The 115,343-nt window shown below is 40.2% G+C and carries 88 protein-coding genes, 3 tRNA genes, 1 pseudogene, 2 CRISPR repeat arrays and 1 riboswitch (2 of these 95 cut by a window edge); of the genes and pseudogenes, 50 read left to right on the top strand and 42 right to left on the bottom strand.

Going from position 1 to position 115,343, the window contains the following annotated elements:
* Positions 1-1,244: the 5' portion of a voltage-gated chloride channel family protein gene (locus E6C50_RS03480; RefSeq protein WP_136401797.1), read on the bottom strand. Its footprint begins 61 nt before the window's first position; the window shows 1,244 of its 1,305 coding nt (coding positions 1-1,244); it begins with the start codon at positions 1,242-1,244; the stop codon falls past the left edge of the window.
* Between the two features lie 37 nt (positions 1,245-1,281).
* A riboswitch (Fluoride riboswitch) is annotated at positions 1,282-1,344 on the bottom strand.
* A 631-nt stretch (positions 1,345-1,975) separates the two neighbouring features.
* On the opposite strand from E6C50_RS03480, the gene E6C50_RS03475 reads away from it, so the two are divergent.
* The 10 genes from E6C50_RS03475 to E6C50_RS03430 are packed head-to-tail and all read left to right on the top strand — an operon-like array spanning position 1,976 to position 12,978.
* Entirely contained in the window at positions 1,976-2,671 is a 696-nt protein-coding gene (locus E6C50_RS03475) for a phosphoadenylyl-sulfate reductase (protein ID WP_136401796.1), read from the top strand.
* A gap of 20 nt (positions 2,672-2,691) precedes the next feature.
* Positions 2,692-3,597 (top strand): sulfate adenylyltransferase subunit CysD, encoded by a 906-nt coding sequence (gene cysD, locus E6C50_RS03470; RefSeq protein ID WP_136401795.1) that lies wholly within the window; start codon positions 2,692-2,694, stop codon positions 3,595-3,597.
* Positions 3,598-3,623: 26 nt separating this feature from the next.
* Complete coding sequence (locus E6C50_RS03465; RefSeq protein WP_136401794.1) at positions 3,624-4,859, top strand: sulfate adenylyltransferase subunit 1; 1,236 nt, start codon at positions 3,624-3,626, stop codon at positions 4,857-4,859.
* Between the two features lie 4 nt (positions 4,860-4,863).
* Positions 4,864-5,676 (top strand): serine O-acetyltransferase EpsC, encoded by an 813-nt coding sequence (gene epsC, locus E6C50_RS03460; protein ID WP_136401793.1) that lies wholly within the window; start codon positions 4,864-4,866, stop codon positions 5,674-5,676.
* 21 nt (positions 5,677-5,697) lie between these two features.
* Positions 5,698-6,609 carry a cysteine synthase A gene (gene cysK, locus E6C50_RS03455; RefSeq protein ID WP_136401792.1) on the top strand — a complete coding sequence of 304 codons (912 nt, stop codon included), beginning with the start codon at positions 5,698-5,700 and terminating at the stop codon, positions 6,607-6,609.
* A gap of 33 nt (positions 6,610-6,642) precedes the next feature.
* Positions 6,643-7,458 (top strand): uroporphyrinogen-III C-methyltransferase, encoded by an 816-nt coding sequence (gene cobA, locus E6C50_RS03450; protein ID WP_136401791.1) that lies wholly within the window; start codon positions 6,643-6,645, stop codon positions 7,456-7,458.
* Entirely contained in the window at positions 7,448-9,103 is a 1,656-nt protein-coding gene (locus tag E6C50_RS03445; protein WP_136401790.1) for a diflavin oxidoreductase, read from the top strand. The genes cobA and E6C50_RS03445 overlap by 11 nt, the downstream gene beginning before the upstream one ends.
* Positions 9,104-9,127: 24 nt before the next feature.
* Positions 9,128-10,777, top strand: coding sequence for an NADPH-dependent assimilatory sulfite reductase hemoprotein subunit (locus E6C50_RS03440; protein ID WP_136401789.1), 1,650 nt, complete (start codon positions 9,128-9,130; stop codon positions 10,775-10,777).
* Positions 10,728-11,537: a DUF2490 domain-containing protein gene (locus tag E6C50_RS03435; RefSeq protein WP_136401788.1), complete on the top strand. Its 810-nt coding sequence runs from the start codon at positions 10,728-10,730 to the stop codon at positions 11,535-11,537. The genes E6C50_RS03440 and E6C50_RS03435 overlap by 50 nt, the downstream gene beginning before the upstream one ends.
* Positions 11,527-12,978: a TSUP family transporter gene (locus E6C50_RS03430; protein ID WP_136401787.1), complete on the top strand. Its 1,452-nt coding sequence runs from the start codon at positions 11,527-11,529 to the stop codon at positions 12,976-12,978. The genes E6C50_RS03435 and E6C50_RS03430 overlap by 11 nt, the downstream gene beginning before the upstream one ends.
* Before the next feature lie 212 nt (positions 12,979-13,190).
* On the opposite strand, the gene E6C50_RS03425 is transcribed toward E6C50_RS03430, so the two are convergent.
* The 10 genes from E6C50_RS03425 to E6C50_RS03380 form a co-directional block, all read right to left on the bottom strand.
* The gene (locus E6C50_RS03425; protein WP_136401786.1) at positions 13,191-20,363 is read right to left on the bottom strand and encodes a T9SS type A sorting domain-containing protein; all 7,173 of its coding nucleotides are present in this window, start codon (positions 20,361-20,363) and stop codon (positions 13,191-13,193) included.
* Positions 20,364-20,388: 25 nt separating this feature from the next.
* The gene (locus tag E6C50_RS03420) at positions 20,389-21,531 is read right to left on the bottom strand and encodes an ABC transporter substrate-binding protein (RefSeq protein WP_136401785.1); all 1,143 of its coding nucleotides are present in this window, start codon (positions 21,529-21,531) and stop codon (positions 20,389-20,391) included.
* A 66-nt stretch (positions 21,532-21,597) separates the two neighbouring features.
* On the bottom strand, positions 21,598-22,188 hold the full coding sequence (locus E6C50_RS03415; RefSeq protein ID WP_136401784.1) for a phage tail protein: 591 nt from the start codon (positions 22,186-22,188) through the stop codon (positions 21,598-21,600).
* Between the two features lie 189 nt (positions 22,189-22,377).
* On the bottom strand, positions 22,378-22,953 hold the full coding sequence (locus E6C50_RS03410) for a YdeI/OmpD-associated family protein (RefSeq protein WP_136401783.1): 576 nt from the start codon (positions 22,951-22,953) through the stop codon (positions 22,378-22,380).
* A gap of 6 nt (positions 22,954-22,959) precedes the next feature.
* Positions 22,960-24,201 (bottom strand): peptidase T, encoded by a 1,242-nt coding sequence (pepT, locus tag E6C50_RS03405; RefSeq protein WP_136401782.1) that lies wholly within the window; start codon positions 24,199-24,201, stop codon positions 22,960-22,962.
* 77 nt (positions 24,202-24,278) lie between these two features.
* On the bottom strand, positions 24,279-25,274 hold the full coding sequence (locus tag E6C50_RS03400) for a DUF3667 domain-containing protein (RefSeq protein ID WP_136401781.1): 996 nt from the start codon (positions 25,272-25,274) through the stop codon (positions 24,279-24,281).
* A 93-nt stretch (positions 25,275-25,367) separates the two neighbouring features.
* A complete protein-coding gene (locus tag E6C50_RS03395) occupies positions 25,368-25,583 on the bottom strand; it encodes a hypothetical protein (protein ID WP_136401780.1) in 216 nt (71 codons plus the stop codon).
* Positions 25,584-25,587: 4 nt separating this feature from the next.
* The gene (locus E6C50_RS03390) at positions 25,588-26,682 is read right to left on the bottom strand and encodes an MBL fold metallo-hydrolase (protein WP_136401779.1); all 1,095 of its coding nucleotides are present in this window, start codon (positions 26,680-26,682) and stop codon (positions 25,588-25,590) included.
* Positions 26,683-26,756: 74 nt separating this feature from the next.
* Complete coding sequence (locus tag E6C50_RS03385) at positions 26,757-27,317, bottom strand: TetR/AcrR family transcriptional regulator (RefSeq protein WP_136401778.1); 561 nt, start codon at positions 27,315-27,317, stop codon at positions 26,757-26,759.
* Between the two features lie 139 nt (positions 27,318-27,456).
* Positions 27,457-28,278: a bestrophin family protein gene (locus E6C50_RS03380; protein WP_136401777.1), complete on the bottom strand. Its 822-nt coding sequence runs from the start codon at positions 28,276-28,278 to the stop codon at positions 27,457-27,459.
* A gap of 385 nt (positions 28,279-28,663) precedes the next feature.
* Between E6C50_RS03380 and E6C50_RS03375 the strand changes: the two genes are divergently transcribed.
* Positions 28,664-29,080, top strand: a complete 417-nt coding sequence (locus tag E6C50_RS03375; RefSeq protein WP_136401776.1) for an OsmC family protein — start codon at positions 28,664-28,666, stop codon at positions 29,078-29,080.
* 57 nt (positions 29,081-29,137) lie between these two features.
* Here the strand turns inward: E6C50_RS03375 and E6C50_RS03370 are convergent.
* Positions 29,138-29,251 (bottom strand): annotated as a pseudogene (locus tag E6C50_RS03370) (XRE family transcriptional regulator); the annotation flags it as partial.
* Positions 29,252-29,352: 101 nt separating this feature from the next.
* Between E6C50_RS03370 and E6C50_RS03365 the strand changes: the two are divergent.
* The 7 genes from E6C50_RS03365 (at position 29,353) to E6C50_RS03345 (ending at position 32,227) form a co-directional block, all read left to right on the top strand.
* The gene (locus E6C50_RS03365; RefSeq protein WP_136401775.1) at positions 29,353-30,012 is read left to right on the top strand and encodes a hypothetical protein; all 660 of its coding nucleotides are present in this window, start codon (positions 29,353-29,355) and stop codon (positions 30,010-30,012) included.
* Positions 30,013-30,036: 24 nt separating this feature from the next.
* Positions 30,037-30,435 (top strand): polymer-forming cytoskeletal protein, encoded by a 399-nt coding sequence (locus E6C50_RS03360; RefSeq protein ID WP_136401774.1) that lies wholly within the window; start codon positions 30,037-30,039, stop codon positions 30,433-30,435.
* A 45-nt stretch (positions 30,436-30,480) separates the two neighbouring features.
* Positions 30,481-30,768, top strand: a complete 288-nt coding sequence (locus tag E6C50_RS03355) for a hypothetical protein (RefSeq protein ID WP_230978952.1) — start codon at positions 30,481-30,483, stop codon at positions 30,766-30,768.
* Complete coding sequence (locus tag E6C50_RS17935; RefSeq protein WP_230978951.1) at positions 30,758-30,886, top strand: prepilin-type N-terminal cleavage/methylation domain-containing protein; 129 nt, start codon at positions 30,758-30,760, stop codon at positions 30,884-30,886. The genes E6C50_RS03355 and E6C50_RS17935 overlap by 11 nt, the downstream gene beginning before the upstream one ends.
* Positions 30,887-30,892: 6 nt before the next feature.
* Positions 30,893-31,228, top strand: a complete 336-nt coding sequence (locus E6C50_RS03350; protein ID WP_230978950.1) for a hypothetical protein — start codon at positions 30,893-30,895, stop codon at positions 31,226-31,228.
* Between the two features lie 72 nt (positions 31,229-31,300).
* Positions 31,301-31,456, top strand: coding sequence for a hypothetical protein (locus E6C50_RS17930; protein WP_230978949.1), 156 nt, complete (start codon positions 31,301-31,303; stop codon positions 31,454-31,456).
* A gap of 105 nt (positions 31,457-31,561) precedes the next feature.
* Positions 31,562-32,227 carry a type II secretion system F family protein gene (locus E6C50_RS03345; RefSeq protein WP_230978948.1) on the top strand — a complete coding sequence of 222 codons (666 nt, stop codon included), beginning with the start codon at positions 31,562-31,564 and terminating at the stop codon, positions 32,225-32,227.
* Between the two features lie 166 nt (positions 32,228-32,393).
* On the opposite strand, the gene E6C50_RS03340 is transcribed toward E6C50_RS03345, so the two are convergent.
* The 4 genes from E6C50_RS03340 to E6C50_RS03325 are packed head-to-tail and all read right to left on the bottom strand — an operon-like array spanning position 32,394 to position 39,267.
* Positions 32,394-33,539 carry a cytochrome-c peroxidase gene (locus E6C50_RS03340; protein WP_136401772.1) on the bottom strand — a complete coding sequence of 382 codons (1,146 nt, stop codon included), beginning with the start codon at positions 33,537-33,539 and terminating at the stop codon, positions 32,394-32,396.
* 2 nt (positions 33,540-33,541) lie between these two features.
* Positions 33,542-35,104: a DUF6850 family outer membrane beta-barrel protein gene (locus E6C50_RS03335; protein WP_136401771.1), complete on the bottom strand. Its 1,563-nt coding sequence runs from the start codon at positions 35,102-35,104 to the stop codon at positions 33,542-33,544.
* A gap of 59 nt (positions 35,105-35,163) precedes the next feature.
* Positions 35,164-36,513 carry a DUF4876 domain-containing protein gene (locus E6C50_RS03330; RefSeq protein WP_136401770.1) on the bottom strand — a complete coding sequence of 450 codons (1,350 nt, stop codon included), beginning with the start codon at positions 36,511-36,513 and terminating at the stop codon, positions 35,164-35,166.
* A gap of 24 nt (positions 36,514-36,537) precedes the next feature.
* On the bottom strand, positions 36,538-39,267 hold the full coding sequence (locus tag E6C50_RS03325; RefSeq protein WP_136401769.1) for a TonB-dependent receptor: 2,730 nt from the start codon (positions 39,265-39,267) through the stop codon (positions 36,538-36,540).
* Between the two features lie 334 nt (positions 39,268-39,601).
* Here E6C50_RS03325 and ygiD point away from each other — a divergent pair, with 334 nt between their 5' ends.
* Complete coding sequence (gene ygiD, locus E6C50_RS03320) at positions 39,602-40,438, top strand: 4,5-DOPA-extradiol-dioxygenase (protein WP_211089517.1); 837 nt, start codon at positions 39,602-39,604, stop codon at positions 40,436-40,438.
* 31 nt (positions 40,439-40,469) lie between these two features.
* On the opposite strand, the gene E6C50_RS03315 is transcribed toward ygiD, so the two are convergent.
* Positions 40,470-41,660: a serine hydrolase domain-containing protein gene (locus E6C50_RS03315; protein ID WP_136401767.1), complete on the bottom strand. Its 1,191-nt coding sequence runs from the start codon at positions 41,658-41,660 to the stop codon at positions 40,470-40,472.
* A gap of 180 nt (positions 41,661-41,840) precedes the next feature.
* Positions 41,841-42,959 carry a C1 family peptidase gene (locus E6C50_RS03310; RefSeq protein ID WP_136401766.1) on the bottom strand — a complete coding sequence of 373 codons (1,119 nt, stop codon included), beginning with the start codon at positions 42,957-42,959 and terminating at the stop codon, positions 41,841-41,843.
* 70 nt (positions 42,960-43,029) lie between these two features.
* Here E6C50_RS03310 and E6C50_RS03305 point away from each other — a divergent pair, with 70 nt between their 5' ends.
* The 6 genes from E6C50_RS03305 to E6C50_RS03280 all read left to right on the top strand — a co-directional run bounded on the left by E6C50_RS03305 (position 43,030) and on the right by E6C50_RS03280 (position 48,909).
* Positions 43,030-43,869 (top strand): 1,4-dihydroxy-2-naphthoyl-CoA synthase, encoded by an 840-nt coding sequence (locus E6C50_RS03305; RefSeq protein ID WP_136401765.1) that lies wholly within the window; start codon positions 43,030-43,032, stop codon positions 43,867-43,869.
* A 78-nt stretch (positions 43,870-43,947) separates the two neighbouring features.
* Complete coding sequence (locus tag E6C50_RS03300) at positions 43,948-44,610, top strand: PH domain-containing protein (protein ID WP_230978947.1); 663 nt, start codon at positions 43,948-43,950, stop codon at positions 44,608-44,610.
* Positions 44,597-46,081: a PH domain-containing protein gene (locus E6C50_RS03295; protein WP_136401764.1), complete on the top strand. Its 1,485-nt coding sequence runs from the start codon at positions 44,597-44,599 to the stop codon at positions 46,079-46,081. Before E6C50_RS03300 ends, E6C50_RS03295 begins: the two co-directional genes overlap by 14 nt.
* A gap of 56 nt (positions 46,082-46,137) precedes the next feature.
* Positions 46,138-47,046, top strand: coding sequence for a 1,4-dihydroxy-2-naphthoate polyprenyltransferase (locus E6C50_RS03290; protein WP_136401763.1), 909 nt, complete (start codon positions 46,138-46,140; stop codon positions 47,044-47,046).
* Positions 47,047-47,056: 10 nt separating this feature from the next.
* Positions 47,057-47,734, top strand: coding sequence for a metal-dependent hydrolase (locus E6C50_RS03285; protein WP_136401762.1), 678 nt, complete (start codon positions 47,057-47,059; stop codon positions 47,732-47,734).
* Positions 47,735-47,850: 116 nt separating this feature from the next.
* Complete coding sequence (locus E6C50_RS03280) at positions 47,851-48,909, top strand: o-succinylbenzoate synthase (protein ID WP_136401761.1); 1,059 nt, start codon at positions 47,851-47,853, stop codon at positions 48,907-48,909.
* Here the strand turns inward: E6C50_RS03280 and E6C50_RS03275 are convergent, their stop codons facing one another.
* A complete protein-coding gene (locus tag E6C50_RS03275; RefSeq protein WP_136401760.1) occupies positions 48,910-49,119 on the bottom strand; it encodes a hypothetical protein in 210 nt (69 codons plus the stop codon).
* A gap of 195 nt (positions 49,120-49,314) precedes the next feature.
* On the opposite strand from E6C50_RS03275, the gene E6C50_RS03270 reads away from it, so the two are divergent.
* On the top strand, positions 49,315-52,623 hold the full coding sequence (locus E6C50_RS03270) for a T9SS type B sorting domain-containing protein (protein WP_136401759.1): 3,309 nt from the start codon (positions 49,315-49,317) through the stop codon (positions 52,621-52,623).
* 108 nt (positions 52,624-52,731) lie between these two features.
* On the opposite strand, the gene E6C50_RS03265 is transcribed toward E6C50_RS03270, so the two are convergent.
* Positions 52,732-53,496, bottom strand: coding sequence for a cyclase family protein (locus E6C50_RS03265; RefSeq protein ID WP_136401758.1), 765 nt, complete (start codon positions 53,494-53,496; stop codon positions 52,732-52,734).
* A gap of 320 nt (positions 53,497-53,816) precedes the next feature.
* Between E6C50_RS03265 and E6C50_RS03260 the strand changes: the two genes are divergently transcribed.
* The 5 genes from E6C50_RS03260 to E6C50_RS03240 all read left to right on the top strand — a co-directional run bounded on the left by E6C50_RS03260 (position 53,817) and on the right by E6C50_RS03240 (position 57,680).
* Positions 53,817-54,224, top strand: coding sequence for a 5-fold beta-flower protein (locus E6C50_RS03260; RefSeq protein WP_136401757.1), 408 nt, complete (start codon positions 53,817-53,819; stop codon positions 54,222-54,224).
* A 96-nt stretch (positions 54,225-54,320) separates the two neighbouring features.
* On the top strand, positions 54,321-55,208 hold the full coding sequence (locus E6C50_RS03255) for a hypothetical protein (protein ID WP_136401756.1): 888 nt from the start codon (positions 54,321-54,323) through the stop codon (positions 55,206-55,208).
* 47 nt (positions 55,209-55,255) lie between these two features.
* The gene (locus tag E6C50_RS03250; protein ID WP_136401755.1) at positions 55,256-55,789 is read left to right on the top strand and encodes a hypothetical protein; all 534 of its coding nucleotides are present in this window, start codon (positions 55,256-55,258) and stop codon (positions 55,787-55,789) included.
* A gap of 19 nt (positions 55,790-55,808) precedes the next feature.
* Positions 55,809-56,168, top strand: coding sequence for a hypothetical protein (locus tag E6C50_RS03245; RefSeq protein ID WP_136401754.1), 360 nt, complete (start codon positions 55,809-55,811; stop codon positions 56,166-56,168).
* Between the two features lie 117 nt (positions 56,169-56,285).
* The gene (locus E6C50_RS03240; RefSeq protein ID WP_136401753.1) at positions 56,286-57,680 is read left to right on the top strand and encodes a hypothetical protein; all 1,395 of its coding nucleotides are present in this window, start codon (positions 56,286-56,288) and stop codon (positions 57,678-57,680) included.
* 93 nt (positions 57,681-57,773) lie between these two features.
* Here E6C50_RS03240 and E6C50_RS03235 read toward each other — a convergent pair whose 3' ends face one another.
* From E6C50_RS03235 to E6C50_RS03200, 8 genes are all read right to left on the bottom strand, one after another.
* Positions 57,774-59,468, bottom strand: coding sequence for a sodium:solute symporter (locus tag E6C50_RS03235; RefSeq protein ID WP_136401752.1), 1,695 nt, complete (start codon positions 59,466-59,468; stop codon positions 57,774-57,776).
* Between the two features lie 186 nt (positions 59,469-59,654).
* A complete protein-coding gene (locus E6C50_RS03230; protein ID WP_136401751.1) occupies positions 59,655-62,153 on the bottom strand; it encodes a PIG-L family deacetylase in 2,499 nt (832 codons plus the stop codon).
* Between the two features lie 101 nt (positions 62,154-62,254).
* The gene (locus E6C50_RS18040; protein ID WP_136401750.1) at positions 62,255-62,908 is read right to left on the bottom strand and encodes a hypothetical protein; all 654 of its coding nucleotides are present in this window, start codon (positions 62,906-62,908) and stop codon (positions 62,255-62,257) included.
* A gap of 151 nt (positions 62,909-63,059) precedes the next feature.
* Positions 63,060-63,587: a mechanosensitive ion channel domain-containing protein gene (locus E6C50_RS03220; RefSeq protein ID WP_136401749.1), complete on the bottom strand. Its 528-nt coding sequence runs from the start codon at positions 63,585-63,587 to the stop codon at positions 63,060-63,062.
* Positions 63,588-63,599: 12 nt separating this feature from the next.
* The gene (locus E6C50_RS03215; RefSeq protein WP_136401748.1) at positions 63,600-64,187 is read right to left on the bottom strand and encodes a Maf-like protein; all 588 of its coding nucleotides are present in this window, start codon (positions 64,185-64,187) and stop codon (positions 63,600-63,602) included.
* Positions 64,180-65,106, bottom strand: a complete 927-nt coding sequence (locus tag E6C50_RS03210; RefSeq protein ID WP_317128609.1) for a geranylgeranylglycerol-phosphate geranylgeranyltransferase — start codon at positions 65,104-65,106, stop codon at positions 64,180-64,182. The genes E6C50_RS03215 and E6C50_RS03210 overlap by 8 nt, the downstream gene beginning before the upstream one ends.
* 17 nt (positions 65,107-65,123) lie before the next feature.
* Positions 65,124-65,651, bottom strand: a complete 528-nt coding sequence (locus tag E6C50_RS03205) for a KdsC family phosphatase (protein WP_136401747.1) — start codon at positions 65,649-65,651, stop codon at positions 65,124-65,126.
* Positions 65,644-66,402 (bottom strand): Rossmann-like and DUF2520 domain-containing protein, encoded by a 759-nt coding sequence (locus E6C50_RS03200; protein ID WP_136401746.1) that lies wholly within the window; start codon positions 66,400-66,402, stop codon positions 65,644-65,646. The genes E6C50_RS03205 and E6C50_RS03200 overlap by 8 nt, the downstream gene beginning before the upstream one ends.
* A gap of 641 nt (positions 66,403-67,043) precedes the next feature.
* On the opposite strand from E6C50_RS03200, the gene E6C50_RS03195 reads away from it, so the two are divergent.
* The 4 genes from E6C50_RS03195 to E6C50_RS03180 all read left to right on the top strand — a co-directional run bounded on the left by E6C50_RS03195 (position 67,044) and on the right by E6C50_RS03180 (position 79,006).
* The gene (locus tag E6C50_RS03195) at positions 67,044-74,846 is read left to right on the top strand and encodes an Ig-like domain-containing protein (RefSeq protein WP_136401745.1); all 7,803 of its coding nucleotides are present in this window, start codon (positions 67,044-67,046) and stop codon (positions 74,844-74,846) included.
* A 49-nt stretch (positions 74,847-74,895) separates the two neighbouring features.
* Positions 74,896-75,825 (top strand): PorP/SprF family type IX secretion system membrane protein, encoded by a 930-nt coding sequence (locus E6C50_RS03190; protein WP_136401744.1) that lies wholly within the window; start codon positions 74,896-74,898, stop codon positions 75,823-75,825.
* A gap of 11 nt (positions 75,826-75,836) precedes the next feature.
* Complete coding sequence (locus E6C50_RS03185) at positions 75,837-77,774, top strand: OmpA family protein (RefSeq protein ID WP_136401743.1); 1,938 nt, start codon at positions 75,837-75,839, stop codon at positions 77,772-77,774.
* Between the two features lie 779 nt (positions 77,775-78,553).
* Entirely contained in the window at positions 78,554-79,006 is a 453-nt protein-coding gene (locus E6C50_RS03180; RefSeq protein WP_136401742.1) for a hypothetical protein, read from the top strand.
* 60 nt (positions 79,007-79,066) lie between these two features.
* On the opposite strand, the gene E6C50_RS03175 is transcribed toward E6C50_RS03180, so the two are convergent.
* The gene (locus E6C50_RS03175; RefSeq protein WP_136401741.1) at positions 79,067-79,492 is read right to left on the bottom strand and encodes a helix-turn-helix transcriptional regulator; all 426 of its coding nucleotides are present in this window, start codon (positions 79,490-79,492) and stop codon (positions 79,067-79,069) included.
* Positions 79,493-79,637: 145 nt separating this feature from the next.
* Here E6C50_RS03175 and E6C50_RS03170 point away from each other — a divergent pair, with 145 nt between their 5' ends.
* The 5 genes from E6C50_RS03170 (at position 79,638) to E6C50_RS03150 (ending at position 87,814) form a co-directional block, all read left to right on the top strand.
* A complete protein-coding gene (locus E6C50_RS03170) occupies positions 79,638-79,886 on the top strand; it encodes a SymE family type I addiction module toxin (protein ID WP_168732731.1) in 249 nt (82 codons plus the stop codon).
* 184 nt (positions 79,887-80,070) lie between these two features.
* A CRISPR array of direct repeats spans positions 80,071-80,920; the repeat unit is 50 nt; unit sequence GTTGGAATTGTATTTGATAAAACTACAAAAAATTGAAAGGAATTCACAAC.
* A 197-nt stretch (positions 80,921-81,117) separates the two neighbouring features.
* A complete protein-coding gene (gene cas9 / locus E6C50_RS03165) occupies positions 81,118-85,479 on the top strand; it encodes a type II CRISPR RNA-guided endonuclease Cas9 (protein WP_136401739.1) in 4,362 nt (1,453 codons plus the stop codon).
* A 3-nt stretch (positions 85,480-85,482) separates the two neighbouring features.
* Entirely contained in the window at positions 85,483-86,373 is an 891-nt protein-coding gene (cas1, locus tag E6C50_RS03160; RefSeq protein WP_136401738.1) for a type II CRISPR-associated endonuclease Cas1, read from the top strand.
* Positions 86,370-86,708 carry a CRISPR-associated endonuclease Cas2 gene (cas2, locus tag E6C50_RS03155; RefSeq protein ID WP_136401737.1) on the top strand — a complete coding sequence of 113 codons (339 nt, stop codon included), beginning with the start codon at positions 86,370-86,372 and terminating at the stop codon, positions 86,706-86,708. The genes cas1 and cas2 overlap by 4 nt, the downstream gene beginning before the upstream one ends.
* 107 nt (positions 86,709-86,815) lie before the next feature.
* Positions 86,816-87,425: a CRISPR direct-repeat array (repeat unit 50 nt; unit sequence GTTGGAATCGTATTCGATAAAACTACAAAAATTTGAAAGGAATTCACAAC).
* Positions 87,426-87,568: 143 nt separating this feature from the next.
* The gene (locus tag E6C50_RS03150; protein ID WP_136401736.1) at positions 87,569-87,814 is read left to right on the top strand and encodes an FUSC family protein; all 246 of its coding nucleotides are present in this window, start codon (positions 87,569-87,571) and stop codon (positions 87,812-87,814) included.
* A 109-nt stretch (positions 87,815-87,923) separates the two neighbouring features.
* On the opposite strand, the gene E6C50_RS03145 is transcribed toward E6C50_RS03150, so the two are convergent.
* From E6C50_RS03145 to thrA, 5 genes are all read right to left on the bottom strand, one after another.
* Positions 87,924-88,640, bottom strand: coding sequence for a YebC/PmpR family DNA-binding transcriptional regulator (locus tag E6C50_RS03145; RefSeq protein ID WP_136401735.1), 717 nt, complete (start codon positions 88,638-88,640; stop codon positions 87,924-87,926).
* 109 nt (positions 88,641-88,749) lie between these two features.
* On the bottom strand, positions 88,750-89,832 hold the full coding sequence (gcvT, locus tag E6C50_RS03140; protein WP_136401734.1) for a glycine cleavage system aminomethyltransferase GcvT: 1,083 nt from the start codon (positions 89,830-89,832) through the stop codon (positions 88,750-88,752).
* Positions 89,833-89,895: 63 nt separating this feature from the next.
* Positions 89,896-91,185: a threonine synthase gene (gene thrC, locus E6C50_RS03135; protein WP_136401733.1), complete on the bottom strand. Its 1,290-nt coding sequence runs from the start codon at positions 91,183-91,185 to the stop codon at positions 89,896-89,898.
* Between the two features lie 10 nt (positions 91,186-91,195).
* The gene (locus tag E6C50_RS03130; RefSeq protein ID WP_136401732.1) at positions 91,196-92,122 is read right to left on the bottom strand and encodes a homoserine kinase; all 927 of its coding nucleotides are present in this window, start codon (positions 92,120-92,122) and stop codon (positions 91,196-91,198) included.
* An 11-nt stretch (positions 92,123-92,133) separates the two neighbouring features.
* A complete protein-coding gene (gene thrA, locus E6C50_RS03125; RefSeq protein WP_136401731.1) occupies positions 92,134-94,575 on the bottom strand; it encodes a bifunctional aspartate kinase/homoserine dehydrogenase I in 2,442 nt (813 codons plus the stop codon).
* Between the two features lie 328 nt (positions 94,576-94,903).
* Here thrA and E6C50_RS03120 point away from each other — a divergent pair, with 328 nt between their 5' ends.
* The gene (locus E6C50_RS03120; RefSeq protein WP_136401730.1) at positions 94,904-95,752 is read left to right on the top strand and encodes an NAD(P)H-hydrate dehydratase; all 849 of its coding nucleotides are present in this window, start codon (positions 94,904-94,906) and stop codon (positions 95,750-95,752) included.
* Positions 95,753-95,781: 29 nt separating this feature from the next.
* Here the strand turns inward: E6C50_RS03120 and E6C50_RS03115 are convergent, their stop codons facing one another.
* A complete protein-coding gene (locus tag E6C50_RS03115; protein ID WP_136401729.1) occupies positions 95,782-97,149 on the bottom strand; it encodes a TlpA family protein disulfide reductase in 1,368 nt (455 codons plus the stop codon).
* 141 nt (positions 97,150-97,290) lie between these two features.
* On the opposite strand from E6C50_RS03115, the gene hutH reads away from it, so the two are divergent.
* Both hutH and E6C50_RS03105 read left to right on the top strand, forming a co-directional pair.
* Positions 97,291-98,799: a histidine ammonia-lyase gene (hutH, locus tag E6C50_RS03110; RefSeq protein ID WP_136401728.1), complete on the top strand. Its 1,509-nt coding sequence runs from the start codon at positions 97,291-97,293 to the stop codon at positions 98,797-98,799.
* A gap of 91 nt (positions 98,800-98,890) precedes the next feature.
* The gene (locus E6C50_RS03105) at positions 98,891-99,511 is read left to right on the top strand and encodes a class I SAM-dependent methyltransferase (protein ID WP_136401727.1); all 621 of its coding nucleotides are present in this window, start codon (positions 98,891-98,893) and stop codon (positions 99,509-99,511) included.
* 115 nt (positions 99,512-99,626) lie between these two features.
* Here E6C50_RS03105 and E6C50_RS03100 read toward each other — a convergent pair whose 3' ends face one another.
* From E6C50_RS03100 to E6C50_RS03080, 5 genes are all read right to left on the bottom strand, one after another.
* On the bottom strand, positions 99,627-99,989 hold the full coding sequence (locus E6C50_RS03100) for a DUF1304 domain-containing protein (protein ID WP_136401726.1): 363 nt from the start codon (positions 99,987-99,989) through the stop codon (positions 99,627-99,629).
* Positions 99,990-100,007: 18 nt separating this feature from the next.
* Positions 100,008-100,589 (bottom strand): TMEM175 family protein, encoded by a 582-nt coding sequence (locus tag E6C50_RS03095; protein WP_136401725.1) that lies wholly within the window; start codon positions 100,587-100,589, stop codon positions 100,008-100,010.
* Between the two features lie 10 nt (positions 100,590-100,599).
* Complete coding sequence (locus E6C50_RS03090; protein ID WP_136401724.1) at positions 100,600-101,115, bottom strand: DUF421 domain-containing protein; 516 nt, start codon at positions 101,113-101,115, stop codon at positions 100,600-100,602.
* Positions 101,116-101,124: 9 nt separating this feature from the next.
* Positions 101,125-102,492, bottom strand: a complete 1,368-nt coding sequence (gene rimK, locus E6C50_RS03085; RefSeq protein WP_136401723.1) for a 30S ribosomal protein S6--L-glutamate ligase — start codon at positions 102,490-102,492, stop codon at positions 101,125-101,127.
* A gap of 81 nt (positions 102,493-102,573) precedes the next feature.
* Positions 102,574-105,120 (bottom strand): ATP-dependent Clp protease ATP-binding subunit, encoded by a 2,547-nt coding sequence (locus E6C50_RS03080; RefSeq protein WP_136401722.1) that lies wholly within the window; start codon positions 105,118-105,120, stop codon positions 102,574-102,576.
* A gap of 268 nt (positions 105,121-105,388) precedes the next feature.
* On the opposite strand from E6C50_RS03080, the gene gyrA reads away from it, so the two are divergent.
* Entirely contained in the window at positions 105,389-107,887 is a 2,499-nt protein-coding gene (gene gyrA / locus E6C50_RS03075) for a DNA gyrase subunit A (RefSeq protein ID WP_136401721.1), read from the top strand.
* Between the two features lie 24 nt (positions 107,888-107,911).
* Positions 107,912-109,237, top strand: coding sequence for a tetratricopeptide repeat protein (locus E6C50_RS03070; RefSeq protein ID WP_136401720.1), 1,326 nt, complete (start codon positions 107,912-107,914; stop codon positions 109,235-109,237).
* Between the two features lie 51 nt (positions 109,238-109,288).
* Here E6C50_RS03070 and E6C50_RS03065 read toward each other — a convergent pair whose 3' ends face one another.
* Both E6C50_RS03065 and E6C50_RS03060 read right to left on the bottom strand, forming a co-directional pair.
* Positions 109,289-110,050: a C40 family peptidase gene (locus tag E6C50_RS03065; protein ID WP_136401719.1), complete on the bottom strand. Its 762-nt coding sequence runs from the start codon at positions 110,048-110,050 to the stop codon at positions 109,289-109,291.
* 85 nt (positions 110,051-110,135) lie between these two features.
* Positions 110,136-111,314: an acetyl-CoA C-acyltransferase gene (locus E6C50_RS03060; protein ID WP_136401718.1), complete on the bottom strand. Its 1,179-nt coding sequence runs from the start codon at positions 111,312-111,314 to the stop codon at positions 110,136-110,138.
* A gap of 321 nt (positions 111,315-111,635) precedes the next feature.
* On the opposite strand from E6C50_RS03060, the gene E6C50_RS03055 reads away from it, so the two are divergent.
* The 5 genes from E6C50_RS03055 to E6C50_RS03035 form a co-directional block, all read left to right on the top strand.
* A tRNA-Ser gene (locus tag E6C50_RS03055) sits at positions 111,636-111,719 on the top strand.
* A 7-nt stretch (positions 111,720-111,726) separates the two neighbouring features.
* A tRNA-Pro gene (locus E6C50_RS03050) sits at positions 111,727-111,801 on the top strand.
* Between the two features lie 38 nt (positions 111,802-111,839).
* Positions 111,840-111,913 (top strand) — tRNA-Arg (locus tag E6C50_RS03045).
* Positions 111,914-112,166: 253 nt separating this feature from the next.
* Positions 112,167-114,680, top strand: a complete 2,514-nt coding sequence (locus E6C50_RS03040; protein ID WP_136401717.1) for a leucine-rich repeat domain-containing protein — start codon at positions 112,167-112,169, stop codon at positions 114,678-114,680.
* 32 nt (positions 114,681-114,712) lie between these two features.
* Positions 114,713-115,343: the beginning of a leucine-rich repeat protein gene (locus E6C50_RS03035; protein ID WP_136401716.1), read on the top strand. The gene runs 677 nt beyond the window's last position; the window shows 631 of its 1,308 coding nt (coding positions 1-631); it begins with the start codon at positions 114,713-114,715; its stop codon lies beyond the right edge, outside the window.

The raw sequence follows: 115,343 nt of genomic DNA, 5'->3' as shown, positions 1-115,343 counted from the left end.
AATTGATGTTTCGGACTACCGATGATTTGTGCCGAATAAATACCGGTATGACCCGAAAACAGGTATGCCGTTACGCAGGCAATCGCAATATAAATTCCACTTTCGACGCCAAAAAGTTCAATCCCCATTAGCGTACAGGCGATAGGCGTGTTGGTGGCACCCGAAAAAACAGCAACAAATCCCATTCCGGCCAGTAAAGCCATAGGCAACGGAACAAACCAGAATAAAGCATTTCCTAAGGTGGCTCCGATAAAAAATAGTGGGGTTACTTCACCACCTTTAAAACCGGCACCAAGGGTAAATGCAGTAAACAGCAGTTTTACAATAAAGTCATAGAAGGCTAAATTGGAGTCAAAAGCAGCTTGTATAGTTGGTATTCCCAACCCGATATATTGTGTTGTGCCAATGGCATATACTGCCAATGCGATCACTATACCGCCAACAAAAGGGCGCAGCGGCGGAAATTGGACGCGGACTTTAAACTGATGGCTCCAAAAATGCGTGGTTTTAGAAAAGAGCAGGGCCGTAAGACCAAAGATAATTCCTGTAAATACGGTCCAGAATAAAGTTAGCGGACGCAGTTCCGGGACATAAGGAATAGAATAGTGCGTATGGTTTACATGCCAGGCCAGACAGGTATAATGCGCAATAGCGGCGACTAGAAAACCGGGTAAAATAGCTTCATAACGGATACGACCTAAAATCATAACCTCCAATGCAAAAACTGCACCGGCCAATGGCGTTCCGAATACCGAAGCAAAACCGGCACTGATTCCCATGATCAATATAATTTTACGGTCTTCTTTTTTAAGTCCGAACCAATGGGAAATACGATCGGCTATAGCACCGCCCATTTGTACGGCTGTTCCTTCGCGACCGGCCGATCCGCCAAATAAATGGGTGAGTAATGTTCCGGCTAAGACCAACGGTACCATACGAAACGGAATCACTTTTTTAGGGGAATGGAATTCTTCGAGTAATAAATTATTGCCTTTTACGACGCTTTCGCCTAAATAATGATAGCTAAATCCAATAAGTAATCCGGCTATCGGTAACAAGGCTATAATCCAGATATGCTGTTCGCGGTAATTTGTGACCCAATCGAGTGCCGTCAGGAAAAAAGCCGATAAAGAGCCGGTAAGTACGCCAATAATGATAGCCAAAACCGACCAACGGATTAAAAATAAAAGCAGGGGAAGTTGCGGAAAGGCTGCAATGTGTCGTTTGAAAAAAGTGTTGTCCATAATTGTCTTGATTACATACATCTATACCGGCATAAGCCGTGTTACAGACGTCATCAGCTTTTTAAAGCGGTTCAAGGCAGACATCATTGCCATATTTACGCTACAAAGATAAAGATTAATTTTTATTGGATAGCAAAACGGGACAATTTTTAAGATAAAATAGAAACCAATTTTGTGTTTTATTTCTGATAAAAAGAGGGTGAATAACTATATTTATTGTGTTTTTATCAGTGGTAATTCGCTTTTGCAGGTTTTGGTTGCGAAAAATTAATTTCAAAAAATGTTTTTTTATTTGGTGAATATTTAAAAAATGTTATAAGTTTGCAACATCAAAACAAATGATTTCGATGACAAATTCGGTTTTATCTATGACGATGTGTATGTGCTGCTCAGTTAATGAGAGGAGCCTTGCTATTCGTTAATGTCGGTAAAACATTTTCAAATATCAGTAAACTCCTCAAGTAATTGGGGAGTTTTTTTTTGATCCCAATCCAAACAAAAAATAAAGCTTAAAAAAAATAATTCAGATAAAAATGACCAAAGCAACAACCCATATTACTAAAAAAGCAATAGCTGCAGTTTGTATGATGATGATGTGTTGTTGTATGCGAAACTTCGCAAGAGGCCGTCTGTCGTATTAGTTGCTGTAAGATAATAGTACCTGTTGATAAGCCTCTTGTTCCCAAGAGGCTTTTTTTATACCCGATTTTTAAAAAACAAACAAAATAAACATGGAAGAAACAACAATCAGTTCACTAAAACAAGGAAAAAACCTAAGGGAAAGCCTGGCGTTTTTGTCTGAAAATACTACTGGTAAAATAGTGTTTTCAACCAGTTTTGGTATTGAAGACCAATTGATTACCGATGCCATTTTTGCTCAGAACCTGGACAATGTGGAAGTCTTTACCCTCGATACCGGGCGTTTATTTCCGGAAACCTATGCGACCTGGGATAAGACCTTGTTACACTATGGTAAAAAGATAAAAACCTATTATCCGGAACAAAATCATTTGGAAAGATTTGTGGAAGAACAAGGAATCAACGCTTTTTACGGAAGCACGGAATTGCGCAAACAATGTTGTCATATCCGTAAAGTCGAACCGTTACAACGGGCTTTAAACGGTGCAACAGTTTGGATAACCGGACTTCGCGCGGAACACTCGGCGAACCGGAACAATCTGGAAATTGTACAATGGGATGCGCAATACCAGTTGTACAAATACAATCCGCTATTGCACTGGACGACAGAGGAAGTGAAAAACTACGCCGAAAAAAACGGTATACCCTATAACATTTTACACGATAAAGGCTTTGTAAGTATTGGCTGCGCGCCCTGTACCAGAGCCATAAAAGAAGGTGATGATTTCCGGGCCGGACGTTGGTGGTGGGAGGAAACCTCCAAAAAAGAATGCGGATTACATCAGTAAACAACCCTAAAATAAAAGATATGAGTACTACAAAAGAATATTTAAAACAATTAGAAGACGAAGCAATATACATTCTTCGTGAAACTGCGGCACAGTTCGAAAAACCGGCCTTGCTGTTCTCCGGCGGAAAGGATTCGATTGTCCTGGTACACTTGGCATTAAAAGCGTTCCGACCAGGGAAGTTCCCGTTTCCGTTGGTACACATCGATACGGGACATAATTTTCCGGAAGCCATTGCTTTTCGGGATTATCTGGTGAATCAGATTGGCGAAAAACTAATCGTTGGTTCGGTGGAAGATAGTATCCGGAAATACAATTTAAAGGAAACGCCAGGGCGCTTTCCGTCGCGTAATGCACTACAAACCTATACGTTACTGGATGTTATTCAGGAAAATGAATTTGATGCCTGTATCGGCGGAGCGCGTCGCGACGAAGAAAAAGCACGGGCAAAGGAGCGCATCTTTTCAGTTCGGGATGATTTCGGACAATGGGATCCCAAATTACAACGCCCGGAATTATGGGATATCCTAAACGGTAAAATCCAGAAAGGACATAATGTCCGCGTTTTTCCGATTAGCAACTGGACGGAACTGGATGTGTGGAATTATATCCAACAAGAAGGGATCGAATTGCCGGAACTCTATTTTGCCCATCACCGGGAATGTATTGTACATCAGGATAAACTGGTGGCGACTTCCGAATTTATTCAGCCGCTTCCTACGGATACCGTGGCTGTGGAAAAAGTACGCTACCGAACCGTTGGCGATATGACGTGTACGGCGGCTGTTCCATCGGATGCCGAAACGATTCAGGATATAATTGATGACATTATCCGGACGCGGATTAGCGAAAGAGGGCAAACCCGATTGGATGATCAGTTATCGGAAGCCGCAATGGAAGACCGTAAAAAACAAGGTTATTTTTAAAAACAACACCTCTAAAAACATAAAAAATGAACACATTAAAATTTATAACAGCCGGAAATGTAGACGATGGAAAAAGTACGCTGATCGGACGTTTGCTATACGATTCCGATAGTATTCATACCGACCAGCTGGGTGTTTTGCAAAAACAAACCAAACAGGAAAATGTTGCGATCGATTTAGCATTAATCACCGACGGACTTCGGGCTGAGCGGGAACAGGGAATTACGATCGATGTGGCCTATAAATATTTTGCCACTTCGAGACGGAAATTCATTATTGCCGATGCGCCGGGGCATGAACAATATACCCGGAATATGATTACCGGAGCGTCAAATTCCGATTTGATCATTGTTCTGGTGGATGCGCGCAAAGGAATTACCACGCAAACCAAACGTCATGCGAGTGTGGGGGCGTTAATGGGTATCAAAAAGGCTATTATCGCGATCAATAAAATTGATTTAGTGGACTATTCCGAAGCGGTTTTTAATACGATTAAAGCCGACTTTGAAGCGATTCGTTCGGAACTCACCTATGATGAAATTGCCTATATCCCGGTTAGCGCGCTGTTGGGTGATAATATCGTAACAAAATCGGAAAACACGCCCTGGTTTGAAGGCGATGCGTTATTAAGTACGCTGGAACATATTGCGATTCCGACAAAAGAAAATCTCGTAGCCCGTTTTCAGGTACAATGGGTGATTCGGCCTAAAGATGAGGAAAATCACGATTACCGTGGATACGCCGGGCAAATCCTAAGCGGAAGTTACACCACAGGCGATTCGGTGGTGATTTTACCTTCGGGAATTGAAACAAAAATTATAAAAATTGAAAGACACCAGGAAGTGGTCAAGCAGGCTACGGCTGGTGACAATGTGGTCCTTCATCTGGCTGATAATATCGATATCAGCAGAGGTGATACGATTGTACAAGCCAATGCGTTACCACTTACGTCAAATGAATTAAAAGCCTGGATTTGCTGGTTGGATACGGCACCATTACAAATCGGAAAAACCTATCTGTTGCAACATCGTTTTAAAACGGTACGTGTAAAAATTCAGGCGGTCGACCGGAAATGGGATGTCAACCAATGGCAATTCGATCAGACGCATGAACTTGGAATTAATGACATTGGTCAGATTGCTCTACGTTCCAGTCAGCCGTTGTTTTTTGATCCTTTTGCGGAAAATTCCCGAAACGGAAATGCGATTCTGATCGATGAAACAACGTTTAATACAGTCGGTGCTTTAATGTTTTTACTTTAACGTAATGGAACATCCACTATACCGAAAAAATAAGGGAAACCACGAACGGATTCCCGATAAGGTAAAAACCGGAATATGGATTGAAAAGCTGTTTAACTGGCTTTTTTCGATCGATGCCGAATTGGACAATTATACCGTCTTTTTGGAAAAAGAAACGGAATTACAATCAGAATTGACCGAAATAGTAAAATATGTACTGACAGATGAACAAGCCCAAACCGTAACGAATACCTTTTTTGGATCGCTAGAAATCGTACACGACTTACTGGAAGCCGATTTGGAAACCATTTTTAATTTCGATCCGGCGGCAAAATCCAGAAATGAAGTACTCGCGGCATATCCCGGTTTTTTTGCCATCGCAGTTTACCGTCTGGCACATTTGCTCTGGAAAAGTAACGTACCGGTGATTCCAAGGTTGGTTTCGGAATATGTACACGGAAAAACAGGTATCGACATCCATCCGGGCGCAAAAATCGGAGCTCGTTTTTTTATCGATCACGGAACAGGTGTGGTCATTGGAGAAACGACTGTTATTGGTAACGATGTTAAAATTTACCAGGGTGTGACCTTGGGCGCTTTAAACGTGAGTAAAGATAAAGCCGAAGAAAAAAGACATCCCACAATTGGTAACAATGTGATCATTTATGCCAATGCAACCATTTTGGGAGGCGAAACGCATATTGACGATGATGCGGTTATCGGCGGAAATGTATGGATCACGCAATCGGTTCCCAAAAAATCACTGGTGTATCACAAAAGTGAGATCGTCATTAAAAACAAAGCTCCCTTTCCGGAGCCCATCAATTTTGTCATATAAAACAACTAAAAAAATAGAATCATGAAAGCAAATACCATTTTAGAAACAATAGGAAATACACCGGTTGTCCGACTTCAGAAGCTTTTCGGAGACTCCAAAAAAGTATGGATCAAACTCGAAAAAAACAATCCGGGAAACAGTATTAAAGACCGTATCGCGCTGGCGATGATCGAAGATGCGGAACAAAAAGGAATCTTAAAACCGGGTAGTGTTATTATCGAACCAACTTCAGGAAATACCGGTATCGGACTGGCTTTGGTTGGTGCCGTTAAAGGCTATCGGGTTATTCTGGTCATGCCGGAATCGATGAGTGTTGAACGTCGGAAATTAATGGAAATCTATGGTGCCGAATTTGAATTGACACCACGGGAAAAAGGAATGAAAGGTGCGATCGAAAAAGCCAATGAACTGGTAACGCAAATCCCGAATGCCTGGTCGCCACAACAGTTTGATAACCCGGCTAACGTAGCCATTCACGAAAAAACAACGGCACAGGAATTACTTCAGGACTTTCCGGAAGGTATCGATTACCTGATTACTGGAGTCGGTACGGGCGGACATATTACCGGTGTTGCTAAAGTTTTAAAAGCCAGATTTCCAAAACTAAAAGTAATCGCTGTCGAACCGGAATTATCGCCCGTATTAAGTGGTGGCGAACCGGGACCACACCCGTTACAGGGAATCGGAGCCGGATTTGTGCCTTCGGTTTTACAACCGGAATTACTGGACGAAATTATACAGGTTGGCAAAGACGAAGCTTTTGATTATGCCCGTATGGTAGCAAAAGAAGAAGGAATTTTGGTTGGAATTTCAACCGGAGCGTCATTGGCGGCTGTAGCCCGAAAAATCCCGCAAATCCCGGATGGAGCTACAATTGTCACCTTTAATTATGATACAGGCGAACGGTATCTTTCGATCGAAGGGCTGTATTAATCCCGAAATAAACTAAGAAAACTAAAAAAAACAATGAGTATAGAAAATAAAGGGAAAGTCATTTTAGCCGGAGCCGGTCCGGGTGATCCCGATTTAATAAGTGTAAAAGCGATCCGGTATCTGCAAACGGCAGATGTAATCCTGACTGATCGTCTGGTTGCGCCACAACTAATTGCCGATAATGCGCGTAAGGATGCCATCATTATTTATGTTGGAAAACAATGTTCGAAAGGAATCCATACGCCGCAAAGCGATATCAATACGTTAATGGTAGAATTTGCAATACAGGGGAAGCTGGTCGTTCGACTTAAGGGTGGCGATGCATCGTTGTTTTCGAATATACTGGACGAATTGGAAGTGCTTAAAGCCAATGCGATTCCGTATGAAATTGTACCCGGAATCTCGGCGGCTTTTGGCGCGGCTGCCTATACCGGTATTCCGTTAACCGCCAGAGGAATGGCGCGTGGCGTACGTTTCCTGACCTTATTCGATCTGGCATCGGTCACTCCGGAGCAATGGGCCGATTGGGGAACGACAGACGATACCCTTGTTTTCTATATGAGTGGCCAACGATTACAACAATTGGCCGGTTATCTGTTAGCTAACAATGTTGATCAAACTAAAGGACTGGCCGTGATTCAACAAGCGACAACACCGTATCAAAAAACCAGAGTGTTTTCGTTTGCAGAATTAAAAACCAAGGAATTTCCCGAGTTTGGTTATGTACCGACCTTATTACTGGTCGGGAAAGTAGTAAACCTCCACGAACAGTTTGCCTGGTTCCGGGAACAATCTAAAAACACGTCGTATTTCGATAATCATATTATAAACTTCCAACATGCTAGCTGAAAATAAATTTGAGATACTAAAAGATCTGGTACGACAGTATTCCCGTGAAGAAATTATCTGGACCAATGGGTATCTGGCCGGACTTCTGGCGCAAAACGAAACCAGGGAATCAAAAGAAACGATAGTGCCAGTTTCGGTAAAACCAACCATTATTTACGGTACTGAAACAGGGAATTCCAAAAAACTGGCGACGCAGTTACAAACGGTTTTAAAAAAAAATAAAATCCAGTCGAAAGTGATCGATGCATTCCAGTACCCGGTGGAAAAACTGGAAAAAGAAGACTTTCTGATTGTAATAATGAGTACGCAGGGCGAAGGTGATCCGCCACAAAATGCGGTTAAATTTTTTGACAATATCAGTAATAGTAGTGCCAATCTTTCGAAAACCCGTTTTGCAGTTTTGGGATTGGGGGATTCGTCTTATCCCTTGTTTTGTAAAGCGGGTGAAGCTATAGACGAGCAACTCGCACGACTTGGCGCACAACGCGCAGTGCCATTTCAAAAAGCCGATGTGGATTTTACTCCGGTTGCCGAAAAATGGTTTGCTGAAATATTGGAAAGTCTACAACAAGCAACAATTGGAAAAACAGATATAACTTCATCGATTGTTGCTCCGGTAACGCACAAGAAAACGTATACTGGTATTGTACGGCATAAGGTCGTTTTAAACGATCGCGGTTCGAATAAAGAAACCCATCATATTGAAATCGAAACAGACGAACCGGTGGTATACGAACCGGGTGATGCGATCGGTTTTTATCCGGAAAACACAACTACGGAAACATTGGAAATTGCAACATTGTTACAAGCCGCTTCCCGTAGTGATGAACTGAAAACCAAAAATATCAGAGGACTTTCGAAAAAATCATTGGAGGCACTTTCGAACCTATTGGGTGTGTCAATTACCGAAACAAAAGCCGATTTACTGGATATTCTACAAAAATATCCGATCGATGCAAAAGTCACTTTCGATGCGGTTATCACATTATTATTACCTATCGCGCCACGTTTGTATTCGATTGCATCGGCTGCCGAAGCACACGACGGAGAAATCCATATAACGGTTAATCGCAATGTGTTTACAGTAGACGGTATTCCAAAATCCGGGTTGTGTTCGCAGTTTTTAGCGGATTTTCCAAAGGAGGGAAGTCTTCCGTTTTACATTCATAAAAATCCGAATTTCCGATTGCCCGATCCGGATAAAGATATCATTATGATTGGCCCCGGAACCGGAATCGCTCCGTTCCGTAGTTTTCTGGCGCACCGCGATGCTACCGGAGCCGAAGGAAAAAACTGGTTGTTTTTTGGTGAACAGCATTTTGTTTCCGATTTCTATTATCAGACCGAAATACAGGAATGGCTCGCAACCGGAGTGCTAACACGACTGGATACGGCTTTTTCAAGAGATCAGAAACATAAAATTTATGTACAGGACCGCTTAAAACAAAAGGCAAAAGCAGTGAGTGAATGGCTGGATAATGGTGCCTATCTCTATATCTGCGGTCAAAAAGAACCGATGAGTACCGATGTCGAAAATACCTTGCTGGAGATTATCGCTTCTGAAAAAAACATCAGTAGTGCCGAGGCAAAGACAATTTTGGAAAACCTTGAGTCACAAGGACGTTATCTAAAAGACGTCTACTAAGCAAATATTAAATTGAACGATACTATGAGTAACGATAAATTATCCCCGATTGAAACGATTAAAGTGAATAGTGACGGACTTCGCGGGACTTTAAAAGAGAGTTTGACGGATAACCATACCGGAAATGTACGTCCCGATGATGAAGCCCTGGTCAAATTCCACGGAATGTATGTGCAGGACGACCGTGACAGAAGAGCAGAAAGAGCCGAAAAAAAACTGGATAAACTGTATTCGTTTATGATCCGTTTACGCATTCCGGGTGGTGTTATTTCGGCCGATCAATGGTTGGCAACACATGCGATTTCCGAAGAATACGGTACCGGAATCCTTAAAATCACAACCCGTCAGACCTTACAGTTACACGGTTTATTAAAACACCAGTTACAACCTACCATACAAGGTTTTCTACTGGCAAAGCTCGATTCGATTGCCGCTTGTGGCGACGTTAACCGTAATGTAATTTGTAGTTCACATCCGCAGGTTTCGCCCTTATACCAGCAGATTTACGATTATGCTGATACGATTTCAACCTTGTTATTGCCTAAAACGCAATCGTATTATGAAGTGTGGATCGATGGTGAAAAAGCATACGAACGATCCTCGGAAGCCGATCCATTATATGAAGACCGTTACCTGCCGAGAAAGTTTAAAATTGCAATCGCGATTCCGCCAACGAACGATGTGGATGTATTTGCTAATGATATCGGACTGATTGCCATTATCAAAGACGGACAATTAAAAGGATTTAATATCGCGATTGGCGGTGGATTGGCAACCACACACGGAAATCCGAATACGTATTCGCGACTGGCTACTATTATTGGTTTTACCGATACCGAAGAAAAAACACTTAAAGCGGTATATGAGATTCTGACGATTCAGCGGGATTATGGAAACCGCAGCGACCGCAAGTTGTCCCGCTTAAAATATACTGTAGACAAACTTGGCGTGGATGCGTTTAAAAAAGAACTGGAAAAACGGATTGGTTTCGAATTATTAACGGAAGAATCCTATACTTTTACCGAACGAAATGATCGCTACGGATGGCAACAAAACCATGAGAATAAATGGTTTTATACCTTATTTATCGAACATGGAGTGATTAAACCCTATCAGAAGCAATTCCTTCTGGAACTGGCACAATTACACTTGTCTGATTTCCGGTTTACCTGTAATCAAAACCTGATTTTGGGAAATATTGACGAAGCGGCTAAAAACAGGGTAGAAGCATTACTTGCCAAATATCAGATAGAGGAACGCGATAGTGCGATGCGGAAAAGTTCGATGGCTTGTGTCGCATTGCCTACGTGTCCGCTTGCGTTGGCCGAAGCACAACGGTATTTGCCGGAACTGGTTACGAAAATCGAACCGTTTCTAAAAAAATACGAACTGGATCAGGACGAAATCAGTATCCGGATGACGGGTTGTCCGAACGGCTGTGGGCGACCGTATCTGGCGGAAATCGGATTGGTTGGTACCGGACCGGGTCAGTATAATCTGATGTTGGGTGGCGACCGTTTGGGGAATCGCCTGAATCAGATTTATAAAAAACAATTAAACGAAAACGAAATACTAACAGAACTCGATATACTTTTTGATCAGTATACTAAAGAACGTTTACACGATGAGACATTTGGGGATTTTACATTTCGGAAATACTTTTCCGTCAATTAAAAAAAACAGGATACGAATACTCTTTTTAACCCTGTTATTTCCCCTGTTGCTCGTGGCTCAGAAAAAAGTAACCAACCAACAATTAGTGTGGTTTGCTTATCATAATACGATCCGGTTTAACGAAAACTGGACGTTGCTGAGTGAAGTTCAGGAGCGGCGTTTTTTTAATCCCGGTGCACAACACCAATTGGTATTTCGCAGTACGATTCAGCGGAAATTAATCGAAAACTGGAATGTTTCGGCAGGGATGACCTATTTTTTACAAAGTCCACAGGATCCGGAATCTGAAAGTAACCTGATTGTTCCCGAATTGCGTCCGGATATCGGTTTTGACAATAAGCAGAAATTAGCGTTTATGACGATCTCGCATCGCTATAAAATGGAAGCGCGTTTTATGCACGATTTTACGAATGACGAACTAACCGGTGGCTATCGTTTTTCGAATTTCCGTTTTCGATACCAATTGGGATTGGATATTCCATTATGGCGACAGCAAGACACCCGGGAAGAACGGTTAACCCTACGATTAAAAGACGAAATAATGCTTAATTCGGGAAGTAAAATTGTAAAAAACACTTTTGATCAAAACAGAATGTATGCGGGACTTAATTATCGGATCAATCCGGATTTTGCTGTAGAAGCGGGTTATCTCAACTGGTACCAGCAACGCGCTTCCGGAACGGACTATTACGACCGGGATATCATCCGTTTTTCGGTATTCCATACGCTATCATTAAAAACTAAAAAGCATGAAAAATAATTTGTTTCCAATATTCTTAAAAAGTGACTCGTATCGGTTTCTGATTGTTGGCGGCGGAAATGTGGGATTGGAAAAAGCCGAAACCTTATTGCGGCAAAATCCGTTGACCACTTTAACGGTCGTGGCACAAAAGATCAACTCCGGTTTACGTCAGTTACAGCAAAAACACCCGCAATTGATTGTTCGGGAGCGGTCTTTTGAGGAAAACGATCTGGATACCACCGATTTTCTGATTATTGCCACCGATAATACCGCTTTAAACCGGGATATCAAACAAAAAGCCAATGATAAAGGAATATGGGTCAATGCGGCCGATCAGCCGGACTTATGTGATTTTTATCTTGGTTCGATTGTCAATAAAGGCTATCTTAAAATTGCAATTTCAACCAACGGAAAATCACCGGTATTGGCGCGTCGTTTACGCGAGCATCTGGAAGAGGCTATTCCGGATACGATCAGCGATAGTATTGAAAATCTTAATGCTTTTCGCGAACAACATAAAGGCGATATTCAGGCCAAGCTGACTTCCTTAAACAAAGCAACGGAAGCACTGGTAAAGGAAACGGACAAAAGAGAGGGGAAAAAATACAAGGAACTGACGTTTGAAATTACCGTGGTTTTCCTGGCTGTGTTTTTTGGTTATGGTTTGTCGTCGATCATTTCGGTTGCCGAATTAAATGGCTATATCAGAGAAATTCCACCGGCCTTTTACGGAATGGTACTGGTTGGCTTTTTTGCCCAATTGGTCGATGGTGCTGTTGGTTTGGGATATGGGGTGACCTGTGCGACGAGTATGATGTTGTTCGGAATTAAGTTACCGGCAATTAGCGGAAGTATCCATACCGCGGAGATGTTTTCCAGCGGAATCAGTGGTTTTTCGCACTACAAATTCGGAAATGTGAACAAAAAATTATTACTATGGTTGGCCATTCCGGGTGTAGTTGGCGCCATTAGCGGTGCCTTGCTGTTGATTTACCTCGGAAATAAATACGAAACGATTACGTATGCTGTTTTGGCTACCTATACCATGATCATCGGGATACGTTTGGTGTTGATCGCTTTACGGAAAAAAATCGTTCGGAAAAAAATAAAAAATACCGGTTTACTCGGATTTTCAGGAGGTCTTTTCGATGCCTTTGGCGGCGGTGGATGGGGACCAATTGTTACCTCGACCTTATTGGCCAAAGGTCGAAAATCCAGTTATGTGGTCGGAACAGTGAGTTTAGCCGAATTTTTTGTGACACTGGCGGCTTCGGCTACGTTTTTTGCCTCATTGGGCGTCAGTCATTGGTATATTGTAGTCGGACTGATTTTTGGTGGTTCCATTGCGGCACCATTAGCGGCACGACTGGCCGGGAAATTACCACAAAAAACAGCCATATTGGCCGTAGCATTTTTAGTTATTGTATTCAGTATCCGAATGTTGTTTAAAATATTCTAAGGCTTTCAAAATGAAACAAAAAAAGGTGGACTCTAAAGTGATTCAGCCCCTTTATATTTTAGTAAAACCGGACAGGTTTATAAGCGTTATGTATAGAAACCTGTCCGGTTTGAAATAAACGTTTATTTTGAGTGTAGAGATCGTGTACACAACCTCCAAAAACAAAAACATCCGCCATTTGGCGGATGTTCTTTTATAAAATCGAATCAGGATTATTTATTCGTTTTGATTACTCTCTTCGTCGTTTTACCTTGATCGGTTACGATGTTAAAGATATATACTCCTGCTTCAAGTTGATCAACATTGATGCTGCTTTCCTCATTATGTAAGTTTTGGCGAATCACCTGACGTCCGTTCATATCGAACACAGTCACACTTGCATTAGAGTAGTTATTCATCATTTTAATGGTTACTGTTGTAACTGCCGGGTTAGGGAAGATACTCACAGAAGCCGAGTTGAAATCAGCAATACCCATTGGAGGAGCAACAACAACAATTGCAGTAGCTGTACTACAGTTTGTACTGTTAGCAACCTCACAGATTGAATATGTTAATGTATATGTTCCCTGAGCTGAAGCTGCAGGTACATTTACATTTCCGTTTGCACCGATAGTCACTCCGGTTAATCCACCATTGTTGACTAAAGTAATTGTAATGTCATTGTCGTTAACTGGCGCACCACCTAAAAGGTCATTTGCGGTAACATCTCCGGCAACACCACCTGTAGCATTTACTACCGGATTCGCAGAGAAGTCATCGTTAACAGCAAGGATAGCCAAGTTGTTTACAGTTAATGTTCCTGCGTTTGAATTTACAGAAGCACAAGTACCGTTAGCAACAACAGCTCGGAACTGGTGTCCGTTGTAAGAAGCTGGTACTCCTGTTAATGTTAATGTATTGGTTGTAGCACCAGAAACAACAGGGTTAGTACCACCATTACTAATGTTATTCCAAGTTGTACCATTAGTACTCATTTGCCACTGATAAGAAGTTGCATTTGTAGCTGTTACTGTAAACGTAGCATTTCCACCAGCAGTGATTGTACTGTTGGTAGGTTGAGCCGTTACGGTAGTAGCACCTGGTTCCGTAATTGTAAATGACTGCGTTGTAGAACATGCATTTGCATCGGTAACCGTAACTGTATAAGTTCCTGCGGCTAATCCTGTAGCTGTTGCAGCAGTTCCACCAGTTGGAGCCCAAACGTAAGTATAAGCACCAGTACCACCCGTTACGGCAACAGTAGCCGAACCGTTAGTACCCCCGTTACAAGCAACGTTAGTTTGAGCCGAAGCTGTAGCTACTAAAGCAGTTGGTTGTGTAATTGTAAATGACTGCGTTGTAGAACATGCATTTGCATCGGTAACCGTAACTGTATAAGTTCCTGCGGCTAATCCTGTAGCTGTTGCAGCAGTTCCACCAGTTGGAGCCCAAACGTAAGTATAAGCACCAGTACCACCCGTTACGGCAACAGTAGCCGAACCGTTAGCACCACCGTTACAAGCAACGTTAGTTTGAGCCGAAGCTGTAGCTACTAAAGCAGTTGGTTGTGTAATTGTAAATGACTGCGTTGTAGAACATGCATTTGCATCGGTAACCGTAACTGTATAAGTTCCTGCGGCTAATCCTGTAGCTGTTGCAGCAGTTCCACCAGTTGGAGCCCAAACGTAAGTATAAGCACCAGTACCACCCGTTACGGCAACAGTAGCCGAACCGTTAGTACCCCCGTTACAAGAAACGTTAGTTTGAGCCGAAGCTGTAGCTACTAAAGCAGTTGGTTGTGTAATTGTAAATGACTGCGTTGTAGAACATGCATTTGCATCGGTAACCGTAACTGTATAAGTTCCTGCGGCTAATCCTGTAGCTGTTGCAGCAGTTCCACCAGTTGGAGCCCAAACGTAAGTATAAGCACCAGTACCACCCGTTACGGCAACAGTAGCCGAACCGTTAGCACCACCGTTACAAGCTACGTTAGTTTGAGCCGAAGCTGTAGCTACTAAAGCAGTTGGTTGTGTAATTGTGAATGAACGTGTAGTAGAACATGCGTTAGCATCGGTAACCGTTACAGTATAAGTACCCGCAGCTAATCCTGTAGCAGTAGCAGCAGTACCTCCTGTAGGAGCCCAAGCATATGTATATGGTCCAACACCACCTGTTACAGCAACAGTAGCCGAACCGTTAGCACCACCGTTACAAGCTACGTTAGTTTGAGTCGAAGCTGTAGCTACTAAAGCAGTTGGTTGTGTAATTGTGAATGAACGTGTAGTAGAACATGCGTTAGCATCGGTAACCGTTACAGTATAAGTACCCGCAGCTAAACCAGTAGCAGTAGCAGCAGTACCTCCTGTAGGAGCCCAAGCATATGTATATGGTCCAACACCACCTGTTACAGCAACAGTAGCCGAACCGTTAGTTCCACCGTTACAAGCTACGTTAGTTTGAGTCGAAGCTGTAGCTACTAAAGCAGTTGGTTGTGTAATTGTGAATGAACGTGTAGTAGAACATGCGTTTGCATCGGTAACCGTTACAGTATAAGTACCCGCAGCTAAACCAGTAGCAGTAGCAGCAGTACCTCCTGTAGGAGCCCAAGCATATGTATATGGTCCAACACCACCTGTTACGGCAACAGTAGCCGAACCGTTAGTTCCACCGTTACAAGCTACGTTAGTTTGAGCCGAAGCTGTAGCTACTAAAGCACTAGGCTGAGAAATCGTGATTGATCTTGTTATAGAACAAGTATTAGCATCTGTAATGGTTACAGTGTAAGTACCAGCAACTAAACCAGTAGCAGTAGCAGCTGTACCTCCTGAAGGAGCCCAAGCATATGTGTAAGGTCCTGTTCCACCAGAGGCAGTAACAGAAGCAGTACCATTCGATCCACCGTTACAAGAAACAGATGTGAAAGAAGAAGTAGCAGTTAAAGCAGTCGGTTGTGTAATTGTGAATGAACGAGTCGCTGTACATGCGTTAGCATCAGTAACCGTCACAGTATACGTACCAGCAACTAAACCAGTAGCGGTAGCAGCAGTACCTCCAGAAGGAGCCCATGAATAAGTATAAGGAGCTGTTCCACCCGCTACAGCTACAGTAGCTGATCCAGTTGAACTTCCGTTACAAGCAATATTCGTTTGCGAAGAAGCCGAAGCAACTAAAGCAGTCGGTTGTGTAATAGTAACCGATCTAGTGATAGAACAAGCGTTCGCATCAGTAATCGTAACTGTATATACACCCACAGCTAAACCAGTAGCAGTAGCAGCTGTACCTCCTAAAGGAGCCCAAGCATACGTGTAAGGTCCTGTTCCACCAGAGGCAGTAACAGAAGCAGTACCATTCGATCCACCGTTACAAGAAACAGATGTGAAAGAAGAAGTAGCAGTTAAAGCAGTCGGTTGTGTAATTGTGAATGAACGAGTCGCTGTACATGCGTTAGCATCAGTAACCGTCACAGTATACGTACCAGCAACTAAACCAGTAGCGGTAGCAGCAGTACCTCCAGAAGGAGCCCATGAATAAGTATAAGGAGCTGTTCCACCCGTTACAGCTACAGTAGCTGATCCAGTTGAACTTCCGTTACAAGCAATATTCGTTTGCGAAGAAGCCGAAGCAACTAAAGCAGTCGGTTGTGTAATAGTAACCGATCTAGTGATAGAACAAGCGTTCGCATCAGTAATCGTAACTGTATATACACCCACAGCTAAACCAGTAGCGGTAGCTGCTGTACCTCCTGTAGGAGCCCATGAATAGGTATAAGGTCCAACACCACCTGCAGCAACAACAGTAGCTGTTCCGTTCGATCCACCGTTACAAGAAACGTTGGTAGATGAAGTAGTGGCAGTTATTGCATTTGGCGCTACGATGGTAACTGTTTGTGTTTTAGTACAAGCGTTAGCATCGGTTACAGTACATGTGTAAGTACCTGCGGCTAAACCAGTAGCTGTTGCAGCTGTACCTCCTGATGGAGCCCATGAATAGGTATAACCAGGAACACCTCCTGTTACGCTAACAGTAGCCGAACCATTAGTTCCTCCGTTACAAGCAACATTTGTTTGTGAAGATATAGTAACAGCTAATGCCGTTGGCTGGTTGATTGTAAAGTTTCTTGTTGCTGTACAACCATTGTTATCGGTGATTGTACAAGTATAAGTACCTGCTGCTAAACCGGTAGCTGTTGCAGCTGTACCTCCAGACGGAGCCCATGAATAGGTATATGGAGCAGTACCTCCAGTTACGTTAACGCTAGCGATACCATTAGAACCTCCGTTACAAGCAAGATCTGTTCTGGAAGTGGTAATAGCCATAGCAGTTGGTTGTGTGATGGTAACTGATCTTGTAGTGGTACAAGCATTAGCATCTGTAATCGTACAGGTATATACACCCACAGCTAAACCAGTAGCGGTAGCTGCTGTACCTCCTGTAGGAGCCCATGAATAGGTATAAGGTCCAACACCACCTGCAGCTACTACAGTAGCTGTACCGTTCGAACCACCGTTACAAGAAACAGCTGTGGCAGAACCTGAAGCGGTTAAAGCAATAGGCTGAGTGATGGTAACGGATCTTGTAGTAGTACAAGCATTAGCATCAGTAATCGTACAGGTATATACACCCACAGCTAAACCAGTAGCGGTAGCTGCTGTACCTCCTGATGGAGCCCATGAGTAAGTATAAGGTCCTGTACCACCTGAAGGCGTTACAGTAGCTGTACCGTTGGCACCGCCATTACAAGAAACAGCTGTGGTTGAACCAGAAGCTGTTAAAGCAGCCGGTTGTGTGATTGTAAATGTTCTTGTAATACTACATGCATTCGCATCCGTAATGGTACAGGTATAAGTACCTGCAGCTAAACCAGAAGCTGTTGCAGCGGTCCCTCCTGAAGGCGCCCAGGAATAGGTATATCCCGGAGTACCACCTGAAACGTTAACCGTTGCAGTACCGTTAGTACCACCATTACAAGCAACATTTGTAGAAGAAGTAGTAGCCGTTAAAGCCGTTGGTTGCGTGATTGTGAATGATCTTGTTAAAGTACACGCATTCGCATCGGTAACCGTAACGGTATAAACTCCTACCGCTAAACCAGAAGCTGTTGCTGCTGTTCCACCAGATGGAGCCCATGAATAGGTATAAGGAGCAGTTCCTCCAGAAACGTTAATCGTAGCAACACCATTTGATCCACCGTTACAAGCAACACTTGTAGTAGATGCTGTAGAAGTTAGAGCTGTCGGTTGTGTGATGGTAACTGATCTTGTAATACTACATGCATTCGCATCCGTAATGGTACAAGTATAAACCCCTACAGCTAAACCGGTAGCTGTTGCCGCTGTTCCCCCTGATGGAGCCCATGAATACGTATACGGTCCGGTTCCTCCTGAAGGAACTACTGTTGCAGTTCCGTTAGAACCCCCATTACAGGAAACGGAAGTAAAGGAACTGGTAGCAGTAAAAGTAGCCGGTTGTGTAATAGTAAAAGTTTGAGTTTTCGTACAAGCATTTGCATCGGTTACGGTACAGGTATAGGTACCTGCTGCTAAACCAGTAGCTGTTGCAGCTGTTCCACCAGATGGAGCCCATGAATAGGTATAACCAGGAACACCTCCGGACACAGCTACAGTAACCGAACCGTTTGATCCTCCGTTACAGGCAACATTCGTTTGTGAAGATGCAGTAACTACTAATGCCGTTGGCTGGCTGATTGTAAAGTTTCTTGTTGCCGTACATGAATTTGAATCGGTGATGGTACAAGTGTATGTACCAGCAGCTAAACCTGTGGCCATAGAAGCAGTACCTCCTGATGGAGCCCATGAATACGTATAAGGAGGAACACCTCCGGTTACGTTAACACTAGCGATACCGTTTGAACCTCCGTTACAGGTAAGATCAGTTCTTGAAGTGGTAACCGCCATAGCTGATGGTTGTGTAATCGTGAAACCACGAGTGATCGTACATGCATTAGCATCGGTAACGGTAACTGTATAGTTTCCTACCGATAAACCGGTTGCTGTTGCAGCTGTACCTCCCGATGGAGCCCATGAATAGGTATAAGGTGGCGTACCTCCTGAAGTAACTATTGTAGCGGTACCATTACCACCACCATTACAGCTAACATTGGTTTTTGAAGTCACTGCCGACATCGCTGTTGGCTGTGTGATTGTTACACTACGAGTAATAACAGTTCCTTCGTTATCAGTAATCGTACAAGTGTAAACGCCAACAGCTAAACCAGTAGCAGTAGCATTTGTACCTCCTGAAGGAGCCCATGAATAGGTATATGGTGTTACACCACCGGAAGCTACTACTGTAGCAGTACCGTTACCACCACCGTTACAAGAAACAGTAGTGAATGATGAAGTTGCGGATAAAGTCGCATTTGTTGTGAACGTTAAGTCGCTTCCATAAGCCGTTCCAGACGAGTTAATAGCATACGCTCTGAAATGGATGGTCGTCGCAGATGGCAACGACGAAATAACCGAACTAAAGGTTCCGGTTCCGCTTCCAATAGTAACTTTGTTGTCTGATGTCGTTGGATTGGCCGATGTAGCCCATACAATTCCTCTTTCAGTAACTGTTGCACCACCGTCGGCAGTTACGTTACCTCCTAGAGTAGCTTTTACAGCCCCTACATTGGTTGCTGCAGTTGTGGTTACCGTTGGGTTTACCACAACCGTACAGTTAACGTTTGGCGCAGCATAACCAGATGGTGTGATACCAAGTGAAGCAGTACCATTATTTGACCAATTGGAAGCCGTATTGATACTGGCTCTTAATGCCGCAGCTGTTCCGGTTAAGGTTCCTGTATATTTGCTGTTAGCAACTTCAGGACCCGGAGCCGGGAAAAGCGAAATACAGTTTACACCGTTGGTAAGTCCTGTAGGAACAATACTTTCGGCTGTACCGGCTACGTTTGAAGCATTCCAGGTTGTAACCGGGTCGTAGTTCGTACTGTTGTAGTCACCGTGAACACCAGCAATAAAGATAGGGTTTGCTGGCGCTACACCGCTAGTACTTTGGTAAGCCAAAATCTGGTCACCAGCCGATAGGTTAAAGTTCGAATTTAGAGCGATAGTTACCCCGGAAGTACCGGTTACGGTAAAAGAATCTGGCCCAGTTTCGATTATCGAAATAATCGTTCCGCAAGGCACCGTAGAAGGGATAACCCATCGTAAGTGGGTTTCCGTACTTGTGGCCCAGCCTGTTGCTGTCCAGCCCTGTTCGGAAAAGTAAATCGTTTCTCCGGCAGGAAGGGGTTTGAGCGCAATAAATGAAAATCCATCGACTGTCCCGAAATCATAGCCAATAAAGGCGATGTCTCCAGGGCCGAGGGTTTGCGCTTTGGTACTCTGCTGTACAAAAAATGTACAGAGGAATACGAGGGTTGCGAGTAATCTCTGCTTCATGTGAATAAATAATTGAGGTTAAATTTTAATGACATAAATAGGCATTTTGCCATCCACCGATTTTTGGGGGCATCTCTTGTTGCGTTACTTCTTCGATAAAGTGTCCTTCGTTTACAAGTGTCTCTACACGGTCGAAAAATACCTGATCGTCGGAGTGACGTTCCAATTTGTATATGTAATGATCAAATCTTGTACGATTCGTTTCCGGATGGAATTGAATCATGCCTCGTGGACCTTCTACTTGTATCGTGTTGATATACTGTAAAAGGGTACGGGTATCTGTTTGATCAACTGTTTCAAGAAGTTTAGCCAATACGGCTCCGTTTTCATAACCTAACATCGCAAATACACTTGCCGGTTCGTCATATTGTGCTTTAAACTGTTCGTGAAAAGTACAATCGGAAGTACGGGCAAAGTTTTCAAACCACGAAGCCACTACATAGAGTGGCAGGTTGTTGTTCTGGTATTCGTTTACGATGGTTTCGTTTATGGCGAATGGAGTAGTGTAAAAGGTGTATTTCCGGGAAACTTTGTTATGATTGATAAAAGAAGCATTTTCTTCGGCATATAAACCGCTGTAAAAGGCAAAAACAACTTCCGGATTATAATGTTCCAAGGTAAGTTGCATACATTCCGCTTCATTTTCACGCGGATAAAAAGGTGTGATATAATGTCCGGAAATGGTAATATCACTTTTGCTTAAAGCATTTTCCATTGCTGACAACATTCCGTAACCCGAATCGTAATACGAAGTGGCACTGGCAATTTTGTCGTATTGTTTGTCCGAAAAGTGTTGTCCTAGCAGATAACAGGATTCGGTCAGACCGTACGAGTTAATGCAGATACCTTTTTGCTTTTTCATTGCATAGGGTACCGTAGCGCCAATATCGGAAGCCAGTAACAGTATGTCGTTATCGGAGGCATATTCATATACGCGTTGCATATTGTGATGTCCGAAGAAACCGATAATAATGTTGATGCCTTCCTGGAAATAAAGCTTCTGGATTTTATCAATGATCAATTGTTCGTTGGCGCCGATTCCGATACTTTCAACATAATATTGAACGTTTAGGTTGTTCAGCTTGATACCACGAATAAAATCCCGATCCAAGGTTTTATACTGTTTGGACTGCGGGATCAGGATTCCTATTTTTGTTGGTATACTCATGTATAAAAATAATAGGAGAGGATGAACGTATTCTTCCTCTCCTAGAAATTAACTGTTTACTTTTCGTTAATTACGAGAAGGGAAAATACCGTATAATGCGATGCTGGTATAGATTCCTAAATAAGGACTACGAATCGAAAACGGTAAACCACTTCCGGCAATACCTGTAGTTCCGCTAATAGATGTAGTGATGTTTCCTACTTTATCTGCACCACTAAATGGCGGCTCGCTATAGGTGTTTGGCGCAGCTCCACCTGTACCAAAACTGTTGCCTCCGTTGTCGGATTCGTTGGTTGGATTTCCAGGGTTAGTATGAATAACCGTTTGAACATTTACCTGTCCGGCTCCTGTTCCCGGCACTAATTGGTGTACGTGAGGTGGAATGTTAGAGGTTGTTAAAGTAATTGATTCTGCTCCTCCAGATTGACCCCATTGGATGTTTGTTAAACCTGGTCCGGTTCCCGGGTGAACGATAGAACGCCCTCTTAAATCAGGTAAGGCAAATGTAGTTTGTCCGTTCCCTCCATAAGTTGTCCCGATTAATGAAAATAAAGCGGTGTTTTGTGCGATTGACATGATTTGTCCATCACAGAATGCCCATTGCGCAGGTGCAAAACCAAAAGCAAATGCCTGGATTTGTCCGATAATTTGTTCCATAAATATAAATTTTGTGGTTAAGTTTATACAAAACTAGGCAAACGCACAGGATTGATATTAGGTAAAATTACGTGTTTTTGTAAGACAATTGTATTATTATAATAAAATTAATAATATTTTGCTTTTTTGTTAAACAAATAAAATGGTTAGTATGTTTATATTAAATCTTTTAGGTTAATTTAAGATATCTTAACGATATTTATCATTTAGTCCTATACCTGCTAAAATCATAGGCTTGATCTTCTCAAACCGACTTAATTTGGTCTTTTCCTGCTTGGCAGTAGCAATATATTCGATGAATTCTTTTTGTTTATAAGGGGTAAATTGAGAAAAAGCATTTTGTAGATTCGTATCCTGTGCCAATTGTTGTTGTAGGTATTCCGATTGTAATGCTTCTTTTTTTTCCGGCTTAAAATGGATACCGGCTTTTTCATTTGCAATGGCTTCCTGGACATACTGTAAAATCAGTTTTTCGTCCATATCGGCTTTCGATTGGAAGCGCCATTGGCGTAAAGCCTTGGTAACGCCTTCCTGGGCGTTAACCAAAACTTTATGCGGATCTTTTAGGAGGATTCCGTTGAAAAACCAAATGCCAACATAAGATTTAAACCCGCCGATTCCCAGTACGTTTTTGCCGTTACAGGTATAGGTCGGGCCACCCCATTTGGTGGTTTCAACCAACTCGGTTTGAAGTAGGATTGTTTTTAAATAATCCAATTCTTCTTCCCATTGGTTTACTTTGTCCCATTTGTGTTTTTCATCCATTCGGATTTATTTTTTTGCGGCCGTTAATTCGGCTATTTTTACGATAACTTCTATCGCTTTTTGCATGCTTTCTACCGGTACATATTCGTATTTTCCGTGGAAATTATGACCACCGGCAAAGATATTCGGACATGGTAGGCCCATATAGGATAACTGACAACCATCGGTTCCCCCGCGAATCGGTTTGATGATCGGTTTGATCCCCAATTCCTTCATCGCTTTTTCGGCTACTTCTACAATGTGGATGACCGGTTCCACTTTTTCACGCATGTTATAGTAACTGTCTTTGATCTCACAGCTAACAATCGGTCCGCCGAATTGTTTTGCGAATTTTTTATTGATCTTGGCCGCGATTTTTTCAACGGTCTTTTTGCGTTTTTCGAATTTTTTACGGTCGTGATCACGGATAATCAATTCTACTTTGGTTTCCTCAATGCTACCGTTAATCCCGGTTACGTGGAAAAAGCCTTCGTAGCCTTTGGTTTCCTGTGGCGTTTCGTGTTTTGGTAACTTGGAAATGAATTTGTTTGCCAGTAACATTGAGTTGATCATTTTCCCTTTGGCATAACCCGGGTGAACGCTTTTTCCGCTAAAAGTAAGTTTGGCTCCGGCAGCATTAAAGTTCTCATATTCCAGTTCGCCAATCTGACTTCCGTCCATCGTATACGCCCAATCGGCAGCAAATTTTTCAACGTCAAATTTATGCGCGCCACGACCAATTTCTTCATCCGGTGTAAAGCCAATACGAATCTTTCCGTGTTTAATTTCCGGATTATTGATCAGGTATTCCATAGCGGTTACAATCTCGGTGATTCCGGCTTTATCGTCGGCTCCTAAAAGCGTCGTTCCATCGGTAGTGATAAGCGTTTGTCCTTTGTATTGCAACAAATCTTTAAAGTAACCTGGTGATAATACAATGTTTTGCTCTTTGTTTAAGATAATGTCTTTTCCGTCGTAGTTTTCTACGATCTGTGGTTTGATATTCGCTCCGGTAAAATCGGGAGTGGTATCAAAATGCGAAATAAAACCGATAGTCGGTACGTCGTGTTCCACATTACTCGGTAGGGTAGCCATGATATACGCATTGGCGTCGATGGTTACCTCTTCCATACCAATGGCTTTTAACTCTTCAACTAATTGATTGGCCAAATCCCATTGTTTGGCTGTACTTGGAGTGGTATCGGAATTCGGATCAGATTCGGTGTCAACAGTTACATAACTGATAAAACGATCAATAATATGTTGCATTTTAAAATATTTAAGATACACAAAAGTACGACTATTTCATTAAAATGAAACGTCGTACTTTTTAGAATAAATTCAAATTAATGAAGGTATAATAGGGTATAAATGATAAACAGTAGCAGTACAACCGTTATAAGGAACGAATTGACAAAAAACAGAACCAAACTCTTTAGATTTGAGATATAACGTTTCTCGCCGTAAAAAAAACGGTGTGCTTTAAAAAAGTAGGTAAAGCCCCAACCCAGATAAATACAGGTTAGTATAAACTCTAAAAATGTTAAAAAGCCATTATCACCCATTAGTTTCAGCAACCAGCTCACTGTTAGAAACAGCATGGTGTTGAGTAGCAGGAATGAAAAATAATGGAGCGTAAAAATACCGTGCTCAAAATAGTACCATTTCTTTTTATTGTGAAAAAGCCATAGCGAAAAAGCAAATAACGGCAGATAGAGGAAAAGTACTTTTGGAAGGTTATGAATAAATGATTCCTTGAATTTTTCGATGATTTCTTTTGTAGTATATTTTTCGTTTATTTCGGCTACCCTTTTTTCAAATTTTCCCATTATTCCGGAACCTTTTTTGGCTGCCGGAAGCGTCTTTTGTATCGAATCGTATTCTTTTACCGAACTATAGTTGCCTATGGTTGGGATTTTTCTACCTGTGCTTGCTTTTAGAATCGAATCGGCTTCTTCGTAGTTGTAATCATATTTGTGGGCTTCTGCCTTACGTACCTCACGTTGGGTTTCGTTATCGTGATCAATTTCCGGAAGTACTCCAGGTAGGAAAAAAGTTATAAAACTGATAAAAATATACAGCTTTACAGGAGCCACATAGTGTTTTCGTTTACCGGCCAAATATTCACGGGTAAGGCGCGAAGGACGAAACAACAAATATTTCATGGTTTTCCAAAAGGCATTGTCATAATGCGTAAAATCTTCTACAAAATGCGTAAACAGATAGTGAAATGACTTTCGGGATTCGGTGTTATCCTGACCGCAGTTTGGGCAGTATTTTTCGGTAACAATTTTTCCGCAATTTAAACAGTCAATGTGATCGCGTATTTTATCGTGGCTCATTATAGGGCATATTGGTGCGATAAAAATAATAAAAATTGATATTTATGAATAAAAATTGATAAATAAAACAAAATATTTATTGTTTATTTAATGCTAAAGCTCTTCATAGGAATGTTTTAAATGGGAAACCAATGCGATGATTTCCGGAGCTTTTAGGCTTTCACTTTTTACGCGAAGGATCTTATCGCAATCTTCCAGATCAAAATTAAAATGGATAATGTTACTGTTTGCTTCGAAAATACGACTGATGGCTCTGGCGTCTTTTTGACTTTGGACGCTTGTTTTAAAGATATATAACATAGTTAGCATCGGATTAATTTACATTTTTCCACCATTGGGTGAAGGTTGTATTGGCATCGAGATTCATCTTTTCTCCAATCATAGGAGTACAAAGACGTAAAGCCGGGTTGTCGTTTAAGGTTTCCAGACGGGAAATGGGTTCGTCCCAGTTGTGATTGGCCAGCGAAAATTTACTCCAGTGAACCGGAATCAGCTTTTCGGTATTCAAATCCTGTGCGACCTGCAGGACTTCTTCGGGCATTAAATGAATGTATTTCCAGTTTTTATCATATTGTCCGCATTCAATAATGGCCAAATCAAATGAGCCGAATTTATCTCCGATTGCCTTGAAATGATGATCATATCCGCCATCGCCACCGATAAAAATTCTTTTATCGGGTGTTTCCAGTACAAACGACAACCATAGCGATTTGTTTCGGGACAATCCTCTGCCGGAAAAATGACGTGCCGGTGTGGTATGTAATTTTGTATTATTGATCAACTCAATAGTTTCATGCCAGTCTTTTTCGATAATACGGGATTTGTCATAACCCCAATATTCCAGATGTTCGCCTACGCCCAATCCACAGATTACGGTTTTAACCTTGCTTTTCAGATTTTTTACCGTTTCATAATCAAGGTGATCCCAGTGATCATGCGTGATGATCAGATAGTCGATTTCCGGAATATCGGCTGTGGTATAACGATCGCTACCACCAAAACTTTTGGTCGTCATCCGGATAGGAGAGGCGGCTCCGCTAAAAACCGGATCGATCAGGAATTTAATACCATTGGTTTGCAGGAAATAAGAGGAATGTCCAAACCAGATAAAGACATCCTCATTTCGAGCGATTTTATGCAGGTCGGTTTTTACGGCCGGTAATTCCGAGCTTGGTTTTACCCGGGTGTTTTCTTTAAATATAAATTCCTTTAAAACCGAAAAATAGCTGGCACCTTCGGTTAGATCGGGTGTTTCACTGCTATTCTGAAACTGTCCGTCATGGAAGTTTGGTGATTTTTTTATGCGTTCCAATCGTTCGCCCGATGGAAGTTTTCCAAATTTGGGTTGTTGTAAAAACAAATAAACGCCAAGAGTAAGGGATAGGATTAAGATGCAAAGGGGTATCATAATTTTTCGTAAAAGCATGTTTTTTTAAAATAGTTTAGATTGACTAATCACTCTACAGTATTTAAAAAAAAGAATTAGTGAATCATAATCCAAAGGGTTTCGTAGGAGTTATAGATCACTTCTTTTTTCTCTTCTGGAGTTAGTTTCGATTGTCGTAAATACTGTTGTATTCCGAAAACGTAATTGTTCACGATCGCAATAAGGTAATCGATCGGTTGTTTTTTGATATGATTTTGTTCCATAGCTTCTTCCAGTTCTTCACATCCTTTTTTGGATAACTTCTGAATTTCTTCATAATCCATTAGCGAAGCATAAGGCGAAAAGTAAAATTGCTGAATAAAACGGAACTCATAATCGTTTTCCAATGACCATAACATCAGACCGATAAATTGTTTTTTAAAGTGTTCTTTATATTCGGTATGCTCGTCACGATAGCTTTCAATATGTTGGGCTACCCGTAACTTAATATCGATATAAAGTGCGATGATCAAATCTTCTTTAGTCTTATAATAATGGAATAAAGTACCGTTGGCTACACCGGCTTCTTTGGCAATCTTACTGGTTGCTGTTCCATGGAAACCGTAGTCTACAAATAGTTTTAAAGCAGTGGTAAGGATTTCTTTTTGTTTGTCCATAATTTAGATCGACTAATCAGTCGGTAAAAGTACTGCTTTTTATGTAGCGATTTAGTATTTGGCAAAAAATTAACTTTTTTAAAAAGTAGCGGTATTAAAAAAAGCACCTTTATGGTGCTTCTGCTTGTTTTATAATGGGCTAAAAAGAGACCGGAGTAACTTTCTGATTTTTTTGTGCCTGTTGTTCGGTAAAAATAAAGAAGACCGAAAGGAGTAAGCACAACGGAATTGTGAGCAATACATAGTCGCTTTTTATTTTTTGAAACGCATTGATCAGTCCAAAGGGCAGTAGTATAATAAATAATTGTATCAGTATTAGGCTGATTGTCGCCAATAGGGAGTTGTCCGAATGCTGATTCTTTTTTTCACAACGTAATTGCAGTTCGTAATAATCGGCCAGATGTCCCAATAAGGTCAAATGCTGGTTGTTGTCGATAATACCTTGATCGAATAATTCTTTTACCCGATGCGATTGTAAAGCCATGAGCTGTTTGGCACTGTTTTTTTGATTGCAGATATAGTCGATTTCATTTTGTGAAATCAAGGGCTCCAATTCGGTTTTTAGGCTAAGGATTTCGTTTTCTTGCTGTGAGTTCAGCTGATTCTGAAGTACAAGCAGCCATGCCTGATGTCTGTTTTTTAATTCCTGATAGATTTCTGCTTTTATTGCAAAGCTGTTTTGCAAAAAAGAGGCCCATGTAGTACTTGTACGAATAATCGTATTCCAAAGCATATCGGTTTCGGAACGGTGTTTTTGGATTCGTATGTTTTTCAGACTAAAAACAATAAGTGATAACAAACCGATAATCGCAACGGGGATCCACTGTAATGTGATCCATTTTAAGTCAAGATACTGGTATGAAAGTGTTTGAATGACAGCCCAGAAAATTAATACGTAACCAATATTTTTAGGCCAAAATATAAACTTTTTGCTAATTGTTTTGTTTCTTTTTGTATACATAGCACTTGATTTTTAACAATAATAATTACATATTGTACTATTCCGGTAAATTGTTGGGGGGTTTCTTATAAAATTATACTTTTTTCTTGATTCTAAAATTTTATACCATTAAAAAAACAAACATATCGATAAAGTGTCATATTTTACCGACGAAATGCATTTTTTAATGTGTATATAATGAAAGAATAATCATTAAATAAGGTTACTATAATATAAGATGCAATTGGCGTGGTTGTATCGACAGAAGGAGAATAAAAGTCGGAATTATAGTGCTGAAATATCCGATTCCAGCGATTTATCAAAAAGGATAAATGACTTGCTACCGAGATTTAACCTTTTGTTTATATGAAATCGTTAACTTTATAGGAGCTAAAAAACAACAACTATGAAATTAATCAGAAGAGCCAGTGCGAACTGGAAAGGTAGCGGTATGGAAGGAAAAGGTTCCGTATCCACGCAAAGTACAACATTAAACAAGGCCAATTTGTCGTTTAAAACCCGTTTTGAAGATGGTGTGGGAACCAATCCCGAAGAACTGATTGGTGCGGCGCATGCCGGTTGTTTTTCAATGAAGTTAAGTTTCGTATTAAATGAAGCCGGATTTACAGCCGATAACATCGATACGAATGCCAAAGTAGTTTTCGAAGATGGTAAAATCACTCAGGTACAATTGGACGTTAAAGCCAGCGTACCGGAAATTTCGGAAGAAGCGTTCCAAAAAGCTGCTTTGGATGCCAAAGAAAACTGTCCAATTTCACAATTGTTAAAAGCCGAAATCATTTTAGTAGCAGCATTGGTATAATAAACAACACCTGACAGGTTTCGAAAACCTGTCAGGTGTTTATAATTCGATTATGGTTTATTTACTTTCAATTAGCTTTTCCAAGCGCGCCATCATTTCGTCTTTTTCTTTTAGCATACGCTCGTATAGCGCAATCTTCTCTTCGTGAAGCTCAACCAATTTATCGATAGGCCGGACTCATTTTATATGCCTATACCTTTGTTTACCTCAAACAACAGTCGGAAGCGGCAGTAGCCAATGTAAGAATAGCCGATGGCGGTTTTGATTATTTGTTGACGTCCGATGTGAAACCGGGACAGGATACGCTGACGATTCCATCGGAAGCTGAAGGTCAATCGGTTCGGGCTATCACTTCTCTCTGGGGCGTTTTCGAAAAAGCTTATGTGGTTACGGCACATCGGAAAAAACGATTTGATAAAGTCGGATTATTGGCAACAAAACTCGACCGTGTCGAATCGCCAACGCTTTATTTGAGTGATGAAAATACGCCGTTGATTGTCATTGGAAATACAAAGATAACAGGAAAAGCGGTTTTACCGGAACAAGGAATACGACCCGGTTATATTGCCGGAAACAGTTTTTACGGAAAACAATTGGTAGCAGGAAGCATCGGACGCAGTAAGGGCGAATTACCAAAATTATATTCAAGTTACCGCGATGCATTAAAAATGCTTACTGCGATACTTTCGAAAAATAAAAATGACGAAAATACAGGACTTCTAAATCAGAAGCATTCAGTTTGCTCGTTTAGAGAAAAAACGAAAGTAATTCGTTCGGCCGATCCGCAACTACTGGCGGATGTTAGGCTTACCGGAAATTTTATCGTTCGGTCGGATTCGCTGATTGTAGTAAAAAATACTTCGGCATTAAAAGACATTATCCTGATTGCCCCAATTGTTGAAATTGAAGAAGGAACTATCGGTACGTTTTAGGTTATTGCTTCGGAACGGATTAAAGTGAATAAGAATTGTGTCTTGGCCTATCCGTCGGCTTTGTTATTAGTAAAGGATCCGTTAAAAAACAATACGCAGCAATATTTACACGATAAGCAGCTTTTTATTGATGAAAATGCGCAGGTAAAAGGAGTGGTCGGATGTTTACTTGAAAAAGTGCTAACCGATTTTTATCCGCAAATTGTAGTGGAAACCTCGGCCAAAATCGCAGGACAGGTATTTTGCGACGGAAATCTGGAATTAAAAGGTACTGTTTCGGGATCGGTATATACCCGATATTTTCTCACCAATCAGGGTGGGTCGATTTATTTGAATCATTTGTTTAACGGTGTTGTTGAAAATCAAAATATACCAGATTTTACGGTGGAATGCTTTTGGAAGATCAGGACAAAATTGTGGTGAAATGGTTGTACTAAAAAAATAAGATCGGCTACATTAGTAGAAGTATTGGTTGCTACGGCACTGATTGTAATTGTTTTTATGATCGCCAGTCTTATTTTAAATAACTTGTTGTTAAATACGTTTTCTAAAAATACAAATCCGATTGAAAATAAACCGAATGAAGTGGAATGCCTGTTTCAGAATAATATGTTGCGAATGCCCTATCGGGAAGAATGGCAATCGTGGACTATTAGTATCGAACCCGAAGCCAAAAAGGACAAATGGTACCGGATTAATGTGGTAAATACGACCAACAGTAAAGTAATAACCCGAAAAAGCTGTCATGTTGAATAAGAAACTCTATTCTTTTACCTTAGCCGAATTACTTATTGTAATGGTACTTACTGCCATTGTGGTCGGATTAGCATTTAGCATCTTGCGATTGGTACAAAAAGAGATCATTGGCTTTTAGAAACATTTGGACAATCAGGTTGCGTTGGCATTTTTTGAACAAAAGTTATGGCAGGATTTTTCCAAACATCCGCATATCGAATACCAATCGGCGGAACAACTACTTTTTATGGTATCTGAAACCGATACAGCCCGTTATTTCTTTCGAGAATCCCTGTTAAGAAATACCGATACGATACAACCGAAATTGTTGTTGCAAAAATTGTTTTTTCAAGGGAGAGAGGTCAGCGGCGGATCGGTTGATGCCATTTCATTATCGGGTGAAACGAATTTACCGAATCATAATGTTTTTGTTTCCAAAAGAAACGATGTAACTTTTTTTATCAACACCAATGGCTTTTAAGTTAGAAAATAGACAACAGAAAACGGTAGATAAAGGACAAAGCGACTTACAGGCGCTCTTAAAAAAAAGATTGTGCTTTTTGGCGGCGGTTTTACGACCAAAAAGAAACAGGCTTTTTATCAGGAGCTGGCCGTGTTGTTAAAAGCCGGAATTACCCTAAAAGAAGGGCTTACGCTGATTATTGAATCACTTAAAAAACCGGCGGATAAAGAAATGATCGGGAAATAACCGATGTGGTTAACTGAAAACCGTTTTCGGAAGCGATAAATACTTCGAAAAACTTTTCCGAGTATGTATTCTATTCCTTGAAAATAGGGAAGGAAACCGGAACGATTGCACAGGTTTGCCGGGAACTGGGTGTTTTTTACGGCCATCCTCGTTGTATTTTTTATGTTGAGTTATGTGGTACCGATGTTTCAGGATATCTTTAAGCAAATACCTTTTTTAACTAAAATGATCATCCGTTTATCCGATCTTGTAAAATCCTATGGTTTTCTTTTTGTCCTATTAATGCTATCGGCTTTATTTGCTGGAAGACTGCTTCGGAAAAATGAAAATTATACAAAAGCAATCCATTATTTAGCGTTGCGAATCCCGTTTTTAGGACCTTTTATCAGTAAGGTTTATTTGGCACAGTTTACGCAGGCGGTTGCGTTATTAACCGCTTCGAAGGTTCCGATTCTGAATAGTATTCAGATGGTGAAAATAATGATCGGTTTTGTACCGCTAAAAGAGGCATTGGAAAATGTAGAAAAAAATATTCTTCTGGGACATAGTTTAAGTATCAGTCTAAAAGGAAACCGAATGTTCGACAGTCGGATTATTTCACTGGTTAAAGTGGCAGAAGAGACCAATCAGACCGAATATGTCTTTAAACAATTAAACGAACAATACAATCAGGAAGTCATTCTGCAATCGAAAGTAATGTCGATCGTACTCGAACCGCTTATTATCGTTTTTGTGGGCGTATTGGTGGCCATGTATTTGCCGATGTTCTAGTTGAGTAATGTTATAGGCTGGTTATTATACTATTATTTATCGGATTATACGAAATAAATTGTATTTATTAAAACTATTTTTACATTCAAATTTTTATTAATTAATCTAATTCTTATTTTTTTAAATAACCATTATCAAAAGTGGTTAAGTCTTAAGTGCTCCTTTTTTATCCCGGCAGTTTTTCCGGTGCAGGTTCCCGGTAGATCACAGAAGTGATGCTCTGAAGAAACGCTTCCAAAGCATCGAGTTCTTCTTTATTTAGTTCCAGTTTTTTCAGTAAAGGTGAGGTTTTCGGAAACAGTTTGTCGTTTACCTGTTCGCCTTTTGGTTTTAAATTGGGCATACCGGCATTATACAGATTTAAAACACCGCGTAGTTCCGGGAAAAGACCATTGTGCATATACGGTCCGGTTTTTCCAACTTCACGTAGGGAAGGCGTTCGGAATTTACCCACATCGTCGGCATTTTTGGTAATGTTATAACGTCCTAAATCTTCGTATTTACGACCGTAGTACGTTAAACCGGCATTGTGAAACTGATTATCAGAAAATAAAACCGAATTATGACAGTTAATGCATCGGGCCTTGGTACGGAACAGGTGTAAACCGGCTACTTCCTTATCGGATAATTGTGTTGAATCGCCTTCGATAAATTTATCAAAACGACTCTTACGACTCACAACGGTGCGTTCGAAAGTGGCAATGGCTTTAAAAATTTTCTCTTCGGTTACCTTTTCATCGCCGAAAGCCTTTTGGAAAAGCGGCTGATACCCTTTTATTTTTTTGATCGTTTTAACCGCAATATCCATGTGGTTGTTCATTTCCTTGGTATCGACAATCGGGAAACGCGCCTGATCTTCCAAACTGGCCGCACGTCCGTCCCAAAAAAAGATAGTGGAGTAGGCTACGTTGATGATCGGTTTGGAGTTTCGGGTTCCCGGCGTACGGTCGTGTCCGTGGGATACTCGTTTTCCGTCGCCCCATCCTAATTCGGGATCATGACAGGAAGCACACGAAATCTGACCGGATTTGGACAATCTCGGATCAAAGAACAATATTTTTCCAAGGTCTCTTTTGGCTTCGGAATACGGATTTTCGGCTGGAAACTTCACCTTAGGCAATACACCTAAATCCTGAAAATCTACAACGCTACTATCGACAGTTGGCTTTGGCCATGTGCTCACATCGCCGCTGCTGTATATTTTTTTCAGATCGGCTATCGAATAATACTTTTCATCGTCTTTATTGCTTTTTAGAGAAACCAGTCCGACGAATAAAAAACTAAGGACTGTAAATCCAATAATCTTTTTCATACTTAATAAATTATCGAGATCCCACCGTTAAAATAGGTACTCGCTGTGGTATTGTAATCCGTTGTATAGGTTTTGTATTGATCACCTATTGCAACAAGAGTATTATAGTTTGCAAAAATACGTAACTTTTTAGTTTTAGAAAGGCTGTATTGGTATTGCAGCATAATATTGGAACGTAATTTTGAAGTGGCATCATACGCCTGATCCGGTTGGATCACATTATTGGCAAACGACAGGTTCGATGTGGAAATCGGAATAAAAAGCAGACTTTCACCCAACGCCTGATAGTGTTGTACACCTAAAGCCAGATTTAGTGTATTTTTCTCTTTCGACAAGAGGTCTTTGTTAAAAGCAGCCGAAAGTTCCAGTGTATTCAATCGTTTGTCGGTACTTCCCAATAAATCGACGTATTTATGACGCATATAGTTGGCTCCGAATTCAAAGCTGTAAACGACACGGTTTTTATCTTTTTTGATCACACCGCTGTTAAACGAGAAAATATCCAGATTCATACGGTAATTCTGTCCGTTTTCCACAACCGAAAAGTTATCTCCTTTTTGCTTTTCGTAGCCAAACCGAAGTTTATAGTCTTTTTCCACACCGTCATAGAAATAATTCAGGTCGGTGGTATGGGAAACCAGACGGTACATAAACTGCTTTAGTTCGTCATCAATATACACATAACCGCGTGCATTTTTGCCGTAAAAGCTTTCCAGCGATTTATTATAACGATAGGAAGCATTCCAGCTGTTTCGGTTGTTTTGGTATTGATAGCCAAAGCCAAAGTTTTTATCGATCGTATTAAAAATATAACGGTTGTATGACGAGTTAAAGATAATACGGCCATAACCGGATGAAAAACGGGTAAAGGTTTCCGGATAGGCGGGGGCATTTGCGGCATCGTTTACATACGTAATGTTATCGGTTTCCGTTTTTTTGGACATTCCGGCAAATACGATCAGGCTGTGGTTACGGAAATGGTATCCGGTTTGAATCTCACCACCATAGTTACTCAGTTCGATTTCCGGTCGCGGATCGTTGGTACGGTAGTTTTTACCGTTTTTATAAAATGCTTTTCCGCCTAACAGGATGTGATTGTCAAACTGATAGGCAAAACCACCATCAAGATTGTATTCCTGATTGTCCCAGTTTCCTTTTCGGGGCGCAAAGAAATAATTGGGCGACAATACGTTTTGATTTTCCGTTCGTTGGGACGAAAAGTTATAACCCAGTCCTTTTTCAGACGATTTATCGAATGTAAAACCACCAAATAAACGTAGTCGGGGTTTTACATTATATATTCCCTGAGTGGAGAAACGGTACTGCGTTGTTTTGTCGGCCGTCTGAACACGTTTTAAATTCAGGTTTTTCTGACTGAATTCGATTTGTGTCAACGTAAAGTCATTCAAATGTTGTGTCGTATAAAACAACGGGTTTTTCCAGAATTGCTGGCGGATGTCGTTGTAGAATACATTTTGAGGTACCGATAAACTATCAGTGAGCTGCGCCTGAACGGCACAACTCACTAACAGAATAAAATAGAATAGTACTTTTTTTGAAGTCATATTGTAAAGCTTGTTCTTAAAAAATAAGAAACGTTTATAAAAAAGTCTGTTGTATCAGACTAGTTTGCAAAACCTCTTGGATTTGCTTTTTGTTTTATGAAATCGTTAGAAGAGTTGTTGGTGTCTTCTAAGATCTTACGTCCGTTTACGATCGATTTTACTTTACGGTAAACCGCTTGCGAGTTATAAGCAGCGTCACAGTTAACAGATGAAGCATCGATTTGGGATTGTAGCATTTTTGGACGTTGGCTACTTGGGTTGTAGTGTTGTAATTCTACCCCATCGATGATTTTATTGTTCGGAATCTGAACAAAGAATTTTGTCGTATTTGTAATCGAAGCAATAGACGGATCCGGGAAATTCTGGTAGCTGTTTAAATCGTCACCACGGAAAATTACAAAGCTGTCACGGCCTAAGTTATCCATAAGAAAATCTTTGTTCGGGCTGCTGTAACCTGGTCTTCCCCAATAGGCAATTTCCATATCGGTTACTGCCGGGTTCTGAATGTCAAAACGGTATACGTCTTCTCCAAGTGCTAATCTATAGTCACCTAAATATACTTCAAAATCAGCCGTACTTAAATCTACAGTTAGTTCCGGATTTTGTACGGTAAGCGGTTCACCACTGTTGTCTACTAAAGGCGATTTGTGGTTGATTCCGGTTTGTGCAATTACGATACTTTCACCTGGTAAAATCGGGTAGGTTGTTCCCGAACCCGGAATACGGATCACATAATCAGCATATACATAATCAGTATTCGCCGATGAACCAGCCGTCATACCAATCGATTTGCTCCAGTCAAACTGACCGCTAGCTAAAGTATAAGCAGCCGTTGTAGTTGATGTTTTTCCGTAAAGCTGTCCGATACATAAACCATCCGCATAGATCGTCTCGTTCGAGTTGTTATAGATTTCAATAAACTGATCTCTGAAAACCGCTCCTTGTTGCGCATGCGAACCGGCATAAGAAATTTGTTTGATTACTAAGTCTCCAATACGAACCGTTTTTAGTTTCAATTCCGTAGCGTTTACATTAGCATTGATGATCACTTGTTCCTGCGCACCGTTAAATAATACGGTTTGTGTTTCCGGTGTATATCCGAATTGTGTGTTAAATTCAGTACTGGTTAGCGTCTTAGTAGCTGTAATATTATAGGTTCCTGGGATTACTGCAGGGAAATTTGCAATACCGTTGGTTCCGGATTCGATAGTATAGGTATCGCCGGTATTGGTGTTGGTTAAAATTACAGAACCACCGTTAACCGATTGTCCGTTAAACGTGATAGGGTCGTATTTAAGATTTACCGAAAAGTTTACCGGTTGTAGTCCGTTATTAGCATTACCGAAATCATCATCCGAACAGGATGTGAAGGCTAATGCTGCACTGAGTAATACAAGAAGTTTTTTCATGTAAGGGGGATTATAAATTAATTATTAAAATTGATATTCGATTTTGGTTCCGAAGGATAGTTGTACCATTCCTGCTTTTGGACGTCGGGTCGGTACGCCGTTGTCGATCAATGTTTCCGTTTGCTTTAGATCCAGGAAATTATTGGAATAGAATGAAAAACGGAATCCGTTTTTAAAATCTTTGGAAACACGTAAGTGAAAATTGTGAAATACTTTTTGTAACGACCGGTCGATTAATGCATTGTTTTGCGCTAATAACGGTAATAACGGATGCGTATCTCTTTCGGCTTCCGGGATAATTATTTTGTTTAAGTTTTCGTCGATATAGGCATATAAACGGTTACCGCTTCTATAATTGGTATTATCAATGATAAAATGTTCGCTTCGAACAGCAATTACCAATCCCACTTTTGGAAGGTGGTAATTGATATTCGCGCCCAATCGGAAGCTTTTAGAATTTTCGTCATACGGTTTTAAAACGGCCATCTTTTCCGGTCTTGGTGTCGTACTGGCGATACGCTCGAAAGAATCGCGGGTATCGGTATTAACTGTTTCAGTATAACTTCCCTGAATATCGAAGGTGATATTTTTAAATGGTGTTTTTTCAAAACTCATAAAAAACTCTAATCCCCGGTCTTTCGATTCGAATTTGTTGACCAAACGACTTTGTAAATAATAGAAAGGCGTATAACCTGTTACCTGATAGGTTGGTGTTTGTGTACCGTTAAACTGTATGTCAAGTATGGCCATATCGCGTACACTTGGGATACCTTCATTGGTAATTCCATCGTACATTTTGTTGTAAAAACCGGTTAAATTAAGGTTTCCGAAAGGTAGTTTGTAATCAAATCCCAATTCGGTACGTATACTTTTGGTTGGTTTCAGATCTTTATTATTGGCATAATCAATAAAAGTCTGTACGATTCCAAGGTTGTAATAACCCGGGTAACGATAATCGCCCAAAACGGCATCATAGTAACGCGGACCAGTATAAATCTGGTTTAATGAAGGTGCTTTGGAAGTAATTCCGAAACCACCGCGAATCTTAAAATTATCGTTTTGATAATAACTGTTAATACGCGGTGCCAGTGTTGTAAAACCAAATTGATTATCCAAACGCACACCGGTATTCATATAAAAAGTGCTGTTTTCCCAGTTTCGGGTGATATTGTCTTCGGCGTATAGCGAAAACTGGTATTCGGCACGGATGTTTTCGCCATAATTATACGGTCGGAATCCCTGACCGGAACCACCGTTTGTTGAGGCAAAAGCACTGATCATCGTTTCCGGACTGCCCAAACGCCCGCGTCCTTTGTTATCGCTGGTTCGGAAAGAGGTACCGAATAATAACGAATGCGACCAATCGCCGGTGTTAAATGTTTTGTATAAATCGGCCGACGCAAAAGAGGAAATCGGAATACCTTCTACCGCTTTAACGGATGTATAGCTCGGTAGGGTATAAGTTCCGGAATAAACACCTTCTTCGGTACTGGTTCCGACAATACTACCACCAATATTCACAAACTTGGATTCATATGTAAGTTGATCACTATATCTGAAATTCGCGTTGATATCCAGATTATCGAAAAAACTGTTTTCGCTGAATTTCCATTTAAAACGATTGGAAACGGAAAGGTCTTTCTTTTTGTTTTTTACAATTTTATTATCGGTATCTTCTTCTTCGTAATTCACATTATCGTTATTAAAACCATAATCCACCGAAAAAGAGTTGCGGATGTTTTTACTTTTACTCGTCCAGCTCCACATTAAATTTGTAGTAATCCGTTCGTATTCGGTATAGGAAACACGCGGTTCGGCATTCGATTTTAAATAATTAACCGTAAGGTTTACAAAACCGATTTTATCGTTCACTTTAAAACCTTTGGCAAAGCCATATTCGGTTGTTCCGTCGCGTAAGGAAGTATAGACGCGATACGGAGATTTACCGGCTTTTTGTTCGATTTTGATCAAACCGGATGTCAGATCGCCATATTTGGCCGATGGAACTCCTTGTACGACTTCTACTTTTTCGATATTATCCACCGGAATTTCCCGTAAATCGGCACCAAAATTGGCATTCGAAAAATAACCGTTAAATCCGGACGACGACGACGGATCGCCAAAACCTAAAAAGTTAGGGGAGAAAGGCGGGCCGTAATTTCCGCCATAGGACTGCATATTTTCGTTATTCGAAATTGGAATACCGTCGACAACTATAGCCGTTCCGAATGATTTATTTCCAAAACCGGTATTAGCAGCGGTAGAAGGGCGTACCGTACGGAAAGCGATCGGTTTGAATTCGTTTAAGGTAAAATTGGTAATGGCTTGTCCGGGTAATTGCTCCAGTACTTCATTAAGTGAGAAGGCCTGTACCTGTTCGATAACCTCTCGGCCAATGGTAATTTCGGAGAATTTTTTTCCTTTACGAGCCGTAACGACCACTTCATCCAGACGTAAATCCTGTTTTTGAAGGAAAACAACAATCTTTGTATTTAGATTTTCTTTTTTATAGTTTAAGGTTGTTTCCTGTTTTCCTAATAATCTAAAGGTAATACTTACTTCTTTAGTATTGGGCATACGCAACTGGAATGTGCCCGTTTCGTCGGTAATTGCCCAATCATTGGTTTCGGGATTCACAACAAATACACTTGGTAACGGTTCTTTGGTATCACGATCGAAAACCTGTCCGTTAATGTGTTTTTGTGCCACTACAGTTTGGAAGGCGAGTAGTATAATGACGTATAATAACCTCACTTTATTTTGGTTTTTTTAATGGCACAAAAATACCATCATTATTTTATTTAGACTAATGCTAAATAATTTTTTTGTAGTTTATGTCTTTTTTAAAAATAATTAACAGGTAAAAATGAGTTTCTTTATTTTTTTGGGGTAAAAAGAGTGAATAGTTTAAGTATATAGTAATATGTTTTTTATTTTATAATTGTTAATTTTAAGATTTTAAAGGTAAAATGTTAAAAATCAAAAAAATAAGCGGTATGAATGAGATAAGATATATATTTGTATATACAAATATTGTATAGTAATGAAAAGACTGGATTTTATTAAAACTATAATAGGAGGAGCAGGTATGGCAACATTATATCCGTTTTATAACTGGACACAAGATTTAAAGGAAGAAGATATAAAACTTCCGGTTTTGTTTATCGGACATGGCTCGCCGATGAATGGTATTGAAGACAACGAATTTTCGCAAACCTGGGCCAAAATGGGAAAAGATATTCCAAAACCCAAAGCGGTTTTGGTTATTTCGGCACACTGGCTTACTCGGGGAACGCATATTACAGCGATGAACCATCCCAAAACGATTCACGATTTCGGAGGATTTCCACAGGCGTTGTTCGATGTACAATATCCGGCTCCCGGTAGTCCGGAATTGGCCAAAGCTACCGCCGGACTGGTAACGACGACCGATGTCGGATTGGATCACGATTGGGGATTGGATCACGGAACCTGGACGGTGGTACGCCATATGTATCCCAATGCAGATATTCCCGTTTTGCAATTGAGTATCGATTATAACAAACCACCACAATATCATTATGAACTGGCGAAGCAATTGGCGAGTCTCCGTAAAAAAGGTGTTTTGATCATTGGAAGCGGTAACATGGTACACAACCTGCGAATGGTGGCCTGGGACAAACTGGCCGAACCGGAATATGGTTACGATTGGGCGGTGGAAATGAACACGCTTTTTAAAGCTAAAATAGCCGATGGTGACCATAAAGCTTTGATTGCTTATGAAAACCTGAATAAAGCTGCAAAACTAGCTATTCCAACACCGGATCATTATTATCCGTTGTTGTATACGCTGGGATTACAGGATAGTAACGATCCGACCACGTTTTTTAACGATAAGGCGGTTGGCGGTTCGTTAACGATGACGTCGGTTAAAATTGGCGTATAAAAAAACTCCGATATAGCACCGGAGTTTTTTATTATTCGTCACTTTCTTCTTTACTGAATTTAAACGGGTAATCGCCAAAATGAGGTGCCAGCTTTTTGGTCTGATATGTCTTATGGGTGTATTTATTGGAAAGGGCAATGATGGAAACCGTGTCTTTACGCAGGGTTACCAGTGATGATGTGTTTCCATGCCACCAACCGTTATGGAAAAAGTACTTCTGACCGGTTTCGAATTCCAGCATACGCACACCTAATCCGTAGTTTCGGGTTCCTTTGCGTTCGTAGCTATAGCCTTTAAACATTTCGGCTTTCATCTCCTGACTTAAAAAATCGTCGTTATAGGTCGCGATATCAAATTTTAAAAGATCCCGCGGTGTGGAATAAATATTTTTATCGCCATATACCTGATCCAGAAATTCAAAAGCTAAACGAAGGTAATTTCCTTTATACGACTGACTTACTTCGTCTTTCTTTTTCAGATCGTCAAAAACGAACGTATGGGTCATTCCCAGCGGTTCAAAGATCATTTCCTTCATGACTGTCGGATACTTTTTTCCGGTTACTTTTTCAATGATCAACGCTAGTAAAGCATAGTTTGTATTACAATAGCCGAAACGGGTACCCGGCTGGGATTCCAAGCCTACGTTTTTAGTCGCCAGTATAGTTAGCACATCCTGATTGGTTAAGGTTTTTTTCTTGTCCCAAACGCCTTTATCAGCGGTAAAGTAGGCGTAGTTTCGCAATCCGCTACGGTGGTTTAACAACATCCGTACCGTGGTTTTTTCATATGGAAACTCAGGAAGATAATTTTTAACAGGAAGGTCAAACTTGATTTTTCCTTCTTCGGCCAGTTTCATTACAGTTACAGCCGTGATCATTTTACTCACCGAAGCAATATGGATCGGTGTGTCTTCGGTTATTTTAGCACCTTTTTCCTTATAAGCATAGCCACTATAATTTTCGTAAATAATCTGACCGTTTTTGGCCACCAAAAAACCACCGCTATAATCGCTGGCGTTATAGTGTTTGTTGTAAAAGCGCTCAACAAAAGCTTTGTTATCCGAAATAAAACGAGTGGAAACCTTGGGTAATTTAATCGAAAAATCACCGGCTAATAAGGCAGTATCGTTAGGGTTATTGTCAGAATCTCGGGAATTATCTTTTTTATTGCAGGCGACTAATAATAATATGGAAAATAGGGGTATATATTGTTTCAGTTTCATTTAATGCGTTCCGGGGTAAAATTTAGTAAAAGGCAAATATAAATAACACACAGTATTTATAAAATGCATTGGGGAATTATTTCTGTTAAAATTTTTTGCTAAAACAGATTCTGAAAGCCATAAAAAAAGGACTGTCTACTTTAAAAACAGTCCTTTTGTAGTCCTTTTTTGATGTATTATTTACAATCCCAATTTTTTACGGGTATCTTTTTGTAAGGCATCTTTATGAACCAAAACTGAAATCGATTTTAGTTTCATATACGGAACGCTCATATAAACATAACCACCGTTGGCAACACGATTCGGATCGGTACCCCATGAGTTTTTTACTTTATAATATACGTTTCCTTTTTGGTCTTTTACTTTTCCAACAATATGCATCAGGTGATCATCCTGAGTTGCTAAATTTTCAAATTCCGCCTGACGGTATTCCGGTGTAATCGCTTTTTCCGGTTTGATTTCGGTTAAAATAGTTTTCGTATCGGCCTCATCATTTGGAATCACAGCCACACCATATTTTCCGGAGAAAGTAGGTTCGCTCACGTCACAATCCAGTTCCACGGTAAAACCATTGGCCAGTGCATTATCGATATTTGCGATATATTCTTCCAATGGAAGGTTGTAAAAACTACCGTTCGAAAAGTTATCCGGAACATTCAGGATAAACGTCCCGTAATTGGGCGTATGCGTAAACGAAGTAATCGTTACATAGTCTTTCGGGTTGATTTTGGTCATCGCCTGAAAGCTTTTCGGGGTATATTTTTTCCCTTCGTAGGTAAACTCCGTTACGTTTTTACCGATATAGATATCCAGCATCGCTTCGATGGCTTTTTTCCAGTTTGGCGATAATTTTTTTCCCGGATTTTCGGCATAGGCTTTTAGCATACTTTCCATTACGGCTACCATTTCGGCGTGGTTAAAGGTTTCGGATGTTCCGTTAAGTCCTGTAAAAACGCTATTCGGAACCAAACCGTAATCGGCTACACTATTGATCACATCATGTGCCAATCCACCTTCGCCAAATTGTGCTTTACCCTGACGCATAATATAGTTGTCCGCTTTTTTAGGATAGGTGTTGCGTACCTGATACATTTCGGATAAATCGATTTTCTTTCCGGTTAAACGAATCACTTCCGATTCCAGGAAAGAAGAAGTAGAAAAACTCCAGCAGGTTCCGGTGTTACCCTGACTGATTACCGGTAAGGCTTCTAGGTCGGTAACGGTTTGAAACTCATATTTTTGAGCCTGAGCTGAAAAAATTAAACCCAGTAAGGCTGCTGAAACAAAAATCTTTTTCATTGTATTATAATTTTTTGGAAGTGCAAGATAATGCAAAAAATGGTTTATTTTTACGCTAAAATTTAAAAATATGAGTACGATAAACTGGCAGACTGTTCGGGAATTCGAAGACATAACCTATAAGAAATGCAATGGGGTAGCCCGTATCGCGTTTAATCGTCCGGATGTACGCAATGCCTTCCGTCCGAAAACAACAAGTGAATTATACCAGGCTTTCTACGATGCACAGGAAGATACGTCCATTGGTGTCGTATTATTATCGGCCGAAGGACCTTCGTCTAAAGACGGTGTTTATTCATTTTGTAGTGGTGGTGATCAAAAAGCAAGAGGACACCAGGGCTATGTTGGAGAAGATGGCATGCACCGTTTAAACATTCTGGAAGTACAACGATTGATCCGTTTTATGCCAAAAGCGGTTATTGCCGTAGTACCGGGATGGGCTGTAGGTGGCGGACATAGTTTACACGTGGTTTGCGATCTGACACTGGCGAGTAAAGAACACGCTATTTTTAAACAAACCGATGCCGATGTAACCAGTTTTGACGGTGGATACGGATCGGCGTACCTGGCGAAAATGGTCGGACAGAAAAAAGCAAGAGAAATTTTCTTTTTAGGTCGTAATTATTCGGCTCAGGAAGCTTTTGAAATGGGAATGGTAAATGCCGTAATTCCGCATGCGGAATTGGAAGATACTGCTTATGAATGGGCACAGGAAATTCTGGCAAAATCGCCAACGTCTATCAAGATGTTGAAATTTGCAATGAACCTAACCGACGACGGAATGGTAGGACAACAGGTGTTTGCCGGTGAGGCGACGCGTTTGGCCTATATGACCGATGAAGCGGTAGAAGGAAGAAATGCCTTTTTGGAAAAACGCAAACCAAACTTCGAAAAGAAATGGATTCCGTAATGGATAACCTATAATACAATTGGCATTCGGATGCCGTAAAAGAGTAGGGGTTTCTCCTACTTTTTTATGTAATAATAATTGGAACACTATAAAAATCGTTCGGAACAAATTCCTATTTTTGAAACTATAGAAATAGATACCGACCGAAACACAGCTACTATGGAATCGTTTACCAATACTAGTATTGACACCCGTCAGTTACCGCGATTTGAAGCGGTTGACTTTGAACCACTACAGGCCGACTATAAAAAAGTGATCTTTTTTAATACCGCAGTTTTTGCCTTGATCCTGATCGGAATTTTGGGTGCGTTTCTGCTGATCAACCCGGATATGGTTTTTGGAACCGTATTATTAATAGGTGTTTTGGCGATTGTAATTGTTATTATAATGACGCTGGTAATTGCCTTGGTTTCTTTTCGCAAAAAAGGATTTGCCTTTCGCCAACATGATGTCTTGTTTAAAAGCGGTGTAATTGCCACGACCATAACTGTGATCCCGTATAATCGGGTGCAACACGTGGCGTTACACGAAGGACCGGTTTCCCGGAAACTGGATCTTGCCACAATCGAAATCTTTACAGCAGGAGGTAGTGGAAGCGATATTCGTATTGCCGGACTTCGAAGAGAACAGGCCGATCGGATCAAACAATTGATCATGGTCAAATTAATCGAAGAAATACCGTCGATTGCATCCGAAAATAACGAGGTTCCACCGGTAAAACTTACGGATGATGAACTTTAATGAACCACAACGTCAATCACTGGTCGGAATTCTGGTTATGTTTACGGATACCTTTCAGCGTATCGTACGCGGACTATGGCCGATTTTGGTGATTTGGCTTTTTAAATTTAACGAACTCAATAAAGCACTGGTTGTTTCGGGAATTGTCGGACTATTTGTGTTTGTCGCCATTGTAGCCTATTTGCAATATCGGAATTTTACGTTTTATATAGACGATAAGAATGAAGAGTTTATTATTCATAAAGGTGTATTGAACAAAACGCGGATTGCGATCAAACTGCAAAAAATCCAGCAGGTCACAATCAACCAATCGTTTATACAGAAACTGATAGGCGTTTATGCGCTGGATGTCGATACTGCCGGAACTCAGAAAAAAGAAGCCGTAGTTCGTGCCGTTTCGCATCAATTGGCGCAGGCTTTAAAAATGCGTTTGCTGGAAGGCGAAAAAAATAACGAATCCGAAACCATCGATACGGAGCAAACCAAACCTTTTATCAAAATCAGTTTTTCCAGTTTGTTTAAGATTGGAATTACTTCGAATTACCTCCGCAGTTTTGCGCTGCTAATCGCTTTTTTCGGAACCATTTATGAAAATGTTCAAAGTTATATGCGCGCGAATGAAATCGATGGTGAAAAATTCGATACCTATATCGATAAAGGACTCGCGATGTATTCGATTACGATTTTTATCCTTATTCTTTTGGGAATATTATTGCTTTTAAACCTCGGACGAACGATTATCAAATATTTCGATTTTAAAATAACCCGGCAACATCAGTCGTTGTTATTGTCGTATGGATTATTGAATACTAAAAATACGATCATCCGCCCGGAAAAAGTACAGATCGTTTCCACCAGTCGGAATTATCTGCAAAAGAAAATGGATACGCTTACCCTGAAAATACGACAGGCTTCCGGGAATGCCGATCAGGAGGAAAACGACAAACAGGCAATTACCATTCCGGGCTGTTCCGAAGCCGAACGCGATCGTATTATGGCATTGCTGTTTCATAAAATTCCGGAACAGGGCGTTGCTTTAGTACCGAATATCAGACGATTACTGGTAGGTATTATCCTCTACCTGTTTGTTCCGCTTGTTATTTTGTTTTTATTGTATACCTATACGGTGTTACCTATAGCGGAATACCTTATTTTTGTACCGTTATATATAGTTTTCACCGGTTTGTTGTTGTATTTTGGTTTTCGAAACAACCGTTTGTTTGTGACCGACGAATTTATCATCTGTAGAAAAGGCGTCTGGGACATCGAACACCAGATTATCGAGCCGCATAAAATACAAGCCATCCGTACGAGTCAGTTATTCTGGCATAAAAATGCCGATATCGGGAGTATTACTTTGTATACGGCCGGCGGAACGATTTCCTTCCATTTAGGGGATTTTTCAAAAATAAAGGAACTGGTAAATGTATGGCTTTATCAGGTGGAAACCACGCCGAAAGGTTGGATGTAGCAGAAGAGAAAAGAATAAAGAGAAAAGAATAAAGAGAAAAGAATAAAGAAAATACTATGAGTGCCAAAATCTGGCTTGAAGCCGCACGATTGAGAACCCTTCCGTTATCCATTTCCGGAATATTGGTAGGAAGTTTTTATGCTTATAAACACTATTCGGATAGTCCTAATTATTGGATTATCTTTGGTTTGGCATTCCTTACAACCTTAGGACTACAGGTGCTTTCGAACTTTGCCAACGATTATGGCGATGGTGTAAAAGGAACGGATAATAAAGATCGGATCGGTCCGCAGCGCGCCATACAAAGTGGTGCGATCACACCTGAACAGATGAAAAAAGGAATCATTATCGTATCGGTAGCCACTTTAATTATTGCAATAACGCTGATTTATGCGTCGTTTGGCAGTGACAATTTCGGATTTTCCTTATTTTTCTTTGTCCTGGGATTAGCGGCGATTACGGCAGCGATTAAATATACCGTTGGGAAATCGGCCTACGGTTACAGAGGATTGGGTGACCTGTTTGTGTTTATCTTCTTCGGATTGGTGAGCGTACTCGGAACTAATTTCCTGTATGCCCAATCGTTAGATCTGAAGTTGTTTTTACCGGCGATAAGTGTCGGTTTACTAAGTGTAGCAGTACTGAATCTAAACAATATGCGCGATCGCGAATCCGATATAAAATCCGGAAAAAATACATTAGTCGTAAAAATCGGCGCTCAAAATGCTAAACGTTACCATATCGGGATTGTGCTAATCGCCATGCTATTGGGATTGGTATTTGCTATCTGGTCTGACTTTGAAGGGAAACAGTACCTTTTTGTAGTGGCCTATATTCCGCTTTTAAAACATCTGAAAACAGTTATCGATAATAAAGATCCGAAAGCATTGGATCCCGAACTGAAAAAAGTAGCTTTAAGTACGTTTCTTTTTTCTGTTTTACTATCTGTAGTATTAACTTTTTAAACGACAAATTATGAAAATTACATTTTACGGACATGCTTGTTTGGGAATTGAAGTAAGTGGAAAACACCTTTTGGTAGATCCGTTTATTTCCGGAAATCCGAAAGCAGCCCATATTGATATCAATGCGATAAAAGCCGATTATATTTTACTAACGCATGCGCATAATGATCATACGTTGGATGTGGAAGCGATTGCTGCCAGAACAAATGCTGTAATCGTTTCGAACTACGAAATTGCCTCGCATTATGGAAACAAAGGGTTTCAATATCACCCGATGAATCATGGCGGAAGCTGGAAATTCGATTTCGGAACGGTAAAATATGTGAACGCAATTCATACCAGTTCTTTTGGGGACGGAAGTTATGGCGGTCAGCCGGGCGGATTTGTAATCGAAGGCGAACACAAAAACATCTATATTGCCGGTGATACGGCGCTTACAATGGATATGAAACTGATTCCGATGCGTACCAAACTGGATTTGGCTATTCTGCCAATCGGAAGTAACTTTACCATGGATGTGGATGATGCGATTATTGCATCCGATTTTGTAGCCTGTGATAAAGTATTGGGCTATCATTTTGATACATTCGGTTATATTGAAATTAATCATGAGGAAGCGATCCGTAAATTCTTTAACCGGGGAAAAGATTTGATGCTACTCGAAATCGGAGCTTCTATTGATCTTTAAAGAGAAAAGAAGAAAGACGAAAGAATAAAGAGAAAAGAAAACAGATACAAATAAGATTTATGGAAGGAAACCAATTGCCGACTGTAAATCTTATTTTAATTTAAAACCATCCGGTTATGTCCGACGCCATAGTACAAGCAACGTATCAAAAATACACCTTAGAGTTTAAAAGACCTTCCGGAACTTCCAGAGGTATATTAACCGAAAAAGAAACCTGGTTTATTATCCTTAAAAAAGGGGGTAAAACCGGAATAGGCGAGTGTGGAATCTTACGAAGTCTGAGTATCGACGACCGACCAGATTATGAAGAAAAACTCCGTTGGACCTGCGAAAATATTCATTTAGGCGAAAGCATACTATGGGAGCGTTTACAGGAATTTCCATCGATTCAATTCGGACTGGAAATGGCTTTCCGATCACTGGAAGCTGCCGATCCGTTTGTGTTGTTTCCGTCTGATTTTACCCGTTCGGAAAAAAAAATTCCGATTAACGGTTTGGTATGGATGGGCGACGAAGCCTTTATGAAACAGCAAATCGAAGAAAAACTGGAACAGGGATTCCGATGTATCAAACTTAAAATCGGAGCCATCGATTTTCAGGCGGAAATCGACTTGTTGGCTTTTATCCGTAGTAATTTTGATCCGGAAACCATTGAAATCCGTGTGGATGCTAATGGCGCTTTTAAAAAAGAAGACGCTTTGGAGAAACTCGAAAAACTTTCGGAATTTAGCTTACACAGTATCGAACAACCCATCCGACAAGGGAATATAGCTGCCATGGCACAATTGTGTGGTGAAACGCCATTACCGATTGCCCTGGATGAAGAACTAATCGGTGTTTTTACAAAAACTGAAAAAGAAAAACTGTTGCAAACCATTCGTCCGCACTACATTATTTTAAAACCGAGCCTGATTGGCGGATTCCGCGGTACACAGGAATGGATTGATCTGGCCGAAAAAGAGCGTATCGGTTGGTGGATTACCTCGGCTTTGGAAAGCAATATCGGCTTAAATGCGATAGCGCAATGGACCTATACGCTACAAAATAAAATGCCCCAGGGACTGGGGACAGGGAGTCTTTATACCAATAATTTTGATTGCCCGCTGATAGTGGCAGCAGGGTATTTGGGATATCAGGCCGGTGCCAATTGGAATATTACGGCCTTGACGCTTTAATTATTTGCGATTGATATAGCGTCGTTTTTTAGTGATATAAAAACTGATATAAGAACCCACCATGACTATGGCAATGATCACGGTGAGCAGGATAATTAATGATTTGAACAACTCAGTTGTAAAATCCAGATCATCGAAATAGAAATACAACTGTGTAAAGGAGTAAATCGCCATAAAAAAGTAAATAACAGATAGAGATCTTGCCTTCATTTGAGTATTGTTTTACATATAGAGGCAAATGTAGCCGATCCCTTAATACCAAAATAGGGGAAAAACCCGGTATTTTTTATCCGTTAATGCGTAACGTGTTTTTTTAACACTTGCATTTATTTAGGTGCTCTTTTTGATAATTTAACGATTTATCGACTTTTAATTATCTATATTTGTCTGTTTTTTTCTTAATATATGATCAAAAAATACTTTATTCTCCTGATTTTGTCCAGTATCAGTATCTACGGGCAGGGAGAAGCGAACAACTGGTTTTTTGGCAATGGTGCCGGACTTCATTTTGACGCTAACGGAAATGTAACCTCACTTCCCAACGGACAGATTTTTACAACGGAAGGTTGCAGCTCGATTTCCAGTGCCAGTGGCGATTTATTATTTTATACCGACGGGCGTACGGTTTGGGATCGCAATCATGTTAAAATGCCTAATGGCGATTATTTTGCCGGCCGGGGTTTATTTGGAGATCCATCCAGTACCCAATCGGGTATCATTATTCCAAAACCGGGAAATCCGGATGTCTATTATATTTTTACGGTAGATGAACCACATCATGAAAATGCAGCGACCTATCCGAACCGAAATACAGCAGTAACAATGGATGAAGACGATGGTTTTAATAACGGTTTTAATTACTCCATTGTAAACCTTTCGGTAGTGGGGAACAACGGAAGTATTGGAAATGTAACCACCCGAAACACCCACCTGATTACGTATGATCCGAATCCAAACGGTGAAGAAATCAAATACAAATGTTCCGAAAAAATTACAGCTGTTAGAGATGGTTCCGGAGGCTATTGGGTAATCACTCATTTTGTAAATCGTTTTTATGCCTTCCGGATTACTTCGACCGGTGTAGGACAAACCCCGGTTATATCGACTTTAGATCCGGTCATTACCACATCGGGTTACCGACGTAATGCAATTGGGTATCTGAAAGCTTCACCAAATGGCGAAAAACTTGCCATTGCCCATTCCCAAAACGGATCGCTTACCGGAGGAACAGAGAATAACGGGTCGGTTTATTTATATGACTTCGATCGAAATACCGGTATAGTTTCCAATCCATTGGCTGTAAAAACGATGGTAAATCCTTATGGTGTGGAGTTTTCGGCACAGTCGAAAAAATTATATGCCACTATGCGAACTGATAATGGAAATGTTCTGATGCAGTTCGATCTGGAACAAAGCAATATTCCGGCTTCAGGAACAGTCGTCGGAGGTATTGGCAGTACAGGTGCCTTACAATTAGGCCCGAATAAAAAAATATACTTTTCGAATGTTAGTTCGACTACTTTAGGTGTTATTAATGATCCGGAAGAATCGGGTTTTCAGTGTGACTTTGTTCCCAATGGCGTTACGTTGGCCAATGGTTTAGCCACCTTAGGATTACCGCCTTTTATAACATCGGTGTTTAACCCGAGTTTTCAGGTAGCGAATACCTGTCTGGGTGATACGACGACATTTACATTACCACCATCTTTTTTGAATCAGGCCAATTCAGGTACTTTAACCTGGGATTTTGGGGATGGTTCTCCGACATCAAGTGTAACGGAGCCGACACACGTTTATGCTACTGTCGGAAATTACCAGGTTACGTTAACCATTACGGTAAACGGGGAAAGTTCTTCCACTACACAAAATGTTATCATACATGAAGTACCGAATGCTTTTCCGGCAACGGACATGCATTTATGCGATACCGATAGCGACGGGCGAATGACAATCGATTTGCAACAACAGGATAATGCAATCTTAAACGGACAAAGCGCGGCTACTTTTGAAGTGCGCTATTTTACGTCTGCAACAGATGCTGCTTCCAATACCAATGCGGTCAATGCGGCGGCTTTCCAGAATACAACAGCAACATTTACAATTTACGCGCGCGTTCAAAACCGAAACAATGCGGCTTGTTATGCGTTGACTGATTTTGATGTAACGGTAACACCAAAACCACAGATTGTTAGTGCGGCCGATTATGTGTTATGCGACGATGCTACGGCCAATGGTATCCAAACGTTTACTTTACCAACACGAGTAGCCGGTATATTGGGAACGCAAAATACTGCAGATTACAACATCAGTTTTCATTTAAACCAGCCACAAGCCGATACAAAATCCAATCCGTTACCGGATAATTATACGAATACGACTCCTAATGACCAGGAGATTTTTATCCGTATTGAAAACAAAAACAATCCGAATTGTTATACTACGGCAAGTATGCATTTAAAAGTAAATGCCTTACCGGTAGCAACTCCGGCCATTTTGGTACAATGTGATTTCGGATTAAACCCGGATGGATTAACAACTTTTAACCTGATGGAAGCCAATGCGACACTTACCAGTGGTAATGCCAACCTCGTGACGACATTCTTTAACAATGCGACTGATGAAGCCAGCAATACCAATCCGTTAGCAACTAGTTTTACCAATACTACCAATCCGCAAATGCTAACGGTACGTGTAACCGATACGACGACCGGTTGTTATACAACCACGACACTGGAATTACAGGTAACGCTCACACCAACACAACGTTTTGAACTAAATGCCTGTTCGGATACGGCTTATGCTGCTTTTACCTTAACAGACACCGGGCTGGAAGCACCCGGAACCGATGTAGCGTATTATGCCACACTTACGGATGCCTTACTGGAACAAAACGAGTTGAATACCACTTTTACGAATACCATTCCTACCACTCAGTTTATTTACGCCCGTATCGAGACAAATAACGATTGTAACGGATTACACGAAATAAAATTAAACGTACGACCACTTCCTCCGGTTGCCGATGATTTTGCTCCGATATTATGTGCGCATACGTCAATACTGTTATCTGCCGGAATTGCCGATGCAAACCGTTACGATTTCCTATGGTCCAATGGAGCCACAACACCGCTTTTATCGGTAAATACAGCGGGAACCTATACCGTAAAAGTAACCGACAAAGTATACGGATGTTCGGCTACGCGTACGATTACGGTAATTGCTTCGGATGTCGCGGTGATCACTGCTGTAGAAGTAAATGATTTATCAGATAACGATAATAATACTGTAGCCGTATATGCAACAGGAACTAGTGATCATTACGTATATGCTTTGGATGATGAAGAAGGACCGTATCAGGACAGTCATTTTTTCGCGAATGTAGAAGCGGGTGTTCATACGGTATATGTAAAAGATTTCCACGGTTGCGGAACGGTTAAAAAACGTATCGCCGTATTGGGAATCCCGAAATTCTTTACACCAAATGGTGATGGCTATAACGATTTATGGCGTATTAAAGGCGCGACAATAAGTCCTTATAAAGATGCCATGGTAACTATCTTCGACCGATATGGAAAGATGGTATACCAAATGAAAGCATCCGGTGGATGGGACGGAATCTATAACCGGGAACCCTTACCGTCTACCGATTACTGGTATGTATTGGTTTTGCCGGATGGAAGGGAAGTCAAAGGGCATTTTAGCTTAAAGCGATAATATAAAAGGGTTGTTTGCATTTTTTGCGACAACCCTTTTTTTAACCTGTCAGGTTCCAAAAACCTGACAGGTTTTTTATTAGTCTCAAAGACCTGTCAGGTTTGAATTTTAATCCTTGAAAAGTGCAACCACGCGTGCCGGCGCAGCAGAACCACCTACAATTTTAAGCGGGAAAACGGCAATGTCAAAACCGGTATAGGGTAAAGCGTCCAGATTGACCAGCTGTTCGATATGGCAATATTCTTTTTCGTATCCAACCAGATGGGCTTCCCAGAATAGATCACGATTATTTTCCTTTTTGGCTTGTTTGATCAGATAGTGTAGTGGTAAATCCCAGCCCCATTGATCAATTCCCATAACTTTAATTCCCTGATCGATAAGCCAACGTGTGGCTTCGGCACTCATTCCGGTTCCGATTTCGTGAAACTTTTCGGTTCCGTTATAAATATCCCGACCGGTTTTAATCAGCACGATCATATTGGGTTCCAGTGTAAGCTGATGTTGTGTAAGAAACGATTGAATATCCTCGGTTGTAATCGCATCAAAATCGGCTTTGTGTTTCATATCGATTACGATGCCTTTTCCATAACACCATTCCAATGGAATCTGATCAATTGTTTTGGCCGGTTTCCCTTCGCAGGTTGGCGCATAATGCCAGGGGGCATCAATATGGGTTGTAGCGTGTACGCCCATCGATTTAATAGTATCATCGGCCCATCCGGAGAAATGCTGTGGGAAAAGTCGGCTTGGTAAACCTAAAAAGCGAATCAGTAGTTTCGACTTTCGATGCGGTTTGTGTTGGATCCGGACTTTCATAAACCAGGGATCTTTTTTATTGTACTGAATAGGCTTGGATAAATCGATAATCTTCATGTTGTATAGTGCTATTATAATGAATATTGCAAAAATATGTTTTAAAATAATTTAGGTTATACGTTTTTAAATTCAAAGTAAAAAATGACTCTGTTATTTGCAAAATAGTCTGGAAGTGAATGGTAATATAGTGTGTTTTTGAGAGCAAAAGCGCATCTATACAAGCAAATAGCTACTCCGAAAAAAAACGAATAAATGCAATTTAGCTACGCTTTTGTGTTAAAAAGCTACGTTTGATAATTTCTCGACGTTGTGATTATTTTTTATTTTATATTTGGGAGCTTTTATTAATAAACCAACAAAAATTAAACAATATCATTATGAAAAAATTAGTATTTATAGCCGCTTTAGCATTATGCGGTACTATTGCACAGGCGCAAACTATCGAATCAAGAAGTGGCGGTACGATAGCAAAGATTAGTAGTAACGGAACAATTGAAAACAGTAGCGGTGGCACTATAGGTTATATAAAAAATGACGGAACTATAGAAAACAAAAGTCACGGTACTATAGGTTATATTAAGAGTGATGGTACTATCGAAAACGGAAGTCACGGTACTGTAGGATATGTAAAAAGTGACGGTACGGTAGAAAATAAAAGTCACGGTACCATCGGTTATGTTAAAAGTGATGGTACGGTAGAAGGCAGTAGCCACAATACTTTAGGCTATGCAAAAGGGGTAAAAAAAGAATGGGCTGCGGTAGTATTCTTTTTCTTTAAGTACTAAGTTTTGGCTTTACATTTTGGTGAAAGACGCGGAATTAGCTATTACTTGAATTTAATTAAAAAACGGATATCCCCAAAAAAGCGACCCAACAAAAAAATGAATAAAAAAGCACAGGAATGGGCAGAAAGCTATTTTAGCCGACTGGACAAAGCCATTGAAGAATTGCGAAACCACGATCTGGTAAGTCAGGTTAACGTTATTAAATATCCCGGGGCTACGGAGGAAGAATTGGTCGATGCCGAAACACAAGTCTATGAAAGGCAGTTGGAAAACAGCGAAGATTATGACGCTCAGGCACCGGACGAACCTTTTGTTTTTAATCCGTTTATACGAGAATTTTACAAACGCAGTAATGGTCTTCATATTTCATGGCATTCGGTTATTTTCCCGGAAGCCGAAATCGAAGAGGATTCCGACGGAGAAATTCCTATAGCCAAAGACGAAGACGATTATAAAGAAGGTTGGATTTCGATCCTTTCGGCTGAATGTCTGGCCACCCAACAAGGTTTTTATTTATATGGCGAACCACAGGAAACCGATCTGGGTGAGTCGGTACAAAGTGACGGAGGATTACTGCATTATATAGACGGGTATAATTATTACCATGACGCCTGTATAATACTTGAAAACGGTAATCCTACAATTGCTTTTGGCGACGATCACAGTGCTTCGTATGACACGCCACACGAGTGCGACTTTGTTATTTATATGGAGTATGCACTAGCTACGTTTTTCTCGGTATCATGTCGTTCCAAAAAATTGCGTTTTTCAGATAAGAAAACGGTATATCCGAAACTAAAAAAAATGGTTAAAGATCAGGATTACAGTGATCTTGCAACCGTACTTAAAAACTGTAAGCACACCGATATTGATTCGGTAATTGCTTTGAGTTATAAGAAAAAAGGGCATGAATATACTCAGGAAGAGCATAGGGAAGGGCTTCCGGAACCCCTTAAAGAACGTTTACGTTTACTAATAAAATAATCAAAATGCTGTCCTTTTAGCGGACAGCATTTTTAATGAAAAAAAATATGAGTGCCAATTATCACATAAGAGTTCAATCGGTTGAAGAAGATACCCTAACCGTAGCCGTTTTTTTAGCAGATGACAGTTTTGGCTGTTTTGCCGACGAAGAATTTGCGTTGCGTTTGTTGTGCAGTCCTGATAACGTATATAAATATGACGACGACTATAATCAGGTGGCGAACTGTCCGTTGGCAGAAGAAATAAGCGTAGACAACTACCTTGATGAACGCTGGATCACCAACTACAGTCTTGATTTTATAGCCAATATCAAACTGTTAAGCCTTAACAATTTTCCGTTTGACGATTGGGATTACGACCGCTGGAGTAATGCGATTTCCATGAATAGCGATGATACGCTCGATTTTACAAATGTGGAATCCGACCATCCGGGTGGCGTAGTAGCCATAAAGGTTTTTAAACCGGAACACCTGCAACATTTTAAATCAGGAGACACTTTTAGTACCCCGGTCTATTCCTCACAAAATAGGGACGAAACGCATTATGATACCATCGGTAACTGGATGTTTTCGGAAGAATAAAATAAAACGGTAAAGCAATATGAAAAACATACAATTCGCCCATTTTGATAAATTCAACGATACGTCCAATTATAGCATGGTAGCTGACAACATTTACCAGGGACCGGACGAGGAGCATCTTTTCGGACTTCGCTACGAGCTGGAAGAAGAGGAAGACTCACAATATCCGTTGGAAGATATATTAGATAAATTTTATTTATACATTTCTGATTTTGAAGATGAAGAAAACTTTGCTACTTCCCGTAACGTTACAATCGAATTGAGCGGCGAATTGGAAGACATTAAAGCGGCGACTGCGGCTATTATTGGTAAAAGAGTATACAATCAGGAATATAACGACGAAGAAGGCGTTACACGTGTAAGGCTAGTAATAGAATAAAATACATAAATGAAAAAAAAACTTAACCTTTCTCACTCCAAAAAGAAATCGAAAATAGAAGGTTTTCCTAAGCTTCAAGACTGTCTTATAGAGGCTAAGGAATTCAAAAAAAAATTAATGCCCATAGTAAAACTGGACGGCGGAGTAGTTGATGAAAAATGGGAAGGGCTACCCTTTACCTTTATGCTCCAGAATGTAGATGTAGATCGTATCGACTTTAAACTGGAAGAGGGCAAATACAAGCTACTTACTCCGCTTAAGCTGCGAAAACTGGAAGAATATGATAAATCGGATGTAAAGCGCGAGTACCTGCAAACCACGGCCGACAAAGTCGAAGAGCTGGATTATAAGCGGGTAGACCGCTATAGTAAAGATGGTTTGTTGCAACACTCCGGATCGTTTTCACTTGATCCCAACAGGCGTATTGCCTATAGTTATGTGACCATTAACGGAGTGCCGATGCCGGTTACCAAGACGATCCAATATTTTTTGGGCAACGGGGAATGGCTGGACTCGGAAATATTTACCTACGATTATGATTCCGATGGCTTTTTAGACAAGACTACCACGAACCAACCGGCACGCGATATCACAATAACCGAAAAAATAGTATACAAAAAGACCCGTAAAGGGTTTACGGCATCCAAGGAATTGGCCCCACATCATCTTCCGGTAGTTGATAAAGAATCAGGATATGTTTACACAAGACTACCTTTTTCGGCCGTATTTAAGGAAAGTGAAACCGACTGGAATGTTACCATCGGAGGACGGTATATTATTGGTAAGGAAAAAGAAAATCGTCTTGCCGCTCAGGGAGAATTAATACACCTGCATGCCTTTAATCATTTCTATGATATGAATTCGGGCTTACTTAAATATACCTGCGAAATCGAAAATCAGAGAGAGATACCTGTCAAAGTCAATTGGAAAGACGAGTTGCCCGATACCATTGAATATACCTTTAGTTGTTCTGAGAAAAACGACAACTGGTCTTTAAATTACCTCGAAAAGACGGAGAAAAAAGTCATCATAGAACAATGGGGAAACAAACATACCATTGAACATCTGGGGAATGAGATACAGGTAACCAGCGAAAATAGGTTTGGTACAGGTCATTTTATGCTTTCAGGACATTATACCTTACAACAGGTTATCATGATGATACGAACACAAAGCTATTTATGGTGTGATGATTTTGAACAGCAACGAATTTCCGACAGGGTTATGACCCCAGGTTATACGAACCCTGTGCTGTTTAATTTTGTATATACTACAACCGAAAACGCCATTGAGCGCGTTGTACAGGAAGTAAAAATTAAGGAAAACGAGACCGAAGGAAAACTACGACTTGGCAAACCGAATTGGGTACAAAGCAATGAAACGCCACGTGACCCTGATGGAAAAAAAATGGAATTTGTAGCACAGCTGGATCATAGCAATATGTTTGGTACATTGTACCTGTTTTATTCGGAAAAACACCAACTGATCTCACAGGTATTCCAGTGCTCGTAATTGGAATCTTATTCTAAGTAATAAGTAATTGCAAACCAATAAAAAAGCCGCTCTGGTTTTTAGAGCGGCTTTTTCGTATTCCATAAAAAAGGATTATGCGGTTTCTTTTTGTGTCATACGTAAATAGGTTTCGATCGACGAAGCAAATACAATGGTTAATACGGCTCCGATGATATTGAGCCATAAGAAACTCACCACATCCAGATAATAGATATAAAAAATAAGCAACTGACTAAAAGTGGCGCCCCAGAATACCGCTTTGGCTTTAATATATTGGATATAAAAAGCGATAAGGAAAATACCCAGTACGGTTCCGTAGAAAATTGAACCAACAATATTCACCAATTGAATCAGGTTTTCAAACAAGGTTCCCACACAGGCAAAAAGAATGGCAATCAACCCCCATAGAAGAATAAAAAACTGCGTAGCATTTACATAGTGCTTTTCGTCTTTTTCGGTTTTCAGATTTCGTTTGTAAATATCGATGGTCGTGGTCGATGCCAAAGCATTTAGTCCGGAAGCCGACGAAGACATCGCAGCCGAAAGGATCACCGCCAGTAAAAGTCCGATTAATCCCTTAGGCAGGTAATTCAGAATAAAGTGAATAAAAACATAATCTTTATCGTTGGTTTCCGTTTTCGGATCAGCTTTTGTGATTAGGTCTTTGGCCTCTTCGCGCAGGTCTTTTTCTTTACTGGATAGCGAAACCATTTTTTGCTGTAAAATAGGATTGTCAAAATCCTGTTGTAATTGTCCTACATAGAGCATACTGATTTCCTTTTTTTCCTCCTGAACCTGATCCAGTTGTTTTTCCAGTTTTTGGTACTCCGCTTTATATGGCGAATGTTTGACCGTTTTGATATTGTTCGGATTAAAATGCAAAGGAGCCGAATGAAACTGGAAGAATACAAAAACCATAACACCGATCAGTAATATAAAAAACTGCATTGGTACTTTTAGAAGCCCATTCATAATAAGTCCCATCTGACTTTCTTTGATTGATTTTCCGGTTAAATAACGTCCTACCTGCGACTGATCGGTTCCAAAATAGGAGAGTGCCAGGAAAAAACCACCGGTAATACCACTCCAAAACGTATAACGGGTTTCCGGATCAAACGAAAAATCCACAATATTCATTTTGCCATTGGCTCCGGCAATACCTAAGGCATTACTAAAACTAAGTTCATCCGGCAGATAGCTTAAAATCAGGAAAAATGTAATAAACATTCCGCTCATGATCACAAACATCTGCTGCTTTTGTGTCACATTCACGGCTTTGGTACCGCCGGAAAAGGTATAAATAATGATCAGTAATCCGATGATGATATTCATCAGCGTCAGATTCCATCCCAATAGCGAAGAAAGGATAATCGCCGGAGCATAAATGGTAAGTCCGGTTCCCAATCCTCTTTGAAAAAGGAATAATAATGCCGCCAGTGAACGGGTTTTAACATCAAACCGCTGTTCCAGAAATTCGTAGGCTGTAAACACTTTTAAACGATGATAGATCGGAATAAACGTGATACAAATCACCACCATGGCAATAGGTAGTCCGAAATAAAACTGGACAAATCCCATTCCGTCGTGATACGCCTGACCCGGAGTGGACAGGAATGTGATGGCACTGGCCTGAGTAGCCATAACCGACAAACCTACGGTCCACCAGGGGGTTTCGTTATTGCCGAGAATAAATTCTTCGACGTTTTTGCTCCCTTTGGTTTTTAACGAACCATAGATCACAATAAATAATAAGGTAACCGATAATACGATCCAGTCGATACTCTGCATGGCTTAAACGTACATTTGCATTAAAAAATAGAACAATAGTATATAGAACGCATTTAGGATCAATACCAGCGTATAGCTTTTTCTCCAGGAAGTGGGTTTGTCTATCATGGGGTTATGTTTTTAAAACCGGTTTTCGAAAATACAAAAAACCGGTCTTCGTTTTTTGATTAGTAACGTTTTAAAAATCTATTTTCCGACGGCAATTAAATTGGCCATCAGTCGAAAAGCGCCGGAAACGCCTTCGGGCAACTCGCGGAAAAAGCTCAATCCGGTGTAGATATAATAGCCTTTACCGTATTTGGCAACCAATAAGGCACCCTTTTTAGGCGTTTCGCCTTTGTCGTTGGATTGTAAGATAGGCGTAAATTCGCTATTCCATTTGTCCGGATAATACAAACCCTGTTCCTGAACCCAACCTTTAAAATCGTTTTGCGTAATGGTATTCGGATAATTCAGTACTTTGTTTTTAGGATCCAAAAATGTAACGGTCGCGTTTTCTTCTGTAACCCGGTCGGATGATATTTCCAACGGATACGGTGCGATATCCTGAGTGATCAAATTACCGGTGGTATTGTATTGTACGATCATGGTACCGCCATTCTGCACATATTCAAATAAAAGCGGTTGTTTAAACTGTAGCGCTTCCACAACATTATAGGCACGGATTCCAACCACCACGGCATCAAATTTTTCCAATAGACTACTGGTGATTTTTTCCGGTTTTAACAACGTAACGGTATAACCCATTTGTTGTAAACTTTGTGGCACCTGATCGCCGGCACCCATAATATAAGCGATATTCTTTCCTTTGGTTTCCACATCGGCACGGGTAAATTTTGCTTCAGCCGGTAGCAATACCTGTTGTAAGGCAATATGTGGATAATCGATAATGATTTGTTGATGATCAAAACGTTCTCCTTCTATCATCGCAATGGCTTTGGCGGTGGCTTCCGTAGCATAATTAGGAGGCGTTACTTCAAAAGTCACGGTTTTTTCACTTCCTTTTTTATGAAGCTGGAACGGCATATATTCCGGAGTCACTACCCAACCGGCAGGTAATTCCAATTGTATCGTTCCGCTGCAATCGTCTTTGCCGGCTTTTACTTTTATTGCAACCGATTGTTTTTTCTTGTCTTTAAATAACTGAACTTTATTCAGGATTTCGGTCGTTACCTTTGGTACTACGTCCAATGGACGGTAGACTTCTCCTTTTACCGGATCATTGTATTTATAGATGATTTCGCGGGTAAATGGAATTTGTATGCCTTCGACCAAAATAGAAAAAGTGATTTTCAGGTTTCGGATAATGTCCGGATAGCCTATTTTTTGCTGATCATTTACAGTATACATTCCGGTAGTTCCTTTTTCGTTTAACCAGTAAGGCGACGTATACGGAACGTCTTTCGGTACTTTTACCGTGATGGTTTCGCTTTCGAAAAGATTATTTTTTAACGGATAACTCTGTTCCAGTGTTTCGTTTTGAGGAATAAGCTGTAACGCCAGTAATTTCATTTCGACCGGACTGCGGTTAATGGCTTCCCATTTTACTTTGAGATTGCTTCCGGGTGTAACCGATTGTTCTTCAGCAACGGCTTCAAGATACAATCCGGCGCAGTTGGCAATGATGTTTTTAACTTCTTCCAGCTTTATTTTTTTCCAGTGACTGTCTTCCAGTTGTTCGATCTGGCGGTATACTTTTGTCAGATCAAAAACAGATGCGGAGGGATTTTTAAAATCAAAACATTTTAGAATAAAATCGATTGTTTCACCAATTGGCGCACCGCCTTTAACCCGTTTCCAGGAGGTATCGATACCTTCAAAAAGATTTTGCTGATCGGTTATTCCGTCGCCTTTAATCAGTTCCAGGTATTCCATATCTTCACCGCGTACTCCGGTCGAACCAAATCCCTGGGATTGGTGTTTGCTACGACTTAACGCGGCGATTTCCTGATTGGATTTCCCAAGAGAAGGGAAGTAGACACCAGTTCTCAGGTTGATATATTTAGATTTATCGGCTTTTTCAAATTTATCTCTTCCTCCAAAAAACCACCAGGAAACGTTAAAAAACAAACGTTTCGGTTGCCATGGTTTTACAAATTGTAATTGCGACGGTTCAAACTTCGGATCGTTGGCCAGTGTAAATAATTCCTGCGAAAGCATAGCCGACGATGTATGATGTCCGTGTGTGGTTCCCGGTGAGCGATGATCAAAACGGTTAATAATGATATCCGGCTGGAAGTTTCGGATAATCCAGGCCATATCGCTCATTACTTTTTCTTTGTCCCAGATTTCAAGCGTTTCGGTAGGCACTTTCGAATAACCAAAATCGTTGGCACGGGAAAAAAACTGTTCACCACCATCGGTTTTTCGGGCTTCAATTAGCTCCTGCGTACGGATAACACCGAGAAGTTCGCGGAGTTCGGTTCCAATTAGATTCTGACCGCCATCACCGCGGGTTAACGAAAGATAGCCCGTACGGGCTTTGGTATTATTGGCAAGAAACGAAATCAACCGGGTATTTTCATCGTCCGGGTGCGCCGCAATATAAAGCGCCGAACCTAAAAAATTTAATTTTTCAATCTGGTTGTAAATTTCAGATGCGGTTGGTTTTTTAGGTTGTTGGGCAAAAGAATGTTGAAATAATAGTAGTAATAGTATACAATAATAGGGTAGTTTTTTTGTCATGATCAATTTTAAGGTTGGCTTTCCAAATATAGTGTACCTAACTGTTATAAATAAAGGCAAAGACGTTAAAATTGTCTTTGCCTTTGAATTTATAAGGATCATTAGCGTCGGCCGCCTCTGCCATTTCCATTTTCACCGCCACGTCCGCCGTGGTCGTTACCTTTTCCGTTTCCGTGATCATTGCCTCTTTCGTAGCCTCTGCCATTATTACGGTTTTCGGCTCTTTCAAAGCTTTTACCATTACCCTGATTGTTATCGGCAGTTCGGTAGTCCATTCGGTAATCGTTATAACGTCGTTCTTCACGTCGTTCGCGATAATCGTTATCGCGTACAACCGGTTGTACTACCCGTACGTCACGGTATTCAACACCTCCTCGTGGTCTTGGCTGATAGGTTACCTGAGCCGGACCGCGATAGCCTCTATAGTATTTTATCTTGTGTGATTTGTAATAGATATAAGGATTTGGTCCATAATCATGTAAGCATACTTTGTAAGCGCCATACAGATCATAGTGTCTGTAACGTCTTGGTAAATAAGCGGTGCGCACCCATCCGCCGTTGCTGAAATAGATAAACATCGCTGTGTTTATATCGTAATACATTTCAATATCCGGCAGATAATAATAGCGGATATCGGTATATCCTACAGGACCCCAGGCGGGAGGTGTTCCAATGTTTACATTTACGGAAACCTGTGCGTTCATACTTGACATGGACAGCAACATTCCCAACACCAATATTTGTATAGCTTTCATGATAATCGAATTTTTAATTAAACAATTTATTTGGGTTGTTTAACTAAAACCAAGTATTGTGCCAAAAATAATTCAGGGTGTTATGAAGCCAATAAAAAAATAAAAATAAATCGCAATTAACTGATTTTTAGTTATTTATAATTTATTAAAATTAATCCATAAATTCTTTTTCTTCGGATTGATGGGTGATAATCGAAATGGCTTTTTGGAGTAAAAGATTATTCGGATAGGTAATTCGCTCGCCATCTTTTGTTTTTAGTAACGCATGGAAAGTGGTAATATCTTCGATTTCGGCTTCGATTGGGAAATCTTTATCATGGATTTTAATGATATCGCCGATTTTAAACGGAAACGAAAAAAACAGGATAATTCCAGCCGTGACGTTACTCAGGATCGACCATTGTGCAAACATGGCTACACCGATCACGGCAAACATAGACGAAATAACCAAAAGGATATCGTCGGCTTTAACGCCCCAGATTACGGTAAGCGAAAGCACACTTAAAGCTCCGATCAGGATACTGATATATTTGATCACCAAATTGCTGCGGCGTTCCATAGTATGCGAAAGCAGTGTGAAACGCTTTACAATCTTGGTCGCCAGATAGCGGACAATGGCAAAAAACAGTAACGCAATTATTGAACTGATAATCTGGGCGGTGTACTCATTACTTATCATAATCGAAAGGCTTTATGCTACAAAGATAAGCAAATGTTGAAAGACTTTATCTACAGGAAGCCCTACAACATTGTTATACGAACCTTCGATACGGGCAATAGCCACGAGTCCGATCCATTCCTGTATACCGTAGGAACCCGCTTTGTCAAAAGGCGAATAATGATCCAGATAATACTTGATATAATTGTCCGGCAACGGATTAAAAGTGACTTTGGTAAACTCATGAAAGGTTACCCGTTTTGTCGTACTTGTAAGACAAACAGAGGTGATCACCTCATGGGTTTTTCCCGAAAGTGACCGCAGTGTTTCAAAGGCATCGTTATAATCTTTGGGTTTTCCTAACGCTTTGCCTTCGTGCCATACAATGGTATCGCTAGTTACCAGAATATCGTTATCGGCCAGTTCGCCGGTAAAGGCATTTGCTTTTAATTGGGCCAGATAGTCGGTAATTTCCTCGGCTTTTAACGTATCCGGATAGATTTCTTCGACCTCTTTTAAACGGATTTCAAAATCCAGATCCAATTCTTTAAAGAAATTCTGGCGTCGGGGAGAACCGGACGCCAGGATAATATTGTAGTTTTTAAAAAGTGTATTAACCATGATAGTGCATGTTTAGTGTGATCACAAGTATGGAAAGGATTCCGAACAATAAAACCAGTTTTAAAACCATACTCAGATGGCGGAATTCCATTTTTGTTTTGGCGCTCCATATTTTGATCAGGAAATAGAGTAGTGGACCTATTACAAAAGCCAACAGGTACAGCAAAACAAATTGTAAGCCCATTAGATTCTGATTGATATAATAGAGCAAACTCACAATAGGGATAAACGCCAATGCAAACGCTACTTTGGTTGCACGTGCTTTTCCGATAGCAATAGGTAAGGTATTCATGCCGGAATTATAATCGCCATCCATATCTTCGATATCCTTAACGATTTCCCGTATAAAGTTGATCATAAATGCAAATACGGCATAATCCAAAAGGATTCGGAATAAAATGCTTAATTGCGCCTGGTTTGTGTCGTTGATCATCGGGAATAAATCGAATATTCCGACTATAATGACGCTAACCGAAAGTAATAGTGCCACGATAATATTTCCGATAAGCAGGCTTTGTTTTAAACTGGTAGCGTATAGATATAAAGTCGCTGCGATTACGATAAATAAGGCCGAAAAACCGGCTTTTCCAATCAGGTTCGACAGGTAAAATCCGATTGTAACACCCACAATATTGCAACCGATATAGATATTATAGGCCATACTTTCGGAAATAGATTTGCCAACCACCACATTTTCGGGTTTGGAAATACGATCCGTGTCCTGATCCATAATATTATTGATCACAAAGCCTCCTGCAGCGATGCAAAGTGTCGCCATTACCAGCAGGATATACTGAAAATCGGATAAGGCTAATACCAGTCCGGGTTGTTGTTTTAAAAAGGCATAATGAAATAACAACTGCATCAGCGCGATCATTAGCAGGTTTTGATAGCGGATTAACTTTAAAAAGTGCATCATATAAAAGAACTTAAATTTTAGTCGTATTGCGCATCAAAATGTTCCATCCATTTCCCCTGAACTTTCATGACTTGTTCGATTACATCGCGAACAGCGCCTTTTCCTCCGTTTTTATGCGAAATATAACGACTGATTTCTTTGATTTCCGGTGCGGCATCCTGCGGACATGTTGGTAATCCGACTAATTTCATCACATGGTAATCCGGAATATCGTCGCCCATATAGAGGACATTTTCAGGATTGATTTTATAGATATCGGTAAACTCATCAAAGGTTTCTACTTTATCCGGTACACCCAGATAGATATCGGTTATTCCCAGATTGCGAAGGCGAATTCGTACTCCTTCGTTGCTTCCGCCGGAAATAATACAAACGGTATAACCATTTTCAACGGCAGCTTTCATTGCATAGCCGTCGCGGATATTCATATGGCGGAGCATTTCTCCGGTTTGGGTTACGTGTATGGTACCATCGGTTAAAACACCATCGACATCAAAAATAAAAGTAGTGATGTCGTTCATTAATTCTTTGTAACTCTTAGACATTATTTTTCTGTATGGATTCTGTTAGTAGTTGGTATAATTTAATTCGTTCGGGATTATCCTGTAAAAAGGTCAGATGCCTTTCGATTGTTTTCTGATCCCTACGGATAGCCGGGCCGGTTTGTGCCACTTTTGGTGAAAGGTCTTTGATCTTATTGGCTGTTTCCCGGATCAGTGGAAAAAGGATTTCGAAAGGGATGTTGTTTTCATGACAAATTTCGTCTCCGATTTGGTAGAGATAGTTTACAAAATTACACGAAAATACGGCAGCGACATGCAAACTTTGACGTTGTGCAGAATTAATTCGGAAAACTTTATCCGAAAGTGCTGTAGCGATGATTTCTAAAAACGCATAATCATCCTCACTTTCAGCTTCCAGACATAATGGGATTTCGGTAAAATTGACCGCTTTGTCTTTTGAAAAAGTCTGCAACGGATAAAAAACTCCTTTTCTGTTTTTTGGATCCAAAACATCCATTCCGGAACTACCCGAAGTATGGACTACTAATTTATTGGTAAAATTGAGTTGTTTCGAAACTTCCGGGATAGCATCATCGGATACGGCAATTATATAAACATCGGCTGCTTTAAGCCTGGAGCTATCGGAAGTGATACGATTTTCCGGTACCAAATGCGATACCGATTGGCTATTCCGGGCAAACACCTGAACCAGTGTTATCGCTTCACTTTTCAGAAAAGCCGTAATCAGATGTTGGGCTACATTGCCCGAACCAATAATAGACACTTTAATCATAGGGCTAAAATAATAAAAATTGTTCGTTTCGTGTGAGAGGAAGTAGTATTCTTAAAAATATAACAATATCTCATTTTGTTTAATTTTCGCATTTTTAAATCTTTTTTGTAAGATGTTCACAATATGTGAATATTATAACTATTGACTTTTGGGTGATTTTTGTAAGGAATTAGCCGATAATTTTAAAATATACAGTATTCTTTTACAGGTATTTACCGAAATATGTAGGAGTTTATTTAGTATTGGGTATATAAGTTTATTTTTTTCTTGTGTATTCTCAAAATGTGTAATACTTTTATGGAAATGAAGAAAAGTTCACAATATATGTTATTTATGTTTTTAGAATTTTATTTTAATAGTGTTAAAAAGTTACATTTATTGACTGTGTTGATTTCATTTGTTCCGGATTATTTTAAAGCGGAAAATGACATATTTAATGTTTTTAGAAAGAGAATCCTTTGATCCGGTACTAAAAAACCAAAATCCCAAAATTATAAGTAATCGCCATTTTGTTTGAATAAGTAGCTATTTAACACTTAACAAGACAGTATAAATGAAAGATTAATCACTTTCCGGCAGCTCCTGTGAGTTGTCAGATAGTTCTTTATATAGTTGCACAACCTAATTTAAAACTATTGCTTATGAATTGGAATTTTACCTTGAAAAAATGTTTTAAAAGGCTCCATCTGCTCTTTTTGGCATTTTTCTTTTTCGTTCACGTTGATTCCCATGCACAGGTAAGTTATGTGTATGCCAATCAACTGCTTGGTAACAACAGCCATGTTGCTGCACCGGGCAATGCGGTATCGGTTAGTACAACCGATTACGCTACACTGGAATCCTACGGTGGTATAGCCATTAATTTGGGCTCGTACACCGGTAGGATAGAGCTGGGATTCCCGACTACTGTCCCGGCAGGAACCACATCTTATGTAAGAATTCAAACCGATGCCACACTTTTAAATACACTTCTTGGAGGTGGATTAGGAGGTGCGTTGGCAAATCTTACAGGAACACTTGCACTTGGCAATCATTATTTTGAAGTCCGGGCAAAAGAAACGGGTAATGCAACGCCTGTTTTTACAGCTTCGTCGATTAATGGTTTTGCAAACGAAAACGCCCGGCTTGTATACGATGTTAACGGTAATTATTACATCGCGATTACGCCGAGTGTAGCGTATAATAGCATCGAAATAGAAGATCTTACGAATACCTTATTATTAGGGACACTAAATACCTTACGGGTTTACAGTGCCTTTCATTTTTCGGGAAGTGATGTTTGTAATCCGCCTTTTGCGACTTCCTATGATGGTACCGGTGGTACGGTAGATATATTAGGAGTGGGTGGTGCCGGAGTTACCAATCCGAATTTCGCGATCGATAATAGTAATACTACTTTTTCTCAGGTAAGTCAGGGCGTATTGACCGTGGCGGGAACCATTAGTCAGACGATATATTTTTCGACACCATCTGCGGCTACCGATCAGTTTCACCTGGTTCTACAACTCGATGATCCGTCGTTGCTCAATCTCGGGGTATCCGACGGTATTAAGATCGAAGCCTTACGGGGAACATCGGTCGTTTATTCGACCGGTTTGGGCTCTTTACTCAACCTCGATTTATTGGGATTGCTCAGTTCCGGAGCCAAAACGGATGTTGCGTTTAGTCCGGGGCAATCGTTCGACCGGGTTAAAGTAACGATTTCTTCTTTGGTACAATTAAACGCGACCAAAACAGTAAAAATATTCGATGTCTATCGTTCGCCAGCCAAGCCAACAGTAACCGCCGGAAATCAGGCGATTACGGCCTGTAGCGGTCAAACGGTAAATCTAACCGCTTCGACGGCTTCGACAAACGAGCTGGTATGGTTTAATAGTTTAATGGGGACAACTCCGTTAGCCGTAACGGCCTATAATGTTCCGTATGTTCTGAACAATGTAACGGCTAGTGCGACCTATTATGTAGCCACCCGTCAAATTGGATGTACCGGACTTTCGGAAAGGGTTCCGATACAACTCACGGTACATACCTTGCCAACCGCTGCGAATGTCACCATTAATGCCACTGTAAACGCATCCTGTACCGGAGTAGCGGTTTTAGCACCGACGACGGGTTTAACGGGAGGTGTTTTTAAATATTATACCGATCAGTTAAAAACACAGGAAATTACCACCGGATTCTCCGGACACGCGGGGATTACCTATATTAAAGATGCGACAACCGGCGCGCTGACCATCAGTGGTCTTAATGCGTCGAATACACCGAGAAATTATTATATCTCGATAGAAGTCGCCGGACTGTGTGAAAACGCAGTCAATACACTGGCGGCTGTAGCGGTAGGTCTTGGATCGGAAACACCACTAACGGTATTGGCTTCCATTTCCGGTTGTGGTTTTGTCAACTTGCGAGATGCGATCACCAATTTTGATACGTCAGGAGCGACAACCTATACCTTCTATGATAGTAGTAACAACCCAATCACCGCTGCGGTTGCGGGCGATATTACATCGAGTGGGACCTATTATATCGAGGCTTTTAATCCGGCCAATGCTTGTGCTTCTGCCCGTAAACCGGTAGTGGTAACGGTTAATCCGCTTCCAACCTTACAGGTAAACCCGGCGACCTATACGGTTAACCTGGGCGATTCGGTAACCTTACAAGCGACGTCCAATGCCACGGTAACCTGGTACAACCAAAGTGGAACGGCTTTACCGTCAAACGTAGCCGGACCGTTTACAACAGCGGGTTATTATACCTTTACAGCGGTTGCCAATAACGGACTGTGTTCGGTAAACCTTTCTGTAACGGTAAACGTAATTGACCCGGCTAACTGTCCGGTGTTTTTAGATCGTGTATATGCCGATACACAAACTTCCGGATCGATCCTTACCGGAGGAGTTATGAATGGCGCATTAGCGATTGATCATAATCCTCAGACTTTCTCGACCATTACAACTGGTTTGGGATTATTGGGAATCGGTACAACCTGGCAAAATATACAGTGGAATACGACCATTCCGGCCGGAACACCGGTTACTGTTAAAGTAGGAAGCGAATTTAGCGGATTGGCTTTACTGGGAGCGGTATCGGTTATTGGAACCAAAAGAGATGGTTTGGGGAACCCGATTGACATCGGAACCTTACAACAATTATCCGGAACGGTACTCAATCTGTTACCGGGTGAAAATAACTTCGAATACACCTTTGTACCGTCCAATACTACAGGACCGAAAGCCTATGATGGTATTCGAATCCAAATCGGATCGGTATTAAGTGTGGCACAAAGTGCCCGTATTTATGAGGCCTATTATCATAAAGTAGCCAATCCGGTAGTTTGTATACCGGGTGATGTGGAAGACGTATTTTACGGTAATATCGACTTAGGAATCGGAGCCTTAACCAGTACGGTTGGCGTAACCAATCCGTGGAACGCGGTGGATAATAACGATGCTACTTTTGCCACCATGACTACTGGTGTAGGCGTATTGGCAGCATCGGAACTAACGGTAAAATTCCGATCACCGTCTCAGTCAAGTGATGTTGTCAAAGTGCGCTTATCCAGACCGGGAACCATACTTAATCTTGGACTTATAGCTGGTTTTAGCATCCAGCGTTATATGGGGAACAATCCGGTAGGACCACTATTAGATGGTAACGGAACCTTGTTAACCTTGCAATTATTAAATGGCGGAACGGAAGCCGTTTTGGTCACCAATGCACAATCGCCAACCTTTGACCGTGTTCGTATTCGATTCGGAGGCGTGGCCAGTGTTTTAAATGCATTACAAATTCACTCCGTTACCCGTGAAGCAGCGATTGACGTTGTGGATAGTGGTGGTGATCGTATTATCGAAGTATGTTATGGCGATGAGGTGAAAATTGCCCCTATCGACTGTACGACTTTTAACTGGTATGATGCGCCAACCGGAGGTAATCTGGTAACTAGCGGAACGTCCTATACCATTCCATATAGTCTTACGGTTGGTAGTCATAATTTCTACCTGCAACCGGTACGAAGCGGATGTGAAGTGATGGAAAGAACACAAATCACAATAACAGTTCGTGCAACTTCTCCACAAGCATCTTTAACCGGAATACAGATCAATTCCGGAACGAATACAATTTTATGTAGTCCTACGGGCGCTGTAACCTTAACCGCACAACTAAACAGTACGCCAGCGGTAACCAATCCGATCTATTACTGGTATAGTTTTGATGGAACGAATCAGACTTTAATTGCCGGACAATCGACAGCAACATTATTCTTAACTGGATTGATACCGGGAACTTATACCTATTATGTAGGCGTTAGTTCCGATCAATTCTGTGCTACTTTACCGGCCGAAAGAAGATCGGTTACCTTTACCATTTTACCGGCATCGACTGCTGCTGATATTACGGTAAGTGATGTACAACACTGTCTGGTTAATCCGGCTCCGATAACGATTCAACCTACAAGTACGTTGACGAATCCGGTATTTACCTGGTATTTTACAAATGATAGCACCCAACCGATTACCAATGGAACGGTGAGTGGTGTTACCTATAGTATAGCGGCTAACGGAACGTTAACCGTTACCGGATTAACAACGGCAAACAGTCCGTATACATATTATGTAGCGGTAACAAGTAATACAACCTGTCAGAATTTGCCGGGAACATTACAGGATGTTGTAATTCAGATCAATGATACCGCTACACCAACGACCAATAATATGACTCAGAATTTCTGTAAGTCGACTAATCCGACTATAGCCTCAATTCAGGTCAACGAAGCTGGAGTAATCTGGTATAACGCGCCAACCGGAGGAACGGTAGTAGCATCCACTACGCCATTAACAACGGGAACCTATTATGGTGTATTGGTAAATGCTACCACGAATTGCGAAAGTTCAATCCGATTGGCTGTTGCGGTTCAGGTAAATGATGCGCCAACGCCAACAACCAATAATGCGACGCAGAACTTCTGTCAGTCGACAAATCCAACTGTAGCCTCGATTCAGGTGAATCAAACCGGAGTAATCTGGTACAATGCGCCAACCGGAGGAACGGTAGTAGCGTCAACGACACCACTAACAACGGGAACCTATTATGGTGTATTGGTTGATCCGACTTCGGGTTGTGAAAGCTCCATCCGATTGGCCGTTGCCGTTCAGGTAAATGATGCGCCAACGCCAACCACTAATAATGCGACACAAAACTTCTGTCAGACTGCGAATCCAACCGTAGCGTCGATTCAGGTGAATCAAACCGGAGTGATCTGGTATAACGCGGTAACCGGTGGAACGGTGGTAGCACCGACTACGCCATTAACAACGGGAACCTATTACGGAGTATTGGTTGATCCGACTTCTGGCTGTGAAAGCTCCATCCGATTGGCCGTTGCGGTTCAGGTAAATGATGCGCCAACGCCAACTACGAATAATGCGACACAAAACTTCTGTCAGTCGACTAATCCGACTATAGCCTCAATTCAGGTGAATCAAACCGGAGTAATCTGGTACAATGCGCCAACCGGTGGAACGGTGGTAGCACCGACTACGCCATTAACAACGGGAACCTATTATGGTGTATTGGTTGATCCGACTTCTGGATGTGAAAGCTCTATCCGATTGGCCGTTGCGGTTCAGGTAAATGATGCGCCAACGCCAACCACGAATAATGCGACACAAAACTTCTGTCAGACTGCGAATCCAACCGTAGCGTCGATTCAGGTGAATCAAACCGGAGTGATCTGGTACAATGCGCCAACCGGTGGAACGGTGGTAGCACCGACTACGCCATTAACAACGGGAACCTATTACGGAGTATTGGTTGATCCGACTTCAGGTTGTGAAAGCTCTATCCGATTGGCCGTTGCGGTTCAGGTAAATGATGCGCCGACGCCAACCACGAATAATGCGACACAAAACTTCTGTCAGACTGCGAATCCAACCGTAGCGTCGATTCAGGTGAATCAAACCGGAGTGATCTGGTACAATGCGCCAACCGGCGGAACCGTAGTGGCATCAAACACGCCATTAACGGCAGGAACGTATTATGGTGTATTGGTTGATCCGACTTCAGGTTGTGAAAGCTCCATCCGATTGGCCGTTGCGGTTCAGGTAAATGATGCGCCAACGCCAACTACGAATAATGCGACACAAAACTTCTGTCAGTCGACTAATCCAACCGTAGCGTCGATTCAGGTAAACGAAACCGGAGTAATCTGGTACAATGCGCCAACCGGAGGAACAGTAGTAGCGTCTACAACACCTTTGGTAACCGGAACGTATTATGGTGTATTGGTTGATCCGACTTCAGGTTGTGAAAGCTCCATCCGATTGGCCGTTGCGGTTCAGGTAAATGATGCGCCAACGCCAACTACGAATAATGTGACACAAAACTTCTGTCAGTCGACCAATCCAACCGTAGCCTCAATTCAGGTGAATCCAACCGGAGTAATCTGGTACAATGCACCAACCGGCGGAACAATAGTAGCGTCTACAACACCTTTGGTAACCGGAACGTATTACGGAGTATTGGTTGATCCGACTTCAGGTTGTGAAAGCTCCATCCGATTGGCCGTTGCGGTTCAGGTAAATGATGCGCCAACGCCAACTACGAATAATGCGACACAAAACTTCTGTCAGTCAACAAATCCAACGATAGCCTCGATTCAGGTAAATGAAACCGGAGTGATCTGGTATGATGCACCAACAGGAGGTAACATAATCGCAGCGACTACACCATTGTTAACCGGAATGTATTATGGCGTATTAACGGATCCGACATCGGGTTGCCAAAGCGCTATACGTTTATTGGTGACTGTTGAGGTAAACGATGCATTAACACCGACTACCAATGATACGACTCAGGGCTTCTGTCAGACTGCCAATCCAACAGTAGCCTCGATTCAGGTAAACGAAACCGGAGTAATCTGGTACGATGCGCCAACCGGTGGTACTATAGTTGCTTCTACAACACCATTAGTAAGTGGCACAACCTATTACGGATCGTTAGTTGATCCGATATCCGGATGTCAAAGTTCGATCCGTTTAGCTGTTTCAGTACAGGTTAACGATGGACCAACACCAACTACAAACAACGCCAGTCAGGCTTTCTGTAAATCGACCAATCCAACAGTAGCTTCGATTCAGGTAAATGAAACCGGAGTAATCTGGTATAATGCACCAACCGGCGGAACGGCCGTAGCTTCATCTACGCCATTAACAACAGGAACCTATTATGCGGCTTTGGTTGATCCGAGTTCGGGCTGTGAGAGTTCGGTACGTTTAGCGGTAGCGGTTCAGGTAAACGATGCGCCAACGCCAACTACAAACGATGCAACTCAGGATTTTTGTCAGACTGCCAATCCAACGGTAGCGTCGATTCAGGTAAACGAAACCGGAGTAATCTGGTACAATGCGCCAACCGGCGGAACCGTAGTGGCATCAAACACGCCATTAACGGCAGGAACCTATTATGGCGTACTGGTTGATCCGGTTACCGGTTGTGAAAGTTCCATCCGATTGGCTGTTGCGGTGCAGTTCTTTAACGGAACACAGGCAACCATCACAGGCGGTTCACCAAACGCTTGTATTCAGGATCAGGTGACGTATACAACCAATACCGGAATGTCGAACTATGTTTGGGTAGTAAGCAGCGGCGGACAGATTGTAAACGGTGGAACAACAACCGACAATACAATTACCGTACTATGGAATCAGATTGGAGCCAATACTGTTAGCGTATCCTACAACGATGCCAACGGATGTAGCACCAGTAACTCGGCTGCAATGAATCTGAATGTAACCAATTGTTCGGATATTACCATCACCAAATCGGTAGACAATCCGACACCGTTTATTGATGACAATGTAGTCTTTACGATTACCGTTACCAATACCGGTCAGGCGCAGTTCCAGAATATTATTGTAAACGAAGCAATCCCGAATGGCTATGCATTTGTGAGTATGGTAGTTTCCCACGGAACCTATAACAACAATACCGGAATCTGGACGATTCCGACGCTAAATGCCAATCAGGTGGCGACGTTACAACTTACTGTTAAAGTTTTATTCTCAGGCGACTATTTGAATACGGCTACCATAACGAGTTCCGACCCGGTAGATGTAGATGTGAACAACAATACTGCCAGTGCTTCAGTAGAACCGAAATGTCTGGTGGTATACAATGAATTTACCCCTAACAACGACGGAGCCAACGATGTATTCACGATTAAATGTGCCGAACATTTCCCGAATAACTCCTTAGAAATATTCAACCGTTACGGTAATCTGGTTTATAAAACAAGATATTACCAAAACGACTGGAAAGGAATTTCGAATGTCAACGGAACGTTCGACGGATCCGTTTTACCTACAGGGACATATTACTATGTTTTTGATACGGGAGACAATACAGGTACTGTTAAAACCGGATGGGTTTATATCATGAGATAATCATGATATAACCTTTCCAAAGTTTTTTATCAATTAAACACGACGCAATATGAGAATCAATATAAAACTAATAGCCATAAGTTTTTTAGGAGCGGCATTTTTGCTGCCTCAAAAGACAAAAGCACAACAAAATCCGGAGTATACGCAGTACATGTACAATACCATCACAATTAATCCCGGATATACAGGTTCGCCCGGAGTATTGGAAGCCAATTTGCTACTCCGTTCGCAATGGGTGGGTATCGATGGTGCTCCAAGGACGGGAACGTTGGGTGTACATTCGCCTATATCCGATAAAATCGGTTTGGGACTTAATGTAATCGCTGATAAAATCGGACCCTCTACGGAGACTTCCGCTTCCGGAAACTTTTCATACACCTTGAATCTGGGCTATAAAGCCAAATTGGCATTCGGTTTAAAAGCCGGTGCCAGGGTTTTAAATGTCGACTGGTCCAAAGGGCGGTATTTAGATAGTAATGATGTGCTGTTAAACAATAATATTTCCAATAAGATCATGCCATTAATCGGTGCCGGTTTGTACTTGTATGGCGAAAAATGGTATGTGGGTGCCTCTGTTCCGAATTTCATCAAACAGGATTATTATGATGATATTCAGGAATCGGTAATGGCCGACAAACTGCACTATTATCTTATCGGAGGATATGTGTTTGATATAACAGACGGACTTAAATTCAAACCATCCGCAATGTTAAAAGCGGTTTCGGGAGCACCGTTGGCTGCCGATTTATCGGCAAATTTCCTGATTCAGGAAAAAGTAACGTTGGGCGCTTCCTATCGTTGGGACGACTCGGTGAGTGCGATGGCCGGATTGCAATTCCTGGATCATTTCTTTATCGGATATGCATTCGATTATTCCACAACCAAATTAAACAAATACAACGATGGAACACATGAAATCATCCTGCGTTTCCAACTGCCACCGAAATCATCAGCAATTAAATCACCACGATTTTTCTAATACCGAAGTATATGAAGAAAATACTATTTTTCAGCCTGTTATTTTGTATCCATTTTTCCTATGCCCAGCAAAAGCTTAAGGACGCCGATAAACTGTTTCACGGAATGTGTTATTTAGAAGCGGCCAAAGCATACGAAGAATATTTGGAAAAAGAACCTAATCCGTCGATACAAACCTTAATGAATGTAGGGGATACCTACTATTATCTGAACGATATGCGTAAAGCTCTGACCTGGTATAAGAAATTATATACGGTACAGGGACAAAACCTGAACGATATTTATATGTTGCGCTATACGCAGGCACTACGTGGCGTACGCGATTATGAAGATGCGAATAAAACGACCAAAGATTACCTGAAAGGAAAAGGAAATCAGGAGATGATTGCTAGTTTTAACGCCCAACAAAAATACAATGACAGTTTAGCACAGAAACCGTCGCTATATAAAATTGTACCGTTGGAAATTAATACGTCTTATTCCGATTTCGGATCGACTTTCTATGGAAACCAGTTGGTGTATTCGTCCAGTAAAAAAGGAGGAAAGCTGATCAAACGACTATACTCCTGGAACGAACAACCTTTCCTGTCGTTTTATGTAGCCGATAGAAATGCGTCGACAGGTGCTTTGTTTAACGAAAAGCCTTTTTACGAAGAAATCAATTCCAATTATCACGATGCGACCTTAACGTTTTCACCGGATTTAAAAACGATCTATTTTACAACCAATGCGACCAAAAAGAATAAAAACAAACTGAAGATTGATAAGGAAGGGGTAAACAACTTCCAGATTTTCCGCGGAACGATTGAAAACGGAAAAGTGATCAATATCGAAAAAATGTTTTTTAACAGTTATGAATACAGCGTTGGACATCCGTCGTTAAGTCCGGATGGGAAATGGTTATTTTTTGTGTCGGATATGCCGGGCGGATATGGGGAAACCGATATTTATGTAGCCGAAGTTTTTGCCGACGGAAGTATTAATACACCGCAAAATCTGGGACCAAAAATCAATACGATCGGACGGGAAATGTTTCCGTATTACAATAATGGAATCCTGTATTTTTCATCCGACGGACATTACGGTTTTGGTGGATTGGATGTGTACGAAAGCAAACATTCCGGTAAGTTAAATTTTGACGAGCCTAAAAACCTGGGTGAACCGATTAACAGTAATAAGGATGATTTTTCGTATATCATTGATCCGGAAACCAAATATGGTTATTTTTCGTCCAATCGTGACGGAGGTAAAGGCGATGACGATATTTATTTCTTTACGAAGTCGAAAGCCGAATGCAACCAGTTTGTATCCGGAACGGTTGTAAGTGCCAAAACAAAACTACCTATTGCCGGTGCGGCGATAAAAGTGTACGATTCCTTTGGCGATTTAAAATCCGAAACCACTACGGGTGAAGATGGTAAATACCAGATCACGATTCCGTGTAGCGCAACCTATAAATTCGATGCTTCGAAAGAAGGATTTGCGAATCAGAACAAGCCGGTTGTGGCCAATAGTAAAAACGAAGCCAAACTTTCTGTAGACTTCGAACTGGCAAAACTGGAAGATTTTACTGTAAAAGATGGTAAAAATGAGAAAATTGATGTGAATCCGATTTATTTTGATTACAACAAATGGGATATTACACCACAAGCGGTAACCGAATTGGACCGTGTGGTTTATGTAATGCGTACCTTCCCGAAAGTAAAAATCAAAATCGAATCGCATACCGATTCCAGAGGAAGTGATTCGTATAATCTGAAATTATCAGATAATCGTGCCAAAGCGACACAACGCTATATTATCGAATCCGGAATTGAGCCGGAACGAGTTTTAAGCGCGATCGGATATGGCGAAACCCAACCAAAAAACAAATGCCGCAACGGAGTAAAATGTACCGAAGTGGAATATGCGGTGAACCGTCGTTCTGATTTTATTATCGTAGAAAAATAAATTGGACTTAGTAAAACCAAAAAAGAAGGAGCAGTTCATTCATTCAGACAGCTCCTTTTTTGGTTTTATTTATTGTAAAGTGAGGAGCCTTTTTCGTAGTAAGGTACTTTATTGAATAATTATCTTTTGTTCCATATATTTACCTGTTACACGCAACGATTATTTCGTATTATTTTGAGAGAATCAACGACATCATTAGTATTGACTAATTCTGTACTATTTTCTAAACTACCTATTGAAAAATAAAAAGGCTCTGGTGACTCGCTCGAAACATAAAAACGAAATTCTTTCTGATATTCAAACTCATTTGGTTTTTCAAATAGGCTAACCTCACGATTACTACTTTTTTATTATAGTATTCAATAAAGCCATGTTGATATTCTATTTCTAATTCATTTAGTTTGTTTTCAATCAAATTCAGAAATTTGGCATTATCTTTAATTATCAGACAGAGTGATCCAAATTGTTTGATTTTTTTATATGTATTCCTAAATGATTGCCTTTATATCCAGTTTTGGTATCTCAAATTTTCCAGCTGGGTAGTTATGATCTCACGGACTCCTTCATAAGAAGCTCCTCTAAGTTCATCATCTTCAATTTTTCGGAAATATTGGATTGAATTCATATAACGGATAAAGAAACGGAAGAGTTTTTGAATAGTGAATATATTTACAAATTGTGCAATATATTTATGGCATGGATTGTAAGTCCGGACTTTTTTAGAAGAGAAGAAGTTCAAACTACATGGTAGTTGGTATAATACATTAAAAACAGAAACAATGATTATTGGAAAAATAGCGATCGATTTAGCGCAATTACACTATAGCTTGCTACCAGAAGTAACAGAGGCCGTTCAACACTATTTAAGCAATAAGAATGAAATAACGACCATTAGAAAATTAATTGAGGTAATTACCAACGAAGAATTTATACTGTATATAAATGAAGCGTTTATGTATTTTGAGATATATGAAAATTGTGAATTTAATCCAGTAACAGCAGCACAATTACAGGAATTTATAAAGTATAAAGTAATTGATCCAAATGTGCCGAACGCACGTTATTTCTGTAATTTTTATTATGAGAATGGTAAATGTATCGATCCTAAAAAGGGAATAGATGCTGTTAGATCATATGAACCTTGTTTAATCGAGTTTTCTCATACTAGCATGATGACCTATTATGTCTTTGATTGGTATCTTGATGAGTATCGTTTTGAAATCGAAGATTAGAGGGTTATAACACCTCACAGGTTTCCAAAACCTGTCAGGTGTTTATAATTCGATTATGGTTTATTTACTTTCAATTAGCTTTTCCAGCCGCGCCATGATTTCATCCTTTTCCTTGAGCATACGCTCGTATAGCGCAATCTTCTCTTCGTGAAGCTCAACTAATTTATCGATAGGATGGAAGGTACAATTCTGGTTGCCTTGATAGCCAATTGAACCATTATCAAATGTATTAGCAATTATATTTACAGCTTGTTCTTCGTCAAGATTTTCGATAGCTTCTACCGGTATTTTAAATATTTCGGCTACCTGTGTTAGTAAGTTCGTTTCGATAGTTTCCCGTTGTTCCATTAAAGAAACTCTTTTTTGGCTCCAATCTTCGCCTAAGGCTATAGCCAGTGCTTCTTGTTTGATGCCCAGCATTTCGCGAAAACGTTTGATGTTTCTTCCCTGGTGTACTTTTTTGTCTGGCGTATCGAAATGTGACATATTACTGATTTTTAAAAATTGTCGGTATAAATATAAGTAAAAATATGGTTCTATAACAGAACCTGAAAAAGGAATAGGATAATTATTGGAGTACTGAAATAGTCAACTTTACAGGACGAACTTTATGTTTATAAAACGCCCGATTATGAAAAATTCAACACCAAGCCGCAACCGCAACAAACAAAAAAAATTCCCGGTACGCCTGGTTTCGGTATACGGAAAAGCCTTTCCACGTGCCTATGGACGGTATGTATATTATCCCGAAATCCGATTGGCCGGAAAATGGCTTCAAGAGGCCGGGTTTAAAACGACAATGAAAGTAAAAATAAGCTGCGAATATCGGAAACTGATTATAACGGTAGACACTACCAAAAATACCTATTTGCAACGATAGAGCACACCAGCACACTCGCAACACACCCGCAGCAACACCTGACAGGTTTAGGTGTGCTGAATCGTGAAAAAGAGTAATAGAAATAAAAAAATGCCTTAATATACTTTTTATATCAGGCATTTTTTATTGTTTTTTATTTTGTGGTTTATATCAAAACCCGTGTATTTACAAGGTTTCCAAAGAGGTTGGAATTGTATTTGATAAAACTACAAAAAATTGAAAGGAATTCACAACGAGTTGTTAAAGGTAATTCGCCTAAAATTTGTTGGAATTGTATTTGATAAAACTACAAAAAATTGAAAGGAATTCACAACCCGCAACAGTTCCTTTCATGCCGAAAGCCTGTTGGAATTGTATTTGATAAAACTACAAAAAATTGAAAGGAATTCACAACCAAGATCAGGTTGATTTTTAATTGCTGAATGTTGGAATTGTATTTGATAAAACTACAAAAAATTGAAAGGAATTCACAACCATTAGAGCTGGCAAACGTTCAACTTTTCAGTTGGAATTGTATTTGATAAAACTACAAAAAATTGAAAGGAATTCACAACGCAATGCGGGATTTTGTAAAACGGCTGCTAGTTGGAATTGTATTTGATAAAACTACAAAAAATTGAAAGGAATTCACAACACCTTTGTCCCGCTCTTGCAGCTAATTCTAGTTGGAATTGTATTTGATAAAACTACAAAAAATTGAAAGGAATTCACAACTCTTGATCTTGGTTCCAATCAAATTCGATTGTTGGAATTGTATTTGATAAAACTACAAAAATTTGAAAGGAATTCACAACCCATTTGCCCTATGCGGCACAACGGGCGTCGTTGGAATTGTATTTGATAAAACTACAAAAATTTGAAAGGAATTCACAACTGCAGCACGAAGCCTTTCAAGTCTTTGTTTGTTGGAATTGTATTTGATAAAACTACAAAAATTTGAAAGGAATTCACAACAACTACTTGTAAGAGGAGATTTTGACGTATGTTGGAATTGTATTTGATAAAGTTATAAAAAAATGAAAGGAAGTGTCAAATGGTTTAAGATTGTATTTCTATAAATAAAAAAAGCCCCGAAGATAGTCGAGGCGCTAAATGTTTTCACAACGGAATAATCCTTATTGTGAATTCCTTTCAAGTACAAATTAAATACTTTTTATAAAATAAACATTACGTATAACCATAAAATTTAAAAGAATTATTTTCTTAATTTTCAAATTAAAAGCATCTCTATATGGAAAAATATATAATAGGTTTAGATTTAGGAACCAATTCTATTGGTTGGAGCTTAATACAACAACATTTTGAAAATAAATATGGTCGTATTTTGGGATTGGGGACACGTATTATACCTATGTCGCAAGATATAATCAGCGATTTTGGAAAAGGAAAGTCAATTTCTCAAACAGCAGAACGAACCGGCTATCGCAGTACAAGACGATTAAGAGAACGTCATCTTTTAAGAAGAGAACGTTTGCATCGGGTTTTACATCTTTTGGGCTTTTTACCGAAACATTATGATGAGCAAATTGATTTTAAAAAGCATTTTGGAAAGTTCTTTAGTGGTAGTGAACCTAAATTGGTATATAATCAAAATGAGTTTTTATTTAAAGATTCCTTCCTTGAAATGCTGGCCGATTTTAAACAACATCAGCCCGAGTTTTTAAAAGATAAAAAAGGGAACGATTGTTTGATTCCTTACGATTGGACTATATATTTTTTGAGAAAGAAAGCGTTAACGCAAAAAATAGCAAAAGAAGAACTGGCTTGGATTTTATTGAATTTTAACCAAAAAAGGGGCTATTATCAGCTTCGTGGCGAAGAAGAAGAAGAGAATCCGAATAAATTGGTTGTCTTTCATTCCTTGCGAGTATTGGATGTTGTGGCCGATGAAGAGAAAAATAAAAAAGGGGAAACCTGGTATTCTCTTTATTTGGAAAATGGCTGGATTTATCGACGATCCAGTAAGACCAAATTGTACGATTGGAAAGATAAAGTACGCGATTTTATCGTTACTACAGATCTAAATGATGACGGAACCGAGAAACAAGATAAAGACGGAAATGTGAAACGCAGTTTCCGGGCACCAGGTTCCGACGATTGGACCTTGATTAAGAAAAAAACGGAACAAGACATTGGTCAATTGGGGAAAACTGTTGGAACCTATATTTATGATCATTTATTACTAAATCCGAAACAAAAAATAAAAGGGAAATTAGTTCGTACTATCGAACGAAAATTTTATAAGGAAGAATTAGAACAGATTTTAAAAACACAACAGTCTTTTCATGTCGAATTACAAGATACTTTTTTATTGAAAAAATGTATAGAGGAATTGTACCGTCATAATAAAACACAACAACAACAACTTTTTTCAAAAGACTTTGTGTATTTGTTTTTAAAGGATATTATTTTTTACCAACGACCATTACATAGTCAGAAATCCAATGTTTCTAACTGTAGTTTAGAATTTAGAATGACTAAAAATGAAAAGGGGGAAAGTATAGTGCGACCGTTAAAGGTTATCGCAAAATCAAATCCTTATTACCAGGAATTCAGACTTTTACAATGGATTCATAATCTAGCTATTTATCGAAAGGAAGATGATGTAAATGTATCGGACGAATTTTTTAAAACTATAGAAAACAAGGATGAGCTGTTCGATTTTCTAAACCATAAAAAAGAAATCGAACAAAAGGTTTTGATTCGATTTCTGTTGGAGAAGAAAGGTTTTAAAGGCAGAGCATTAACAACCGAAATAGAAAAATACCGTTGGAATTATGTGATGGATAAAAAATATCCATGTAACGAGACAAAAGCAATGTTGTATTCTTGCTTGAGTAAAGTTGATAATGTACCTGCTGATTTTTTAAGTTTCCATCAGGAATTGAATTTATGGCATCTTATTTATTCAGTAACCGATAAAGAAGAATACAACAAAGCATTAATAACATTTGCTCGCAAACATCAATTAAACGAAGAATCATTTTTTGAAGCCTTCCGGAAGTTCCCTCCGTTTAAAAGTGATTACGGTAGTTTTTCTCAAAAAGCAATTTTAAAATTACTTCCGTTAATGCGTTTTGGGAAAAATTGGGATTGGAATCAGATTGATAAAGAATCTCAGGAGCGTATCTCTAAAATTATCACAGGAGAATATGATAAAGAAATAACAGATCGGGTTCGTGAAAAAGCGCAACACTTAACAACGGAAACGGACTTTCAGCAATTACCACTTTGGCTGGCACAATATGTAGTATACGGACGTCATTCTGAAGCAACTAATACCGATAAATGGTACTCTGTAAAAGACCTGGAAAACTATATTGCCTCTTTTAAACAACATTCTTTACGTAATCCTATTGTGGAGCAAATTGTTTTGGAAACATTACGGGTAGTTCGTGATATTTGGATACAATATGGTAAAGGAGCTAAAGATTTCTTTAATGAAATTCATATAGAATTGGGACGTGATCTGAAAAATACTGCCGAAGAACGGGAACGCATCACGACTATGGTTACCGAAAATGAGAATACGAGTCTACGCATCAAAGCGTTATTGGCTGAAATGGCTTTGGATAAAGCCGTTGAAAATGCTCGGCCGTATTCTCCTTCACAACAGGAAATTCTACGGATTTATGAAGATGGCGTTTTAAATTCCGGTATGGATATAGAAGAAGATATTTTAAAAATAAGTAAAACAGCACAACCTTCCAGTAGCGATTTAAAGCGATATAAGCTCTGGCTGGAACAAAAATATCGTTCTCCTTATACCGGACAAATTATTCCGTTAAACAAATTATTTACACCGGAATATGAGATAGAACATATCATTCCGCAAAGCATCTATTTTGACGATAGTTTTAGTAACAAAATTATTTGTGAGGCAGCTGTTAATAAGCTTAAAGATAATACTATCGGGTTGGCGTTTATTAAAAAATTCCATGGACAGATTGTGGATTGTGGAATGGGAAAACAAGTGAAAATATTCGAAGTGTCAGGCTACGAGGAATTTGTAAACCAAAATTATGCTAAAAACAGAGCGAAACGAAACAAATTGCTAATGGAAGATATACCGGAAAAAATGATAGAACGTCAGCTAAATGATACCCGTTATATCAGTAAATATATTTCCGGAATTCTGTCAAATATTGTTCGTTCAGAATCTAACGATGACGGTGTTAATTCTAAAAACCTGATTTCTGGAAATGGTAAAATTACAACAGCTTTAAAACAGGATTGGGGATTAAATGATATTTGGAATGATTTGATTTTACCACGATTTGAACGAATGAATGAACTAACCAATTCATCCGATTTTACATCATGGAATGAAAATTACCAGCAGCATTTGCCAACGGTTCCGCTTGAACTTTCGAAGAACTTTTCTAAAAAACGGATTGATCATCGTCACCATGCTTTAGATGCTTTAATTATTGCCTGTGCAACAAGAGATCATATAAACTTTATGAATAACGAGCATGCGTTAAAGAATTGGAAAACAAAAGAAGAAAAACAAAAATTCCGTTTTGATTTACGAGCCAAATTGTGTGATAAGAAATATAATAATGGCTCTTCCGAAAACTATAAATGGGTATTTAAAAAGCCATGGGAAACTTTTACAACCGATAGTAAAGATGAATTAGAAAGAATAGTGGTAAGTTTTAAACAAAATCTACGTGTTATCAATAAGGCGACCAATTATTATGAAAAATGGATAGATAAAAACGGAGAAAAGGTAAAAGAAACAGTGAAGCAGGAAGGTATTAATTGGGCAATCCGAAAACCATTGCATAAAGAAACTGTTTCGGGCAAAATAAGTTTAGATCGTATAAAAGTAGGGAAGGGAAAGATTTTAACCGCTACAAGAAAATCGTTGGATAGCTCTTTTAATGAAAACAATATAGAAACAATAACGGATACTGGAATTCAAAAAATAGTAAGTAATTACCTCAAGAGTAAAAACAACGATTCGGAAATTGCTTTTTCGCCTGAAGGAATAGAAGAAATGAATCAGAATATACGGGATTATAATGAAGGTAAATTACACCAACCTATTTTAAAAGTTAGGGTTTTCGAGCAAGGGAGTAAATTTCAATTAGGAGAAACGGGTAATAAAACAAAAAAATATGTAGAAGCAGCTAAAGGGACTAACTTGTTTTTTGCGGTTTATCAGGATAAAAGTGGTAAAAGAAATTATGATACTATCGCCTTAAATCTGGTTATTGAAAGACAAAAACAAGGTTTGCCGTCCGTTCCAGAAATAAATGAAAAAGGACATCAATTGCTATTTACATTATCTCCTAATGATTTGGTTTATGTACCAATGGATGAAGAAGATATTTCCGGAATTAACTTTAATAATTTGAATAAAGAACAAGTCAACCGATTATATAAAATGGTAAGTAGTACTGGTAGTGAATGTCATTTTATTCATTCAAGGGTTGCTACGTTAATTAAAAATTATGATTCTAAAAGTAAGATTGGTGAGTTTGGTAGTTTAAATAAATTGGAAGTAACAATGGATAATTCGGTTCGTATAAAAGAAAAATGCATCAAATTGAAAGTAGATCGATTGGGAAATATATTTAAAGCTTAAGTAATGTTAAAACGTACTATCTATATCGGCAATCTTTCTTATCTGAAAGTAAAAGATAATCAGTTGTATATAGAAGAGCCTTTATCGAAAGAAATAAAAGGGGTTATTCCGATAGAAGATATTGGTTTTTTAATATTGGATCATCCACAAATAACTCTTTCTAATCCTTTAATTGTGATGATGCAGCAGTATAATGTTGCTATTATTAGTTGTGATGAATCGCATTTACCTTTGGGATTGATGTTACCGATAAGTGGGCATGTGGAACATTCAGAACGATTAAAACACCAGATTGCAATTTCGGAGCCTTTACGAAAACAGCTTTGGAAACAGACGGTCGAATCTAAAATTTTTCAACAAAAAGAGCTTTTGCGCAAACTGAAGTTGCCACATGATACATTAAGTAAATATATGAATGATGTTAAGTCAGGAGATAGTACAAATATGGAAGGCATAGCAGCTCAATATTATTGGAGCCAATTATTTGATAATTTTTTACGGGAACGAAAAGGAGAGGCTCCTAATAATTTTTTAAATTTTGGATATGCTATTTTAAGAAGCATGGTGGCACGTGCTTTGGTGTGTAGCGGTTTACATCCTACTATTGGAATTTTTCACAGAAATAAGTACAATGCATATTGTCTTGCAGACGATATAATGGAGCCTTACCGACCTTATGTAGACGAGATGGTTTGGGAATGGATGGCTAATCCAATAGCAACACATGAATTGGATAAGAATGCTAAATCCCATTTATTACAATTGGCGACACGAGATGTTTACATCAATGGTTTACAGCGACCATTAATGACAGCGCTAAGCATTACGACGAGTTCATTATGCCGCTGTTATATGGGAGTAAGTAGAGTGATTCATTACCCTATTTTTAGATGAGTTTTAGCCGTTTTAATGCCTATCGGATTATGTGGATTATGGTGTTTTTTGATTTGCCAACAGAAACGAAAAAGCAACGGAGTGTTGCTACTAAATTCCGTAAAGCATTATTGGACGATGGATTTAATATGTTTCAGTTTTCGATCTATTTACGACATTGTCCAAGTAAAGAGAATGCAGAAGTTCATATCAAAAGAATAAAAAAAAGCTTACCTAATGAAGGAAAGGTTGGTATTTTGTCGATTACCGATAAGCAATTTGAGCAAATGGAATTATTCTTTGCTAAAAAAGAAGCTAGGCTACCTACTATACCGCAACAATTGGAATTGTTTTAATAGAAATAAAAAAATGCCTTGATAATTCATTTTATCAGGCATTTTTTATTATTTTTTTATTTTGTAGATTATACCAAAACCCTTGTGTTTACAAGGTTTCCAAAGAGGTTGGAATCGTATTCGATAAAACTACAAAAATTTGAAAGGAATTCACAACAAGCACTAAGCCATTTAAAAAAGGTGACAAGTTGGAATCGTATTCGATAAAACTACAAAAATTTGAAAGGAATTCACAACACAGTCACGTTCAAAACTGGTTTATTGTCTGTTGGAATCGTATTCGATAAAACTACAAAAATTTGAAAGGAATTCACAACAAGTTGGCCTATACCATTCTTGTGTCGGTTGTTGGAATCGTATTCGATAAAACTACAAAAATTTGAAAGGAATTCACAACTCACCGCCAATCGTACACGAACGAACGTTTGTTGGAATCGTATTCGATAAAACTACAAAAATTTGAAAGGAATTCACAACAAGTTGGCGAGCCGGCCACGTTAATACCAAGTTGGAATCGTATTCGATAAAACTACAAAAATTTGAAAGGAATTCACAACTCGTCCGCCCGTTATTAAATCGGTAGCTTCGTTGGAATCGTATTCGATAAAACTACAAAAATTTGAAAGGAATTCACAACGGGTAGGTAAAACTACTATGATTACTAAATGTTGGAATCGTATTCGATAAAACTACAAAAATTTGAAAGGAATTCATTGCCTTAATAATTGATAGTATCTACTTTAAGTGTTTTTTATTTTTACCCACAAAAGAGAAATTTTACTACATTCGTATCGAAATAATCCGCTTGATGGAATAGAAGAGCAGATACAACCCCAAAACCAAACCAAAAACTATAAAAAATGGAACAAAAAGAACCAGGAGCTTTAACAAACGAGGAGCTAGTGCAGGCAATAAAAAAAATGAAAACCACCCGATTTTACGATGCCGGGATTATTGGTTTTTTAATAGGAGTAGCCTGTTATGGTACCATTAAAGGCGGATTTGGGATATTTACCTTTATTCCGCTTGTCTATATCCCTATTGCGACAAAGAACACCAAAAAATACACTGCGTTAAAAGAACAGCTAAAAGAAAGAGGCTTATAATAAAAAAACACCTGACCCGTTTTCAAAACGGGTCAGGTGTTTAAATAAATGCGTCCATAAAAAACTACGACATTGCTATCGTAGTTTTTTTATTGTAAATGAGGTAAGCTTATTCGGCTTCTACCATCGTATGATACACGTTCATCACGTCGTCATCTTCCTCAATTTTTTCCAATAGTTTTTCCACATCCGCTACCTGATCGGCAGTAAGGGTTTTGGTTACTTGCGGAATACGGTCAAAACCGGACGAAAGGATCTCGATATTGCGGTTTTCCAATTCTTTCTGGATCGCTCCAAAACTTTCGAATGGCGCATACATCATGATACCGTCTTCATCGGCAAAGATTTCTTCCACACCAAAATCGATCATTTCCAATTCCAGTTCCTCTACATCCTGACCTTCGGCCGGGATTCGGAAATTACAAGTATGATCAAACATAAATTCTACCGAACCCTGTGTACCCAGTGTTCCGTTACATTTGTTAAAATAGCTACGGATATTCGCTACGGTACGGTTATTATTGTCGGTAGCTGTTTCAATTAAAATCGCAATTCCGTGTGGCGCATAGCCTTCAAATAAAACCTCTTTATAGTTGGCCGTATCTTTATCGGATGCTTTTTTTATCGCACGTTCTACGTTATCTTTTGGCATGTTGGCCGCTTTGGCATTTTGCATCACCGCACGCAAACGGGAGTTGGTCTCCGGGTTTGGTCCGCCTTCTTTAACCGCCATTACGATATCTTTCCCAATTCTGGTAAACGTTTTGGCCATTGCCGACCAACGTTTCATTTTTCTTGCTTTTCTAAATTCAAACGCTCTTCCCATAAGAGTTATATTGTATTTGTTTATAGTTTGTAAAAACAGCCTGCAAAAATAAAATTATTACAGCACTTTAACAAAAAAAGAGACTTTTTTAAAGTCCCTTTTCCTGTGATTATTTTTTGTAAAATGGTAATTTAACCACTTTTGCAGCTACATCATTTTTTCGGATTCGGATCGCAATTTCACTGTCAACTGCCGAAAAAGCAGTCGGTACATAGCCTAAACCAATACCTTTGTTTAGCGATGGCGACATGGTTCCGGAGGTAACTACGCCGATTACATTGCCGTCTTTGTCTACGATTTCATAGTCATGACGTGGAATACCTCTTTCGGTTAATTCGAAAGCGACTAATTTTCGGGAAACTCCGGCTTCTTTTTGTGCTTTCAGGTTTGCGGAATTCACAAACGCTTTATCGAATTTAGTGATCCACCCCAATCCGGCTTCTAATGGGGAAGTCGTATCGTTGATGTCGTTTCCGTATAAGCAGAAGCCCATTTCCAGACGTAAGGTATCACGGGCAGCCAATCCGATTGGTTTGATTCCGAATGCCGCTCCGGCTTCGAATACCTTGTTCCAGATGGTTTCGGCATCTTCATTTTTAAAGTAGATCTCAAATCCGCCTGATCCGGTATAACCCGTAGCCGAAATGATGACGTCTTTTACACCGGCAAATTCACCCATTTGAAACGAATAATACGGCATATTAGCCAAATCGATTGCCGTTAACGATTGCATCGCTTCGGCTGCTTTTGGTCCCTGGATGGCTAATAACGAATAGGCATCGGATGCATTTTCCATAGTCACACCCAAATCGTTGTGCTGTGAAATCCAGTTCCAGTCTTTTTCAATGTTGGAAGCGTTAACGACTAACAGGTAGTTGTTATCGGCAATTTTATAAATAATAAGATCGTCCACAATACCGCCTTCGTTGTTGGGAAGACACGAATATTGTGCTTTTCCATCCACTAATTTAGAAGCGTCGTTAGACGTTACTTTTTGGATCAAAGCCAGGGCATTTTCGCCACGAAGGAAAAATTCACCCATATGGGACACATCAAAAACACCTACGCCGTTACGAACCGTTTCATGCTCAATGTTAACTCCTTCGTACTGAACAGGCATGTTATATCCTGCAAACGGAACCATTTTAGCTCCCAAACTTTCGTGAACGTGCGTTAATGCTGTATTTTTCATTTTGTGCTGTATATTTATTTTAGGCCGCTAATGTATTGATTTTTTACGGAGTGGCAAAGTGTTTTACTGTCTGAGATAATCTTTGAGTTCTTCGTAATTTCGAATCAGAATACTTTGTTTGGGTTTGTCCATCATTTCTTGAAGGGATTCCGGAATGAGCAAGCCGTGGTTTAAATACGATTGAACGGTGCCCAGAAATTTTACCGGATGGGCTGTTTCGAGAAATAATCCGGTTATATCGGGATTATGAGCTAGTTTTTTTTGCAATCCGAGGTAGCCAACCGCACCATGCGGATCCATGATATACTGCACTTTTTGGAAAACCGATTCCATTGCGATTCGCGTTTCGGTATCACTAAAGGTATAGGACGAAAAGTCTTTTTTTAGTTGATTCAGATCACGAGCATACAATTCCTGTATACGGATAAAATTACTGGGATCGCTCACATCCATTGCATTCGAAACGGTACAGATCGTCGCTTTGGGTTGGTAAATCCCATTATCCAGATAGCGCGGAACGGTATCGTTGGCATTAGTGGCCGCAATAAAATGGGCGATCGGTAAGCCGAGTTTTTTGGCCAGCATTCCGGCACCGATATTGCCAAAGTTACCACTTGGACAGGAAACATATAGTGGTTTTCCGGTGTCCTGGAGAACTTTATACGCAAAGAAAAAATAACACATCTGTGGTAACCAACGCGCCACATTGATTGAATTGGCCGAGGTTAGGTTTTTGGTTTTCAGATCGCTATCCTGAAATGCTTTTTTAACCATCGCCTGACAATCGTCAAACGACCCCTGAACTTCCAGTGCGCTAATGTTTTGTCCCAAAGTGGTTAATTGGGCTTCCTGTATCGGACTGACTTTTCCTTTGGGATAGAGCACGACCACATCGACATTTTTTATGCCCAGAAAACCATTGGCTACGGCGCCACCGGTATCACCCGAAGTAGCGACAAGAATGGTTGTTTTCCGGTTGTTTTCCCGGTTAAAATACGCCAGACAACGCGACATAAAACGCGCACCAACATCCTTAAATGCGAGTGTCGGCCCGTGGAAAAGTTCCAGAGTATAAATATCTTTTTCTATCGGAACGACCGGAAAGTCAAATGAAAAGGTTTCGTTGATTATCTGTTGTAACTCATTTTCCGGAAGGGTATCTCCGATAAAAGGTGCCAGAACTGTATAGGCAATACTCGGGTTGTCTCTTTTGTTTAATGCCGTAAAAAAAGAGCCGGGTAGTGGTGTTATTTTTTCCGGGAAATACAAACCTCCATCGGGGCCAATACTCTGTAAAACGGCTTCCCGAAACCCGACGCGGTGTTGTTTGTTCGTAAGACTATAATAGTTCATAATACTGTTTTTAACTGTTAATTAATTGTACTCCCCGGGTTGCAACCGGCGATACGTAAACTTCAAAGGGTATTCCGGTTTCGGTATATTTTTGTTCCATTGCAAAAGCTACTTTATGAGTTGTTTCAAGATCTTTATTTAAAGTAAAAACAGAAGGCCCTGATCCGGAGATTCCAACGCCTAAAGCACCGTGTTGCAATGCGGTTTCTTTTATCAGATCAAACCCCGGAATATAACCTGCCCGTAAAGGTTCAACGATCCGATCGTGAAGCGAACGACGTATCAGTTCGTAATCGCTGGTATACAAACCGGCAATTAATCCGCCCAGATTTCCCGATTGGGCAATAGCTTTTTTTAGCGGAATTTGGGTTGGTAATACGGCACGCATTTCGGATGTTTTTAATTCGATCTGCGGATGAATAACAGTGGCATATAATTCGGACGGTACCGGTAAAGCTACCACATCCAATGGTTCGTAACCGCGAATAAGTGTAAAACCACCCAAAAGTGCCGGAGCAACATTATCGGCATGTTCGCAACCACTCGCTACGGCTTCTCCTTTCATGGCAAATGGAATAAGTTCCTTTGTGCTGAATGGATTACCCAATAGCATATTGATGCCGAAAACGGCTCCGGCAGCACTTGCGGCAGAACTGCCAATGCCACTTCCAGCCTTGATTTTTTTATGAATTACGATATCAAAACCACAATCGGGTTGTAGGACTTCCAATAAAGCCATAGCAGCCACTCCGGCTACGTTTTGTGCGGCTTTCAGTGGTAAGTCGGCTCCGGTTATCCCGATGATGCGGATACCTTTTTGGGTGGTTTGTGTCACAATCATTTCGTCCCCGATGGTGTCGAGACACAAGCCCAATACATCGAATCCGCAGGATACATTGGCAACGGTTGCCGGGCAAAACAGGCGTATAGTTTTCATGTCCATTCGTTTTAAAGGTTTCCAATTCGTATGACATCGGCAAAAACTCCCGATGCGGTTACCGCGGCTCCGGCTCCGGCGCCTTTAATCTGTAACGGCTGTTCGGCATAGCGATCGGTATAAAACAAAACAATGTTGTCTTTGCCTTCCAAATGATAAAACGGATGCTCTTTGTTAATATATTGCAGCCCTACGCTGGCTTTTCCGTTTTCAAATCGGGCGACATATTTTAAACGACAGGATTGCTGTTCGGCCTTGTTATATAAGGCTTCAAAATGGGAAGCATGCTGTTGTAAGGACTCAAAAAACGCAGCAGTTGATTCGGCTTGTAAAACAGGATCCGGTAAAAAAGAATCGTTTGCAATTGCGTCGATTTCCATCGGATAACCGCTTTCCCGAATCAGAATCAGGATTTTCCGCATCACATCGATACCACTCAGATCGAGCTTCGGATTGGGTTCTGTGTAGCCTTCCTGTTGTGCCTGAAGGACAATATCATGGAAGCTTTTACCAGATTTAAAGTTATTAAAGATAAAGTTTAAACTACCCGATAAAACCGCTTGAATCTGATGTACTTTGTCACCCGATGCAATTAGGTTTTTTAAAGTATCGATAATAGGCAATCCAGCACCGACATTGGTTTCGAACAGGAAAGGCGCATTGTATTTTTTGGATAGCTTTTTTAATTGCTCGTATTCGGAATATTCCGAGGAACAGGCAATTTTATTACAGGTAACCACAGCGACGTTTTGCGCCAGGAATCGTTTGTAAAGTGATGCTATTTTTTCGGAAGCGGTATTGTCGATAAAAATACTGTTCGGAAGATTTAATGCTTCAATCCGGTTTATAAAGTGTTCCGGGTTGCTGTCTTCGCCCGATTCCAGTGCGGCTTTCCAGTTGTCGAGCGCAATACCATCTACATCAAAATGCAGTTTACGGGAATTGGAAATCCCAACAACACGGAGGTTTAATTTCAGGTTATCCCGTAAATAATCCGCTTGCTGGTGCAGTTGTTCGAGTAATTTTCCGCCTACATTGCCCACGCCACAAATAAAGAGATGCAACTGTTTGATATCATCTTCAAAAAAACATTCGTGCAGTACATTCAGTGCTTTGACAACATCTTTTTTATCGATAACAGCCGAAATATTGCGTTCGGAAGCACCCTGAGCGATAGCGCGAACATTGACGTTGTTTCTTCCGAGTGTACTAAACATTTTACCGCTTAGTCCCTGGTGATTTTTCATGTTTTCGCCAACCAACGCAATAATGCTAAGGTTTTTTTCCAGATATACCGGTTTGATTTTTTGCAATCGGATTTCGTATTGAAAGAGCATATCGATTGCCTTTTTGGCGCGTTGTGCCTGTTCTTCCTGTATGCCGATACAAATAGAATGCTCCGAAGAAGCCTGTGTAATAAACACGATATTAATTCCTTCGCGGGCAACGGCTCCAAACAGTTTTTCGGAAACTCCGGCCACGCCAATCAGCCCGGAACCTTCCAGCGTTAGCAGGGCGATATTTTCGATATGACTAATCCCTTTTACCGGTTCGTTACTGGAAGTGGAATCCGAAGCGATATGCGTTCCCGGTGCGTCCGGATCAAATGTATTTTTAATATAAACCGGAATGTTTTTGTTGAGCACCGGCTGTAATGTAGGCGCATACAGAACCTTGGCTCCAAAATGAGACAATTCCATGGCTTCTTTATAACTGATCCCGGCAATGGCACGCGCTTGTTTTACGAGCTTCGGATTAGCAGTGTACATACCATTCACGTCAGTCCATATTTGTAACTCAACTGCATCCAAAGAAGCCGCAATCACAGCGGCAGTATAATCGGAGCCACCACGACCGAGCGTTGTAGTATGCCCATTATGGGACTCGGCTATAAAACCGGGAAGTATGGTGCTATTGGCTTGGTTTTTATCGAAATAATACTGGATGGCATAATTGCTGGTTTCGAAATCAACTGCGGCGTTTCCAAATTGTTCGTTGGTTTTGATGAGTTCCCGACTGTCGCAATAGGCAACTTTACCGGTATTGGATTGTAATTTTGCAAATAGGATTCGGGATGAAAATAATTCGCCATACGACAGGATGGTATCGTTTGTTTTAGCCGATAGTTCACCCAATAAAAAACAACCGTCTAATAGGGAAGCAATAGTCACAAAGCCCGATTTGATATAGGATTGTAGTTCGCTATTATCCTGATCCGGAAGTAGCTTTTGTACGACTTCATAATGTCTTTTTTGAAGTTCGGTCAGAATGTTTTTATAGCGAAGGTCACGGTTTTTAGCCTGATTAATGGCTTCCGATAGCGAATCGGTTACACCGGCCAAAGCCGATACAACCACTACTTTTTTTCCGGGTATATTTTGTATTACTGCAATAGCCTTTTTGATATTCTGTTCGTTTGCGACAGAAGTACCTCCAAATTTTAATACTTTCATAGTACTATAGAATTAGGGCCTGTAACTGTTTCCAGTGAAAGGCATAGGATTAAAAAATAAAAATGAAATGGATTCGTTTGAAAATAAACGACTTAGTGGTGTTAGTAAATAACACGTAGCTACACTGGACTATATGAAATGATTATACCCCGAACGGGGTAGTAGTGGTTGTTGTAGTGGTAATAATAGAAATGACAGCCGAAGAAGATTCGGTTGCTATAAGGAACTTATATTTTCTATTAGCTGTTAGCATTGTTACAAATATAGAAGTTTTTGTTTAGAAAAAGCTTTTTTTGTAAATTTATAGGATGTCAAAAATGGTTAATATATGGACAATCTGATAAAAGTCGATAAAAACGTAGTACTACAGCGGTTTCATCCCATTGGTAAATTTTCGCATAAAGGCATACAGGGACATGCTTTGATCATCGGTGGAAGTTATGGCAAAATTGGTGCGCCTTGTTTGTCGGCCAAAGCCTGTTTGAAATCGGGCGCGGGATTGGTAACGGCTTATATTCCCAAATGTGGTTATGAAATTATGCAGACGGCACTTCCGGAAGTTATGGTGGAAACCGACGATTATCCGACACATATCCGGGCAATCGAGACGAAACTAAAAATACAGGCGGTTGGAATCGGTATCGGAATTGGTCAGCATCTGGAAACCCATCAGGCTGTCTTTCATTTTTTAAAACTAAATAAAGCGCCTTTGGTAATCGATGCCGACGGGATTAATATTCTATCAGAAAACAAAGAATGGCTGGAGTTTTTACCAGCCAAAACCATTTTGACACCGCATGTAAAAGAATTGGAACGACTAATAGGTGCCTGGAAAAACGAAGCGGATAAAATGGAAAAAGTAAAAACACTTTCCAAAACATTCGATATTGTAATGGTGATTAAAGGGGCACCAACGCGCATTGTTTATCAGGATCAGGTTTTTGAAAACACAACCGGGAACCAGTCTTTGGCAACTGCAGGAAGCGGCGATGTCTTAACGGGGATTATAACCGGCCTGTTGGCACAGGCTTATGATCCGGTGGATGCGGCTGTTACCGGCGTTTTTATTCATGGGCTGACGGCCGATATTGCTTTGCCGGAATTGGGCTATCATGCTTTTGTGGCTTCCGATAGCATTGCGTATCTCGGGAAAGCGTTCCATACATTATATGAATAAAAACGCTTCCGATCCGGAAGCGTTTTTTGTTATTGTACACCTTGTTTGGTGAAAAGTTCGGTAAGTTGCGGATCCGATGGTCGTGGCGCATCGGCCGTAACGATGTTTCCGTTGGGATCGACCAGGATAAATCTTGGAATACTTTCAATACCGTATTCTTTTATAAACTGTGAACTCCAGTCGTTATCCGCAAATAACTGAATACCGCCTAGTTTTTTCTCATCTACCAGTTTTTTCCATTTGTCGTAGTCTTTTTTGGCATCGATCGAAATACTTACAAATTCGATGTTTTTACCGTGGTATTGTTCTTCCACTTTTTGAAGGTGTGGAATTTCCTGACGACACGGACCGCACCAGGTTGCCCATACGTCGATATATACAAATTTACCTTTTAGGTTGTCTAATGAAGTCTGACCGCCTTTGTAGTTTTCATAATTGAATTTAGGCGATGGTTTTCCAGGGATCAATCCTTTGATTTTGTTGAATTTTTCAGTTAAGTCTTCCTTGAATTTGGTGTCGGTAGACAACGCCATGATTTCTTTGTACAAGGTTTCCGATTCGGTATTTCCGGCACGAATCTGGTAGCCTAAGTTTTGTAGAAAACTGTTTTTGATGTTCGGACTTTTTATTTTTTTGATTTCCGTTAAAATACGATCGCTTAATTCTTTTTCGGTCATATTTGCGCTGTTTTCCGATACTTTCTGATTAAAACGCGCAGCAATCAATTGTTTGTACGGATTGGAAAACAAGAAGTCGGTATCGCTATCCATATCAAGGGTAGTATCGAATTTTGGGAAGCTTTCAGAAGGTTTAAAGTTTTCCTTTTTGGCATAATGCGCATGATACGCCGGGTAGTTTAACAATAAAAGTTGTTCGAAATAGTCAATACTTTTTTGCTCGTTCTTTTTAAAACCGGCATCGGTAAATTTGGTACTGTTATACAATCCCAATACGGCATTTTTTAATGCTTTGTTTTTATTAAGATAGGTAGTTTCGTCCTGACTGTAAAAGGTCTGTGGATTGCCAAGCATGCTATTTACCAATTGACTTTTCTTAACCAGATATTGATTTTCAACACTGCCATTTCCGGAAAAAGCAAGTGAGGGATTAAAATTAGCATCGTCGGCGGTAATGTTTAGTTTGGTTCCTTTAGCCAGATATAAGGCAGCACGGTTGTTTTTGGTGCTTAACGTATAGGAACCGCTATACGAAATAGGGAAAGTTTCTGAAAACGAACCGTCGGATTTTAACGTAATCTCTTTGTAAAAACTTTCGCCTTTGATTTTGATCTTTTTTTCTTCGGTATTGCTGATTTTTCCGGATATCGTAATCGTTTCTGCCGGTAGCGCAAACGACGACAATACAAGGAGCATCAACAAATAAAGTGTGTTTTTCATTGAAAATAGTTTTTAGTTGGTTTTTTAGGAGTTCAAATATAAGGATTGTTGTTTGTATAATAACATCCGAAATAGGTATAATATAGTTTGTTTTTTAGGCATATTTTATGGAATTTTGAGCAATTAATTTTTTAGACAAAAATGGACACAATACATTATATAAGCTCCGATGTGATTTCACTGGAGTTACTGCAGGAAATCATTTCGCAAAACAGGAAACTGGAGTTGTCGGAAGAGGCACGTGTAAACATCGAAAAATGCCGCGCCTATCTGGATGCCAAAATGGAATCGCATGGCGAGCCGATTTACGGAATTAACACTGGTTTTGGCTCTTTGTGTAATGTGAAAATTTCAAATGAAAACCTGTCTAAGTTACAGGAAAACCTGGTAAAATCGCATGCTTGCGGTACCGGTGATGAAGTGCCGCATGAGATTGTGAAAATCATGTTGTTACTTAAAATCAAATCGTTAAGCTTTGGTCATTCGGGTGTACAGTTAAAAACCGTTGAACGATTGATCGATTTCTATAACAACGATGTTTTACCGGTGATTTATACGCAGGGATCGTTAGGTGCATCCGGCGATTTGGCACCACTGGCGCATTTGTCGTTACCGTTAATCGGAGAAGGAGAAGTGTATCTGGACGGATTCCGCCAACCGGCTAAAAAAGTCCTTGAAAAAATGGGATGGGAGCCAATCGTATTGCAATCCAAAGAAGGATTGGCGTTGTTAAACGGAACGCAGTTTATGAGTGCTTATGGTGCTTATGTATTACTAAAAGCGAGTAAATATGCGTATCTGGCCGATCTTATCGGAGCCATTTCTCTGGAAGGATTTGATGGACGAATTGAACCGTTTAACGAACTGATTCATTTGGTTCGTCCGCATAAAGGACAAATCAATACGGCAAAACGCTTCCAGGAGTTACTGGAAGACAGTGAAATTATAGCACAACCTAAAAAACATGTTCAGGATCCGTATTCGTTCCGTTGTATTCCTCAGGTACACGGTGCTTCAAAAGATACGATCGATTATGTAAAACGTGTTTTTAAAACGGAAATCAATTCGGTTACCGATAACCCTAATATTTTTATTGAAACGGATGAAATTATTTCCGGTGGAAACTTCCACGGTCAGCCATTGGCATTGGCGTTGGATTTCCTTGGAATCGCGTTAGCCGAACTGGGTAATATTTCCGAAAGACGTACGTATCAGTTAATTTCAGGATTACGCGATTTACCGGCCTTTTTGGTTAGCGATCCGGGCTTGAATTCCGGCTTTATGATTCCGCAATATACCGCTGCAAGTATCGTAAGTCAGAACAAACAATATGCGACTCCGGCCAGTATCGATAGTATCGTATCGTCTAATGGTCAGGAAGATCATGTGAGTATGGGAGCAAACGCGGCTACCAAAGCGTTGAAAATTATGGAAAACCTTGAGCGTATTCTGGCTATTGAGTTAATGAATGCTTCTCAGGCTATTGAATTCAGACGACCATTACAGTCAAGTGAGTTTATCGAAAGCTTCCTGAAATTATACCGCGAAGAAGTACCTTTAGTAACAGAAGACCGAATTTTACATTATGATATCGAAAAATCGGTAGCGTTTTTAAACAGCTTCCAGATGGATGAAGTATTGTTTGAGTAATACGTCAGATCTGGCTATATAATTTTTTACACCTGACAGGTTTTTAAAACCTGTCAGGTGTTTTCATATTACGGTTCAATTAAATAATAAAATGGAAAATTTTAATAGAAAAAAACACTGGGAAATCATTTACGAAAATAAACCGTTGGAAACCGTAAGTTGGTACCAGCCCAATCCGGAGACATCTTTATATTTTATAGAACAAGCTCATTTACCAAAGTCAGCTAAGATTATTGATATTGGCGGCGGTGATAGTTTTTTAGTGGATCATTTGTTAGAATTGGGTTATACCAATATTACAGTTTTGGATATTTCGGAAGCGGCAATTGAGCGAGCCAAAACCCGATTGGGAACTAAAGCCACTTTGGTAAAATGGATTGTAGCCGATGTTACCGATTTTGATCCCACGGAACAGTATGACTTCTGGCATGATCGCGCGGCATTTCATTTTTTAACCGATCAGAAAGATGTGGATACGTATCTGAAAACGACAGCCAAAGCGATTGCTCAAAACGGAAATATGATCATTGGAACATTTTCGGAACAAGGGCCTGAAAAATGTAGCGGTATTCCAATTAAGCAATATTCGGAAGAAAGTATGACTACTTTATTTCAAACGGATTTTGAAACGGTGAGCTGTCTTATAGTTGATCATGACACACCGTTTGACACGATTCAGAATTTCGTGTTTTGTCATTTTCGAAAAAAATAAAAATCATCAGCGGGTAAATGCTGTTATTGTATAACACCTGACAGGTTTTCGAAACTTGTCAGGTGTGACTATAGAATAAAAGCAGCTGATTGCATATACAGTCAGGTGTTTTTTATTATAAGAAATACAGGCTTAGTAATCCTAAAGCAGCGGGAACACTTTGTACCATTAAGATTGATTTTTGTACGGTGATTGCGCCATACACTCCGGCTACGAATACGCAACCCAAAAAGAAAGTAGCAATATGAATACTCCATTGCAAGTCGCAAATCAGTAGCGACCAGATCAGACCGGCAGCGAGAAATCCGTTATATAATCCCTGGTTTCCGGCCATTTGCCTGGTTTTTTCAAACATTTCTTCCGGTACCGATTTAAAAACTTTTTTGGCACGCGTAGTCCACGCAAACATTTCCAGCCATACGATATAAAGGTGCAGTAAGGCTATACATCCGATAATAATCTTTGAAAGTAACGTCATAAGAGATTTGGATTTAGGTTATTCGGAATGATCCAGTATTCGTTCTATTCTTTTATCCGGAATGAGCCACATAATGGCTACCAGAACGTAAAATGCACCGGCAATTAGTCCGTTGTAATTGGAGGCGATTATCCCTAAGATATAAAAAACGGGGGATAGTTTTCCTTTACTATCTTTTCCGATGGCTTTGGATAAAACCGAATCCGGACCGTGTTTTTTCAGGATCAGATATTGCAGTATAAAATAGGCTAATGCACATAATAACAGCACGATTCCGTAGAGCATCATTGGAATAGGAGCAAAATGATTTTCGCCTATCCATGCGGTTGCGAAGGGTATCATTGACAACCAAAACAATAAATGCAGGTTGGCCCATAAGATACCACCCGAAATTTGTTTTACCGTATGCAGCATATGGTGGTGGTTGTTCCAATAGATGCCTACATAGATAAAACTCAAAACATAACTCAGGAATACTGGCAAAATAGGTTTTAACGCACTAAAACTTACCTCGTGCGGCACTTTGATTTCCAAAACCATAATGGTAATAATAATGGCGAGTACGCCGTCGCTAAAAGCTTCCAGTCGGGTTTTGTTCATAGGGGAGGATTTAAAGGTTTTCGTTGCGCAGGGTTTTGTGAATCCTGCGTTTGTGATGGGTTTGACGTAAATTCTGATCACCGGAGATTACACTGATGTTTCCATCGATTTCCAGCATGGCCAGTTTGACGTCTTTGTAACGCTCGATTCCGTGTTCGCGGATGGCTTCATATAACTCGTCGGATGTAATACCGAGTCGGCTTAAGGTGTCGAATTCCAGTTTTCCGTTATGGATCAGGATTTCCGGTTTGTCTTGTAGCAGATTACTGAGTTTTTTGTATTTAAACAGTAACTTTTTAAAGATAAAGTTGATGATAAACAGCACCAATGCGGCCGCTAATCCTCCCGAAAGACTGGAATCACTTCCAACCATGGCGTTCTGAACAGCATTACTGATCAGTAATATCAGGATGACATCGGCCGTATTGAGCTGCGATAATTGTTTTTTACCAAATACACGGAGCGCTACCACCATAAAGATATATACGGCGGAACTTCTGACGATTATATCCAGGTAGGCTTCCATATCAGGTGTTTATTTCCATTTAAAGTTTTTCTCGATGGCTTTGATCATTTCACCTGCAATGTCCTTTTGTGTCGCGCCTTCGATCCCTTCCAATCCGGGCGAGGAGTTCACTTCCAGTAATAACGGTCCTTTTGACGAACGGATAATATCTACTCCGGCAACTTTTAAATTCATTGCTTTAGCTGCTTTGATTGCAATGCGTTTTTCTTCGGCCGTTACTTTTACAACTGATGCCGTTCCGCCCAAGTGGATATTGGCCCGGAATTCGCCAGGTAAAGCTTCCCGCTGCATGGCGGCAACCACTTTTCCGTCGACTACAAACAAACGAAGGTCTTTTCCGTTGGCTTCTTTGATAAATTCCTGTACGAGGATGTTGGCATTTAAGCTTTTAAAAGCATTGATTACACTTTCTGCTGCTTTTTTAGTTTCAGCCAATACAACACCTTTTCCTTGCGTTCCTTCCAGTAATTTTACAATTAAAGGTGAACCGCCAACCATTTTGATAAGGTCATTGGTATCGAGTGGGGAATTGGCAAATCCCGTAGTTGGGATATCAACGCCATTGTTAAGTAGCAATTGCAGGGAAAACAGTTTGTCGCGCGATTGACTGATTGCTGCGGAGCTGTTTAAACTAAAAACTTTTAGTGCTTCGAATTGTCGCGTTAAGGCACAACCGTAATAAGTCATACTGGGACGAATTCGGGGAATTACGGCATCAAAGTCGTTTAAAACCCTACCACCACGGTAATGAATTTCCGGAGCCGTAGCATCCAGTTTCATATAACAGTATTTCAGGTTTAAGAAATGCATTTCGTGTCCGCGCATTTCTCCGGCTTCTATAATACGTTTATTACTATAAAGTTCCGGGTTACTGGCCAATAAACCGATACGAAGACCTTTTTTGGCGGTATCTTCGCTATAATAGTATTCTTTGATTTTTTCTTTTGTTGGATGACCCAAAAGGTATTTTTGTTCCGGATCTACCAATATACGTCCCGACATGGCTTCCCGTCCCAAAAGCATACGGAATCCCATCGAGTCACGATTGGTTAGTGTTAGTTCCACATCCCATTCGCTACCACCGATTTCCAGTACGGTACGGATCACATAACGCAGTTCGCGATAACCACTGGAGCTTTTAACCACACGCTTGTCAATTAAAAGTGCTTCGCAATGAATAACGGCTTTGATGTTATTCTGTATTGGGTTAATATCGAATTTTACCCAGTTTTCACCATTTTTTTCAAATGGTACAATGTTGGTGGCATGCAATGCCGAAGTTTTTGCCCCGGAATCAACCCGGGCTTTGATGGTTGGAATTCCAAGAGCAGGGAAAGAGCACCATTCTTCACTACCTACAATAACTTTGTCTAGCATTTCTTTGTTTGTATTTGTAATTCTAAAGTACTACTTTTTTTGAAATGCCAAACACATTTGCTTAAAAAAGAAAAAACCTACTTAATTAGTAGGTTTTTCAGCTTTTTTAATGGCTACGGTGAGTTCCTGACTGCCTTCTTCAAGGTCCATAAAGATTTCATCGCCTTCGTGTATTTTAGAGGTGATGATTTCTTCTGCCAGCGTATCTTCCACATATTTCTGAATCGCTCGTTTTAGTGGTCGGGCTCCGAATTGTTTGTCAAATCCTTTATCGGCGATAAAGTCTTTTGCTTTTTCGGATAAGGATAATTTGTATCCTAAATCGGCCACTCGTGCATATAGTTTTTCCAACTCGATATCGATAATTTTGTCGATATGTTCTTTTTCAAGCGGATTAAATACAATTACATCATCAATACGATTTAAGAATTCCGGAGCAAATGCTTTTTTAAGTGCATTTTCAATAATACCTTTTGAATTTTCATCCACCTGCGACTGTCGGGCTGTGGTTCCGAAACCAACACCCTGACCAAAGTCTTTTAACTGACGCGCTCCTACGTTGGATGTCATAATGATAATCGTATTGCGGAAGTCAATTTTACGACCTAAACTGTCCGTTAAATGTCCGTCGTCCAATACCTGTAACATCATGTTGAAAACGTCCGGATGGGCTTTTTCGATCTCGTCTAAAAGGACAACACAATACGGTTTACGTCTTACTTTTTCGGTAAGTTGTCCACCTTCCTCATAGCCTACGTATCCCGGAGGTGCTCCAACCAATCTTGAGATGGCGAATTTCTCCATATATTCACTCATATCGATACGAACCAAAGCATCTTCCGAATCGAATAATTCTTTAGCAATTACCTTGGCCAATTGCGTTTTACCAACCCCGGTTTGTCCCAGGAAGATAAAAGAACCAATTGGTTTGTTCGGATCTTTTAATCCGGCGCGGTTACGTTGGATAGACTTGGCAATTTTTAAAACCGCTTCATCCTGACCAATTACTTTACCTTTGATCAAATCTGGTAAATGCGCCAGTTTATTGCTTTCCGTTTGTGCAATACGGTTTACCGGTATGCCGGTCATCATCGAAACGACGTCGGCTACATTATCTTCGGTTACGGTAATACGGTTGTTTTTCGCATCTTCTTCCCATTGCTCCTGAGCGGCAGCAAGATCTTTTTCAATGCGTTTTTCATCGTCGCGTAATTTTGCCGCTTCTTCGTATTTCTGTTTTTTAACTACCGAATTTTTTAACTCGCGTACTTCTTCCAACTGACGTTCCAAATCCAGGATTTGTTTCGGTACGTCGATATTGGTAATGTGAACGCGGGAACCGGCCTCATCCAAAGCATCGATCGCTTTGTCCGGCAGGAAGCGTTCCGACATATAACGGTTGGTTAATTTTACACAGGCTTCGATAGCTTCCGGTGTGTAAATTACGTTATGGTGATCTTCGTATTTATTTTTGATATTGTTCAGAATCGTAATAGTTTCTTCTACCGAAGTAGGTTCCACGATTACTTTCTGGAAACGTCTTTCCAAAGCACCGTCTTTTTCGATATACTGGCGGTATTCGTCAAGCGTCGTAGCACCAATACATTGGATTTCACCACGTGCCAACGCCGGTTTAAACATATTGGAAGCATCGAGCGAACCGGTAGCACCACCGGCACCAACAATGGTGTGGATTTCGTCGATAAACAAAATGATATCGTCGTTTTTCTCCAGTTCGTTCATCACGGCTTTCATACGCTCTTCGAACTGACCGCGGTATTTGGTTCCGGCGACAAGGCTGGCAAGATCCAGTGTTACGACCCGTTTGTTAAACAAAATACGGGATACTTTTTTCTGAATGATGCGTAACGCCAATCCTTCGGCAATGGCCGATTTACCCACTCCGGGTTCTCCGATTAATAAGGGGTTGTTCTTTTTACGACGGCTTAGAATCTGTGAAACCCGTTCGATTTCTTTTTCCCGACCTACAACCGGATCCAGTTTGCCTTCTTCGGCTAATTCGGTTAAATCACGTCCGAAATTGTCCAGAACCGGTGTTTTCGATTTTTTATTGGTTTTGCCTGTCCCCGGATTATTAAAACCCGTGTCGCGCAAACTGTCATCTTGTCCGGAATCGTCATTAAACGACTCGGCTTTTGGCAGGTTATCTAGGTAATCTTCTTCGTTTGATGTCATAGCAATAAATTGTTCTTTAACTATTTCGTAGTCAATTTTTAATTTGTTTAAAAGCTTTGTTGTCGGATCGTTCTCATTTCGGAGAATACACAACAATAGATGAGCGGTACTTATCGAAGTACTCTGGAATACTTTAGCTTCTAAAAAAGTGGTTCGTAAAGCACGTTCTGCCTGACGTGTCAGATGTAGGTTTTTCTTTTCGTTACTGCGATCGATAGTGGGATTGGCGGGGCTTAATACTTCAACTTTTCTGCGTAAATGCTCTAAATCTACATCCAGATTATTTAATATATTAATTGCGGTTCCATTACCGTCTCTTAAAATGCCTAACATTAAGTGTTCCGTACCGATAAAGTCATGTCCTAATCGTAAAGCCTCTTCTTTACTATAGCTAATTACGTCCTTAACTCTTGGTGAAAAATTATCGTCCATTACTTAAAAATACTTTGATACTGTAAATTTACTAATTCAGGTAGGATAAAGCAAAAACCATACCTGACATTTTAAGGGATCTCCTTTATGCTAATTGACAAAAAAAAAATGACATATAAAAGTTAAAAAGTGTCAATTTTTAAGCATTCCGGTGGTTTTTACTGTTGATAAATCGCTGAAATTTATACAGAAAAATGTGATTCTTTACTGGAAAAATATGTATATTGGCACGTTTTGAAATAACTATAATTTTTTAATATAACAACTTATGTCTGAAGGAGAAAAGTTAATTCCTATTAACATTGAGGACGAAATGAAATCTGCTTACATCGATTATTCGATGTCAGTAATTGTATCAAGGGCGCTTCCTGATGTTAGAGATGGCTTGAAACCGGTTCACCGAAGAGTATTGTTCGGAATGTATGAATTAGGAGTATTATCGAATAGAGCACATAAAAAATCCGCAAGAATCGTAGGAGAGGTTCTGGGTAAATATCACCCGCACGGGGATAGCTCTGTTTACGATGCTATGGTTCGTATGGCTCAGGAATGGAGTTTGCGATATCTTTTAGTGGACGGCCAGGGGAACTTCGGTTCTATCGATGGCGATAGTCCGGCAGCTATGCGTTATACGGAAGCAAGAATGAAAAAACTTTCGGAAGAAATTCTTGCCGATATTGATAAAGAAACAGTTGATTTCCAATTAAACTTTGACGATACTTTAGAAGAGCCTAAAGTAATGCCAACCAAAATCCCGAACCTGTTAATTAACGGTGCTTCCGGTATTGCGGTAGGTATGGCAACCAATATGGCACCACACAATTTAACGGAAGTGGTAGACGGTACGCTGGCGTATATCGATAATAACGATATCGAGGTAGATGAGCTGATGCAGTACATTAAAGCACCGGATTTCCCAACCGGAGGTGTGATTTATGGTTACGAGGGTGTTCGTGAAGCTTTTAAAACCGGTAGAGGACGTGTGGTGGTTCGTGCGAAAGCCAACTTCGAAGAAGTAGACGGTCGTGAGTCAATTATCGTAACGGAAATCCCATACCAGGTGAATAAGGCGGAAATGATTAAAAAGACTGCCGACCTGGTAAATGAAAAGAAAATTGAAGGTATTTCGACCATCCGTGATGAATCGGATCGTAACGGTATGCGTATCGTTTATGTGTTAAAACGCGAGGCGGTTCCGAATATCGTATTGAATACCCTTTATAAATATACACAATTACAGTCGTCGTTCAGTGTGAATAATATCGCATTGGTAAAAGGACGTCCGCAATTGTTAAACCTGAAAGATCTGATCCACTATTTTGTGGAACACCGTCATGAGGTGGTAACCCGCCGTGCGGAATACGATTTGCGCAAAGCAGAAGAAAGAGCCCATATCTTAGAAGGTCTGATCATTGCTTCGGATAATATCGACGAAGTAATCGCGTTGATTCGTGCATCTAAAAATGCCGATGAAGCCAAAGAAAAATTAGTAGAACGTTTTAACTTATCAGACATCCAGTCGCGTGCCATTGTAGAAATGCGTTTACGTCAGTTAACCGGACTGGAACAGGATAAGTTACGCGCGGAATATGATGAAATCATGAAATTGATTGCTTATTTACGGGAATTATTGGCAAGCAAGGAAATGAGAATGGGTGTTATCAAAGATGAATTAACGGAGATACGCGATAAATACGGAGACGAGCGTCGTTCGGTTATCGAATATGCCGGTGGTGATGTAAGTATCGAAGATTTGATCGCCGATGAAAATGTGGTAATCACGATTTCGCATGCCGGATATATCAAACGTACACCGCTATCGGAATACAAAACACAAAACAGAGGTGGAGTAGGACAAAAAGGTGTGGCCACGCGTGACCAGGATTTCCTGGAACATTTGTTTGTAGCGACCAACCACCAATATATGTTGTTCTTTACGCAAAAAGGAAAATGTTTCTGGATGCGTGTTTACGAAATTCCGGAAGGAAGCAAAACCAGCAAAGGTCGTGCGATCCAAAACCTTATTAATATTGAAAACGACGATAAAGTAAAAGCATTTATCTGTACGCAGGATTTAAAAGACGAAGACTACATCAACAGTCATTATGTGATCATGGCCACTAAACAAGGTCAGGTTAAAAAGACTCCGTTGGAGCAATATTCCCGTCCGCGTCAAAATGGTATCAATGCGATTACCATTAAGGAAGATGATGAATTACTGGAAGCAAAACTAACCAACGGAGAAAGTCAGATTCTGATTGCAGTGAAATCCGGAAAACTGGTTCGTTTCGAAGAAGGAAAAACCCGTCCGATGGGAAGAAGTGCTTCGGGAGTTCGCGGTATTACATTGGCCGACGAAAAAGACGAAGTAATCGGAATGGTTTCTGTAAATGATATGGAAAGTGAAATTTTGGTTGTTTCGGAAAACGGATACGGAAAACGTTCGTCATTAGAAGATTACCGTATTACAAACCGTGGTGGTAAAGGGGTGAAAACACTTAATATTACCGATAAAACCGGAAGTCTGGTTTCGATTAATAACGTGACCGATGCCGATGATTTGATGATTATCAATAAATCCGGATTAACGATTCGTATGGCGGTTTCCGATTTGAGAGTTATGGGACGAGCGACACAAGGGGTGCGTTTGATTAATATTAAAGGAAACGATTCAATTGCAGCGGTTACCAAAGTAATGCGCGAAGAAAATGACGGATCGGAAAATGAGGATATAGATAATTCAGAAATAACCGAATCTCAAGAATAAATAAACAACCTAAATAACTAACAGATGAAAATTAAATATGCTTTATTAGCAACGTCAATGTTGTTTTCTGCGGCTTCATTTGCACAGAAAGATGAATTGAAAACGCTAAAAAAATTATATGCAAAAGATATGTTGTCGACTTCGGATATATCGGAATACAAATCGGCAGTAAATAAATTAAGCGGTATGTCCGGATTGGTTGAAGCCGATCAGGTGTATACTAATTTCTATAAATCGATGACGCCTTTGTTGGAGTTGATGACCGCGTCGGCTGCTACCGGAGCGCCACCAAATGCGCAGGCTTTGGCTAAAGTATTCTCACCGGCTAAAATTAATGAAATGGCTGGCGGTTTAAATGCAGCGCTTGATTATGAGAAAAAATCAGGTAAAAAAGTGTATACCGACGATATTAACGAAACAATCACGGAATACAAACCGGTTTTGATTAATTATGCGATTACCTTAAACCAGGCTTCTAAATTTAAAGAAGCGGCTCAGGTGTTTGAAGCGATTTATAATCTGGATAAAAAAGACGAAGGAAATTTATACAATGCTTCGATCTTGGCATTACAGGCTCAGGATTTTGATTTGGCGTTAAAATATTTGTATGAGTTAAAAAATATCAATTATTCCGGTGAAGGAACGATGTACTATGCTGTAAATAAAGCGACCGGAAATGAAGAGTCTTTTAATTCAGATGCAGATCGTAAAGCGTCAATGAAATTAGGTATACACGAAAAGCCAAGAGACGAAAAAGTGCCTTCGAAAAGAGGAGAGATCTATAAAAATATCGCTTCTATCTTGGTACACCAAGGAAAAGTTGATGAAGCTAAAAAAGCAATCAGCGAAGCACAAGCGGCAAATCCTGGTGATACCAGTTTGATGTTGGCTGAAGCAAACTTATATTTGGATGCTAAAGATTTTACCAACTATAAACGAGTGATCACCGAAGTTTTAGCGAAAGATCCTAACGATGCCGATTTGTTGTTTAACTTAGGGGTTATCAGTTCGAATTCGGGTGATATCGAAGAAGCTAAAGGTTATTATAAAAAAGCGATAGCGGTAAATCCGAATTATTTTAATGCTTATAATAACTTAGGGGCATTGATGTTGCATGGAGAGGACAAAATGGTAAAAGAAATGAACTCTTTAGGAACCACTCCAAAAGACAACAAACGATTTGACGAGTTAAAAGCAAAACGTAATAAAATGTATGCGGATGCTTTACCGTATTTTGAAAAAGCATTGCAAATCGAACCAAAAGAACCAAATATCAAAGCGGTATTGTTAAACGCTTATCAGGTGTTGGAAATGGATGCGAAATACAAAGCATTAAAAGCACAGAAATAAAAGTGACTGACATAATAATTTAAAAAACCGAAACGTAAAGTTTCGGTTTTTTTATACTATTTTTTTGATGACACGGAGATTATGAGAATGCCGTCCGGTGTCGACATTGTAAATTCCAAGATGATCCAGTCGGTCAATACGAACTTTTCCGTGGGCATGAATGATATAGTTGTTTTCCATAATCATTCCCACATGGATAATTTTTCCTTCTTCATTATCAAAAAAAGCCAAATCGCCCGGTTCACTTTCTTCGATAAAACTCAACGCTTCGCCTTGCGTGGCTTGTTGTGAAGCGTCCCGTAAAATCGAATAGCCGTTTAGTTTGTACACCATTTGTGTAAAACCCGAACAATCGATTCCAAAAGGTGTTTTGCCGCCCCATAAATAGGGTGCGTTCAGATACATAAAAGCGGTTTTGATCAGTTCCGATTTAGGTTTGATACCACAAATTTTTACGCCTTCAAATGCAAACTGAGCCGTGTTGATTTCCGGAAAATCCAAAAACGACAGCGAACTGCCAATCGGAATTGGAATCAGAAAATTATTCGGAGTGGTAATGTACTCAATCAGATCGGCATTTAATATGGCTGCCGAATTGGAGATTGCCTGATACTGTTCTTCTGAAATTAGCTGAAACTGTTTATTGTCAACCCAACCTTCGTAACCGTCGAATGCCAGTTTAATTTTAGCCCAATTGGTGGTTTGTTCTAAAATTTTGAAATGTTCCCCAAATAAAACCTGGGAAACTAATTCGCTTCTGTCGTTGGATTCGGCACGTAATGGTACAATAGCAAGATTACAAATTGCAAACATTCAGATTGATTTTAAAGTGAATGATGCGCCTTAAATCTTTCCGGGAAACCCGCCCGATTTAAAACGCATCATTTATAAATTCTAATTAAGCTCTTTCGATCACAATGGCTGAAGCACCACCACCACCATTACAGATAGCAGCTGCACCGATTTTGGCATTGTTTTGTTCTAAAACGTTTAATAACGTCACTACGATACGCGCTCCGGAACATCCTAGTGGGTGACCTAAAGATACGGCACCACCGTTTACGTTTACTTTATCGTTTTCCAATCCTAAGATTTTAGCATTCGCCAATCCTACTACAGAGAACGCTTCGTTAAATTCGAAGAAATCAACGTCAGAAAGTGCGATTCCGGCTTTATCCAATGCTTTAGGTAATGCTTTTGCAGGTGCTGTTGTAAACCATTTTGGCTCTTGCGCAGCATCGGCATAACTTTTAATATAAGCTAGTGGTTTTAAACCAAGAGCGTTGGCTTTGTCTTCGCTCATTAATACCACTGCAGCAGCTCCGTCGTTAATTGTAGAGGCATTTGCGGCCGTTACAGTTCCGTCTTTTGTAAATACGGCATTTAAAGTAGGAATCTTGTCTAATTTTACGTTAGTATATTCCTCATCTTTTGTAACCATGATCGGATCGCCTTTACGTTGTGGAACGGCTACCGGTACGATTTCATTGTCAAATTTATTGGCATCCCAAGCTTTTGCTGAACGCTCATACGATTGAATCGCAAAAGCATCCTGCTCTTCACGTGTGATTTTATATTCTGTAGCACATAAATCGGCAGCAACACCCATAGCATTGTTATCGTATGCATCGGTTAAACCGTCTTTCTGCATACCATCTACCATAGAAGCCGGGCCAAATTTATATCCGTTTCGTAAGTGCACGTAGTGTGGAATCAAACTCATGTTTTCCATACCTCCGGCTACCACGATTTCAGCATCACCGGCCATAATAGCCTGCGCACCCTGCATGATGGATTTCATACCTGAAGCACATACTTTGTTTACAGTTGTACAAACTACGGAATTCGGTAGTCCGGCGTAAATCGCAGCCTGACGTGCGGGTGCCTGACCAACTCCGGCCTGAACTACATTACCCATTATTACTTCGTCAACCAGGTTCGGATCTAAATTGATCTTGTTTAAGGCTCCTTTTATTGCAGTAGCTCCTAACTGAGGTGCTGTTACAGTAGATAAAGCACCCATAAAGCTTCCTATCGGGGTTCTAACCGCTGAAACGATTACTACTTTTTTACTCATGATTATTAGTTGTTGGTTTGTTATTATACTTGAAGTTGCGAATTTAACCAATTTTATGCAGATATATATAGTGTGCCGTTATTTTCTTAGGGTTGACCACCGAATACTTTACTTACAAATGTTTTCGGAAGCCTATAAATGCTGTAAAATCGCTCCGGGTAATGAAATTGTAAAATTTTTGTAATTTCTATGTTGTTGACAGTGAAATAGTTTTCAGAAAAAAGTAAAAAAAATAAAAAAAACACTCGGAAATACTTGCAGGAAATGGAATGTTGTTCTACATTTGCAACCGCAAACAAGGAAGTATTTCCTTACTAAGCAGGAGAGGTGCCGGAGTGGTAACGGAGCAGATTGCTAATCTGTCGACGGGTAACCGTCGCCAGGGTTCGAGTCCCTGTCTCTCCGCTTTTTTCGGGGTGTAGCGTAGCCCGGTCATCGCGCCTGGTTTGGGACCAGGAGGTCGCAGGTTCGAATCCTGCCACCCCGACAAGTTTCAATCCCAATTGAATTGAAACACCGGATTTAGGTCACGTAGCTCAGCTGGATAGAGCACCTGCCTTCTAAGCAGGCGGTCACAGGTTCGAATCCTGTCGTGATCACAGGTTAAACCACTGATTTTTCAGTGGTTTTCTTGTTTTTAGACTTCACTGAAATTCTCTATTTAATGTATTTTATATCCTTTTGATATAGAACTACTCTTTTTTCTATTGCCTATTCTGAAAATAGTTGTAAAATTACAAACTATTTAATCTGTAAGAAAAAAAGGATATTCAGATACTCTATTTCTGTTATCAATCAGGATTATCATGTTACGGGTTTATATAGGAGTAATTATTCATTGAAAATAATATCATGAAAATAAAAAAAGAACCTGGATGTCACGACATTTTAGTACATATTGATTCAAGCGACATAAAGGATGGTGTGCTTTATTTGCCGGAATCGGTAGTATTAATAGGGGATTGGGTTATTCAAAATCAGCCGGATCTGGTTACAGTTGTAGCACCCGGGTTAAGTTTTATTCAAACCGGCAATTTCAGATTTTGTAATGCGTTAACCCGCTTGGAGGCTCCGGAGTTATTGTCCATATATGATGAAAGTTTCTACGAATGTAATGCACTAACTACATTAGTAGCTCCCGAATTGCGATCCATCGGAAACAAAAATTTTAACCACTGTAGTAGCTTAACGAACGTTGAAATTTCCGAATTATATAGAATCGGAAATAAAAACTTCTATAATTGTAAAGCGTTGACCGGTTTTGAAGCGCCTAAGCTGGAGGTTATCGGAAACAAAAATTTCTACAATTGTAAAGCATTAACCCACTTTAAGTCTCCTATACTGGGAAATATAAAAGATAAAAATTTCTACGAATGTAGTGCGCTAACCCGCCTGGAGATTCCTTTGCTGAATGAGATTGGAAACAAGAATTTCTACCAGTGTACTACTTTAACCGACTTTGAAGCTCCCGAACTGACTTCTATTGGTGACTTTAACTTTGGACGGTGTACCGCACTAACCGAGATTGAACTACCCATGGTGGAAGGTGTCGGAAACGATAATTTCGATCGATGCGAAGCGCTAAGCGGCTTTGAAGCTCCGGTACTGACAGCTTTCGGAAACGACAATTTTTACGGTTGTAAAAAACTAAGCCACTTCGAAGCTCCGATACTGACAGCTATCGAAAACAAAAATTTTAGATTCTGTAGTGGATTAACCCACTTTATAGCTCCTTTGCTGACGTCTATTGGAGATCGGAATTTTTACGAATGTGGGTTTCGTGATTTCGAAGCTTCTGCGCTGACTTCCATCGGAAATAAGAATTTCTATGAATGCAATGCGTTAATCGTTTTTGAGGCTCCAATGCTAACTTCTATCGGAAATAAGAACTTCTATGAATGTAACACATTAACGAACTTTAAAGTCCCTCATTTAACTTCAATTGGGGATAAAAACTGCTATGAATGTAATGCATTAACCGATTTTAAAGCTCCGATGCTAGCTATTATCGGAAATAAAAATTTCTATGAGTGTCACATGCTGATGAACTTTAAAACTCCTGTATTGACAGCTATCGGAGATAATAATTTTTACCAGTGTAATGCATTAATCGGATTCGACAATCCTACACTGACGACTATCGGAAATGGCAATTTTAGATATTGTAATGTTTTAGCCAATTTCGAAGCTTCTGAGTTGACTTCCATCGGAAACAAAAATTTCTATGAATGTGACGCATTAATTGGCTTTAAGGCACCTGTGTTGCCCTCAATCGGAAAAAACAATTTTCAATTTTGTCGGTCACTTACCTTTTTTAAGGCTCCCATACTAACGTCTATTGGAAGCACCAATTTTATGTCTTGTAGCGTGCTAACTAGTTTCGAGGCTCCGATGCTGAAGACGATGCGAAATTACAATTTCGACGATTGTGATGCGCTAACCCATTTCCAGGCGCCCGCGTTGGTTGCTATGGGGAATCTGAATTTTAACAATTGTTTGACACTATGTCACTTAGAGGTTCCTATGCTAAGCACTATTGGAGACACCAATTTCTTCCGATCGAATAGTTTTACCCACTTAGAGATTCCTGCGTTGACGGCTATGGGAAAAGAGAATTTTAGAAGATGCGATCTGCTGGTCAACTTCAAGGCGCCCGTGCTATTGGCTATGGAGGGAAGCAATTTTAAAGAATGTGACGCGTTAACGCGTTTCGAGGCTCCGATATTGACTTCAATTGGGGATAAAAATTTCTATGAGTGTAAGGTACTAACCGATGTTGAAACTCCTGTGCTAACCACTATGGGTGAAGACAATTTTTACAGGTGTTACGCGCTAACCGGTTTTGAGGCTCCGATGTTAACTACTATCGGATATGACAATTTTAGATATTGTAGTGCGTTAACCGACGTACAGTTTGGAGAACATCGATACACCACCGTAAAATCGGTAGATGGATTATTAACCATTATCGAAAAGTCCAAAACCTTAAATGAAATAGAAATCCATACCGGATTTATTTTTAATGATTGTATGGATGGCGTTCCGGATCTATCGGAAACATTTTTAGTTGGAAAAGACGGTTTTTTTGCCCATGGCGAAACGGTAAAACAAGCACTTGAAGATTTACAGTTTAAAATTATAGCCAAAAAAATAAAAAGGGAACCGATTAACGAAGATACTGTGATAACGGAGGCGTATTACAAAACCATTACCGGTGCTTGTACACAAGGAGTTAAACAATGGCGTGAACAAAACAATATTACCGAGGAATCGTTTACAGCAAAAGAATTGTTACCGATTCTCGAAAAAACAAATGCTTATGGAATTGAAAAATTCAAAGCATTAATCACTTTTGAGATTAGCTAGAATCGTTACAACACTTTTTTTCATTCGTTATTATGGAAATACAAAACAACAGATTAGTAAGTATTGATTCAAGCGACATAAAAGACGGCGTACTTTATTTACCGGAATCGGTAGTAATACTAGGGGATTGGGTGATAAAAGATGAGCCTGGTCTTGTTACAGTTGTCGCGCCCGGATTGACTACTATTGAAAATGAAAATTTCCTCGAATGTAAAGCGCTAACACATTTCGAAGCACCCATGCTGAAAACTATTGGAGGCTATAACTTCAGATTTTGCAATGGTTTGACCCGCTTCGAGGCTCCCGTTTTGACTTCTATTGGGGATGGAAATTTCTATCAATGTAATGCGTTAATGCATTTCGAGGCTCCTTTGCTGGCTACTATCGAAAGCTATAATTTTGATCATTGTAATGCATTAACCCATTTTAAAGCTCCTGCGCTAAATGTTATCAATTACTCTAATTTTCAATTTTGTAATGCGCTAATCGACTTTGTGGCTCCTGTACTGACTTTAATTGGATACAGTAATTTTGAAGAATGCAATGCGCTAGCCCGCTTCGAGGCTCCCGTGCTGACAGAGATAAGAGAGTTGAATTTTAGAACCTGTAAAGCACTGACCAACTTTATAGTCCCTATGCTGACTGCAATTGACGACGATAATT

Source organism: Flavobacterium supellecticarium, assembly GCF_004801375.1.
Classification (GTDB): domain Bacteria; phylum Bacteroidota; class Bacteroidia; order Flavobacteriales; family Flavobacteriaceae; genus Flavobacterium; species Flavobacterium supellecticarium.
Note: the sequence above shows the minus strand (reverse complement) of the source record. Positions and strands in the feature narration are given on the sequence as shown.

Coding starts and splice junctions, on each gene's coding strand:
- E6C50_RS03390 (WP_136401779.1), bottom strand. CDS start 26,682: ATGATACCCCTTTGCATCTTAATCCTATCCCTTACTCTTGGCGTTTAT.
- E6C50_RS03175 (WP_136401741.1), bottom strand. CDS start 79,492: ATGTCACATTTCGATACGCCAGACAAAAAAGTACACCAGGGAAGAAAC.
- E6C50_RS03150 (WP_136401736.1), top strand. CDS start 87,569: ATGGAACAAAAAGAACCAGGAGCTTTAACAAACGAGGAGCTAGTGCAG.
- E6C50_RS03180 (WP_136401742.1), top strand. CDS start 78,554: ATGATTATTGGAAAAATAGCGATCGATTTAGCGCAATTACACTATAGC.
- E6C50_RS18040 (WP_136401750.1), bottom strand. CDS start 62,908: ATGAAAGCTATACAAATATTGGTGTTGGGAATGTTGCTGTCCATGTCA.
- E6C50_RS03265 (WP_136401758.1), bottom strand. CDS start 53,496: ATGAAGATTATCGATTTATCCAAGCCTATTCAGTACAATAAAAAAGAT.
- E6C50_RS03065 (WP_136401719.1), bottom strand. CDS start 110,050: ATGTTTGCAATTTGTAATCTTGCTATTGTACCATTACGTGCCGAATCC.
- E6C50_RS03230 (WP_136401751.1), bottom strand. CDS start 62,153: ATGACAAAAAAACTACCCTATTATTGTATACTATTACTACTATTATTT.
- E6C50_RS03410 (WP_136401783.1), bottom strand. CDS start 22,953: ATGGATGAAAAACACAAATGGGACAAAGTAAACCAATGGGAAGAAGAA.
- pepT (WP_136401782.1), bottom strand. CDS start 24,201: ATGCAACATATTATTGATCGTTTTATCAGTTATGTAACTGTTGACACC.
- gyrA (WP_136401721.1), top strand. CDS start 105,389: ATGTCTGAAGGAGAAAAGTTAATTCCTATTAACATTGAGGACGAAATG.
- E6C50_RS03195 (WP_136401745.1), top strand. CDS start 67,044: ATGAATTGGAATTTTACCTTGAAAAAATGTTTTAAAAGGCTCCATCTG.
- cysK (WP_136401792.1), top strand. CDS start 5,698: ATGAAAGCAAATACCATTTTAGAAACAATAGGAAATACACCGGTTGTC.
- E6C50_RS03060 (WP_136401718.1), bottom strand. CDS start 111,314: ATGAGTAAAAAAGTAGTAATCGTTTCAGCGGTTAGAACCCCGATAGGA.
- E6C50_RS03420 (WP_136401785.1), bottom strand. CDS start 21,531: ATGAGTATACCAACAAAAATAGGAATCCTGATCCCGCAGTCCAAACAG.
- E6C50_RS03400 (WP_136401781.1), bottom strand. CDS start 25,274: ATGAGCCACGATAAAATACGCGATCACATTGACTGTTTAAATTGCGGA.
- E6C50_RS03145 (WP_136401735.1), bottom strand. CDS start 88,640: ATGGGAAGAGCGTTTGAATTTAGAAAAGCAAGAAAAATGAAACGTTGG.
- E6C50_RS03170 (WP_168732731.1), top strand. CDS start 79,638: ATGAAAAATTCAACACCAAGCCGCAACCGCAACAAACAAAAAAAATTC.
- E6C50_RS03380 (WP_136401777.1), bottom strand. CDS start 28,278: ATGTATACAAAAAGAAACAAAACAATTAGCAAAAAGTTTATATTTTGG.
- E6C50_RS03220 (WP_136401749.1), bottom strand. CDS start 63,587: ATGATAAGTAATGAGTACACCGCCCAGATTATCAGTTCAATAATTGCG.
- E6C50_RS03395 (WP_136401780.1), bottom strand. CDS start 25,583: ATGCTAACTATGTTATATATCTTTAAAACAAGCGTCCAAAGTCAAAAA.
- E6C50_RS03415 (WP_136401784.1), bottom strand. CDS start 22,188: ATGGAACAAATTATCGGACAAATCCAGGCATTTGCTTTTGGTTTTGCA.
- E6C50_RS03100 (WP_136401726.1), bottom strand. CDS start 99,989: ATGACGTTACTTTCAAAGATTATTATCGGATGTATAGCCTTACTGCAC.
- E6C50_RS03340 (WP_136401772.1), bottom strand. CDS start 33,539: ATGAAAAAGATTATTGGATTTACAGTCCTTAGTTTTTTATTCGTCGGA.
- cas9 (WP_136401739.1), top strand. CDS start 81,118: ATGGAAAAATATATAATAGGTTTAGATTTAGGAACCAATTCTATTGGT.
- E6C50_RS03190 (WP_136401744.1), top strand. CDS start 74,896: ATGAGAATCAATATAAAACTAATAGCCATAAGTTTTTTAGGAGCGGCA.
- E6C50_RS03215 (WP_136401748.1), bottom strand. CDS start 64,187: ATGGTTAATACACTTTTTAAAAACTACAATATTATCCTGGCGTCCGGT.
- E6C50_RS03115 (WP_136401729.1), bottom strand. CDS start 97,149: ATGAAAAACACACTTTATTTGTTGATGCTCCTTGTATTGTCGTCGTTT.
- thrA (WP_136401731.1), bottom strand. CDS start 94,575: ATGAAAGTATTAAAATTTGGAGGTACTTCTGTCGCAAACGAACAGAAT.
- E6C50_RS03250 (WP_136401755.1), top strand. CDS start 55,256: ATGAGTGCCAATTATCACATAAGAGTTCAATCGGTTGAAGAAGATACC.
- E6C50_RS03210 (WP_317128609.1), bottom strand. CDS start 65,106: ATGATGCACTTTTTAAAGTTAATCCGCTATCAAAACCTGCTAATGATC.
- E6C50_RS03090 (WP_136401724.1), bottom strand. CDS start 101,115: ATGGAAGCCTACCTGGATATAATCGTCAGAAGTTCCGCCGTATATATC.
- E6C50_RS03270 (WP_136401759.1), top strand. CDS start 49,315: ATGATCAAAAAATACTTTATTCTCCTGATTTTGTCCAGTATCAGTATC.
- cysD (WP_136401795.1), top strand. CDS start 2,692: ATGAGTACTACAAAAGAATATTTAAAACAATTAGAAGACGAAGCAATA.
- E6C50_RS03425 (WP_136401786.1), bottom strand. CDS start 20,363: ATGAAGCAGAGATTACTCGCAACCCTCGTATTCCTCTGTACATTTTTT.
- cas1 (WP_136401738.1), top strand. CDS start 85,483: ATGTTAAAACGTACTATCTATATCGGCAATCTTTCTTATCTGAAAGTA.
- E6C50_RS03445 (WP_136401790.1), top strand. CDS start 7,448: ATGCTAGCTGAAAATAAATTTGAGATACTAAAAGATCTGGTACGACAG.
- epsC (WP_136401793.1), top strand. CDS start 4,864: ATGGAACATCCACTATACCGAAAAAATAAGGGAAACCACGAACGGATT.
- E6C50_RS03295 (WP_136401764.1), top strand. CDS start 44,597: ATGATGAACTTTAATGAACCACAACGTCAATCACTGGTCGGAATTCTG.
- E6C50_RS03040 (WP_136401717.1), top strand. CDS start 112,167: ATGAAAATAAAAAAAGAACCTGGATGTCACGACATTTTAGTACATATT.
- E6C50_RS03255 (WP_136401756.1), top strand. CDS start 54,321: ATGAATAAAAAAGCACAGGAATGGGCAGAAAGCTATTTTAGCCGACTG.
- E6C50_RS03275 (WP_136401760.1), bottom strand. CDS start 49,119: ATGAAGGCAAGATCTCTATCTGTTATTTACTTTTTTATGGCGATTTAC.
- E6C50_RS03330 (WP_136401770.1), bottom strand. CDS start 36,513: ATGAAAAAACTTCTTGTATTACTCAGTGCAGCATTAGCCTTCACATCC.
- E6C50_RS03290 (WP_136401763.1), top strand. CDS start 46,138: ATGAGTGCCAAAATCTGGCTTGAAGCCGCACGATTGAGAACCCTTCCG.
- E6C50_RS03095 (WP_136401725.1), bottom strand. CDS start 100,589: ATGAACAAAACCCGACTGGAAGCTTTTAGCGACGGCGTACTCGCCATT.
- E6C50_RS03315 (WP_136401767.1), bottom strand. CDS start 41,660: ATGAAACTGAAACAATATATACCCCTATTTTCCATATTATTATTAGTC.
- rimK (WP_136401723.1), bottom strand. CDS start 102,492: ATGCTAGACAAAGTTATTGTAGGTAGTGAAGAATGGTGCTCTTTCCCT.
- gcvT (WP_136401734.1), bottom strand. CDS start 89,832: ATGAAAAATACAGCATTAACGCACGTTCACGAAAGTTTGGGAGCTAAA.
- hutH (WP_136401728.1), top strand. CDS start 97,291: ATGGACACAATACATTATATAAGCTCCGATGTGATTTCACTGGAGTTA.
- E6C50_RS03305 (WP_136401765.1), top strand. CDS start 43,030: ATGAGTACGATAAACTGGCAGACTGTTCGGGAATTCGAAGACATAACC.
- E6C50_RS17935 (WP_230978951.1), top strand. CDS start 30,758: ATGTTGAATAAGAAACTCTATTCTTTTACCTTAGCCGAATTACTTATT.
- cobA (WP_136401791.1), top strand. CDS start 6,643: ATGAGTATAGAAAATAAAGGGAAAGTCATTTTAGCCGGAGCCGGTCCG.
- E6C50_RS03235 (WP_136401752.1), bottom strand. CDS start 59,468: ATGCAGAGTATCGACTGGATCGTATTATCGGTTACCTTATTATTTATT.
- E6C50_RS03310 (WP_136401766.1), bottom strand. CDS start 42,959: ATGAAAAAGATTTTTGTTTCAGCAGCCTTACTGGGTTTAATTTTTTCA.
- E6C50_RS03335 (WP_136401771.1), bottom strand. CDS start 35,104: ATGACTTCAAAAAAAGTACTATTCTATTTTATTCTGTTAGTGAGTTGT.
- E6C50_RS03185 (WP_136401743.1), top strand. CDS start 75,837: ATGAAGAAAATACTATTTTTCAGCCTGTTATTTTGTATCCATTTTTCC.
- E6C50_RS03240 (WP_136401753.1), top strand. CDS start 56,286: ATGCCCATAGTAAAACTGGACGGCGGAGTAGTTGATGAAAAATGGGAA.
- E6C50_RS03260 (WP_136401757.1), top strand. CDS start 53,817: ATGAAAAAATTAGTATTTATAGCCGCTTTAGCATTATGCGGTACTATT.
- E6C50_RS03430 (WP_136401787.1), top strand. CDS start 11,527: ATGAAAAATAATTTGTTTCCAATATTCTTAAAAAGTGACTCGTATCGG.
- E6C50_RS03385 (WP_136401778.1), bottom strand. CDS start 27,317: ATGGACAAACAAAAAGAAATCCTTACCACTGCTTTAAAACTATTTGTA.
- E6C50_RS03200 (WP_136401746.1), bottom strand. CDS start 66,402: ATGATTAAAGTGTCTATTATTGGTTCGGGCAATGTAGCCCAACATCTG.
- E6C50_RS03080 (WP_136401722.1), bottom strand. CDS start 105,120: ATGGACGATAATTTTTCACCAAGAGTTAAGGACGTAATTAGCTATAGT.
- E6C50_RS03205 (WP_136401747.1), bottom strand. CDS start 65,651: ATGTCTAAGAGTTACAAAGAATTAATGAACGACATCACTACTTTTATT.
- E6C50_RS03375 (WP_136401776.1), top strand. CDS start 28,664: ATGAAATTAATCAGAAGAGCCAGTGCGAACTGGAAAGGTAGCGGTATG.
- thrC (WP_136401733.1), bottom strand. CDS start 91,185: ATGAACTATTATAGTCTTACGAACAAACAACACCGCGTCGGGTTTCGG.
- E6C50_RS03120 (WP_136401730.1), top strand. CDS start 94,904: ATGGACAATCTGATAAAAGTCGATAAAAACGTAGTACTACAGCGGTTT.
- E6C50_RS03475 (WP_136401796.1), top strand. CDS start 1,976: ATGGAAGAAACAACAATCAGTTCACTAAAACAAGGAAAAAACCTAAGG.
- E6C50_RS03285 (WP_136401762.1), top strand. CDS start 47,057: ATGAAAATTACATTTTACGGACATGCTTGTTTGGGAATTGAAGTAAGT.
- ygiD (WP_211089517.1), top strand. CDS start 39,602: ATGGCAACATTATATCCGTTTTATAACTGGACACAAGATTTAAAGGAA.
- E6C50_RS03245 (WP_136401754.1), top strand. CDS start 55,809: ATGAAAAACATACAATTCGCCCATTTTGATAAATTCAACGATACGTCC.
- E6C50_RS03130 (WP_136401732.1), bottom strand. CDS start 92,122: ATGAAAACTATACGCCTGTTTTGCCCGGCAACCGTTGCCAATGTATCC.
- cas2 (WP_136401737.1), top strand. CDS start 86,370: ATGAGTTTTAGCCGTTTTAATGCCTATCGGATTATGTGGATTATGGTG.
- E6C50_RS03280 (WP_136401761.1), top strand. CDS start 47,851: ATGTCCGACGCCATAGTACAAGCAACGTATCAAAAATACACCTTAGAG.
- E6C50_RS03435 (WP_136401788.1), top strand. CDS start 10,728: ATGAGACATTTGGGGATTTTACATTTCGGAAATACTTTTCCGTCAATT.
- E6C50_RS03465 (WP_136401794.1), top strand. CDS start 3,624: ATGAACACATTAAAATTTATAACAGCCGGAAATGTAGACGATGGAAAA.
- E6C50_RS03105 (WP_136401727.1), top strand. CDS start 98,891: ATGGAAAATTTTAATAGAAAAAAACACTGGGAAATCATTTACGAAAAT.
- E6C50_RS03070 (WP_136401720.1), top strand. CDS start 107,912: ATGAAAATTAAATATGCTTTATTAGCAACGTCAATGTTGTTTTCTGCG.
- E6C50_RS03440 (WP_136401789.1), top strand. CDS start 9,128: ATGAGTAACGATAAATTATCCCCGATTGAAACGATTAAAGTGAATAGT.